General features: G+C 58.9%; 105 protein-coding genes, 1 tRNA gene, 4 pseudogenes and 1 riboswitch (2 of these 111 running past the window's edge). Of the genes and pseudogenes, 71 read left to right on the forward strand and 39 right to left on the reverse strand.

The genetic code is table 11. From position 1 onward, the window contains the following. Positions 1-204, forward strand: partial view of a phosphate ABC transporter substrate-binding/OmpA family protein gene (locus VDP61_RS12230; RefSeq protein ID WP_323007162.1) — the 3' end only. It extends 1284 nt beyond the left edge of the window; only the last 204 of its 1488 coding nucleotides appear in the window; its start codon lies beyond the left edge, outside the window; it ends in the stop codon at positions 202-204. 64 nt (positions 205-268) lie between these two features. On the opposite strand, the gene radC is transcribed toward VDP61_RS12230, so the two are convergent. The 5 genes from radC to pyrF form a co-directional block, all read right to left on the reverse strand. Further along, positions 269-1033: a RadC family protein gene (radC, locus tag VDP61_RS12235; RefSeq protein ID WP_323007163.1), complete on the reverse strand. Its 765-nt coding sequence runs from the start codon at positions 1031-1033 to the stop codon at positions 269-271. A gap of 204 nt (positions 1034-1237) precedes the next feature. Next, entirely contained in the window at positions 1238-2383 is a 1146-nt protein-coding gene (dnaJ, locus tag VDP61_RS12240; protein WP_323007164.1) for a molecular chaperone DnaJ, read from the reverse strand. Between the two features lie 72 nt (positions 2384-2455). Continuing rightward, positions 2456-4360, reverse strand: a complete 1905-nt coding sequence (dnaK, locus tag VDP61_RS12245) for a molecular chaperone DnaK (protein ID WP_323007165.1) — start codon at positions 4358-4360, stop codon at positions 2456-2458. A gap of 230 nt (positions 4361-4590) precedes the next feature. Continuing rightward, positions 4591-5211 (reverse strand): TIGR02466 family protein, encoded by a 621-nt coding sequence (locus VDP61_RS12250; protein ID WP_323007166.1) that lies wholly within the window; start codon positions 5209-5211, stop codon positions 4591-4593. 12 nt (positions 5212-5223) lie between these two features. Beyond that, a complete protein-coding gene (gene pyrF / locus VDP61_RS12255) occupies positions 5224-5925 on the reverse strand; it encodes an orotidine-5'-phosphate decarboxylase (RefSeq protein WP_323007167.1) in 702 nt (233 codons plus the stop codon). Positions 5926-6066: 141 nt separating this feature from the next. Here pyrF and VDP61_RS12260 point away from each other — a divergent pair, with 141 nt between their 5' ends. Beyond that, positions 6067-6840 (forward strand): hypothetical protein, encoded by a 774-nt coding sequence (locus tag VDP61_RS12260; RefSeq protein WP_323007168.1) that lies wholly within the window; start codon positions 6067-6069, stop codon positions 6838-6840. Here the strand turns inward: VDP61_RS12260 and VDP61_RS12265 are convergent. Beyond that, on the reverse strand, positions 6837-7040 hold the full coding sequence (locus tag VDP61_RS12265; protein ID WP_323007169.1) for a hypothetical protein: 204 nt from the start codon (positions 7038-7040) through the stop codon (positions 6837-6839). The genes VDP61_RS12260 and VDP61_RS12265 overlap by 4 nt on opposite strands. Positions 7041-7260: 220 nt before the next feature. Between VDP61_RS12265 and clpB the strand changes: the two genes are divergently transcribed. Beyond that, positions 7261-9873 carry an ATP-dependent chaperone ClpB gene (gene clpB, locus VDP61_RS12270; protein WP_323007170.1) on the forward strand — a complete coding sequence of 871 codons (2613 nt, stop codon included), beginning with the start codon at positions 7261-7263 and terminating at the stop codon, positions 9871-9873. Positions 9874-9960: 87 nt separating this feature from the next. Here the strand turns inward: clpB and VDP61_RS12275 are convergent, their stop codons facing one another. Next, complete coding sequence (locus VDP61_RS12275; protein ID WP_323007171.1) at positions 9961-10818, reverse strand: N-formylglutamate amidohydrolase; 858 nt, start codon at positions 10816-10818, stop codon at positions 9961-9963. Between the two features lie 247 nt (positions 10819-11065). Here VDP61_RS12275 and VDP61_RS12280 point away from each other — a divergent pair. The 3 genes from VDP61_RS12280 to VDP61_RS12290 all read left to right on the forward strand — a co-directional run bounded on the left by VDP61_RS12280 (position 11066) and on the right by VDP61_RS12290 (position 12683). Continuing rightward, positions 11066-11140, forward strand: a tRNA-Val gene (locus tag VDP61_RS12280). A 98-nt stretch (positions 11141-11238) separates the two neighbouring features. After that, positions 11239-11364: a type B 50S ribosomal protein L36 gene (gene ykgO, locus VDP61_RS12285; RefSeq protein ID WP_050527975.1), complete on the forward strand. Its 126-nt coding sequence runs from the start codon at positions 11239-11241 to the stop codon at positions 11362-11364. Positions 11365-11627: 263 nt separating this feature from the next. Then, positions 11628-12683, forward strand: a complete 1056-nt coding sequence (locus tag VDP61_RS12290; RefSeq protein ID WP_323007172.1) for a fatty acid desaturase — start codon at positions 11628-11630, stop codon at positions 12681-12683. A 43-nt stretch (positions 12684-12726) separates the two neighbouring features. Here VDP61_RS12290 and VDP61_RS12295 read toward each other — a convergent pair whose 3' ends face one another. Then, entirely contained in the window at positions 12727-13290 is a 564-nt protein-coding gene (locus tag VDP61_RS12295; RefSeq protein ID WP_415233926.1) for a peroxidase-related enzyme, read from the reverse strand. Positions 13291-13516: 226 nt separating this feature from the next. Here VDP61_RS12295 and VDP61_RS12300 point away from each other — a divergent pair, with 226 nt between their 5' ends. The 9 genes from VDP61_RS12300 to VDP61_RS12340 all read left to right on the forward strand — a co-directional run bounded on the left by VDP61_RS12300 (position 13517) and on the right by VDP61_RS12340 (position 21827). Beyond that, positions 13517-14125 carry a glutathione S-transferase gene (locus VDP61_RS12300; RefSeq protein ID WP_323007173.1) on the forward strand — a complete coding sequence of 203 codons (609 nt, stop codon included), beginning with the start codon at positions 13517-13519 and terminating at the stop codon, positions 14123-14125. 7 nt (positions 14126-14132) lie between these two features. Continuing rightward, positions 14133-14774 (forward strand): LysE family translocator, encoded by a 642-nt coding sequence (locus tag VDP61_RS12305; protein WP_323007174.1) that lies wholly within the window; start codon positions 14133-14135, stop codon positions 14772-14774. Positions 14775-14995: 221 nt separating this feature from the next. Continuing rightward, positions 14996-15556, forward strand: coding sequence for a ubiquinol-cytochrome c reductase iron-sulfur subunit (petA, locus tag VDP61_RS12310; protein ID WP_323007175.1), 561 nt, complete (start codon positions 14996-14998; stop codon positions 15554-15556). A gap of 9 nt (positions 15557-15565) precedes the next feature. Continuing rightward, positions 15566-16879, forward strand: a complete 1314-nt coding sequence (petB, locus tag VDP61_RS12315; RefSeq protein WP_323007176.1) for a cytochrome b — start codon at positions 15566-15568, stop codon at positions 16877-16879. A gap of 20 nt (positions 16880-16899) precedes the next feature. Further along, entirely contained in the window at positions 16900-17694 is a 795-nt protein-coding gene (locus tag VDP61_RS12320) for a cytochrome c1 (RefSeq protein ID WP_323007177.1), read from the forward strand. 87 nt (positions 17695-17781) lie between these two features. Continuing rightward, on the forward strand, positions 17782-18327 hold the full coding sequence (locus VDP61_RS12325; protein ID WP_323007178.1) for a dihydrofolate reductase family protein: 546 nt from the start codon (positions 17782-17784) through the stop codon (positions 18325-18327). Positions 18328-18463: 136 nt separating this feature from the next. Beyond that, positions 18464-18571, forward strand: a riboswitch (TPP riboswitch). Between the two features lie 37 nt (positions 18572-18608). Beyond that, entirely contained in the window at positions 18609-19595 is a 987-nt protein-coding gene (gene thiB, locus VDP61_RS12330; RefSeq protein ID WP_323007179.1) for a thiamine ABC transporter substrate binding subunit, read from the forward strand. Further along, positions 19571-21109 carry a thiamine/thiamine pyrophosphate ABC transporter permease ThiP gene (locus VDP61_RS12335; protein ID WP_323007180.1) on the forward strand — a complete coding sequence of 513 codons (1539 nt, stop codon included), beginning with the start codon at positions 19571-19573 and terminating at the stop codon, positions 21107-21109. The genes thiB and VDP61_RS12335 overlap by 25 nt, the downstream gene beginning before the upstream one ends. After that, positions 21096-21827, forward strand: coding sequence for an ATP-binding cassette domain-containing protein (locus tag VDP61_RS12340; protein WP_323007181.1), 732 nt, complete (start codon positions 21096-21098; stop codon positions 21825-21827). The genes VDP61_RS12335 and VDP61_RS12340 overlap by 14 nt, the downstream gene beginning before the upstream one ends. Before the next feature lie 152 nt (positions 21828-21979). On the opposite strand, the gene VDP61_RS12345 is transcribed toward VDP61_RS12340, so the two are convergent. Further along, the gene (locus VDP61_RS12345; protein WP_323007182.1) at positions 21980-23041 is read right to left on the reverse strand and encodes a sn-glycerol-3-phosphate ABC transporter ATP-binding protein UgpC; all 1062 of its coding nucleotides are present in this window, start codon (positions 23039-23041) and stop codon (positions 21980-21982) included. A gap of 21 nt (positions 23042-23062) precedes the next feature. Beyond that, entirely contained in the window at positions 23063-23842 is a 780-nt protein-coding gene (locus VDP61_RS12350) for an IclR family transcriptional regulator (RefSeq protein WP_323007539.1), read from the reverse strand. A 159-nt stretch (positions 23843-24001) separates the two neighbouring features. Between VDP61_RS12350 and VDP61_RS12355 the strand changes: the two genes are divergently transcribed. The 11 genes and pseudogenes from VDP61_RS12355 to VDP61_RS12405 all read left to right on the forward strand — a co-directional run bounded on the left by VDP61_RS12355 (position 24002) and on the right by VDP61_RS12405 (position 36802). Further along, positions 24002-25234, forward strand: a complete 1233-nt coding sequence (locus VDP61_RS12355; protein ID WP_323007183.1) for an ABC transporter substrate-binding protein — start codon at positions 24002-24004, stop codon at positions 25232-25234. Between the two features lie 77 nt (positions 25235-25311). Then, on the forward strand, positions 25312-26199 hold the full coding sequence (locus tag VDP61_RS12360) for a sugar ABC transporter permease (protein WP_323007184.1): 888 nt from the start codon (positions 25312-25314) through the stop codon (positions 26197-26199). A gap of 3 nt (positions 26200-26202) precedes the next feature. After that, a complete protein-coding gene (locus tag VDP61_RS12365; RefSeq protein ID WP_323007185.1) occupies positions 26203-27048 on the forward strand; it encodes a carbohydrate ABC transporter permease in 846 nt (281 codons plus the stop codon). Continuing rightward, on the forward strand, positions 27045-29123 hold the full coding sequence (locus VDP61_RS12370; RefSeq protein ID WP_323007186.1) for an alpha-galactosidase: 2079 nt from the start codon (positions 27045-27047) through the stop codon (positions 29121-29123). The genes VDP61_RS12365 and VDP61_RS12370 overlap by 4 nt, the downstream gene beginning before the upstream one ends. Before the next feature lie 17 nt (positions 29124-29140). Then, complete coding sequence (locus VDP61_RS12375; protein ID WP_323007187.1) at positions 29141-29905, forward strand: SDR family oxidoreductase; 765 nt, start codon at positions 29141-29143, stop codon at positions 29903-29905. Continuing rightward, positions 29902-30820, forward strand: a pseudogene (locus VDP61_RS12380) (2-dehydro-3-deoxygalactonokinase). Before VDP61_RS12375 ends, VDP61_RS12380 begins: the two are co-directional and overlap by 4 nt. After that, positions 30817-31422 carry a 2-dehydro-3-deoxy-6-phosphogalactonate aldolase gene (locus tag VDP61_RS12385; RefSeq protein ID WP_323007188.1) on the forward strand — a complete coding sequence of 202 codons (606 nt, stop codon included), beginning with the start codon at positions 30817-30819 and terminating at the stop codon, positions 31420-31422. The pseudogene VDP61_RS12380 and the gene VDP61_RS12385 overlap by 4 nt, the downstream one beginning before the upstream one ends. Then, entirely contained in the window at positions 31401-32267 is an 867-nt protein-coding gene (locus VDP61_RS12390; protein ID WP_323007189.1) for an SMP-30/gluconolactonase/LRE family protein, read from the forward strand. The genes VDP61_RS12385 and VDP61_RS12390 overlap by 22 nt, the downstream gene beginning before the upstream one ends. Beyond that, the gene (locus tag VDP61_RS12395; RefSeq protein ID WP_323007190.1) at positions 32264-34162 is read left to right on the forward strand and encodes a beta-galactosidase; all 1899 of its coding nucleotides are present in this window, start codon (positions 32264-32266) and stop codon (positions 34160-34162) included. The genes VDP61_RS12390 and VDP61_RS12395 overlap by 4 nt, the downstream gene beginning before the upstream one ends. 107 nt (positions 34163-34269) lie before the next feature. After that, positions 34270-35505, forward strand: a complete 1236-nt coding sequence (locus tag VDP61_RS12400) for an MFS transporter (RefSeq protein ID WP_323007191.1) — start codon at positions 34270-34272, stop codon at positions 35503-35505. A 130-nt stretch (positions 35506-35635) separates the two neighbouring features. After that, positions 35636-36802 carry an MFS transporter gene (locus VDP61_RS12405; RefSeq protein WP_323007192.1) on the forward strand — a complete coding sequence of 389 codons (1167 nt, stop codon included), beginning with the start codon at positions 35636-35638 and terminating at the stop codon, positions 36800-36802. A 75-nt stretch (positions 36803-36877) separates the two neighbouring features. Here the strand turns inward: VDP61_RS12405 and VDP61_RS12410 are convergent, their stop codons facing one another. The 3 genes from VDP61_RS12410 to VDP61_RS12420 are packed head-to-tail and all read right to left on the reverse strand — an operon-like array spanning position 36878 to position 39971. Continuing rightward, positions 36878-37591, reverse strand: a complete 714-nt coding sequence (locus VDP61_RS12410; protein WP_323007193.1) for an ATP-binding cassette domain-containing protein — start codon at positions 37589-37591, stop codon at positions 36878-36880. Continuing rightward, positions 37591-38766, reverse strand: coding sequence for an ABC transporter permease DevC (gene devC, locus VDP61_RS12415; protein WP_323007194.1), 1176 nt, complete (start codon positions 38764-38766; stop codon positions 37591-37593). Before devC ends, VDP61_RS12410 begins: the two co-directional genes overlap by 1 nt. After that, complete coding sequence (locus tag VDP61_RS12420; protein WP_323007195.1) at positions 38763-39971, reverse strand: efflux RND transporter periplasmic adaptor subunit; 1209 nt, start codon at positions 39969-39971, stop codon at positions 38763-38765. The genes devC and VDP61_RS12420 overlap by 4 nt, the downstream gene beginning before the upstream one ends. 90 nt (positions 39972-40061) lie before the next feature. On the opposite strand from VDP61_RS12420, the gene VDP61_RS12425 reads away from it, so the two are divergent. Further along, on the forward strand, positions 40062-40670 hold the full coding sequence (locus tag VDP61_RS12425; protein ID WP_323007540.1) for a TetR/AcrR family transcriptional regulator: 609 nt from the start codon (positions 40062-40064) through the stop codon (positions 40668-40670). Between the two features lie 14 nt (positions 40671-40684). On the opposite strand, the gene VDP61_RS12430 is transcribed toward VDP61_RS12425, so the two are convergent. The 3 genes from VDP61_RS12430 to VDP61_RS12440 all read right to left on the reverse strand — a co-directional run bounded on the left by VDP61_RS12430 (position 40685) and on the right by VDP61_RS12440 (position 43457). Next, entirely contained in the window at positions 40685-41539 is an 855-nt protein-coding gene (locus VDP61_RS12430; protein WP_323007196.1) for an NlpC/P60 family protein, read from the reverse strand. After that, a complete protein-coding gene (locus tag VDP61_RS12435) occupies positions 41536-42939 on the reverse strand; it encodes a leucyl aminopeptidase family protein (protein ID WP_323007197.1) in 1404 nt (467 codons plus the stop codon). Before VDP61_RS12435 ends, VDP61_RS12430 begins: the two co-directional genes overlap by 4 nt. Positions 42940-43064: 125 nt before the next feature. Further along, positions 43065-43457, reverse strand: coding sequence for a hypothetical protein (locus tag VDP61_RS12440; RefSeq protein WP_323007198.1), 393 nt, complete (start codon positions 43455-43457; stop codon positions 43065-43067). Positions 43458-43593: 136 nt separating this feature from the next. Between VDP61_RS12440 and VDP61_RS12445 the strand changes: the two are divergent. Further along, positions 43594-44241, forward strand: a pseudogene (locus VDP61_RS12445) (carbonic anhydrase). Positions 44242-44437: 196 nt separating this feature from the next. On the opposite strand, the gene VDP61_RS12450 reads toward VDP61_RS12445, so the two are convergent. The 3 genes from VDP61_RS12450 to VDP61_RS12460 form a co-directional block, all read right to left on the reverse strand. Further along, positions 44438-46084 (reverse strand): DUF4139 domain-containing protein, encoded by a 1647-nt coding sequence (locus tag VDP61_RS12450; protein WP_323007199.1) that lies wholly within the window; start codon positions 46082-46084, stop codon positions 44438-44440. 166 nt (positions 46085-46250) lie between these two features. Beyond that, positions 46251-47273, reverse strand: a complete 1023-nt coding sequence (locus tag VDP61_RS12455) for an aspartate-semialdehyde dehydrogenase (protein ID WP_323007200.1) — start codon at positions 47271-47273, stop codon at positions 46251-46253. A 154-nt stretch (positions 47274-47427) separates the two neighbouring features. After that, on the reverse strand, positions 47428-48111 hold the full coding sequence (locus tag VDP61_RS12460; protein WP_323007201.1) for a CbiX/SirB N-terminal domain-containing protein: 684 nt from the start codon (positions 48109-48111) through the stop codon (positions 47428-47430). Positions 48112-48494: 383 nt separating this feature from the next. On the opposite strand from VDP61_RS12460, the gene VDP61_RS12465 reads away from it, so the two are divergent. Further along, positions 48495-49310 carry a L,D-transpeptidase gene (locus VDP61_RS12465; protein ID WP_323007202.1) on the forward strand — a complete coding sequence of 272 codons (816 nt, stop codon included), beginning with the start codon at positions 48495-48497 and terminating at the stop codon, positions 49308-49310. Between the two features lie 13 nt (positions 49311-49323). Here VDP61_RS12465 and VDP61_RS12470 read toward each other — a convergent pair whose 3' ends face one another. Beyond that, entirely contained in the window at positions 49324-49851 is a 528-nt protein-coding gene (locus VDP61_RS12470) for a YbjN domain-containing protein (protein ID WP_323007203.1), read from the reverse strand. Positions 49852-49864: 13 nt separating this feature from the next. Next, positions 49865-50215 (reverse strand): cupin domain-containing protein, encoded by a 351-nt coding sequence (locus VDP61_RS12475; RefSeq protein ID WP_323007204.1) that lies wholly within the window; start codon positions 50213-50215, stop codon positions 49865-49867. Positions 50216-50512: 297 nt separating this feature from the next. Between VDP61_RS12475 and panB the strand changes: the two genes are divergently transcribed. The 11 genes from panB to VDP61_RS12530 all read left to right on the forward strand — a co-directional run bounded on the left by panB (position 50513) and on the right by VDP61_RS12530 (position 62531). Further along, positions 50513-51352 carry a 3-methyl-2-oxobutanoate hydroxymethyltransferase gene (gene panB, locus VDP61_RS12480; RefSeq protein ID WP_323007205.1) on the forward strand — a complete coding sequence of 280 codons (840 nt, stop codon included), beginning with the start codon at positions 50513-50515 and terminating at the stop codon, positions 51350-51352. Next, positions 51349-52191 (forward strand): pantoate--beta-alanine ligase, encoded by an 843-nt coding sequence (gene panC, locus VDP61_RS12485; RefSeq protein WP_323007206.1) that lies wholly within the window; start codon positions 51349-51351, stop codon positions 52189-52191. The genes panB and panC overlap by 4 nt, the downstream gene beginning before the upstream one ends. A gap of 302 nt (positions 52192-52493) precedes the next feature. Further along, positions 52494-53567 (forward strand): hypothetical protein, encoded by a 1074-nt coding sequence (locus VDP61_RS12490; RefSeq protein WP_323007207.1) that lies wholly within the window; start codon positions 52494-52496, stop codon positions 53565-53567. Beyond that, positions 53542-53811 carry a hypothetical protein gene (locus tag VDP61_RS12495; protein WP_323007208.1) on the forward strand — a complete coding sequence of 90 codons (270 nt, stop codon included), beginning with the start codon at positions 53542-53544 and terminating at the stop codon, positions 53809-53811. The genes VDP61_RS12490 and VDP61_RS12495 overlap by 26 nt, the downstream gene beginning before the upstream one ends. Beyond that, a complete protein-coding gene (locus tag VDP61_RS12500) occupies positions 53808-54932 on the forward strand; it encodes a hypothetical protein (RefSeq protein ID WP_415233483.1) in 1125 nt (374 codons plus the stop codon). Before VDP61_RS12495 ends, VDP61_RS12500 begins: the two co-directional genes overlap by 4 nt. A 24-nt stretch (positions 54933-54956) precedes the next feature. Further along, a complete protein-coding gene (locus VDP61_RS12505; protein ID WP_323007209.1) occupies positions 54957-56894 on the forward strand; it encodes an ATP-binding protein in 1938 nt (645 codons plus the stop codon). Between the two features lie 160 nt (positions 56895-57054). Next, positions 57055-57366, forward strand: a complete 312-nt coding sequence (locus VDP61_RS12510) for a hypothetical protein (RefSeq protein WP_323007210.1) — start codon at positions 57055-57057, stop codon at positions 57364-57366. Then, positions 57363-58724, forward strand: coding sequence for a DUF6638 family protein (locus VDP61_RS12515; protein WP_323007211.1), 1362 nt, complete (start codon positions 57363-57365; stop codon positions 58722-58724). Before VDP61_RS12510 ends, VDP61_RS12515 begins: the two co-directional genes overlap by 4 nt. Next, entirely contained in the window at positions 58721-58987 is a 267-nt protein-coding gene (locus tag VDP61_RS12520) for a hypothetical protein (protein ID WP_323007212.1), read from the forward strand. Before VDP61_RS12515 ends, VDP61_RS12520 begins: the two co-directional genes overlap by 4 nt. A gap of 10 nt (positions 58988-58997) precedes the next feature. Then, positions 58998-59651: a DUF1523 family protein gene (locus VDP61_RS12525; protein ID WP_323007213.1), complete on the forward strand. Its 654-nt coding sequence runs from the start codon at positions 58998-59000 to the stop codon at positions 59649-59651. Positions 59652-59717: 66 nt separating this feature from the next. After that, complete coding sequence (locus tag VDP61_RS12530; protein WP_323007214.1) at positions 59718-62531, forward strand: DUF2339 domain-containing protein; 2814 nt, start codon at positions 59718-59720, stop codon at positions 62529-62531. A gap of 18 nt (positions 62532-62549) precedes the next feature. Here VDP61_RS12530 and VDP61_RS12535 read toward each other — a convergent pair whose 3' ends face one another. The 7 genes from VDP61_RS12535 to VDP61_RS12565 form a co-directional block, all read right to left on the reverse strand. Beyond that, complete coding sequence (locus tag VDP61_RS12535) at positions 62550-64064, reverse strand: altronate dehydratase family protein (RefSeq protein ID WP_323007215.1); 1515 nt, start codon at positions 64062-64064, stop codon at positions 62550-62552. Between the two features lie 9 nt (positions 64065-64073). Further along, positions 64074-64868: an SDR family oxidoreductase gene (locus tag VDP61_RS12540; protein WP_323007216.1), complete on the reverse strand. Its 795-nt coding sequence runs from the start codon at positions 64866-64868 to the stop codon at positions 64074-64076. 73 nt (positions 64869-64941) lie between these two features. Next, positions 64942-65889, reverse strand: coding sequence for an ABC transporter substrate-binding protein (locus VDP61_RS12545; RefSeq protein ID WP_323007217.1), 948 nt, complete (start codon positions 65887-65889; stop codon positions 64942-64944). A 69-nt stretch (positions 65890-65958) separates the two neighbouring features. Further along, on the reverse strand, positions 65959-66831 hold the full coding sequence (locus VDP61_RS12550) for an ABC transporter permease (protein WP_323007218.1): 873 nt from the start codon (positions 66829-66831) through the stop codon (positions 65959-65961). After that, a complete protein-coding gene (locus tag VDP61_RS12555; RefSeq protein WP_323007219.1) occupies positions 66818-66958 on the reverse strand; it encodes a hypothetical protein in 141 nt (46 codons plus the stop codon). Before VDP61_RS12555 ends, VDP61_RS12550 begins: the two co-directional genes overlap by 14 nt. Further along, on the reverse strand, positions 66955-68475 hold the full coding sequence (locus tag VDP61_RS12560; protein ID WP_323007220.1) for a sugar ABC transporter ATP-binding protein: 1521 nt from the start codon (positions 68473-68475) through the stop codon (positions 66955-66957). The genes VDP61_RS12555 and VDP61_RS12560 overlap by 4 nt, the downstream gene beginning before the upstream one ends. Continuing rightward, entirely contained in the window at positions 68472-69494 is a 1023-nt protein-coding gene (locus VDP61_RS12565; RefSeq protein WP_323007221.1) for a zinc-binding alcohol dehydrogenase family protein, read from the reverse strand. The genes VDP61_RS12560 and VDP61_RS12565 overlap by 4 nt, the downstream gene beginning before the upstream one ends. A 144-nt stretch (positions 69495-69638) precedes the next feature. Here VDP61_RS12565 and VDP61_RS12570 point away from each other — a divergent pair, with 144 nt between their 5' ends. Further along, on the forward strand, positions 69639-70568 hold the full coding sequence (locus tag VDP61_RS12570) for a GntR family transcriptional regulator (protein ID WP_323007222.1): 930 nt from the start codon (positions 69639-69641) through the stop codon (positions 70566-70568). Here the strand turns inward: VDP61_RS12570 and VDP61_RS12575 are convergent. The 4 genes and pseudogenes from VDP61_RS12575 to VDP61_RS12590 form a co-directional block, all read right to left on the reverse strand. After that, positions 70552-70974, reverse strand: coding sequence for an RbsD/FucU family protein (locus VDP61_RS12575; RefSeq protein WP_323007223.1), 423 nt, complete (start codon positions 70972-70974; stop codon positions 70552-70554). The genes VDP61_RS12570 and VDP61_RS12575 overlap by 17 nt on opposite strands. A gap of 83 nt (positions 70975-71057) precedes the next feature. Continuing rightward, positions 71058-74252 (reverse strand): efflux RND transporter permease subunit, encoded by a 3195-nt coding sequence (locus VDP61_RS12580; RefSeq protein WP_323007224.1) that lies wholly within the window; start codon positions 74250-74252, stop codon positions 71058-71060. Beyond that, on the reverse strand, positions 74245-75216 hold the full coding sequence (locus VDP61_RS12585; RefSeq protein WP_323007225.1) for an efflux RND transporter periplasmic adaptor subunit: 972 nt from the start codon (positions 75214-75216) through the stop codon (positions 74245-74247). Before VDP61_RS12585 ends, VDP61_RS12580 begins: the two co-directional genes overlap by 8 nt. A 289-nt stretch (positions 75217-75505) precedes the next feature. Further along, positions 75506-76430: pseudogene (locus tag VDP61_RS12590) on the reverse strand (LysR family transcriptional regulator). A gap of 100 nt (positions 76431-76530) precedes the next feature. Between VDP61_RS12590 and VDP61_RS12595 the strand changes: the two are divergent. The 3 genes from VDP61_RS12595 to VDP61_RS12605 are packed head-to-tail and all read left to right on the forward strand — an operon-like array spanning position 76531 to position 78905. After that, positions 76531-77790, forward strand: coding sequence for a urate hydroxylase PuuD (locus VDP61_RS12595; RefSeq protein ID WP_323007226.1), 1260 nt, complete (start codon positions 76531-76533; stop codon positions 77788-77790). 51 nt (positions 77791-77841) lie between these two features. Next, entirely contained in the window at positions 77842-78192 is a 351-nt protein-coding gene (locus VDP61_RS12600) for a CidA/LrgA family protein (protein ID WP_323007227.1), read from the forward strand. After that, positions 78189-78905 (forward strand): LrgB family protein, encoded by a 717-nt coding sequence (locus VDP61_RS12605; protein WP_323007228.1) that lies wholly within the window; start codon positions 78189-78191, stop codon positions 78903-78905. The genes VDP61_RS12600 and VDP61_RS12605 overlap by 4 nt, the downstream gene beginning before the upstream one ends. Positions 78906-79058: 153 nt before the next feature. Here VDP61_RS12605 and dctP read toward each other — a convergent pair whose 3' ends face one another. The 6 genes from dctP to VDP61_RS12635 are packed head-to-tail and all read right to left on the reverse strand — an operon-like array spanning position 79059 to position 84642. After that, positions 79059-80117: a TRAP transporter substrate-binding protein DctP gene (dctP, locus tag VDP61_RS12610; protein WP_323007229.1), complete on the reverse strand. Its 1059-nt coding sequence runs from the start codon at positions 80115-80117 to the stop codon at positions 79059-79061. A gap of 29 nt (positions 80118-80146) precedes the next feature. After that, the gene (locus tag VDP61_RS12615; RefSeq protein WP_323007230.1) at positions 80147-81436 is read right to left on the reverse strand and encodes a TRAP transporter large permease; all 1290 of its coding nucleotides are present in this window, start codon (positions 81434-81436) and stop codon (positions 80147-80149) included. After that, positions 81436-82026, reverse strand: coding sequence for a TRAP transporter small permease (locus VDP61_RS12620; RefSeq protein WP_323007231.1), 591 nt, complete (start codon positions 82024-82026; stop codon positions 81436-81438). The genes VDP61_RS12615 and VDP61_RS12620 overlap by 1 nt, the downstream gene beginning before the upstream one ends. A 53-nt stretch (positions 82027-82079) precedes the next feature. Continuing rightward, on the reverse strand, positions 82080-82577 hold the full coding sequence (locus VDP61_RS12625) for a flavin reductase family protein (RefSeq protein WP_323007232.1): 498 nt from the start codon (positions 82575-82577) through the stop codon (positions 82080-82082). A gap of 17 nt (positions 82578-82594) precedes the next feature. Then, positions 82595-83485, reverse strand: a complete 891-nt coding sequence (locus VDP61_RS12630; RefSeq protein ID WP_323007233.1) for an aldo/keto reductase — start codon at positions 83483-83485, stop codon at positions 82595-82597. Continuing rightward, positions 83485-84642 carry an LLM class flavin-dependent oxidoreductase gene (locus VDP61_RS12635; protein WP_323007234.1) on the reverse strand — a complete coding sequence of 386 codons (1158 nt, stop codon included), beginning with the start codon at positions 84640-84642 and terminating at the stop codon, positions 83485-83487. The genes VDP61_RS12630 and VDP61_RS12635 overlap by 1 nt, the downstream gene beginning before the upstream one ends. Positions 84643-84760: 118 nt before the next feature. On the opposite strand from VDP61_RS12635, the gene VDP61_RS12640 reads away from it, so the two are divergent. The 9 genes from VDP61_RS12640 (at position 84761) to VDP61_RS12680 (ending at position 93322) form a co-directional block, all read left to right on the forward strand. Then, complete coding sequence (locus VDP61_RS12640) at positions 84761-85111, forward strand: GntR family transcriptional regulator (RefSeq protein ID WP_323007235.1); 351 nt, start codon at positions 84761-84763, stop codon at positions 85109-85111. Beyond that, the gene (locus tag VDP61_RS12645) at positions 85068-85463 is read left to right on the forward strand and encodes a UTRA domain-containing protein (RefSeq protein ID WP_323007542.1); all 396 of its coding nucleotides are present in this window, start codon (positions 85068-85070) and stop codon (positions 85461-85463) included. Before VDP61_RS12640 ends, VDP61_RS12645 begins: the two co-directional genes overlap by 44 nt. Before the next feature lie 41 nt (positions 85464-85504). Beyond that, positions 85505-86617, forward strand: a complete 1113-nt coding sequence (locus VDP61_RS12650; RefSeq protein WP_323007236.1) for a Gfo/Idh/MocA family oxidoreductase — start codon at positions 85505-85507, stop codon at positions 86615-86617. Positions 86618-86685: 68 nt separating this feature from the next. Then, complete coding sequence (locus VDP61_RS12655; protein ID WP_323007237.1) at positions 86686-87552, forward strand: FAS1-like dehydratase domain-containing protein; 867 nt, start codon at positions 86686-86688, stop codon at positions 87550-87552. Next, positions 87549-88697: an acyl-CoA dehydrogenase family protein gene (locus VDP61_RS12660; RefSeq protein WP_323007238.1), complete on the forward strand. Its 1149-nt coding sequence runs from the start codon at positions 87549-87551 to the stop codon at positions 88695-88697. Before VDP61_RS12655 ends, VDP61_RS12660 begins: the two co-directional genes overlap by 4 nt. A 14-nt stretch (positions 88698-88711) precedes the next feature. Beyond that, positions 88712-89884, forward strand: coding sequence for a CaiB/BaiF CoA-transferase family protein (locus VDP61_RS12665; RefSeq protein ID WP_323007239.1), 1173 nt, complete (start codon positions 88712-88714; stop codon positions 89882-89884). Positions 89885-90178: 294 nt separating this feature from the next. Further along, positions 90179-91186 carry a DctP family TRAP transporter solute-binding subunit gene (locus VDP61_RS12670; protein ID WP_323007240.1) on the forward strand — a complete coding sequence of 336 codons (1008 nt, stop codon included), beginning with the start codon at positions 90179-90181 and terminating at the stop codon, positions 91184-91186. 63 nt (positions 91187-91249) lie between these two features. Beyond that, entirely contained in the window at positions 91250-91930 is a 681-nt protein-coding gene (locus VDP61_RS12675) for a TRAP transporter small permease (protein WP_323007241.1), read from the forward strand. 3 nt (positions 91931-91933) lie between these two features. Next, positions 91934-93322, forward strand: a complete 1389-nt coding sequence (locus VDP61_RS12680; protein WP_323007242.1) for a TRAP transporter large permease subunit — start codon at positions 91934-91936, stop codon at positions 93320-93322. A gap of 78 nt (positions 93323-93400) precedes the next feature. Here the strand turns inward: VDP61_RS12680 and VDP61_RS12685 are convergent, their stop codons facing one another. Next, positions 93401-94357 (reverse strand): LysR family transcriptional regulator, encoded by a 957-nt coding sequence (locus VDP61_RS12685; RefSeq protein ID WP_323007243.1) that lies wholly within the window; start codon positions 94355-94357, stop codon positions 93401-93403. Between the two features lie 142 nt (positions 94358-94499). On the opposite strand from VDP61_RS12685, the gene VDP61_RS12690 reads away from it, so the two are divergent. The 18 genes and pseudogenes from VDP61_RS12690 to rpoC form a co-directional block, all read left to right on the forward strand. Further along, a complete protein-coding gene (locus tag VDP61_RS12690; RefSeq protein ID WP_323007244.1) occupies positions 94500-95285 on the forward strand; it encodes a transporter substrate-binding domain-containing protein in 786 nt (261 codons plus the stop codon). A gap of 103 nt (positions 95286-95388) precedes the next feature. Beyond that, a complete protein-coding gene (locus VDP61_RS12695; RefSeq protein ID WP_323007245.1) occupies positions 95389-96036 on the forward strand; it encodes an amino acid ABC transporter permease in 648 nt (215 codons plus the stop codon). 15 nt (positions 96037-96051) lie between these two features. Then, positions 96052-96708, forward strand: a complete 657-nt coding sequence (locus VDP61_RS12700) for an amino acid ABC transporter permease (RefSeq protein WP_323007246.1) — start codon at positions 96052-96054, stop codon at positions 96706-96708. 16 nt (positions 96709-96724) lie between these two features. Next, positions 96725-97495 carry an amino acid ABC transporter ATP-binding protein gene (locus tag VDP61_RS12705; RefSeq protein ID WP_323007247.1) on the forward strand — a complete coding sequence of 257 codons (771 nt, stop codon included), beginning with the start codon at positions 96725-96727 and terminating at the stop codon, positions 97493-97495. A 2-nt stretch (positions 97496-97497) separates the two neighbouring features. Beyond that, a complete protein-coding gene (locus VDP61_RS12710) occupies positions 97498-98829 on the forward strand; it encodes an aspartate aminotransferase family protein (RefSeq protein ID WP_323007248.1) in 1332 nt (443 codons plus the stop codon). After that, on the forward strand, positions 98830-99756 hold the full coding sequence (locus VDP61_RS12715) for a 3-keto-5-aminohexanoate cleavage protein (RefSeq protein ID WP_323007249.1): 927 nt from the start codon (positions 98830-98832) through the stop codon (positions 99754-99756). A gap of 3 nt (positions 99757-99759) precedes the next feature. Next, positions 99760-100224 carry a GNAT family N-acetyltransferase gene (locus tag VDP61_RS12720; protein WP_323007250.1) on the forward strand — a complete coding sequence of 155 codons (465 nt, stop codon included), beginning with the start codon at positions 99760-99762 and terminating at the stop codon, positions 100222-100224. Next, positions 100221-101243 (forward strand): histone deacetylase family protein, encoded by a 1023-nt coding sequence (locus VDP61_RS12725; RefSeq protein WP_323007251.1) that lies wholly within the window; start codon positions 100221-100223, stop codon positions 101241-101243. Before VDP61_RS12720 ends, VDP61_RS12725 begins: the two co-directional genes overlap by 4 nt. A gap of 99 nt (positions 101244-101342) precedes the next feature. Next, positions 101343-102281 carry a sulfate adenylyltransferase subunit CysD gene (cysD, locus tag VDP61_RS12730; RefSeq protein ID WP_323007252.1) on the forward strand — a complete coding sequence of 313 codons (939 nt, stop codon included), beginning with the start codon at positions 101343-101345 and terminating at the stop codon, positions 102279-102281. An 8-nt stretch (positions 102282-102289) separates the two neighbouring features. Continuing rightward, positions 102290-104200 carry a sulfate adenylyltransferase subunit CysN gene (gene cysN, locus VDP61_RS12735; protein WP_323007543.1) on the forward strand — a complete coding sequence of 637 codons (1911 nt, stop codon included), beginning with the start codon at positions 102290-102292 and terminating at the stop codon, positions 104198-104200. A 177-nt stretch (positions 104201-104377) separates the two neighbouring features. Then, the gene (gene secE, locus VDP61_RS12740; RefSeq protein WP_323007253.1) at positions 104378-104575 is read left to right on the forward strand and encodes a preprotein translocase subunit SecE; all 198 of its coding nucleotides are present in this window, start codon (positions 104378-104380) and stop codon (positions 104573-104575) included. 190 nt (positions 104576-104765) lie between these two features. Beyond that, positions 104766-105299, forward strand: coding sequence for a transcription termination/antitermination protein NusG (gene nusG, locus VDP61_RS12745; RefSeq protein WP_323007254.1), 534 nt, complete (start codon positions 104766-104768; stop codon positions 105297-105299). A gap of 105 nt (positions 105300-105404) precedes the next feature. Next, a complete protein-coding gene (gene rplK / locus VDP61_RS12750) occupies positions 105405-105857 on the forward strand; it encodes a 50S ribosomal protein L11 (protein ID WP_323007255.1) in 453 nt (150 codons plus the stop codon). Positions 105858-105860: 3 nt separating this feature from the next. Beyond that, the gene (rplA, locus tag VDP61_RS12755) at positions 105861-106559 is read left to right on the forward strand and encodes a 50S ribosomal protein L1 (protein ID WP_323007256.1); all 699 of its coding nucleotides are present in this window, start codon (positions 105861-105863) and stop codon (positions 106557-106559) included. A 321-nt stretch (positions 106560-106880) separates the two neighbouring features. Beyond that, complete coding sequence (gene rplJ, locus VDP61_RS12760) at positions 106881-107396, forward strand: 50S ribosomal protein L10 (RefSeq protein WP_323007544.1); 516 nt, start codon at positions 106881-106883, stop codon at positions 107394-107396. Between the two features lie 68 nt (positions 107397-107464). Beyond that, positions 107465-107839, forward strand: coding sequence for a 50S ribosomal protein L7/L12 (gene rplL, locus VDP61_RS12765; RefSeq protein WP_323007257.1), 375 nt, complete (start codon positions 107465-107467; stop codon positions 107837-107839). 280 nt (positions 107840-108119) lie between these two features. After that, the gene (gene rpoB / locus VDP61_RS12770; protein WP_323007258.1) at positions 108120-112253 is read left to right on the forward strand and encodes a DNA-directed RNA polymerase subunit beta; all 4134 of its coding nucleotides are present in this window, start codon (positions 108120-108122) and stop codon (positions 112251-112253) included. A gap of 96 nt (positions 112254-112349) precedes the next feature. Next, positions 112350-114345 (forward strand): annotated as a pseudogene (gene rpoC, locus VDP61_RS12775) (DNA-directed RNA polymerase subunit beta') (it continues 2220 nt past the right edge of the window).

Genomic DNA, 114345 nt, shown 5'->3' on the forward strand with positions numbered 1-114345 from the left:
AATCTTGCCCTCTCTAAAAGTCGGGCCGAGGCGGTGCGCAGCGCCTTGCAAGCCATAGCCCCTGATCTGGCCGAGGCGCAAATACCAAAGGTAAAAGCCTTTGGCGAGGCGCTGCCAATGGCCTGCGATACCACCGCGACGGGCCGCCAGATCAACCGCCGGGTTGAACTGTGGTCGCATCCCGCCGCCGATGCCGAGCCCTGAAAGCCCTGCACGCCTTGGCAGCTATGTGATCTGTCGTGACACAGCCCCTGCATAGCGCTTAAGGTTACAGATAGCCCGATGCACGAAAACTCAATTCCCGTTCTTTGCCGATGATCAGATGGTCATGCAGCGTAATGCCCAACACCTGTGCCGCATCCTGAATTTGCCCGGTCATGGTGATATCCGCTTGGGATGGGGTAGGGTCGCCCGATGGGTGATTATGCACCAAAATAAAGGCGCTGGCATTCAGCTCCAATGCGCGCTTTACCACCTCACGCGGGTAGACCGGCACATGGTCCACGGTGCCACGGGCCTGCTGCTCATCCGCAATCAACACATTCTTGCGGTCCAGAAACAGAATGCGAAACTGTTCCGTCTCGCCATGCGCCATCGCGGTATGGCAATAATCCAAAAGCGCATCCCAAGATGACAGAACCGCGCGGTTCATTACCCGTGCCCGCATCATACGCTGGGCCGAGGCCTCAACAATCTTCAATTCCTGGACGACAGCGTCGCCCACGCCTTGCACAGCCACCAAACGGGCCACAGGTGCCGTCACCACCCGGTTGAAGTCGCCGAACGTGTCCAGCAACCGCCGGGCCAATGGTTTCACATCCTGGCGCGGAATCGCACGGAACAAGACAAGCTCCAGCAATTCATAATCCGGCATTGCCGCCGCCCCACCCTCCATAAACCGCGTGCGCAACCGCTTGCGATGATCCGCGATATACGAGGGCAGCTTGCCGGAAAGCGCTGTGATTGGCACAGCCTCATCGGTGTCCGCAAATAACGGCAGGGCAGCTTCATGAAAGGCGTTGCTTTGGCTCATGCGGCCAGATTGCCATGGGCATGGTAAAGAAAGCGTTAAGCAAATCGCAGCCTTGCGTCATGTCGGAAAAATATCCACGTCCCTTGGCTTTGCAAAGCATCGGTAGTGTCGTTTTCGCACCCCAGGCCAAAGCGCGGGCGATACGAAAAAGGGACCCGCCAGGGCCAAAGTCGGGGGTTCGATGCCCCCGGCTTTGGCGGCTGCTTAGCCCTTCATCCCTTCCCAAAAGGTTTTCACCTTGGAAAAGAAACTCCGCCCCTCGGGGTTGTTGTCTTCCGACAGTTTTTCAAACTCGCGCAACAGATCTTTTTGCTTGGAGGTCAGGTTGACCGGCGTCTCAACCGCCAGTTCGATCAGCATATCACCAACCCCGCCCCCACGCAGTGCCGGCATCCCCTTGGCGCGCAGGCGCATTTGCTTGCCGGTCTGGCTGCCACCGGGTACTTTCACCCGGCTTTTGCCGCCGTCAATCGTGGGCACTTCGACTTCGCCACCAAGGGCGGCTGTGGCCATCGTTACCGGCACGCGGCAGAATAAATGGGCGCCTTCGCGTTGGAAAATCGCATGTTCGCGCACTTCGATAAAGATATACAAGTCGCCGGATGGGCCGCCGCGCAAGCCTGCCTCGCCTTCACTGGCCAAGCGAATGCGCGTACCGGTTTCAACCCCGGCCGGAATGTTCACCGACAGGGCGCGTTCCTGCTCTACCCGTCCCGCGCCGGCGCATTTCTTGCAGGGGTTCTTGATGGTCTGCCCCATGCCGTTACAGGTTGGACATGTGCGTTCGACAGTGAAAAATCCCTGCTGTGCCCGTACCTTACCCATACCTGAACAGGTAGGGCAGGTTGCAGGTTCGGCCCCGCCTTCGGCGCCAGACCCGCGGCAAGAGTCGCAGGCCACCGAAGTCGGCACATTGATGGTTTTCTGGATGCCTGCGAATGCTTCTTCCAGCGTTACGCGCAGGTTATAGCGCAAGTCGGAGCCGCGTTGCGCGCGCGAACGCCCGCCGCCGCCACGCTGGCCGCCCATGAAATCACCAAACAAATCTTCGAACACATCCGAAAACGCGCTTGCAAAATCGCCTTGCCCACCGGGTTGCCCCCCGCGCGCCCCACCCATGCCGCCTTCAAAAGCAGCGTGGCCGTAACGGTCATAGGCGGCTTTTTTATCAGCGTCCTTCAGAACCTCATAGGCCTCGTTCACCTCTTTGAACTGGTCCTCGGCCTTGGGGTTGGCAGAGTTGCGGTCGGGATGCAGCTCTTTTGCTTTGCTACGGTAAGCTTTCTTCAACTCATCGGCCGACGCGCCGCGCTGTGCCCCGAGCACGTCGTAATAGTCACGTTTTGCCATGGCAAACCTCTGATTTTTGAACGGCAGCGGGCGGCCCTGTTCAAGGCCGCCCCATTTGTCGTTCCTGCGGTTTTACTTCCGCTTTTTTTCGCCAAGATCTTCGAAATCGGCATCGACGATATCATCGTCAACCGAGCGTGCCTCATCCGGCTCCTCAGAGCTTTCAGCATCCTGGCTGGCTTTGTAGATCGCTTCGCCCAGTTTCATCGCAGCCTCGGTAAGGTTTTGGATGGCCCCTTTGATCTTGCTGGAATCTTCGCCTTTCAGCGCTTCTTCCAGTGGCTGCATCGCGAATTCGATGACTTCGACGGTGGACGGGTCTACCTTGTCGCCATGCTCGTCCAGCGATTTGCGGGTCGAGTGCAGCAGACTTTCGGCCTGGTTGCGGGTTTCCACCAGCTCGCGACGGCTTTTGTCAGCCTCGGCGTTTTCTTCGGCGTCCTTCACCATTTTCTGGATGTCGTCATCGGACAACCCGCCCGAGGCCTGGATGGTGATGTTCTGCGTCTTGCCGGTACCCTTGTCTTTGGCCCCAACGGAAACGATACCGTTTGCGTCAATGTCAAAGGTCACTTCGATTTGTGGCATACCGCGCGGTGCGGGTGGGATGTCTTCGAGGTTGAACTGGCCCAGGATCTTGTTATCCGCAGCCATTTCACGTTCGCCCTGGAACACCCGGATCGTCACGGCGTTCTGGTTGTCTTCGGCGGTCGAGAACACTTGCGACTTTTTGGTCGGGATCGTCGTGTTGCGGTCGATCAGGCGGGTGAACACACCACCAAGGGTTTCAATCCCCAAGGACAGCGGGGTCACGTCCAGCAGAACAACGTCTTTCACGTCGCCTTGCAAAACGCCTGCCTGAATGGCCGCACCAAGGGCCACAACCTCATCCGGGTTCACACCCTTATGCGGCTCTTTGCCAAAGAACTTGGTCACTTCTTCGATCACGCGGGGCATCCGGGTCATGCCGCCAACCAGCACCACTTCGTCGATGTCGGATGTGGACAGGCCAGCATCTTTCAGCGCGGCCTGGCACGGCTTGAGCGAGGCCTTGATCAGATCGCCAACAAGGCTTTCCAGCTTGGCGCGGGTCAGTTTCATCACCATGTGCAGCGGTGTACCAGAAGCGCCCATCGAGATGAACGGCTGGTTGATTTCGGTCTGCTGGCTGGACGAAAGTTCAATCTTGGCTTTTTCGGCAGCTTCTTTCAAACGCTGCAAGGCCATCTTGTCTTGCTTCAGATCGACGCCATGCTCTTTCTTGAACTCCTCAGCGAGGTAATTCACGATGCGCATGTCAAAGTCTTCGCCGCCAAGGAACGTGTCGCCATTGGTGGATTTTACTTCGAACAACCCGTCGTCAATTTCCAGAATGGTGATATCGAATGTACCGCCACCAAGGTCAAAAACCGCAATCGTGCGCGCTTCTTTTTTATCAAGGCCGTAAGCCAAGGCAGCCGCTGTCGGCTCGTTGATGATGCGCAGCACCTCAAGGCCAGCGATTTTGCCGGCGTCTTTGGTGGCCTGACGCTGGGCGTCGTTGAAATAGGCCGGAACCGTGATAACCGCTTGGGTCACTTCTTCGCCAAGGTAGGATTCAGCGGTTTCTTTCATCTTTCCCAGAATGAAGGCAGAGATCTGGCTGGGCGAATACTTTTCGCCGCGCACCTTGACCCAGGCATCGCCATTGCCGCCATCCACCAGATCGTAGGGCAGGTTTTTCTTGTCTTTGGCAAGATGTTCGTCGCTGAACGTACGCCCGATCAAACGCTTGACCGCAAAGACGGTGTTGGATGGGTTGGTGACAGCCTGACGCTTGGCGGGCTGACCGACAAGGCGTTCGGTTTCTGTAAACCCAACGATAGAAGGCGTTGTCCGCGCACCTTCAGAGTTTTCGATGACTCGGGGTTGCGAACCATCCATGATGGCGACGCAAGAGTTGGTTGTCCCTAGGTCGATCCCGATGACTTTGGCCATGATAAATACCTCTTCATATTCGGCGATGTTATGGGGGTCAGGCCCGTTATGGCCCCTGATCCCCGATCCCAGTTGCAGACGGCTAGGCACGGCCGCCTTTTCCGGCTACCGGGCGTATATAGGGGCCGTATGGTGACCCTGCAAGCACCCCGGCGCTTGGTTTTTCATCTCAATTGCACGAAATTGTGATGGATTTGTTGGGGGCTGATTGGGTTTTGGGCTTTGCGGCCCTATTCCCAGCCGTAATTGAAGCTGATGCTGATGCGATCATCGGCCCCCATATTCATCGGCACTTCATGGCGCAGCCAGCTTTCCCACAGCAAGATATCGCCGGGTTTGGGGGTGGCATAGATGAAGCTGCGCAGATATTCCGGCGCGTCCTTGCGGCGGGCCGGGGCGGCCATCATCATCGGCAGGCGCGGATCTTCGAGTTTCAGCGCCCCGGCACCGGGCGGCACCGAGACATAGGTGGTGCCGCTGATCACGCTATGTGGATGGATATGAGAGCTGTGGGTGCCGCCCTGGGGCAGAATGTTGATCCAGATGGAATCAAGTTTCAGCTTTTTGCCATCAAGGTCAAAGGCAAGATCGTTGGCAAAGGCGGCGACATGTTTATCGATGATCTTGATCAGGTCTTTGAACGTGGGGTCACGCCAGGCCAGATCGGCAAGCGAGGCATAGGAAGTATAGCCGGGGAACTGGTTTTCTTCGCACCAATCCTGACCTGCTGTGTCATCTTCGGCGATGGCAAGGCAGGTGTCTTCCAGTTCCTCGGGGGGCGGGGCCTTGCCCATCTCGGCAAGGGCGGCGCGGTAAAAACGGGTGACGAAAAGACTGTCGATCTGGGGCATTTGCGGTTTCCTTTATCGGGTTGGCGCAGGCAGGTCTGATACCAGCACTTGCGCGGCACGCCTTGGGTCGGCGTGTTGCCAGATCGGACGGCCCACGACGATATGGTCAGCCCCTGCGGCAATGGCGTTTGCCGGGGTGGCGATGCGCTTTTGGTCATCGCCGGGCGATCCTGCGGGGCGCACGCCGGGGGTGACAATTAGCCGACCGCTGGCGATGGGCAAAGCGCGGATCAGTGCGGCCTCATGCGGGCTGGCGATGACGCCATCGGCCCCCGCCTCCAGTGCGTTATTGGCGCGTTCAACGGTGATTTCGGTGATGTCACCAGGTTTGATAAGGTTGGCATCAAGGTCGGCGCGATCCAGCGAGGTGAGCACGGTGACGCCCAGAATTTTAAGGTTGGTGCCTGCCGCCCCTTGTTTGGCAGCACGCACCACTTGCGGGTCGCCGTGTACGGTCAGGAAATCGAAGTCATATTGCGCGATGCCGCGCACTGCGGCCTCTACGGTGGCGCCGATGTCAAAGAATTTCATGTCCAGAAAGATGCGCTTGCCGTGTTCTTGTTTCAGCTCATTCGCAAGGGCCAGACCGCCGCCGGTCAACATCCCCAGACCGATTTTGTAAAAGGACACCGCGTCGCCAATGCGCTGGGTCAGTTCCAGGCCTTGCACGATATTCGGCACATCCAGCGCCACAATCAAACGGTCATCGGCCATGTTTTTTCCCTTTTGCCCGTGAAACCGCTGCGTGATGGGCGCAATTCCGGGGGGTGTCAAGCAAGACACCAGGCAGGACACATTGACTTGGGCAGCACAGCGCGGTTTCATCACCGCAAAAGCAATAAGATGGGGCCGCGCATGCAGATCAACCTTGAATTTGAACGGCCCGAGGATGGGCCGGCCTCTGGCCCGGTTACGGTGGGGTGGTTTTTGACCAAGGATAAGGGTGCGATCCTCTATGATCCGCCCGAGCGGGTTTCGGTGCGCCAAACCAGCAAAACCCATGCCAAATCGGCCAGCCGGTGCCCGGCCGTCATTCAGATGGAAAGCCGCTATTTCATGGTGAAATGCCCCTTTGATTTGCATATCGGTTTTGGCCGCGATGAAAAAGGCAAGGCGCATCTGATCAACCGGGCGGGCGCTGGCTCGGCCATTCGGGCAAGCAAGATATCCGAGGTTTTGGTGCTGGTGAATGAGGCCGAATGGCGCTTTCCCGACCGGCCCACGGTGCAGTTGATGTTGCCCTATTGTTTTATCGCGGATGAAACCGTGTATCTGACGCAACTGGGCACCTTTGCGCATTACCGCCCCGACCCGTTGCCGGGAACCATTTTTGGCGGGCGCTTTCCCGTGAATCTTTGGCCGCGCCCGTTGATGTGGGCGTTTGAATGGCATGACCCGACAAAGGATTTGGTTTTGCGCCGCGGCGAGCCGTTGTTTTACTGTCAGTTTGAGGCGAACGGCCCCGACCGCCCGGTACAAATGGTCGAGGCCGAGCGGACCCCCGCGCTAGAGGCCTATATGGATAAAATCTCGGGGGCGGTGAATTACGTCAACCAGAGCTTCAGCTTGTTCAAAGCCGCCGAACAGCTGCGGCCGACAAAGCTGTTGACGCCAAAGGCAAAAGGTTAAGAGCGCAGGATTTTACGTTCAGCCGCCGTGATCAAACCCCGAACAAGTGCCTGATGCCCGATGCTTTGCGCGGCAGGCAGCGTGATGTCGATTCGCAGGGGCACGGGAAGGCCCGGAGAGAAAAATTCGACGGCCCCCTCAAAATGGCGGTGGGCGGCATCATAAATCACATCGACAATTCTGGCGGCAGTCATGGTCATTGATGCGTCCTTTGACGTTCGGGTTGCAGCAGGTTGGCCCGGTTATGATATTGCCCCACTGGTGAAGATTCGGTTTCTGAATTTTCAGGCGTTTGTCAGTCACAAATGCTTGAAACAGCACGGTTGCGCCCCCAGATTATACCCGAGGCCCAAGGGTGGGATGCGCCGCGAACGGGCACCCCAAAGGATGGGCGCTTGTTGTAAAAAAAGGAGAATACCGATGAACCTGGAAAAGTTCACGGAGCGGTCGCGCGGCTTCTTGCAGGCCGCCCAAACCATCGCCCTGCGCGAAAGCCACCAGCGGCTTGCCCCCGAGCATTTGCTGAAAGCCCTGATGGATGATGACCAGGGCATGTCGGCCAACCTGATCCGCCGTGCCGGGGGTGACCCTGCGCGTGTTGTCGAGGCGCTGGGCCTTGCGATGGGCAAAATGTCCAAAGTGTCGGGCGATGCGCAGCCCTATATGGACCCGGCCACGGCGCGGGTGCTGGATGAGGCCGAAAAGATCGCCACAAAGGCGGGCGACAGCTTTGTTCCGGTGGAGCGGATTTTGGTTGCTTTGGCGATGACCAATACCAATGCCAAAGATGCCTTGATGGCCGGCAAGGTGAATGCCCAAAGCCTGAACGCGGCGATCAATGATGTCCGCAAGGGGCGCACGGCCGATAGCGCCAGCGCCGAGGATACCTATGAGGCGCTGTCGAAATACACGCGCGACCTGACTGCGGCCGCTGCCGAAGGCAAAATTGACCCGATCATTGGCCGGGATGAGGAAATTCGCCGGGCGATGCAGGTGCTTTCGCGCCGAACAAAGAATAACCCGGTGCTTATCGGTGAACCCGGTGTCGGTAAAACCGCGATTGCGGAAGGGCTTGCCCTGCGCATCGTGGATGGTGATGTGCCGGAATCCTTGCGCAACAAGAAGCTGATGGCGCTGGATATGGGCGCGTTGATTGCGGGTGCAAAATATCGTGGCGAATTTGAGGAACGTCTGAAGGCGATTCTCAAAGAAATCGAGGCCGCCTCGGGCGAGATTATCCTGTTCATTGATGAGATGCATACGCTGGTCGGCGCTGGCAAAGGTGACGGCGCGATGGATGCCGCCAATCTGATCAAACCCGCGCTGGCCCGCGGCGAGTTGCACTGTATCGGTGCCACCACCCTGGATGAATACCGCAAATATGTGGAAAAGGATGCCGCCCTTGCCCGCCGCTTCCAGCCTGTGATGGTGGAGGAGCCGACGGTCGAGGATACGATCTCTATTCTGCGCGGAATCAAGGAGAAATATGAGCTGCACCACGGCGTGCGAATCACCGACAGCGCCTTGGTCGCGGCGGCTACGCTAAGCCACCGCTATATCACGGATCGGTTTTTGCCGGATAAGGCGATCGACCTGATGGATGAGGCCGCGAGCCGTTTGCGCATGGAGGTCGACAGCAAGCCGGAAGAACTGGACCAGTTGGACCGCCTGATCCTGCAATTGCAGATCGAGGCGGAGGCTTTGAAGAAAGAGGATGACACCGCATCCAAGGACCGTTTGGAAAAGCTGGAAAAGGAACTGGCTGATCTGATGGAGCAATCCGACAGCATGACGGCCAAGTGGCAGACCGAACGCGATTCACTGGAGGCTGGCCGTGAGTTGAAGGAAAAGTTGGACCGGGCACGGGCCGAACTGGATGTCGCCAAGCGTGAGGGCAATCTGGCAAGGGCTGGCGAGCTTTCCTATGGTATCATCCCGCAATTGGAGAGAAAACTGGCCGAAAGCGAAGGCCAGGAAACCGATGCGCTGGTGTCCGAGGCCGTGCGACCCGAGCAAATCGCCGAGGTGGTAGAGCGCTGGACCGGGATTCCGACAACCAAGATGCTGGAAGGCGAACGCGAAAAGCTGCTGAAGATGGAAGATGAACTGGGCAAGCGGGTCATCGGCCAACGGCAGGCGCTGAAAGCGGTTGCGAATGCGGTACGCCGTGCACGCGCCGGGCTGAATGATGAGAACCGGCCTTTGGGCTCGTTCCTGTTTCTTGGGCCAACAGGCGTGGGTAAAACCGAATTGACCAAAGCGGTTGCCGAATATCTGTTCGACGATGATCAGGCCATGGTGCGGATTGATATGTCCGAATACATGGAGAAACATGCGGTTTCGCGGCTGATCGGTGCACCGCCCGGCTATGTTGGGTATGACGAAGGCGGGGCGCTGACCGAGGCTGTGCGCCGCCGCCCCTATCAGGTTGTGCTGTTTGATGAGGTCGAAAAGGCGCATCCCGATGTGTTCAACGTGCTGCTGCAAGTGCTGGATGATGGGGTGTTGACCGATGGTCAGGGCCGCACCGTGGACTTCAAGCAAACGCTGATCATTCTGACATCGAACCTTGGGGCTGTGGCACTAAGCCAGATGCCCGATGGCGCAGACCCGGCACCAGCGCGTGCACAGGTAATGGAGGCGGTGCGGGCACATTTCCGGCCAGAGTTCCTGAACCGTCTGGACGAGACGATCATCTTTGACCGTCTGGCGCGGACCGATATGGCGGGCATCGTGACAATTCAGCTCAAACGGCTGGAAAAGCGCCTTGCAAGCCGTAAGATCACACTGGAACTGGACAAGGATGCGCTGCAATGGCTGGCCGATGAAGGCTATGATCCGGTCTTTGGCGCGCGCCCGTTGAAGCGGGTTATCCAGCGCAGCCTGCAAGACCCGCTGGCCGAAATGATCCTGGCGGGTGATGTGTTGGACGGCAGCACGATTGCGGTATCAGCCGGGGCCGAAGGGTTGTTGATCGGCGATCGCGTAAGTGCGTCCAAACGGGAAAAACCGGCTGAGGCGGTTGTGCACTAACCACAGCACAGAACAAGATGGAAAAGCCCCGGCCTTGTCGGGGCTTTTCTTGTTTCTCACATGCGAAAGACGGCAGGGCAGCCGGCGCTATTCTGCGGCAAGCGGCTGTGAATGTTCGGTAGCCCCGGTTATCTGCGCGATGACGCCTGAAATCAGCGCCTGAAACTCTGCAAAGTCGGCGCGCGGCTCAACACGGGCCTCATCCAGATAGAGCGAGCGATCAATCTCCACCTGCACCACATGCTGTCCGCGGGTCGGTCGGCCATAGGCCTGGGTAATATAGGCACCAGCAAAGGGCGAATTGCGCGCCACGCGCAGGCCCGCATTGGTAAAGGCGGCTTCAAGCTGTGTAACGATCTCATGGCTTGCTGCGGCCCCGAAACGATCGCCCAGCACCACCTCGGGGCGCGCTATGTTGCCGCGACTGTGTGATTCGATGGCCTCATGTGGCATTGAATGGCAATCAATCAGAACGGCTTTGCCAAACCCTTGGGTCGTCGCAAGCAACAAGGCGCGCAACTGCTGATGATAGGGGTGCCAATAGCGGGTCAGGCGCGTTTCGGCCTCGCTGCGCCGAATGCGATTCGCATAAATCAGGCGCCCGCCCGACACCACACGCGGCACCACGCCCAAGCCCGAGTTGATGCGCGGATTGTGCCGCGTATTTGCCACACCTTCAATCAGGGCGGGGTCAAATTCATCCGGCCCGCGGTTAAGGTCTATAAAGGCGCGTGGCGCGCGCGCGGTCAGCAATGGCGCGCCATAGGTCGGCGCATTGGCAAAAAGCCTGTCCACAAAGGCATCCTCGGATGACCGCAGGCTCAGGGCATCCAACCGGCTTTTGCCATCAAACGTCGTTTCATAGTCGCGGCCGCTATGGGGCGACGAGAACACAAACGGCACAGTTTGCGTTTCGGGCAAGAAAAGATCGTAGGATTCGGTCAAATGCTGCTCTCCATCACGGTAGATATAGCCTGCATTTCAGGTTTGCCAAATCTTTACGCAGCGACATACATTCCTGCAGCCGGCGCAAAGTTTCGGCCTTATCCCTTTGACATGCTGTTTAACAAAGCTCTTGAACATGGGCGCGACTCCTTTTATAGCCCTGCCAACCGACGCGGTTCCGCCCGCGTCCTTTACTTTGATAACTTGGGTTCAAGGCAAAGACATGGCGGAATCGTTGCGGGCTTGTGGGCGGTTAGCTCAGCGGTAGAGCACTACGTTGACATCGTAGTGGCCACTGGTTCGATCCCAGTACCGCCCACCATCTTGCCGCCTTCTTTTGGTTGCAGGGCCATCGTTCCCGCGCTATGTGGGGGCACAAGTTTTAATCGGCGCACGCGCGCCGCGATAAGGAGAAGACCCATGAAGGTCAAAAACTCGCTCCGCTCGCTGAAGTTGCGTCACCGCGACTGCCAGGTCGTGCGCCGCAAAGGCCGTGTCTATGTTATCAACAAGACACAAAGACGTTTCAAAGCCCGTCAGGGCTGATATCGTCGGGCTACAAACGATTTTCGCGAATCACTAAAAACCGCCGTGGGGAAAGCTCCGGCGGTTTTTCAGTAACAAAAACCGCAGGTTGCCGCTATGACAGGGCCGCGGGGCACGAGCCCGGACTGCGACACAAAGGCCTGTCCGGGTTTCACAAGATTGCCACAGGGCCCGGATTAACCTATCGGTATCTGGAAACAGGGTAACGATGGCCATATCGCCCCTTTTGCAATTGGCCACACCACAGGGAAGAAATCATCGGAATGAATGTACAGAACCTGCGCGATGCCGCGCTCTCTGCCGTGCCTGACCAGAATCGGTCGGCGCGTGACTGGCTTCAGGTCCTTGCCAAATACCGTGACCCAGACCCAACGCGCAGCACCTATGAACTGCTGGTGACCATGATCCCGTTTCTGGCAATTTGGGTCGGTGCGATTTGGGTGTTGCAATATAGCTATGCGGCGGCGTTGCTTTTGGCGGCCATCAACGGGTTGTTTCTGGTGCGGCTGTTCTGCATTCAACACGACTGCGGCCATGCGTCTTTCTATTCCAATCGCAGGCTGAGCGATTGGGTCGGGCGTTGCCTTGGGGTGCTGACATTGACGCCTTACCATGTCTGGCGGCGTCAGCATGCTATCCACCACTCGGCCTCGGGCAATCTTGATCTGCGCGGCATTGGCGATGTGACCACGCTGACGGTTGACGAATACCTTGCGCGGTCGCGATTCGGGCGGTTCATGTATCGGGTTTACCGCAGCCCGTTCATCTTGTTTCTGGTCGGACCAGCCTATATTTTTCTGGTTCAGAACCGTATCCCTTACGGTCTGATGAAATCCGGCGCCTCGTTCTGGATCTCGGCGATGGGCACCAATGCGGCGCTGATCGCGGGTGTGGCGGCGCTGGTGTATTTTGGCGGCTGGGCACCGTTGTTGCTGGTGGTTTTGCCGACATGGCTTGTCGCCGCGTCTGCCGGGGTCTGGATGTTTTATGTGCAGCACCAGTTCGAAGATACGCATTGGCGCCGGGGCGACGAATGGCAATTGCATGAGGCGGCTTTTCAAGGGTCATCGCATTATGTGTTGCCCAAGCCGCTGCAATGGCTGTCGGCCAATATCGGCATTCACCATGTCCATCATCTTTACAGCCGCATCCCGTTTTACCGGCTGACCGAGGTGATCAAGGATCATCCGATCCTGGCGGAAAGCCAGCGCATGACCATCCGCGAAAGCCTGGCTTGCGCACGGTTGCACCTGTGGGACGAAAGCCAGAAAAAGCTGCTGTCGTTCCGCCGCGCGCATGCGATGTATCTGGCGGCTTGATCTTTCGGTGCAGGCTGCGCTCCAGGCGCGGCTTGCACCAGTTTCAGCGCGCGGCACTGTGGTACTCTGCATTCGGTTGCATTTCTGTCGCTGTAGCCAGCCGGTTTGACATATTGAAAAACGACGTCACTGCCGCAATGTCCCAGATGTCGCGGTCGGAAAACCCGGCAAGGCGCAGGGCTTGGCGGTCGGGTTCTTCCATCTCCTTTGGGCTGTTGGTCAGTTTCACCGCAAAGCCAAGCATCGCCTTTTGGCGTGCATCCAAGGGTGCCGCGCGCCAATTCTGTGCCATCACTTCCGCCCATGATGGGTCACCCGAAAGCTGCCGCAGCGCTGCACCATGGGCCGTAAGGCAATACACGCAGCGGTTTTCGGCGGAAACGACAACCGCAATCATTTCGCGTTCCATCTTGCTCAGCCCCGAAGGGGCAAGCATGAGGTCGTTATACATCTCCATAAAGGCGCGCAGTTTTGCCTGATTAAAGCTGTAGGCGCGCAGTACATTCGGAATCAGCCCCAGCTTTTCCTCGCATTTTGCGAAATAGGCGGCGATGTCGGCCTCCAGCGGTTCGGCAGGGGCCAGGTTCAGGGCGGTTATATGGGGCACAATATGATCCTTTCCGGGGGAAAGTTCCTTTTTGGGCGATTGAGCATGCAGCCGCAAGCGGTGTCAGGGTGCGATAGGTTCTGAACCGTGATCATGGCAAACCGGGTTGGGTGCTGCCGTGTCGTCTTGCCTCTGGACTTTCTGGCCGAGGGTGTCGTTAGGTGTTTTTGCCAAGATGAAGCAAGGCCGCTGCGCCGCAAGCAAATGGCAGATCAAAGGATAAAACATGCGTCTTTTCTATTCGCCCACTTCGCCCTATGCCCGCAAGATCGTCGTTTTGCTGGCCGAGGTTGGGCAAACCGCTGCGGTAGAACTGGTTTTGGCCAGCGGCACACCGATTGATACCGGCACCGCGCCTTTGGCACAAAACCCATTGGGCAAGATCCCGACGCTGGAGCGCGAAGGCGCCGCCGCAGTTTATGACAGCCGGGTGATCACGCGCTATCTGGACGATCATTTCAAGGCCGGGCTTTACCCGCAAGGCCCGCGTTTGTGGGAAACCCTGACGCTGGAGGCGACGGCAGATGGCATGCTGGATGCTGCAATTCTGATGGTCTATGAAACGCGGGTGCGGCCCGAAGAAAAGCGGTTTGCGCCTTGGGTCGAGGGCCAGTGGGGCAAGATTGAGCGCGCCCTGGACGCACTTGAAAGCCGCTGGATGAGCCATTTGCATGGGCCGTTGGATATCGGGCAAATCGCCGTGGGGTGCGCGCTGGCGTATCTTGACTTTCGCCACGACGGGCGCGCGTGGCGCAAAGGCCGGCCTTTGTTGGCCGCGTGGGAGGCGGTTTTTGCGGCGCGCGATAGTATGAAATCTTCGGTGCCGCCGTCATAGGCTGCCGATGCTGCCGCTTTCAAGTTTTGTCTTGGTCTGGTCGATTGTTGCACTGAACACAACGACGCCGGGACCGAATGTGGTGAACACGATTGCCACCGCGATGTCGGCGGGGCGGCGCGCTGGCTTGGGTGCCGCGGCGGGTGTGGCGATTGGGGTGGCGCTGTGGTGCCTTGGGTCCAGCCTTGGGTTTGCAACGCTGTTTGCGGCGTTTCCGGGGGCTGCCAGGGGAATGGCCTTTGTGGCGGCAGGGTTGCTGGGCTGGCTGGCGTTTCGGGCGCTGCGATTTGCCTGGCAGGGCTATTGCGGGGCGCGCAAGGGCCTGCCGCAGGCCCCGGCCACGCTGAGCTTTGTGCGGGCGCTGGTGCGCGCGGTGATGATCAGTGCCTCCAACCCCAAAGTGTTGACGACATGGTTGTCGATTGCCACGCTGTTTCCGGTGGCGCAGGCCGGGGCCAAGGATATCGCGTTGCTGACGGTCGGATCGGCGCTGATCGGGCTGTTTTTTCACAGCACCTATGCCACGATTTTTTCTACCGGGCCGGCGGTGCGATTCTATTTGCGGGCGGGCTGGGTAATTTATCTTGTGTCCGGGCTTTTTTTTGCGGTGTTGGCCGGAAGTATGGGCTTGCGCCTGATTTCGCAGTGATTCTGCCAAGAAGTCGGCGCGTTTCTTGCTTTGCAAGCTGATTTGCCCAAAAATCTGGGCGTAGTTATTGCATTTCGGCCCTTACACCCCCACCTGCGCCGCTTTGACCGCTGGACGTGGCGCGTTTCCGCCGCTAAATACCGCGGTGTAAGGCTGCGCAAGTTTCGTGGCCCGGTGATAACATGGGCCGCATTTTGTAGCCTTCGGAAGGGAGAATTCTCGTGTCCCACGTAGATGAACAGGCTGGCAGCCGCAGGGACTTCCTGTATTACGCCACAGCAGGGGCTGGTGCCGTTGCCACAGGGGCTGCCGTTTGGCCGCTCGTCAACCAGATGAACCCATCGGCAGATGTGCAGGCGCTGTCCTCGATCTTTGTTGATATTTCGTCGGTTGAGCCGGGAACGCAGTTGACGGTGAAATATCTGGGCAAGCCGGTGTTCATCCGTCGCCGTACCCAGGAAGAGATTGACGACGCGCGTGCGGTCGATATTTCCGGGCTGATTGATAAAGCCTCGGAAAACCCGAACAAGCCTGCAACCGACGCATCTGATGCCAACCGCGCAATGGATGAAGCCGGTGAATGGCTGGTGATGATCGGCGTTTGCACCCATCTGGGCTGTGTGCCGATCGGTGATGGCGCGGGTGAGTTTGGCGGCTGGTTCTGCCCTTGCCACGGGTCACACTATGATACATCGGGGCGTATCCGCAAAGGCCCCGCCCCGCAAAACCTGCACATCCCGGTGGCCGAATTCACCGACAACTCAACCATCAAGCTCGGGTAAGGACATATCATGGCCGGAATTCCGCACGACCATTACGAGCCCAAGACGGGCGCCGAAAAATGGCTTCACTCGCGCCTGCCGATTGTCGGCTTGGCCTATGACACATTGATGATCCCCACCCCCAAGAACCTGAACTGGATGTGGATCTGGGGTATCGTTCTGGCCTTCTGTCTGGTGCTGCAAATCGCTACCGGCATCGTTTTGGCGATGCATTACACGCCGCATGTCAACATGGCCTTTGCAAGCGTTGAACATATCATGCGTGATGTGAACGGCGGGCATATGCTGCGCTATCTGCACGCAAACGGCGGGTCATTGTTCTTTATCGCCGTGTATCTGCATATTTTCCGGGGGCTTTACTACGGGTCTTACAAGGCCCCGCGCGAAATCACTTGGATCATCGGTATGCTGATCTATCTGGCGATGATGGCGACTGCGTTCATGGGCTATGTTCTGCCCTGGGGGCAAATGTCGTTCTGGGGCGCGACTGTGATTACCGGCCTGTTCGGTGCTATTCCCGGTGTTGGCGAGTCGATCCAGACCTGGCTTTTGGGCGGCCCTGCTGTTGATAACGCCACGCTGAACCGTTTCTTCAGCTTGCACTATCTGCTGCCCTTCGTGATTGCGGCACTGGTTGCGATTCACATTTGGGCCTTCCATTCAACCGGCAACAACAACCCGACGGGTGTTGAAGTGCGGCGCACTTCCAAGGCCGAAGCCGAGAAAGACACATTGCCCTTCTGGCCGTATTTCGTGATCAAGGATCTGTTCGCGCTGGCCGTTATCCTGGTTGTGTTCTTTGCTGTCGTTGGCTTCATGCCGAACTACCTTGGCCACCCCGACAACTATATTGAGGCAAACCCGCTGGTAACGCCTGCGCATATCGTGCCGGAATGGTACTTCCTGCCGTTCTATGCGATCTTGCGTGCCTTTACTGCCGATGTCTGGGTTGTGCAGCTGGTGCATTTCGTGACTTTCGGCATCGTTGACGCCAAGTTCTTTGGTGTGCTGGCGATGTTTGGCGCGATTGCTGTTATGGCGCTGGTGCCGTGGCTGGATACGTCGTCTGTGCGTTCGGGCCGCTACCGCCCGATGTTCAAGGCGTGGTTCTGGCTGCTCTGCATCGACTTCATGGTGCTGATGTGGGTTGGCGCGCGCCCGGCAGAGTTCCCTTATGACTGGATCTCGCTGATCGCTTCTGCCTACTGGTTCGCCTATTTCCTTGTGATCCTGCCGCTGCTTGGTGTGATCGAAAAGCCGCAGGCACAGCCCGCGACAATTGAGGAAGACTTCAAATCGCATTACGCCGATCCGGCTGAGTGAGGACAAAGGAACTGATGATTATGTTTCGTAAAATCGCAATCAGCGCCGTATCTGCCCTTGTTCTGGGGGCCGGTTCGGCAATGGCCGCCGGTGCCGAGGGTCATATCGAAGATGTGGCGTTCAGCTTTGAAGGGCCGTTTGGCACCTATGATGAGCATCAGCTTCAGCGCGGCCTTCAAGTCTATACTGAGGTGTGTTCGGCCTGCCACGGGTTGAAGTTCGTACCGATCCGCACACTTGGCGACGCGGGCGGCCCGAATTTGCCGGCAGATCAGGTGCGTGCCTATGCAGCCGAGATGGACATCTTTGATGCCGAGTTGGACGATGATCGCCCCCGCAAGCCGACGGACCACTTTCCGAAGTCGGGTGATCTGAACGCACCGGACCTGAGCCTGATGGCAAAGGCCCGTGCGGGCTTCCACGGCCCTGCAGGGACGGGGATCAACCAGTTCGTCAAAGGTATTGGCGGGCCGGAATACATCTACTCTATTCTTACCGGCTATACAGGTGAGGAGAAAGAGGAAGCGGGCACGACCTTCTATGAAAACAAGGCCTTCCCCGGTGGCTGGATCGCAATGGCCCCGCCGCTTTTTGAGGACCAGATGGAATATGAGGACGGGTACGACAACAGCATTCACAGCGTGGCCCAGGATATGAGCGCCTTTCTGATGTGGACGGCCGAGCCGAAGATGATGGCGCGCAAGCAAGCCGGCTTTACCGCTGTGATCTTTTTGACGATCCTGTCGGTGTTGCTGTATCTGACCAACAAGCGCATCTGGTCGGCTGTGAAAGGCCCCAAGAAAAAGCACGCTTGATCTGATCTGACATATTCGGAAAACGCCCCGCCCGAAACGGTGGGGCTTTTTCATATCCATCCGCAAGCAACCCAAGGGCCGCCTGACATGCCGCTTACCTGCCATGCTTTTATCGCCGCCAGCCTTGATGGTTTTATCGCCCGCACGGACGGCAGCCTTGATTGGCTGGAGCCGTTCAACGCGGTGGATGAGGACCACGGCTATGATGCGTTTATCGCCGACAAAGACGGTATCGTCATGGGGCGTGGTACCTATGAAACCTTGCTGGGCTTTGGCCATTGGCCCTATGATCTGCCTGTGATCGTGCTAAGCCAAAGCCTTACGGTTGAGGATATTCCCGATAGCCTGGCTGATTATGTTGCAATCACCGATATGGACCCGGCGGAATTGGTTGCCGCCCTTGCAGAAGAGGGCTGGAGCAAGGCCTATGTCGATGGCGGGCAGGTGATCCAATCTTTCTTGAATGCGGGGCTTTTGGCCGACATCACCGTGACGCGCGTGCCGCTGCTTTTGGGGCAGGGCCGGCCGCTCTTTGGCCCTGTGGCCGCCGATATACGACTGACTTTAAGGGACTGCCGCAGCTTTCCTTCGGGGTTGGTTTCCTCAACCTATAGCGTTTTGCCTGTGACTTGAAACAAGGCGTATCACATAACGCGTTGATACCTATGGTTTCAAACGGTGATATGTGGGTCGGTTTCATGGCGAAACACTTTATCAGGTTGCAACCGGGCAATAGGCCCTTGCCCTTCCTGTGATTGCCACTAAATTAGACCCTACCTCGGGGTGCCCTTGTGCAGGGCTGAGATCTGGCAAAAGCCAAAGACCCGTTGAACCTGAACCGGTTAGAACCGGCGGAGGGAAGGTGCATGGTCTGATCCATCCCCTATACCGCCCGTCGCATATGGAGAGATGAGATGAGACCTCTACCCCTTGCGTTGGCTTTGTTGGCTGTGGCCCCTGTTGCTGCAGCGCAAACGCCTGTGTTGAATATACTGACATATGACAGCTTTACATCCGAATGGGGCCCCGGCCCGGCGGTCGAGGCCGCTTTTGAGGCGGTTTGCGCCTGCGATCTGGTGTTTTCTGCTGTGGGCGATGGTGCCGAACTGCTGGCGCGTTTGCAATTGGAAGGCGCGCGATCCGAGGCGTCTGTGGTGTTGGGGCTGGATACCAACCTGACCGCGCAGGCTACTGCGACCGGCCTGTTTGCACCGCATGGCCAGACGGCCGGCAATGATCTGCCGGTGCCATTCGCAGACCCGAATTTTCTGCCCTATGACTGGGGTTATTTCGCCTTTGTTTATGATCAGGCAAAGCTGGCCGAGGTGCCGCAAAGCTTTGAGGATCTGGCCGCATCCAATCTGAAAATCGTAATCCAGGATCCCCGCTCATCGACCCCCGGTCTTGGGCTGTTGCTTTGGGTCAAGACGGCCTATGGCGACCGCGCAGCCGAGATCTGGGCAGGGCTGGCCGATAATATCGTCACAGTCACCCCCGGCTGGTCCGAAGCCTACGGCATGTTCACGGCAGGCGAGGCGGATATGGTGCTTTCCTACACCACATCGCCCGCTTATCATCTGATCGCCGAAAATGATGCGACCAAAGCCGCTGCTGCCTTCAGCGAAGGCCACTACATGCAGGTCGAGGTGGCGGGCAAACTGGCCAATGCACCACAGCCCGCATTGGCCGATCAGTTCCTTGCCTTCATGGGAACAGATGCGTTCCAATCCATCATTCCCACTACCAATTGGATGTACCCGGCCCATAGGCCCGCGGCTGGCTTGCCCGACGGGTTTGACCAGATGATCACCCCCGCCAAGCCGCTGCTGATGACAGCAGATGCGGCGCAAGCTGCCCGTAAGCCCGCGTTGGACGAATGGCTGACCGCGCTTTCTCGCTAGTTCCGGCTGGGCTGGCAGTGGCAATTTTGCTGCTGCTGCTTGGCCCGCTGGCGGCGCTTGGCCTGTCGTTTCAGGGTTTCACCCTGAGCGGGGCAGAGCTTGCAGCCCTGCGCTTTACGCTGCTGCAAGCCGCCCTTTCGGCAGTGCTTGCGCTGCTGTTGGCGGTGCCGGTTGCGCGTGCCTTGGCGCGCCGGCGCTTTTGGGGCCGGGGTTTGCTGATTTCAACGCTTGGCGCGCCCTTCTTGCTGCCGGTGATCGTTGCGGTTTTGGGGCTGCTGGCGGTCTTTGGGCGGGCAGGTTGGGTAAATTCCGGCCTGGCCACCCTCGGCCTGCCGGAGTTTTCGATTTATGGGTTGCAAGGCGTGGTGTTGGCCCATGTGTTTTTCAACATGCCGCTGGCGGTGCGGATGATCTTGCAAGGCTGGCAGGCCATCCCTGCCGAGCGTTTCCGCCTTGCGGCCAGCCTTGGGTTTTCGCCTGCCGCAACCCGGCGCCATCTGGAGCGGCCAATGCTGCGAGAGGTGTTGCCAGGGGCGGGATTGGTGATTTTCGTGATCTGCCTGACCAGTTTTGCGGTGGCGCTGATGCTGGGCGGTGGGCCGCGTGCCACCACGATTGAACTGGCGATCTATCAAGCGCTGCGGTTTGATTTTGACTTGCCAACGGCGGCACGCTTGGCGCTGTTGCAATTTGCACTTTGCGCTGTGGCCTATCTGGTGGCGACCCGGATCAGCCTGCCTTCGGGCTTTGGCGCGGGGCAGGGGCGCTTGGGCGGGCCGCCTGCGCCAAAGGGGTGGCGCTGCGTGGTTGACGGTGTTGCGATCGCGGCGGTGGCCTTGTTCCTTGCGCTGCCGTTGTTTGCCGTTGTGTTGAATGGGCTGCCGGGGCTGGCCGCGTTGCCCGCGTCGGTTTGGGCGGCCGCAGGGCGCTCATTGCTGATCGCGCTCGCCTCTACCGCGCTTAGCATCAGTGCGGCCCTCATTCTTGCGCTTGCCGCCGCGCGGGGCAAAGGCTGGCCCGCATTGGCGGCAACCTTGCCGCTTGCCGCGTCCAGCCTTGTGCTTGGGACGGGCCTGTTCCTTATCCTTCAGCCCTATTTCCGCCCTTCCAGCCTGGCGTTGCCCGTCACCATGACGATCAACGCGGCGTTGTCTTTGCCCTTTGCCTTCCGTATTCTGGCCCCCGAGGCCCGCACGCTTTACGCGGATTACCAGCGCCTTGGCAGTTCATTGGGCATGGCGGGCGTGGCATGGCTGCGCTGGGTGGTCTTGCCGCGCCTTTCCCGGCCTTTGGGCTTTGCCGCAGGTCTGGTCGCGGCGCTTTCCATGGGGGACCTTGGGGTGATTGCGCTGTTCGCAGGCGAAGGCGAGGCAACGCTGCCGCTACTGGTGCAGCGTTTGATGGGGGCGTATCGGATGGGTGCGGCGGCAAGTGCGGCTTTGCTGCTGGTTGTGCTTTCCTTTGCGCTGTTCTGGGGATTTGATCATTGGGGCCGTCGCTATGCTGTCACTTGAAGCCCTGACCATCACCCAAGGCGATTTTCACCTGGCCGCCAATTGGCAAGTGCCGAAAGGGGCGCGTATTGCGGTCATCGGCCCTTCGGGGGCAGGCAAATCGACCTTGCTATCCGTCATTGGCGGCTTCTTTTCGCCGCAATCGGGCCGGGTGCTGTGGCAAGGCACCGACCTGACCATGGTCGAACCGGGGGCGCGCCCGATCACCACCTTGTTCCAGGACCAAAACCTGTTCCCGCATTTGACCATCGCGCAAAATCTTGGCCTTGGTATTTCGCCCGATCTGCGGCTGACCAAGGCCGATCACGCCCGGATCGAGGCCGCACTGAACCGCACGGGGCTGACTGGCTTTGGCCCCCGCAAGCCCGCCCAGCTTTCCGGTGGGCAGCAAAGCCGCGCGGCGCTGGCGCGGGCCTTGCTGCGGGATAAGCCGATCTTGCTGCTGGATGAACCCTTTGCCGCCCTTGGGCCCGCGCTCAAGGCGGAAATGTTGGCGCTGGTATCGGAACTGGCCGAGGAAAGCGCGTTGACCGTGTTGATGGTCACCCATGACCCGAAAGACGCGCTGGCCTTTGCGCCGCTGACCTGCCTTGTGTCAGGCGGCCGCGCCCACGCGCCGCAAGCGACAAAGGCGCTGCTGAACAACCCGCCTCCTGAATTGGCGGAATACTTGGGCTGGGGGCCAGCCGTCGAATATGGCGTTTCGCCTTTGACTTGAAACAAGGCCTGTCACATGGCGCGTTGAAATCTTTGATTTCAGGCAGCGATATGTGGGGAATGCTTTAGGGCCGCCGATCTCGCGCCAAAGGGGCGGGCTAGCCCATCGAAATCTTGAATGTGCAGGGCCAAGCCGGAACGCTGTGCGAGGCGTCAGCGCAATCGCAGCCCACGATCACTGTTTTCAAAGAACATCGCGTGCTGGGGGTCAAATTCAAGCCCAACGCTTTCGCCCAGTTTCAAACGCGTGTCACCCTGCGCCTCGATCACCAGCTTTTCGCCGTTTGCGGCGGTCAGGTGAATATAGGTGACGCCGCCCAAAGCTTCGGTCATGTCGACGCGGTGGCTGTCGCCCGCCGTAACGCGCAGGTGTTGCGGGCGCAGACCAACGATCACTGACGCACCTGCGCCCGGCAAGGGTACTGTGGTTTGCACAAAGCCAGCCAGACCCTCGGCCCGCACCATGCCCGCCTTTTCGACCTTTCCCACAGCGAAGTTCATCGCAGGCGACCCGATAAACCCGGCAACAAAGCGGTTGTCGGGGTCATTGTACAGATCCAGCGGCGCGCCGACCTGTTCAATCACGCCCGCCCGCAGCACCACGATTTTATCAGCCAGCGTCATCGCCTCTACCTGATCATGGGTCACATAGACCATAGTCGCGCCGATTTCGCGGTGCAGACGGGCGATTTCGACCCGCATTTCAACCCGCAATTCGGCATCAAGGTTCGACAGCGGCTCGTCAAACAAGAACACCTCTGGCCCGCGCACAATCGCGCGCCCGATCGCCACGCGCTGGCGTTGCCCACCGGACAGCGCCTTGGGCTTGCGCGACAGATAATCATCCAGCTTCAGAATACGGCTGGCTTCGGCTACCTTGGTCGCAACCTCGGCCTTGGGGTGACCCGTCATTTTCAGGCCAAAGCCCATGTTCTCGGCCACCGTCATATGCGGGTACAGGGCGTAGGTTTGAAACACCATCGCCACGCCGCGGTCAGCGGGGTCGGCATCGGTGACATCGCGGTTGCCGATTGCAATCGACCCGCTGGTGGTTTTTTCCAAACCGGCAATCATGCGCAGCAGCGTAGATTTGCCACAGCCAGACGGCCCGACAAACACGCAAAACTCACCATCTTCAACTGTCAGATCAACCCCATGGATCACCTGAATAGTGCCGAATTTCTTCGTGACGGCCCGTAAATTCACACCTGTCATGCGCTCCCCTCCCTCAAGGTTTCATTCCGGAAACCGCCAGTTGCGGGCTTCCAATGCAATATCTGCTGCGGCCGATAGCAACTGCGGCGCCAGTGCCTCCAGACCGTCCAGCGTGACCCGCATCTTGGTCGACGTGACCGAGAGTGCGCCGATGGCCCGGCCCCGATCTGATAGAATCGGGACGGCGATGCAGATGATGTTGGGCTCATGCTCTTCGCGGTCAAAGGCATATCCAAGGCTGCGAATGGCGGCCAATTCGGCCAAAAGCGCGTCGCGGTTGGTAAGGGTGTGCGGTGTGAACTGGTAAAAACTTTGACGATGTAACGCCTGCTCCAAGGCATCTGCAGGCAAATAGGCCATCATCGCCTTGCCCACTCCGGTGCAATAGGCCGGACCAACCTTGCCTGCCTGACTGAACATTTCAACCGGCTGTGCTGCGTTGCGTTTATCAACATACAGGACCTGGCCCTGATCCAATTGCGCAAGATGGATGGTTTCACCCAAAGTTGCTGATAGCCTGTCCAGATGTGGCCGTGCCAAAGGCGCAAGGCTGGATTGCGCCCAGGCGGTATGCGCCAACCGCACCAGCCGCATTCCCAACGCATAGGTTTGCCGGTCAGCATCATAGGACAGCATGTTCTGGCTCGTCAGGGTTTGCAAAAAGCGGTACAGCGTCGCCTTGGGAAAGGGTGATCCGGCAAGCAGTTCGGTAAAGCGCACCGGGGCCCCCACATTGGCAACCATGTCCAGCACGTCCAGCGCTTTGCCCACCGTTCCGTCACCACTTGCAGGGCCGTCCATAATCGCTTTGGTCACATGACATCCCTTCATTTGGCGTGGGTTTCAAGCCGGCATCCTAACGCCGTTGTTGACAGGTTAAACGATTCGCGGCATGCTTTCAATATTCAAAACCAAGTTTCATATATTGGAACCAAAAGCGGAACCCAAGGGAGGACCCTAATGACCCATCTGAAAACAGGCACGATTGCGCTTGCGGCGGCTTTGCTGATGTCTGGCTCGGCCTTCGCGCAACAGCGCGCCTTAAGCTATAATGCCGATTTTGATCCGGCGCCGCTGGCCGGGTTTCAAGCCTTGATCGCGGATTTTGAGGCTGAGAACCCGGATATCAAAGTAACCCTGAACAACTTTGACCATGAAGGCTATAAAACCGCGATCCGCAATTTTTTGACTGCCGACAGCCCGGATCTGGCCAATTGGTACGCCGGCAACCGCATGGCCCCTTTCGTCAACTCGGGCCAGTTTCTGGATGTGTCGGATGTGTGGGCCGATAACAATCTGGGCGAACAGCTTGCCTCGGCCAAGGCGTCGATGACCATCGACGGCAAGCAGTGGGGTGTACCCTATACCTATTATCAGTGGGGTATTTACTACAACAAGGACGTGTACAAGGCGGCTGGCGTCGAAGTGCCGACGACCTGGGACGGTTTCATTGAAAACTGCGCCAAGTTTCAGGCGGCAGGCGTTGATTGCCTGACCACCGGCTCCAAGGCCCTGTGGCCTGCTGCGGGGATTTTCGACTATCTGAACATGCGCACCAACGGGTATGAGTTCCACATGGACCTGACCGCTGGCAAAGTAGCTTGGACCGATGACAAAGTGCGCGCGACCTTTGCAGAATGGGCGAAAGTTGTGCCATACACCACCGAAAATCACGCCGCGATTGATTGGCAAGATGCGTGTGCTTTGTTGGTGCAGGGCAAGGCGGCCAACTATGTGATGGGCAATTTTGCGGTTGCAGTCTTCAAGGAAGGCGGCATGACCAACGATAGCCTTGGCTTTATGGTCTTCCCGGAAATCACTCCGGGCCTGCCACGCGCTGAAGAGGCACCGACCGACACCATCCACATTCCGGCAGGCGCCAAGAACGTGGAAGATGCGAAAAAGTTCCTGGCCTATGTTGCCCGCGCCGATGTGCAGACCAAGCTAGGCGCCGCTATGGGGCAGTTGCCAACGAACAAGGACGCGTCGGTTGATGCCGCTGATCCCTATCTTGCAGCAGGGTTTGAATCCTTGTCTTCGGCCTATGCGCTGGCGCAGTTCTTTGATCGTGATGCCCCCGCTGAAATGGCCAAGATCGGCATGGAAGGGTTTCAGGAGTTCATGGTGAAGCCCGACCGTCTGGACGCAATTCTTGAGCGTCTCGAAAAGGCTCGCGGTAAAATTTACAACTAAGCGGTTGATTGGCCCCGTGTTCAGGCGCGGGGCCTGTTTTTATACGATCTGATTGCATTGTGAAGGGGCCTGTCGCCATGTCCAGCTACTGGAAACGAAACCAATTGCGCATCGCGCCGTGGCTGTTTCTTGCCCCCGGCGCGATCATGTTTCTGATTTACGTCATCATCCCGATTTTTCAATCCCTTTCGATTTCATTTTATGATTGGGACGGGCTGGGCAAGGCGGTCTATATCGGCACCGACAACTATGTGGAGTTGCTGGATGATGAGGCGTTTTATACGTCACTGAAAAACAACGTTATCTGGCTGGTGCTGTATATGCTGTCAGTCCCGGCGGGATTGTTTATCGCGATTTTCCTGAACCAGACGGTGCGCGGTATTCGCATCTACAAATCGCTGTTCTTCTTTCCCTTTGTCATCTCTCAAGTCGTCGTCGGCCTGATGTTTTCATGGTTCTATGCCCCGAATTTTGGCCTGTTTTACAAGCTGATCGAAGTGATCACCGGCAATGGCGTGGCGATTTTGGCGGATGAGGATTATGTGACCTATGGTATCATCGCTGCGGGTCTGTGGCCGCAGATTGCCTATGTGATGATCCTTTATATCACCGGGTTGAACAACATTGCCCCGGATCAGGTCGAGGCGGCACGGCTGGATGGTGCCAAGGGGCTGAAAATGCTGTGGTATGTGATCTTGCCGCAGTTGCGTCCGGCCACTTTTATCGCGGTGGTCGTCACGGTTATCGGCGCGTTGCGCAGCTTTGATCTGGTGTCGATCATGACCGACGGCGGCCCCTATGGTACCAGCCGCGTTCTGTCTTTTTACATGTATGAACAGGCGCTTAGCGAATACGGGTTCCGTATGGGCTATGGCGCGGCCATCGCAGTCGTGCTGTTTGCGATCATGATGGTTTTCATTTCGGGCTTCATCTGGAAGATGTGGCGCGACGAGACGGAGCGTTAAGCCATGTTTCCACGCCCAATAGAGCAAACCAGCCGCGCTACCCAGCACCTCTACACCATCGCCTTGCCGGTGGCGCTTTTCTTGTGGCTGTTGCCGCTGATCGGGGTTGCGGTAACATCTCTGCGCCCCGCATCTGATCTTGCGCAGGGCAATTACTTTGGCTTGCCCAGCTATATCGCCTTTGAAAACTATGTTTCGGTGTTTCGTGACAGCGACCTTGGCAGCTATATGATCAACTCGTTAAAGGTCACAATTCCTACTGTGATCGGGGCTATCACCCTGTCTTGCATGACGGGGTTTGCGCTGGGGGTTTACCGTTTCCGGTCTAATCTTTTGGTGTTTTTCCTGTTCGTCGCGGGTAATTTCGTGCCGTTTCAAATCTTGATGGTCCCGGTGCGCGACCTGACGTTGCAACTGGGCATGTACAATTCCTGGACCGGGCTTGCGATGTTTCACATTGCCTTTCAAACCGGGTTTTGCACATTGTTCATGCGCAATTTCATCAAGGCCCTGCCGTTTGAATTGATAGAGGCCGCAAGGGTCGAGGGGGTTTCGGAAATACGTATCTTTTGGTACATCGTCCTGCCCCTGATGAAACCCGCCATCGCGGCGCTGTCGGTGCTGATTTTCACCTTCATCTGGAACGACTTTTTCTGGGCCACCGTGTTGACGACCACCAAGGAAACCCAGCCAATCACGGCGGGCCTGTCGTCGCTGAACGGGCAATGGGTTGCGGCCTGGCATCTGGTTTCTGCCGGGTCGATTCTGGCGGCACTTCCCCCCGTTTTGATGTTCTTCCTGATGCAAAAGCACTTCATCGCCGGGCTGACATTGGGGGCGGTAAAGTGACCCACCACTGGCGTCTTGATGATGGCCGGCAAACGCTGGTGCTGGCCGCGCGTGGGGGCAGCTTGCCGGAATGTGTCTATTGGGGCGCGGCCCTGCCGGGCGGGGAAAACCTTGAAACCTTGGTGGCCGCGCATGCGCTGGATGTGACGGGGGGGATGCTGGACGAAACCCCCGGCCTGTCGCTTTGCCCCGAGGCCGCGCGCAGCTTTCCTGGCCAGCCGGGGTTGGTTTTGCGTGATGGTGGCGGAACGCCGCTGCAGCCCCGCTTCAGCTTTGCCGAGACCCGAGAGAAGGATAGCGGCCTGCACTTGGTGTACCGCGATGCGGCGACCGGCATCGGCCTGACTTTCCGTTTCAAACCCGATCTGGAAACCCATGTTATCACCTGTGAAACCACGCTGAACGCCGATCGCCCGGTGCATTTGCACTGGCTGGCGGCCCCGGTCCTGCCCGCCCCGCACCTGTCGGATGAGCTGATTGATGTGGCGGGGCGCTGGTGCGGCGAGTTTCAATTGATCCGCACGCCATGGTCCGCAGGGCTACGCGCCCGTGAAAGCCGCACAGGCCGCAGTGGGCACGAACATTTCCCCGGCCTCATCATCCCCGCGCGCGGCACCACCAACACGCAAGGCGAGGCTTACGGCTTTCACTATGGCTGGTCGGGTGGGCACCGGATGCTGGCCGAGGAATTGCCCGATGGCCGTCGGCAGGTGCAGTTCGGCCATGCCACAGGCAGCCAAACCACCCCCGGCACGCAGTTTCAGACAGCGCCGCTATATCTTGCCTATTCCAACACCGGCCTGAACGGTTGCGCCGTTGCGTTTCAGCGCCATGCCCGTGACCGGATCATTCATCAGCCCAACCGCACCCGCCCCGTGCATTACAACTGTTGGGAGGCGGTGTATTTCGACCACAAACTGCCCGACCTGCAAGATATCGCCACCCGTGCCGCCTCTCTTGGGGCGGAACGCTTTGTGCTGGATGATGGCTGGTTCGGGCGGCGGGATGATGACACGTCAAGCCTTGGCGATTGGCAGGTTGATGCACGCAAATACCCCGAGGGGCTGGGGCCGTTGATCAACCATGTCCACGCGCTGGGCATGACATTTGGCCTTTGGTTCGAGCCGGAAATGGTCAATGAGAACTCTGACCTGTTTCGCGCCCATCCCGACTGGGTGCTTGGCCCGATGGATCAGATGCGCGGCCGCCAGCAATTGGTTTTGAACCTGGCGCGCGGCGATGTGCGCGACCATCTTTACGCCCGGATTGCTGCGATCCTGTCTGACCATGCGGTTGAATATATCAAATGGGATCATAACCGCGTTTTGCCGATGCCCGATGCGGCGCAAACCAGCGGCAGCTATGCGCTGATTGACCGTTTGCGCGCCGATTTCCCGCAGGTAGAGATTGAAAGCTGTGCATCGGGCGGCGGGCGGATTGATTTTGGCATTCTGCAACGCACGCAGCGGGTCTGGTTGTCCGACAGCAATGACGCGCTGGAACGGTTGCGCATTCAGCATGACGCGGCGCTGTTTTTGCCGGGGTCTGTCACCGGCTCGCATGTCGGCCCGCGCCATTGCCACACCTCTGGCCGCACGATTGATATTTCGATGCGCGCCTGGGTTGCGGCACAACGGCATATGGGGTTTGAGATGGACCCACGAGAGCTGACCGAGCATGAGGCAAAAGTGCTTGCAGATGTGACGCGCTGGTGGAAAGGCAACCGTGATTGGCTGATGCACGCCGATATCTTGCGGCTGGACAGCGCCGACCCGGCGGTGATTGCCGAACTGCAACTGGCCCAGGGCGGCAGCCGCTTTGTCACCTTCGCAGCCAAGGCCGCCACCTCGGCCCAGATTTCACCGCGCCCGCTGCGATTGACGGGGTTGGAGCCGATGACAACCTACCGTATTGATCTGATCAACCGCAGCGCAGCACCGGGCCTGTCACGCGGCAGCCCTGCGCTGAAACGGGGGCCGCTGGATGTGTCGGGGGCTTATCTGATGGGGCATGGCGTAACCTTGCCATGGCATTTCCCCGAAACCATGTGGGTGCTGGAGGGCACCCGCCTTTGACAAGAAGGACGCAGGCCATGACCGCAACCTATCCCGACCTTAATGGCGCATCCGTGTTCATCACCGGCGGCGGATCGGGCATCGGTGCCGCGCTGACCGAAGGGTTCCTGCGCCAAGGGGCAAAAGTCGCCTTTGTTCAGCGCTCCGATGCAAGTGAGTTTGTTGAGGGGATGGAAAAGGCCACCGGCAATCGCCCGCTTTTCATCCAATGCGACATCACCGATATTCCTGCGCTGCAAACGGCCATCGCGCAGGCTGCCGCGGCGCATGGCCCTATCACCACGCTGGTCAACAACGCGGCCAATGACAAACGTCACACGACCGCCGAAGTGACCGAAGATTTTTTCACATGGATGATGGACATCAACCTGAAAGCCTATTTCTTTGCCGCGCAAGCGGTGGTGGCGGGGATGAAGGCGGCGGGTGGCGGCGCTATCATCAACTTCTCATCCATCAGCTATATGATGGGGAATGCGGGCTATCCGCTTTATACCGCCGCCAATTCCGCAATCAACGGCCTGTCGCGCAGCCTTGCGCGCGAATTTGGGCCGGACCGTATCCGTGTCAACGCGCTGGCCCCCGGCTGGGTGCTGACCCAAAAGCAAAAAGACCTGTGGGTCACGCCCGAAGGGTTGGCGGCGCATGTTGCACGGCAATGTCTGCAAGAGACGCTGGCCCCCGAAGATATTGTCGGCGGTGTGCTGTTTCTCGCCTCTGACGGTGCCAAGATGATGACAGGCCAGGCGCTGGTCATTGACGGCGGCGTGGCGGTGACAGGATGAACCAGCCCGCCGAACCCCTTGCCCAGGCACCCGACTGGATCGCCGTTGACTGGGGCACAAGCCATCTGCGCGCAACGGCCATGGGCGCAGGCGGCCCGCTGGCCAATGCCTGCAACGGCGACGGTATGGGCGGCCTGACAAGGCAGCAGTTTGAGCCGGCCCTTCTGGCCCTTATCGGCCCGTGGCTGACTGGCGCCGCGATCACACCGGTCATTGCCTGCGGTATGGTCGGTTCTCGTCAAGGCTGGGCCGAGGCGAAATACCGCGCCGTTCCCTGTGCCCCGGTTGATGCCGCGGCGCTGACCCGCGTACCGACTATAGATCGGCGGATCACGGTTCACATCGCCCCCGGCCTGTTGCAAACCGCCCCCGCCGATGTAATGCGCGGCGAAGAAACCCAGATTGCGGGCGCCTTGGCGCTTGACCCTGGCTTTGACGGCGTGATCTGCCTGCCCGGCACCCATTCCAAATGGGCGCATGTCAGTGCGGGTGAGGTGGTCAGTTTTCAAACCTTCCTGACGGGTGAGCTGTTTTCATTGCTGTCCAAACAGTCGGTTTTGCGCCACAGTATCGCCGCCGAGGGCCTGGACGAGGGGGCATTCAACGCCGCCTTGTCAGATGCGCTTTCGCGCCCCCGAAAAACTGGGCGCGCGGTTGTTTTCGCTGCGGGCCGAGGGGTTGATTGCCAACCTTTCGCCCATCGCTGCCCGCAGCCGCCTGTCAGGCTTGCTGATCGGGATGGAACTGGCCGCCGCCAAACCCTATTGGTTGGGCCAGCCCGTGACGCTGATCGGTGCGCCCGAACTTTGCCGCCATTATGCCCATGCCCTTGCGCAACAAGGCGTCACCGCGTCTGTTTTGTCTGCCGTAGATTGCACGCTCGCCGGGCTCTCCAAATTGAAAGGTGCGCTATGACCCGCCCCCTGATTGCCATTCTGCGCGGGTTGACCCCGGCTGAGGCGTTGCCAATTGCGGCGGCCCTGATTGACGCGGGCCTGACCACGATCGAGGTGCCGCTGAATTCACCTGACCCGTTTACGTCCATCGCGGCGATGGCACGCGAATTTGGCGATGTCGCGTTGATCGGGGCGGGAACGGTGCTGACCGTCGATCAGGTTGCGCAAGTCGCCGGTGCGGGCGGCAGGCTGGTGGTGTCACCCAACACCGATACAGCGGTTATCCGCGCCACTTTGGCGGCAGGGATGCAAAGCTGGCCGGGGGCGCTGACGCCAACAGAATGTTTTGCCGCACTGGCTGCGGGCGCAACAGGGTTAAAGATTTTTCCGGCCTCGATCATCGGGCCGGACGGGGTAAAGGCGATGCGCGCCGTCCTGCCCCCCGAGGCGCTGGTCTATGCCGTTGGCGGGGCAGGGGCATCAAACTTTGCCGCGTGGCGCCGCGCGGGGGCGGATGGGTTCGGCATCGGCTCGGCGCTTTATGCCCCCGGCCTGACTGTGGCCGAGGTCACCACCCGCGCCAAGGCGCTGGTTGCGGCATGGGACGCGGTGGCAGCATGATGCAGGTCTTTGACACCCGCGTTTGTCGCCTGGGCGAAGGGGTTTTTTGGCACCCGCAGCGCGAAAGGCTGTTCTGGTTTGATATTCTGGGCAAGCAGATGCAAAGCCAAACACCCGATGGCCCACAAGACTGGGATTTTGACGAAATGGTTTCGGCCGGGGCCTGGATAGACCGTGACACGCTGCTGCTTGCGTCAGAAACCGCGCTGTCCAGTTTCAACCTGACGACCTGCGCGTGTGAAACGCTGGTGCTGCTAGAGGCGGATAACCCCGTCACTAGGTCCAATGATGGCCGCGCTGATCCGATGGGGGGATTTTGGATTGGCACGATGGGAAAGGCGGCCGAGGTCGGGGCAGGGGCTATCTACAGGTTTTACAAAGGTGAATTGCGCCTGCTGTTTCCAGACCTGACCATCCCCAACGCGATTTGTTTCGCGCCGGATGGCCGCACCGCCTATTTTACCGATACTGCCACGCAAATCCTCAACCGTGTGTCACTGGATGCGCAGGGCTGGCCCGATGCCGCACCCACCCCGTTCATGGATTTTCGCGCCAAGGGCCTGAACCCCGACGGTGCAGTCACCGATGCGCGAGGCAATCTGTGGATAGCGCTTTGGGGGGCCGGGCAGATTGCGGTTTATGATCCGCAGGGCAAGCCGCGTCATGCCATCACGCTTGCTGCGCCGCATGTGACCTGCCCCGCCTTTGCCGGCAGCACGCTTTTTGCGACCACGGCGACGCAAGGCATGACTGCCGCCGCCCTTGCGGATTATCCCGATGCGGGCAAGGTCTTTACCCTTGCCGATGCGGGCGAGGGCCGCCCCGAACCACAGGTCATCTTATGAAGCGCACGCTGGGCACCTGCTATTACCCCGAACATTGGCCCGAACCCCAATGGGCCGAAGATGCCGCCCGCATGGCAGAGATTGGTCTGACTTGGGTGCGGATTGGTGAATTTGCGTGGAGCCGGATAGAGCCAACCCCCGGCACTTATGACTGGGGCTGGCTTGACCGCGCGATTGAGGTGCTGACGGCCCATGGCCTGAAAGTGGTGTTGGGCACCCCTACCGCCACGCCGCCGCGCTGGATGCTGGACCGTCACCCCGACATGCTGGCGCTGGATGCACAGGGCCACAAGCGCGGCTTTGGGTCGCGCCGCCACTATTGCTTCAGCCATTCGGGTTACCGTGCCGATTGCGCCCGCATCACCCTTGATCTGGCCAAACGCTACGGCCAAAAGGTGGCTGCCTGGCAAACCGATAACGAATATGGCTGCCATGATACCACGATCAGCTATTCTGATGCCGCCCGCGATGCCTTTCGGGATTGGCTGGCGCAGAAATACCAGTCGCCTGACGCCCTGAACCGTGCTTGGGGCAATGTGTTCTGGTCGATGGACTACGCCGGTTTTGCCGAGGTCGGCTTGCCGAACCTGACCGTGACCGAGGCGAATCCGGCACATGTGATGGATTTTCGCCGCTTTTCCTCGGATCAGGTCGCCAGCTTCAACCGTTTGCAAACCGATATCATCCGCCGCCATTCCGCCGCCCCCATTTCCCACAACTACATGGGCGCTGTGGTGGATTTCGACCATTTCGCGACCGGCGCAGACCTTGATATCGCCACATGGGATAGTTACCCGCTTGGCTTTCTGTCGGACCGCATCGCAGCCAGTCCTGGCCATAAGCGCGCCTTCTCGCGCCAAGGCGACCCGGATTTTCAAGCCTTCCACCACGATCTTTACCGTTCTGTCGGTAGGGGCCGCTGGTGGGTGATGGAGCAGCAGCCCGGCCCGGTGAACTGGGCCCCCTACAACCCCGACCCGTTGCCCGGCATGGCCCGGCTGTGGGCGTGGGAGGCGTTTGCCCATGGGGCCGAGGCGGTGTGTTATTTCCGCTGGCGTCAGGCCCCGTTTGCGCAAGAACAAATGCATGCCGGCATGCTGCGCCCCGATAGCCAACCCGCCCCCGCCTATCACGCCGCCGCCGAAGTTGCCCGCGAATTGGCCGATATGCCCGAAGTACAAGAAACCGCCGCCCCCGTCGCGCTGATCTTTGACTATATGTCGGCCTGGGCCTGGGCCACACAGCCCCAGGGGCGCGGCTTTGATTATTTCAACGTGGTGTTCGGCTTTTACCAAGGCCTGCGCCGTCTGGGGCTGTCGGTGGATATTTTGCCCCCTGACACTGCGGCGCTTGCCGCCTATAAATTAGTGCTGGCCCCGGCGATTGCCACCCTGCCGCCTGCAGTGCTGGCCGCCTTTGCCGCATATGAAGGGGCCGCGCTTATCGGCCCCCGTACCAATTCCAAAACCGCCGATTTCAGTATTCCCACGCCCTTGCCGCCCAACCTGCCGCGGCTGGATTGCGTGGTTGCCCGGGTTGAAACCCTGCCGCCAGACTTGCCAGTGCCGCTGGCCATGGGCGGCAGCTTCACGCTGTGGCGTGAAAAGCTGGAAGGCAGTGCAAGGGTGGTTGAGTACACCACCGATGGCTGGCCCGCGCTGGTGGCGGTTGACGGGCTGCATTATCTGGCAGGCTTGCCGGATGAACCCGCGCTGGCGCGCATCCTGACCCGGCTTTGCGCGGCTCAGGGCATCGACACCACGCCACTGCCCAATGGGTTGCGCTGCCGCCAATCGGGCGCGCATCGGTTCTGGTTCAACTACGGAGCCGAGGCCGTGGCGCATGAGGGCCGCAGCATACCGCCCGCTGGGGTGGTGTGGGAGAAGATCGGTTAAGAAGGGGTGGCCCCATCGCAATTCGGCATTGCACCCCACACAATTCAGCGATTGACCACGCGCACCCCTCATAGCAAAGCTTTCGGGCTTGATCCCCCGGAGGCCGCATGACCAAATCTGCCCTGTTCACGCCAGTCTTGATCGCGGGTTGCGCGATATTGCTGGTGAACTTTGCAATCCGTGCCAGCTTTGGCGTGTTTCAAATTCCGATTGCGGCCGAGTTCGGCTGGATGCGGGCCGATTTTTCGATGGCGATTGCGATCCAGAACCTTGCCTGGGGGCTGGGGCAGCCGATCTTTGGCGCATTGGCCGAACGCTTTGGTGACCGCCGCGCGATTGTCGCGGGGGCGCTGCTGTATTCGGCCGGATTGGTGCTGTCGTCGATGGCGGTCACGCCGGGGCAGCACTGGCTGCTGGAGATTTTGGTGGGCTTTGGTATCGCCGGCACCGGCTTTGGCGTGATACTGGCGATTGTGGGCCGCGCAACCTCGGATGAAAACCGTAGCCTTTCGCTGGGTATCGCCACCGCAGCCGGGTCGGCGGGGCAGGTGTTCGGCGCACCAACCGCCGAGTTTTTGTTGCAAAGCTATAGCTGGCAGACGGTGTTCTTGATCTTTGCCTGCATCATCCTGACCGTGTTGTTCGCGCTGCCATTTTTGCGTGCGCCGATTACTGCAACCAAGGCAGAGCTGCAAGAAAGCCTTGGCGCGGTGTTGAAACGGGCATTCAAAGACCCAAGCTACACGATGATTTTTCTTGGCTTCTTCTCGTGCGGGTATCAACTGGGGTTCATTACCGCGCATTTTCCAGCGTTTATCGCCGAGATGTGCGGGCCGATCAATCAGACCGGCTATCTGGCGGCGCTGGGCATTTCCAGCACCTCGGCGCTTGGGGCGATTGCGATTTCAGTGATTGGCATGGCCAATATCGCGGGCGCGATTTATGCGGGTTGGTTGGGCAAACGCTATTCCAAGAAATACCTGTTGGCAGCGATCTATGCGGGGCGCACCATAGCGGCGGCGACGTTTATCTTGTTGCCGATGACGCCGGTGACGGTGCTGGTGTTTTCGCTTGTGATGGGGGCTTTGTGGCTGGCAACTGTGCCGCTGACCTCTGGCCTTGTCGCGCATCTTTACGGGTTGCGCTATATGGGGACGCTCTATGGATTCGTGTTTTTCAGCCATCAGGTCGGGTCATTTCTTGGGGTTTGGCTGGGCGGCAAGATGTATGACCTGACGGGGGATTATACGCTTGTGTGGTGGCTTGGGGTAGGGATCGGCGCCTTTTCGGCGCTGGTGCATTTGCCGATCAAAGAGAAACGGTTGGTTTTGGCGGCCGCGTAAAGGGGGGGGGGGCCAATCAAGGGGGCATCGAACCCCCATGATTGGCGTTGCCACGCCGTGATCTTGCGGCGGCTTTCCTGGGGTTGCGGCAGGGTTCAGGTGTTTGTGCCAAGATGATAAGGGTGGGGCGATGAAAGCGGGAATTGTCAGTCTGGTTGTGGCTTATGTGCTGAGCCAGTTTTATCGTGCCTTTCTGGCGGTGATGAGCCCGGTTTTAACGACCGATCTGGGTGTGACCGCCGATGACCTGGCGGATGCCTCTGGCCTGTGGTTTCTTGCTTTTGCGGCCATGCAGATTCCCGTTGGCGCGGCGTTGGACCGGATTGGCCCGCGTTTGACGGCCGCCGTGCTGTTTGGCATTGGGGGGGCCGGGGGGGCGGCCTTGTTTGCGCTGGCCGAAACAGGGCTGGAGGTGAAGCTGGCGATGGCATTGATTGGCCTGGGCTGTTCACCGGTATTGATGGCAAGTTACTATATTTTCGCGCGCGAATTCTCGCCGGCGGTTTTTGGCACCATGGCGGGGGTTGTGATCGGGATCGGGTCGCTTGGCAATATCGCCAGTTCATTGCCACTGGCTTTTGCGGTAGAGATGCTAGGATGGCGCGGCAGCTTGTGGGCCCTGGCGGTGATGAGCCTGCTGGTCGCGGTGGCGATTGGCGTGCTGGTGCGTGACCCAAAGCCGTTGCCTTCTGGCCCGCGCGGTTCGGTTTTGGATATGCTGCGTATCCCGGCGCTTTGGCTGATCTTGCCGATCATGGCGGTGAATTACTTGCCAGTGGGCGCGTTGCGGGGGCTTTGGGTTGGGCCCTATATGGCCGATATTTACGGGCTGGATGCCGGCGGAATCGGGCGGGTGACGCTGGCGATGGGGGGGGCCATGGTTTTGGGAAACTTTGCCTATGGCCCGCTGGATCGGGTATTCGGTACCCGAAAGTGGTTGATTTTCGGGGGGAATGCCATTGTAGCGGCGGGGCTGGTGGCCCTATGGGCGATGCCTGGGCAGGGGGTCGTGTTTGCTACGGTTTTGCTGGCGGGCATTGGGTTTTTCGGGGCATCTTTTCCGATGGTCATGGCCCATGGCCGGGCCTTTTTCCCACCACATCTGGTAGGGCGGGGGGTGACATTGATGAACCTTTTCGGGATTGGGGCGACTGGCTTGGCGCAGCTTTATACCGGGCATTTGAAGGCCTCGGCTGTCAGTGCTGAAGCGGGCTATGTGGCGATTTTCGGGTTCTTTTCAGTCGCGATGATTTTGGGCCTGGCGATTTATCTGTTTGCGCAAGATCGTGTGGATTGACGGCGGCAGGGCCAGTGCTGCGCCTTGCCTGCGTCGTGGATGCCGCACCGCCGCCAAGGGTGCAACCGGAAGGTTTCAGGGGGCGGTATCCTTGACCACACGGCCCTCCTCAAGCGTGATGATCCGGTCGGCAAGATCCATGATCCGGTTGTCATGCGTTACCATCACCGTGGTCGTGTTGCGGGTTTGGCCCAGCGTTTTCAGCATTTCAACCACCACCCGCCCCGAATCCTTGTCCAGGGCTGCACTTGGCTCATCCGCGAAGATAACCTCGGGGTTCGCGACCAGCGCACGCGCTACGGCCACGCGTTGCTTTTGGCCGCCCGACAGGTTGCCGGGCAGGTAATCCACCCGGTCAGCCAGACCCAGCAAGCCCAACATATGCCGCGCAGCCGCCTGTTGCTTGGCCGCATCCCCCGGCCCATGCACCTGCAGGCCCATCAACACATTTTGCATCGCCGTCAGGCTTTCATGCAGGTTATGCGCCTGAAAGATAAATCCCAGACGGCGGCGCAACAGCACCAATTGCGCCTCGGTGGCGCCGCGCAGTTCGTGGCCCAACAGGCTGACGCTGCCTTCTTGCACATTGCGCAAACAGCCCATCAGCGTCAGCACCGTGGTCTTGCCCGACCCGGACGGGCCCATCAAAATCGTCAGTGTACCGCGTTTGATCGTCAGGTTCAGATCCCAGATCGCCTGTTTGCGCGCCTCGCCCAGACCGAAATAATGGTTCACCCCCTGCGCGACAATCGGCGCAGCCGCCGGGCGGATGATCGTGCCGCCGCCCATCAGAACAGGTCCGCCGGGTCTGCTGCGGCCAGTCGCCGCGTCGCAACAGCCCCTGACAAGGCGCAAGCCGCAAGCGTACCGACAAAGACCAGCACCGCACGGCTGGCCACCATGGTTACCGGCAGGCCCGTCACCGCAACCAGCGCCGTATACAGCCCCATTGAGACAATCAGGCCGGGAATAAACCCGAACACAGCCAGGATCAGCGCCTCTTCAAACACGATGCCAAGGAAGAACGGGTGGGCATAGCCCATCGCCTTGAAGGTTGCATATTCGCGCAAATGGTCGGCCACATCAGTCGATAGCACCTGATATACAATGACCAGCCCCACCAAGACGCCCATGAAAACGCCAAAGCCAAAGATGATGCCGGTGGGCCGCTCGACGGCCATGAAGGACAGGTCCGACGCCTTGGCCCCCGCTGCCGTCTGCACCTTGACGCTGGCCGCAGGCAGTACTGCGCGCAAGCGTTCAACGATGGTGTCGGGCGACAGGCCATCGGCCACGCGCAGCAAAATATGGTCAGGCGCGCCAGAGCTGCGCGATTGGAAGAACCGCAAGAAGGTTTGGTCTGATGTTACCATCATGCCATCAGCCAAAAAACCGCCACCCACGGCCAAAGTGCCAATTGCATTCAGGGTTTTGCCATTTGCCTCAAAGGCATAGCGCCCGCCCGACGACAGGCTGTCCAGCGCCCCTTTCGGCATGCCGCGGGTGTTCTTGTCCAGCAACACGGTGTTTTCAATCGCCAGCCGGGCCAGATCTGGCGCGATGCTGGGGGCAACAAACCCGGTTTGGGCCACCTCGATGCCAAAGGCCAGCAGGGCAATCGAACTGCCGTCTTGCAAGGTCAACGGCAGGTTGCCAATGAACAGCGGCGTTCCTGCCACCACCCCCGGCACGCCAAGCGCCTGAAACATATAGGCGCGCGCCACGCTGCCACTGTCGGTCAGGGTGTTACCCTCTTGCGATGAAATGATGATATCGGCGTTCAATAGCCCATAGGGGGCCATGGTCGAATTGTTCAGCGCGCCCATAATGCCCAGTTGCATGAACACCAACAGGTTGGCAAAGGCCACGCCCGCCACCGCCGCAATCAACCGCGTGCGGCTGTGCGACAATTGCAGCCAGCCAATCGGCAAGCGCCCGAACAGCCATGTCAGCAGCCTGTTCATTCGGTTCGGCCCGCATCAATGCGCACGATGGTTTCCAGATTGGTAAACCCGCGCGCCAAGGCAGATGAGGCTGCATCCAGCGTCACAATCACATCAACGACCCGCGCATCGGTATTGGCCGCCGGGTCATTCGAGGTGATCGACTGCCGCCCGATCTCCAGCCCGATGGCGGTTACGATGCCGCTAAGCTCTTGCGCCAAGGCCTCGGCGGAAACCGTCACCGGGTCGCCAATCGCTACCCGCCCGATCAAAGTCTGATAGACTTCGGCCTCAACCGTCATCTGCGACGTGTCGCCAAGGTCAATGAGCCCGCCCAGGCCCGGCCGTTCGCCTGCCCGCGCGTTGACAGCCAGCACTGTGCCCGTACTTGGTGCCCGCACATAGGCACGTTCCAGGTCATGCTCGGCGCGTGTCAGATCGACGCGCGCGGCGGCAAGGTTGGCCTCGGCCACGGCCACATCGGCTTGGGTCGAGTCTGCGGTTTTGAAGCGCGACAGGGTGGCGATGTTGCGTTCCACGTCGCGCCCCGCCTCGGCGGCGCGGGCAACGGCTTTGTCAAGCTCGGCCCGTGTCGAAATTCCGCGCGAAAACAAGGATGTGATTCGCTCCATATCCGACTGCGCCACCTTTGCCGTGGCCTCGGCCCGGTCCAATGCCGCCTGCGCTTCTTCCATGCTGGCGCGGATTGTGGCGGTGGTCTGCGCCAGATTGGCCTCTCGTACCGCAATTGTGGCCCGCGCCGTGGCCACGCCGTTTTGCAGCGCCGTCAAATTGTCGAGCACGGCCAGCACATCGCCCGCAGCAACCTCATCCCCCGCGCGCACCCGGATTTCCGCAATCCGCGCATCGCCGGCGCCCGAAGGTGTGGCCACGCTGACCACATTCCCCTTGGGGATCACCCGGCCCAGTGCCACAACATCGCCTTCGCTGATCAGGGCCACGACCTCTTGTGCCTTTATCTTTTGGATTGCCACGGCAATCGGCGTATCGCTTCCCGCGCCCGGTTGCAGCCCGGTCACCCCGAAGAACATCCGCAGACCCGGGGGCTGGAAATACATGCCAATCACCGCACCCAAAAACAGCACGGCCATCAGCACAGGCACAATCAACAGGGTTGGGCGGCGCCTAGCTGTGGGCGTTGGGGCGGGCAGCCCATTGTCAAGCAATGGCAGGTCAGGTTTTGGGGCTTGGACGTCTTTGGTCATTTGGGTTCCTTCGGCCTCGACACCTACTGACATGTATGTCAGTAATTTCGAGAAACGCAAGGGCGGGAACCACGGAGGCCAGTCTTGTCAATGAGCGAACCCAAGCGCCAACGCCGCAAAGATGCCCGCCCCGGCGAAATCCTGACGGCAGCCCTTGCCGAGTTTGGTGAAAACGGCTTTGCTGGCAGCAGTATGGGCGGTATCGCCGCCCGTGCCGGCATTGCGCGCCCCACGGTGTACCTTTACTTCGATACCAAAGACGCGATTTTTGAGGCGGCAGTGATGGACCGCATGGGGGGCATGGTTGCGCGCGCCCATGAGCTTATGTCGATTGAAATGCCGTTCGACCAAATGCTGGAACGCGTATTGCGCAATTATTACGACAGTATCGCTGCGACCGACGCGGCTGTCTTGATCCGCGTGCTTGTCGCCGAAGGTGGGCGCTTTCCAGCGCTGTCTGCATTTTTCCGCAGCAGGATGCTTGGCGCAATAGAGGGGCTTTTGGCCGAGCTTGTCGCCAAAGGTATCGCCCGCGGCGAGGTGCGGCCTGAAGTGCAGGCGCTTGACCTGAAAGTGGTCATCGCGCCCGCTGTTTTCACGATTGTCTTTGGCCTGATCTTTGGCGAACTCTCTGCCGATGCGCGCGAAAAATTCATCCGCTCGCATCTCTCGCTGATCTTGCTGGGCCTGCGGGCCTAACCCTTGGCACTGCTTTACTGCAACCGCCGCCGTGCAATAACGTCTTTGCCGGACGTGTCGCGTATGCGCGCGATCGCCTCGGTTGCGGGCTCTATTACCGTGGCCATAAACGCGCCTGTTGCATGAATCATCAAGGTGTCATCCACCATCATCGCGACATGGCCTTTCCAAAACAGCAGGTCGCCACGTTGCAACGTCTCGGCTTCCGTCAGGTCACGGCCCAACGCCTGCTGCATGTCGCTATCGGCGGGGCAGGCCAGCCCGCAGGCCAAAAGCGAAAGCTGTATGAGCCCCGAACAATCTACCCCTGAATGGCTATTTCCGCCCCAAAGATAGGGGGTGCCCAGAAATAGCCCCGCCACCTCGACCGGGTCGCCATACCAGCGGCCCAACATCTGCAAATGGCTGGCAGGGACAAAGCCATGCGGGGTTTCGGCAAAATTGTCGGTCTGGCCCAAGACGCGCAATCGGCTGCCAAAACTGATGCCAACCGATTTGGGCGCTTCGGCGCGGGGTTCGGAATACAGGTGGCTGGCGGGGGCGGCGACCCAATGGCTGACCTTGGTCGGCTTGCACAGGGCAGTATCGGGCAGATAGCCGCAATAGCCATCCTTGGTGCTGCGGCCAAAGCTGAAACCCTCACGGCGCTCGATTACCTCGAACCCGTCGCCCAGCAGCAATTGCCGTTCACGCGACCCACCGGGAACCCGCAGCAAATCGGCCAGCGGCACGGTAATTTCAAGCGGGGTCGCATCGGCATAGGCCGGTGATTTCAGCTGCCCCTGCAGCGAGATATGCGCCACCCGGTGATTGGCAAAATGCAGGCGACGGTCAGTGTGTTGGCCCGTGTTTTGGGGGATGTCGGTCATAGATCGACCCCCAACATCTGTGGCAGCGCCGCCAGTATCGCCCGCGCCCCCTGACCGACGCCGCCCTTTGGCCGTGCGGGTGCGGCACTGGGTTGGTGGCCGTAAATATCGAAATGCACATAGGCCGGGTTATCAACAAACCGCCGCAAGAACAGCGCGGCTGTTGTAGACCCGGCAAACCCACCCGCAGGCGCATTGTCCAGATCGGCAATCCCCGGCTCGATCATTTCCTCATACCCCGGCCACAAGGGCAAGCGCCAAACCGGGTCGCACATTTGCATGCCCGCCTGTGACAGCGCAGCCGCGAACCCGTTGTCATCGGTGAAAAACGGTGCCAGATCCGGCCCGACCGCGACCCGCGCCGACCCCGTCAGCGTGGCCATCGAAATGACCAGATCGGCCTTGTCCGCGCCTTGGGCCTCATCGGCCAGCGCCAACGCATCGGCCAGTATCAGCCGCCCCTCGGCATCGGTGTTGTTCACCTCTACCGTCAGCCCCTTGCGTGAGGTCAGAATATCGCGCGGCCGCATGGCAGAGCCTGAAATTGCGTTTTCCACCGCCGGCACCAGCACGCGCAGCCGCAGCTTCAACCCCAGTTCCATGATCATATGTGCAAGGCCCATTACCGTGGCCGCCCCGCCCATATCCTTTTTCATCAACAACATGCCCGCAGCAGGCTTGATATCAAGCCCGCCACTGTCAAAGCAAACCCCCTTGCCCACAAGCACCAATTGCGGCCCCGCGTCACCCCATTGCATATCCAGCAGGCGCGGCGCACGGGCCGACGCGCGACCAACCGCGTGGATCATCGGAAACCCTCGCGTCAACAAATCATCACCGCGCGTGACGCTTGCGGTCGCGCCATGACGCTGTGCCAATCGGAAAAAGGCCTGCTCCAGCTGTTCGGGGCCCATATCGGATGCCGGGGTGTTGATCAGATCACGCGTCAGGCATTCACCTTCGGCCATGGCCAAAAGGCGCGTGGTATCAACGCCCTGCGGTGCTTTCAGCCTGGGCAGCGCCGCTGCGGCCTTGCCGGGGCGATAGGTGTCAAAGCGGTATTGCGCAAATAGCCACGCCAGAACCGCCTCATTCAGCGCGTCCCCGCTTAGGCTCGTCTCATAATGCCAATCGCCGGCAGGTAGCGCGGTTGCCGCCGGGGCCACGCCAAACCGGCTGCGCTTGCGTGCGGATGCGGTTCCATAGCCAACGACCGCTGCCACGGCCTGCCCCGCCCCATCGGGCAGCAAAAGCACCGCGCCTAAAGCTGCGGTAAAGCCCGAAGCGTTTACCCAAGCACACACCGAGGCGGGCTGCGTCGCAAGCCAGGCCTGCAAATCCGGCTCGGCAACAATGTAAAGCGGGCGCGATGGGCCTGCGGCAGGGGCAAATTCGGGCATGCAGAGAACTCCACTCAAAAGCAATTGAATGAACCCTAAGCGGTTTTGCGCTGCGCCTTAAACCCATAAATCACAGGCGACACAGGTTTTTTTCACCCTGGGCAACGCCCGCCTTGGCAAAGCCGCTAAAGATGCTGGTCCAAGGCCCCCTTTTCTGTCGCCAAGGATGCTTCTGCCACCCGCACCAACCGGGCCCAAACCGCAGAAAACGCCGTCAGATCATCGCCATCCAGACAGGCCTGCGCATCTTTGGAGACGGTGCCAAGGCTGACCAATCCCAATTGCACCGACATCCGTTCCAATCGTCGCAACTGGCGCGCAATGTCCAGCATGTTGCGCCCGTGCAGCTGTTGCGCGATGCCCGACATTGTCAGCGCCAACTCGCCCAGTGCGCGGCTCACCACCTCTTCGGCGGCATGCGTGCCCATTGATCGGTAAATCAGTGCGATCGGCTCGGCATCCTGATAAATCCTGTCTTTTGGTCGAAATTCCATTATTGTTGCAGTCATGGTTGTCATCGCACCCTCACATTCCATTCACCCAGGGTCAGAATGTCCAAAGGTGTTGAAGAAAAGGTTGCTGCGCGCCCATGAAACCTCTCGAATTTTCCGAAAACACAGCTTAGTAAGCGGGAACGCAACGCAGGAGCCAAAGATGCACAACGCCAAATTGCTGCCCGCCTATCTGATCCAGCGCTTTCATGGCTGGAAAGCCACGGCCTATGCCGACAACAAAGCCTGGTATCGTCGGCTGGCAGAGTCGGGGCAGCACCCCCGCGCGATGGTGATTTCGTGCTGTGACAGTCGCGTGCATGTGACCTCGATTTTCGGCGCGGATGAGGGCGAGTTTTTCATCCACCGCAACATCGCCAATCTTGTGCCGCCCTATACGCCCGATGGCAAGAACCACGGCACCTCGGCCACGGTGGAATATGCAGTCAAGGCCTTGGGCGTTGCGCATATCGTGGTACTTGGTCACTCCAATTGCGGGGGGATTTAGGGCTGCCATGACATGTGTTCGGGCAATGCGCCGGAACTGCTGGAAAGCACCAGCTTCGTGGGCCGCTGGATGGATATCCTGCGCCCCGGATATGAGCGCGTTGCGCATATAGAGGAAAGCCAGCGCGCACGGGCGCTGGAAAAAGAGGCGGTGCTGGTCAGTCTGGAAAACCTGATGACCTTCCCCTTTGTCAAAACTGCTGTCGAGGATGATCGCCTTACCCTGCACGGACTCTGGACCGATGTCGGTGAGGGCGGGCTGGAACAATATGACCCGGTCAAGAACGTTTTTGTCACGGTCTGAGCATCGTATCGCCCCGCTTTGGCGGTGTGCCAAGGCGGGGCCCGATACGATTCGCCAATCAGGCATTTCGACTTTGACGTGAAACACAGCCCATCGCAGGCCGCGGTTAAATCTTTGATGTCAGGCAGAGATATGTAAACGAGCCTTAAGGCGAAACGCTTTAGGGTGGGGGTTCGCCCACCCTATGCAACACGTTTCAATAGCGCGGAGCGTTCAGTTCTTTGCCCTCTGGCCAGCTTTCACGGGTGGAAAGCGTGATGTCTTGCGTCTGCCCCGCTGGCACAGTCAGATCCCAGGCCAATACGCCGCGCTTGTCATCGGTGTCTTGTTCGGTCACGGGCGGGACGGCGACGAAAGTAATGACAAGATCTTCTTGCTCGGAATGTGGAATCACTTCCAGAATCCGCACCGGCCAGGCCTCATCCGTCAGGTTTTCAACTGAAAGCACGGCGGTTTCCTCAATCTGGTTGGATTTTGAGAAAACACCGCGGTCGCCTTCGGCCCGTGAAGGCATGCTGCGCTTTAACCGCAACCCTTCGATGGCGCCAAAGCCCAAGGTTGTCTTGGCCCCCGGCGCGATGGCTTCCAACTGTGTTTGCCCAATCATTGCGCCGTCGCGGGTCAAGGTTGCCGGGCCGGGCAGCAAAATCTGGCCGCTGTTATTGCTGAATTCTGCCATCATGAATGCCGTCGCATCATAGCGCGGAATGGCTTGGGCCTTGGAGGAGGCGGGTACGGCAATCTGATCAAGCGCCAGCCGCAGGTTTTCGACCCCATCGGCAATATCTACCGGGTTCGGGTAGGCGTAAACCACAATATCACCCTGAAACGCCGCGCTTGTCATCAGCGCAGGCTCCATTACCGGCTCTGCCATGCCGCCGACAGCCATATCCGCTTCGGCCATCGGCGCGGGCGAGGCAAATCTGCCGACGGATTTTTCGCTGCGCTCGGCAGGGTCATAGATCCGGTGCAGGTCGGGCCACAGCGTTGTGGGGTCAGGCCTGTTGCCGGGTTGTGCGGTTGAAAGCGTCAGCGCAACGCCCGCCCAATCCTCGCCCGTGTCTTGTGACACCAGCAAGGCGCGATCAATCACCACCTGCCCCGCAGCGCGGTCCAAAGCGATATCATACAGCGGCGACCATGTGGCCGCGTCGACGAACTGCGTAAGCTCTATCACCCCAGGCCCCGGTGCCGCCAGCGACAGCGCCAGCGACAAGGCCGCATAATCCTTGTCCGGGCGCGACAGCGCCTCTAGCGCTGCTTGCGCGTCCTGCTGCGCCTCGTCTGCGGCCTTTAGCGCCTTTTGTGCGGCTGGCAAATCTGCCCGCGCGGCAAGTGCCGTCTGCGCGGCAGCAAGCACCTCGGCCCCGATCATCCGCGCGGTGCTTTGCAAGACCTCTGTCTCGGCCTTGGCATCCGTTGCCCCCAGCCGCCCCAGATAGGCAATCTGCGCATTGGCGGCAGTGATCCGCGCCGTTACGCCGTCCAAGGCCAATTGCGCCGAGATTGCCACTGCGGTGGCGGCTTCCAAGGCCGCCTCCGCTGCGATCTGATCCGCCGACTTTGCAGCGGCGCGGGGGGGCAGGCGGTCTGTTCGCAGGCTGTAGGCCCCGATTTTCACCCCTTCTGAAGGCGCAATCCGCAGGGTTTGCGGGTCGGTTGCTTGCGGCAAGTCTGTGACCAGCAGGTCATGCATGCCCGCAGGCGCTGTAAACGCCACCTCGCGTGTCAGCCGTGCCCCCTGCGGATAGACCGTCACGGCGGTAATCTTGCTTTGTGCGACAATGGTTTCCGCCTGCAACGGTGCCGCAACCACCAGCATGAATCCTAATAGAAAACGCATTGTTACTCCAATCTGGTAAAGATGATCAATCGTAGCCCGCCCAAAACAGAAGGCAAGCGCCTATGCCCAAAGCATAAAAAAACACCCGTCCGAAAACGAGTGTTCTTTGCTGTGCCGGATTATGGCCGGGCATAAAGTGGCGATAAACCGCCCAGAGCCCGCTGAATCAGCCCTTTTTCAAACACCGCTGGCCCAGCACTTCGGCAATTTGCACCGCGTTCAATGCAGCCCCTTTGCGCAGGTTGTCAGACACGCACCACAGGCTGATGCCGTTATCAACCGTGCTATCTTGCCGGATGCGGCTGATAAAGGTCGCGTAATCGCCGACACATTCAACCGGCGTCACATAGCCACCGTCTTCGCGCTTGTCTATCACCATGATGCCGGGCGCTTCGCGCAAGATATCACGGGCTTCTTGCTCGTCCAGAAACTCTTCAAACTCGATGTTGATCGATTCCGAATGGCCGACAAACACGGGCACGCGTACGCAGGTGGCGGTAACCTTGATGTTCTTGTCCAGAATCTTTTTGGTTTCGGCGACCATCTTCCACTCTTCCTTGGTCGAGCCGTCGTCCAGGAAAACGTCAATATGCGGAATCACGTTGAACGCGATCTGCTTTGTGAACTTTTTGGCGGGCTTGTCGTCGGTCGGGTTATAGATGCTTTTGGTCTGGTCCCAAAGCTCGTCAATGCCTTCTTTTCCGGCACCGGAAACCGATTGATAGGTGGAAACCACCACACGCTTGATCCTTGCGCGGTCGTGCAAAGGCTTCAGTGCCACAACCATTTGCGCGGTTGAGCAGTTCGGGTTCGCGATGATCATTTTCTTGGTATAGCCCACCACCGCATCGGCATTCACCTCTGGCACGATCAACGGCACGTCCGGATCATAGCGATACAGGCTGGAATTGTCGATCACCACACAGCCCGAGGCCGCAGCCTTTGGCGCATAAATCTTGGTCGCTTCCGACCCGACGGCAAACAGTGCAATATCCCAGCCGGTGAAATCAAAGGTTTCAAGGTCTTTGCATTTCAGGGTCTTGTCACCAAAACTGATCTCGGTACCCATGGATTTACGCGACGCCAGCGCCACAATCTCATCTACCGGAAACTCGCGCTCTGCGAGAATGTTCAGAATTTCGCGGCCCACGTTGCCCGTGGCCCCAACGATAGCGACTCTATAACCCATCATGGCCTCCATTTGTGCGGTCACCGCGCCTTAGCGCAAAGGGGGCGCGGGGGAAAGGCCCTCAGCGCCGCACTTGCGAAATATAACCACGAAATGAAGACAACGGATGCAGGCTGGCATTGGCCCAGCCAGTGCGCCCAGCCAGTGCGCCCAGTCAGGGCGCCCTGACTGCGCGCTCCAAAGCTGCTGCGATCAGTTTTGCAACGCTGCCCGCCTCTCCGATCGGGGGCAAAAGGGGGCCTTGAAACCCGGCCTCTTTCAAGGCTTCGGGCACATCCTGAACGACATGGCTGGCCCTGAGGGCAAAGAACGGCAGGCAAGTGCCGCCTCTCATATCCTGGGCTACATCGGCCAGAAACGGGGCTTCCTCAACAAAACCGGCCCGCACTTGGGCAAAGCCGCGGGCTTTCAGGGATTCGACCATCTGATATGTCGTGTCCGAGGAGGTCTTGGAAACCTTGCTGCCATGGGCTGCGATCAACAAACCGGCATCGGCCCCGGCCTTTCTGGCCTCTTGGGCCATAAGATCGGGCAAGGCCGGGTCGGTCCCAAAGGGCGCAAGCTGTGTCAACGCGGCGCTGTTTGCTGCTGCAAGCCGGCGCGGCAGGTTGGTTCGGGTGAACCAGCCCTCGGCCATGAAAAAGGGATAGATCAAGGGGGCCTTCAGCGCCGCCAAGGCCGCCTCCAACGCATTGGGCTGGGCCAGCGTCGCGCCCCTGATCCGCCACCCCGGCAACCACATCGCCACGCGGACGGCCAGCGCCTGCATCGTCTGTTCTTGCGGAACTGGGTTGGCAGGTGCCCCGTGGGCTACCAAAATCGCCTCTTTTTCGTGCATTTGACACCCTCTTTTTGCAAGATAAGCCCTAAAGGCTTTTTGTGCGTTTCACCAGCCGTTCCCCCTGTCAGGCTTGCATTTGCGCTGCGCCTGCCGCCAATGTCGTGGCGTGGTAGCGAGGCAGGGCCTTTGCGCAGATAAAGCGGGGAATGATTCTGTTTGCGCCGAAATTTCGCGTTTCGGTGCGGGTGCCTTTGCCGCCTCTTGTCACGTCTTTGTGATCTGGTTGTTTGGTTGGCGCGCCCAAACCCAAGCTGTTCACGAAAATTTGGCCCTGAACTGCAACTTTTTCGGGTTTTCTGCGTTACCACAGTTGAAAACCTTGACCTTGCGCCTCAGACGTGGCGCTTGTGCGACAATCTTATTAACGAAGCGAGCGCATTGTGATCAACGCCCCCCTAAACCGCCGTGTTTTCCTATCTCTGTCAGGCTCGGCCATTCTTGGCGCCTGTGCGGCACCGCACGTCCCGACCCCGAGTGCCGGATTTATCGAAGGCTATGGCCCGATTTTTGATAGCGGCTATAACCTGCCCGGTATTCCCAGCGAATACCTGCAAGGCGTGAACCGCCGGATTACCGGCACCTATCTGGGTGAGCAGCCCGCAGGCACGATTGATGTCGACCCCTACGCCAAATTCCTTTATTTCGTGCGCGAAGGGTCAAATTCCGTGCGCTTCCCGATCGGGGCAGGGCGCGCGGGGCGCAGCTTTTCAGGGGGGGGCACCATTCAGGTCAAGAAGAAATGGCCGGGCTGGACGCCAACGAAGAACATGCTGCGGACCGAACCAGAGATTTACGGGCCCTTTGCCCGCGGTATTCGCGGCGGATTGCGCAGCCCCCTGGGGGCGCGGGCGCTGTATCTGTACAAGGGCGGGCGCGATACCTACTACCGCATTCACGGCACCAACGCGCTGGATTCGGTTGGCAACTCCAGCTCGGCTGGCTGTATCCGCATGTTCAACCAAGATATCATCGCGCTTTATGAAATGGTGCCAACGGGCACCCGTGTGCATGTGCGATCCGAGGCCGAGTCGCTGCGCGTCGACCCTGAAAACTTCAACCGTGGCATAGAAGTGCCGGCACAGCGTGTTGACCCGGAAACGATTTACAGCGACGAGGCCATCGCAAATGACCCGTTGCCGGTGTTCGATGATGCCGCCGGCGTCTCTCCTGTTGATGCGGGCAACGTGCCGCTGTAAACGGCGATTGCCCCTACAATTCTTGCAGCGGCCCCTGTTTCGGGGCCGTTTCTTTTGGGGGCGCATCGCTGTTAAAGCCGAGCTTGTTGGAGAAATCTGCCATCAGACGCTCCCAAAGCGCCAGATTGTCTTCAAACGCGGGTATGGTAATTCCGCCGAAATCCAGATTCAGATCCATTTTCAGATAAGGTTGCCCATCAGCCCCCCGCACAGCGGTACCAAACCGTTTTGTGCGGTTCCACTCATTCAAAACACTCAGGCTGACCTGTTGTTCCAGTTCCAGCCACATGTAGAATTGTACCGTGGTGCAATTCGCCCCCGCCTCGCAGCCAAAGAAATAGACACCGAATTGCAGGCCGCTTGCCGCAGAATGGATCAGCGGAGCGCCATCGCTATTGGTGGTCAATTCGGCGCGATAGCCCAGGTTTTGCATCGCCTCGGCCATGGCCTGTGGTGCCTTTGCCGTGATGGTCGCGGGCTGCGCCAAAGCGGCAGCGGCCCCAAGCCAAAGCGCTGCCAGCAGGGGGATTGCGAGTTTCATCAAAACGCCCGCTTTACACCCGGATCACATAGTCTTTGATGGTGGTTTCCAGCACTTCCCAGGTGCCGCTGAACCCCGGCCGGATGATCCAGCTATCACCGCTGCGCAGGGTGGTGGCGTTGCCTTGGGCATCAGTCAGCACAGAAACCCCTTCCAGGATGCGGATATATTCCCACTCGGTATAAGATACTTTCCACTTGCCGGGCGTGGATTTCCAGATGCCGCAGTAAAGCCCGGCGCTATCCTCCAGGTTCCAGGTGGTATGCACCGGGTCGCCTGCCAGCAACCTGTCGGCGTCGGGGCGTTCGGTTTCGGGTGCTATGCCATCGCATGACACGGGGAAAAGCAGGGGGGGCTGGGGCATCATCGGGTCCATTCTTTTGGTCTTGGGGTGGGGCTAAATCGGTTCGCCGCCTTGATCCGGCAGAGATCGGGTGCAAACCAAGGCGGGCAAATATTTGGTCTTGGCTTCATTATGCGTCTGAATTTCCGCGCTGGATCAAGCGCAAATCGCTTTAGTCCATGATTTCAACGCTTTTGCCGGCATAAGGTCAAGGTCAAAGCGGGCGCGCCACAGGGCCGCGCAAGTTTCTTGCTGGTGCGGCATGGGGCGGGGCGGTATAAGGGGGAAACATTCCTCTTGAGGGAGTACAAGAGAAACATGAGCGCGAGTGCACCTGTACGTCCGACCCTGCCGGTCGATATTCTGGCCCGCAAGGGGGGCAGCCCGCTGGTCTGCCTGACGGCATACACCACGCCGGTTGCACGGCTTGTTGATCCGCATTGTGATGTGGTTTTGGTGGGCGACAGTCTGGGGATGGTGCTTTATGGCCTGCCATCGACGCTTGGGGTGACGATGGAGATGATGATCGCACATGGCCAGGCGGTGATGCGCGGGGTCACCCGTGCCATGCCGGTAATCGACATGCCCTTTGGCAGCTATGAGGAAGGCCCCGCCCAGGCCTTTCGCAACGCCAGCCGCTTGATGGCGGCAACCGGCGCGCCAGCGGTAAAGCTGGAAGGCGGCGTGCATATGGCTGATACGATTGCGTTTTTAACCGCGCGCGGCGTGCCGGTAATGGCGCATATCGGCCTTACGCCGCAATCGGTGAACACGTTGGGCGGCTATAAGGTGGTGGGCCGCGCCGATGAAGGCGCGCGTGTCATGGCCGATGCCGAGGCGGTGCAGGCTGCGGGGGCATTTTCGGTCGTGCTGGAAAAGACGCCCGCGGGGCTGTCGCAGCGGATCACGCAGGCGCTGACCATTCCCACAATCGGGATCGGCGCAGGGGTGGGCTGTGACGGGCAGATCTTGGTGATTGACGATATGCTGGGGCAGTTCACCGACTTTCGCCCGAAATTCGTCAAACGCTATGCCAATCTGGGTGCGGCTGCCTCCGACGCGATTGCCGATTACGCCGCCGAGGTGCGCAGCCGCGCCTTTCCGGCCCCCGAACATTCCTTTGCCGACGAATTGCCCCCCAAGGGTGCCAAGAAATGACGCCTTTGGTCTTGCGCGAGATTGCAGAGCTGCGGGCCGTGGTGGCGGGCTGGAAAGCGGCGGGCGATGTTGTGGGCGTGGTGCCAACCATGGGCGCGCTGCATGAGGGGCATCTAAGCCTGGTGCGGGCCGCGCAGGCCGACTGTCAGCGCGTGATCGTGACGATTTTCGTCAACCCCAAGCAGTTCAACAATCTGGAAGACCTGTCGAAATATCCGCGGACCGAAATGGCGGATCGGGCAGTTTTGGCCCCTTTGGGCGTTGATGTCGTGTTTGTGCCGGCCCCGACCGAAATCTATCCGCACGGCTTTTCCACCAAGGTTTCGGTCAAAGGCGTGTCCGGCCCGCTGGAAGGTGCGCACCGCCCCGGTCATTTTGATGGGGTGGCGACGGTTGTGGCAAAACTGTTTGGCATCACGCAGGCTGATCGTGGTTATTTTGGCCAAAAGGATTGGCAACAGTTGCAGGTGGTTCGCCGGATGGCAGCCGATTTGAATTTGGCCGTGACGGTGATCGGCTGTGAGACAATCCGCGAGGCTGACGGGCTTGCCATGTCATCGCGCAATGCCCGCCTGACAGCAGATGCACGGACCAAGGCCCCCGCGCTTTATGCAGCCATGCAGACTGCCGCGACCGCCATTCGCGGTGGGATGGCCATTTCCAAAGCCATGAAGGCGGCCCGCGCCGAGGTACTTGCCGCTGGTTTTGAAGAGGTGGAATATATTGAGCTGCGATCGGCGGCGATGCTGGAACGGGTATCCAGGCTGGAAGCCCCGGCGCGGATGCTGGCGGCGGCGCGAATCGGCGGTGTTCGCATGATCGACAATATCGCGGTTTAAGGCAGTGGCGCGGGGCCGCCGCCGCCCTTTCTGGGCCTTGGGGGCCATTCACCCCCAAGGTATTTTTACCAGGATGAAATCAGGCGGAAGGGCGTATCAATCGCGAAAGCGGGTCGGGCAGGGGGCGGACGCTGTCGATTCATTCGCTTGGCAAATCGCTTTGGAAACTTGCATTTCCCGCGCCTCTGGCGCAATTTATCTGCGATCGTGGGGCAAATCCGCGTAGACAATTTTCGCGGTGGGGGCTGGTATATGCCATACCCCTCACCCATTCTTTACAGGTATTTATATCGGAGAGCAGCATGGCAGATTTCGACAACAAGATCCGCGAAAGCCAGGAACAAGTGGCAAAAGCGCAGGTTAAAATCACGGAAATCACCAGCCGGATTGAAACTGCGCGTGCCAAGCTGGAGGCGGGCGAGGCGGCGATTGATGTGGAAAATGCCACGCTGGATGATGTGCATCAGCATACCGATCTGATGAACGCCAATATCGCCGATCTGATCATGGGGCTGGATGATGTGACCGCCGGATTCAGCCGTGATTTTGATGAAATGCGCAGCAAGACCGGAATGGAAAGTTTTATCGGCATCTTTTCCAACGCCAAGGCGGAATCCTTGCGGCAAGAACGCATGCGCACGGCCTCGATTGACGACAAGTTGCAAGATTTGATTGCCAAGTCCGATATTATCGTCAGGCTGCTTCAGGGCCAGTTGGATATGCTGAACGCGCAGAAAACCAGCGTGGAGAACAACCTGACCAGCACGCTGGACGAACGCGAAGCGACGGTGGGCAGCCTTGAAAGCACACGCGCCGAGATTGCGGCGATGGACCCGACGATTATCGGCTTGGAAAACAAGATCAGCGTGGAGCAAGACGCCGCCAAACGCACCAAGCTTGAAAGTGAGTTGGCCGCGTTGAACACCCGCTATAACGCGCTGGTGCAACAAGAGCAGGTCGATCTGGCCAAATCGCAAACGCTGGAACGGTATATTGAAAAGGGCAAGACCTGGATGGACAGCCTGCAAAACCAGGCGGCGACCCAGATGGTGTTGATCAACAAGCTGCAAACCGATACCAAACAGCGGGTGGTTTTGTATGACGCGCTGACTTCCAGCTTGAAAACCGCGCAGCAGCAGGATGTGGCGCATCGCATCAATGAGATTGGCGTGAAAACCGACCAAGAGGCGCAGGCCGCGATGGCCGCGATTGGCACTGCCACAAACAACCGCATGGCCGATATGATGGAGGCGCACGAAGACCATATGGTCTTTGCCCGCAAGGTGCTGGAGGCCAAAGCCAAGGCCGATGAACGCTTTGCCCGCCGCTTTGCGAGCATCGTGGAAAAGCATGACAAGAACCAATACGGCGGCTGAGATGCGGCTGTGGCGGGCCATGCTGCGCGCGCTGAACGTCATGTATATCATGTTCTTTGGCGCGGGCGACCGCTGGTCGGTTTGGGTTGTGGTTATGGCTGGCATGGGGGCGCTTTATCTTGCGGCGGTGACTGGGGGCTTTGCCGTGGCCCCCGGCCTTGGCCACGTCGCCGCATTGGCCGTCTTTGTCGGAATGAGCGCTATCGGCGTCTATTTTCGCCGCAACAGGAAAGAAAAGCCGTGAACACGCTGACCGACGATCACGCAGAGCTGTATGATACCGCTATTGTCCGGCGCTATTTTGACCAGTTTGACAAGATTACCGGCCATCTGGGCCGGGTTGCCGCGGAATTGGAGGACGAGGGCAATCTGACCAAGGTTGAGGCGCGGATTATCGGCATCTATGTGCAGCGGCTGAACCTGACGTTTCAGGCGCTTGGCTATAAATATCTGATGACAGGCCGGGTTGATGGCCCCTTGCCCGGCAAGCTGACCTTTGATCGCCACGAATCCGGCTTTCCGGTGGCGCAGGAATTGCTGGTGATGGCGAATGACGCGCAGCAGGCTGATCGCCATCTTGCGCAACTGCCCACGGATACTGAACTGAAAGACGCGATGATCCGGCAGATCGTGGGTGAGCGCGCCATTCCCACCAAGCTGCAATTCACCATGTCACAGCGGCTTTATTATGAAAGCCTGCGGGGCGGGGCGCCGTTTTGGGCGCGCAATGATGCCGATCTGCAATGGCTGGGCGAGACGCTGGACCGCAGGTCGTGGTTGCTGCATTGGGCGGTCTATGACACCCAGACCAACCTGCCCGTTATCTATCTGATGAACCTTGAGGATAGCGGTAAAACCCCGCTGCCGCGTGACAACCGGCGCTGGCCGCAGGTGCAGGCGCATCTGATGGCGCAAAGTTTTGACGGGCTGAAGCTGGTAACCATCGCCAAAGGGTTTGATACCGATTTCGATGATCTGCACCCCAAACGCCTGCGCCGTATTCACCTTGGCCCGATGTATTCCAACAGCTTTACGCTGCAAACCGGCCCGATTGCCGAGGTGCTGGCCGATGTGAAATCCGAAGCCGCGCAGGATTGGGCGCTGGTCTGGACGGTAGAGGATTTGCTGGCCGAACGTGAGGAAACCGTGAAAACCGGCTGGTTTTCCAGCGCCGAGCGGCAGATTTTCGCCTCTGGCCCGTTTGGCGGCCCCAGCCTTGCCGATATCGGGGCCACTGCGATGACTCGCATGTTGGTCATGCCCGAACGCCCCTATCAGGCGCTGGCCGAAAAGCAGCCGCCCGGCTTTGCCGATATCCGCAAATTTGTTGTAAGTGCGGCTGGCCGCGTGGTGCCGCAGCGCTAGGCATTTAACGATAAGGAATTTTCCATGACGACACGCGACACGATGGAACTGCGCGAAGCCGATATCAAATCGCACTATGTGGCCGCAACCGAAATGCTGATGGGGGTCGATCATACCCCGCGCATCGGCACCGCGCGCTATGCCACCATTGCCCCCGAAAAATCGCCGGGTGTGGCGGTGGGGGCGCGGCGGTTTCGGTCTACCACCCCCGGCCTTGTCACCCGGTCCACCGCCCGTCCCGAAGGTATCCGCCTGCTTGATCGGATCGCGGAAAAGGATGAAGACGACCCGCTGACTTCGCCGCTTCAGGCCACGGTGGCGCAGGCGTTGCGCCGGGCTTTGGCGATCGCCTTGGCTGTGGGCGCGGAATATGCCCGCCAGACGCCGCTGGTGGAGCTGAAAAAGGCCAATCTTGAAGGCCGCTTGCCGGGTGACCGCAAGCCTGAGTTTACCGAGCTTTTGACCGCCGAGGCGCTGGCGGTTCTGTATACTTTCGGCAATGCCACCGCCTTTCTGCTGGCCCCCCATGCCACGGAACGCACCGTTGAAATTGGCCCGGTCGAGGAGGTACTGACCGACAACGCCCCCCTTGCCTTGCATGGCGCGCTGTGGGAGCTGGATCAGGCCATCGCCGCCCATGCCAATGATGATGCAAGCCTTGTCGCCACCACTCTGGCCTATGCCGAGCAGGTGATGGCAAAGGTCGCGCTGCGGGGGCAAGAGGCACCGCGCCTGTCCGGCTTCATTGCCTCAAGTTGGCGGGTAGAGGCGGATAAGCTGACGATTGCAGGCTTCAAGCCTGCGCTGGCGGCACGCGGCACCGCGCTGACCATGACCTTCAAAAAGCCGAATGAGGTGGTCGGAAATCATATCGCGAAATACCAAAGCCTGCGTTTGGCGAAAATGCTGATGGCCTATGATTTTGAACGCAAGCTGAACCCCTTTGCCGAAATGGGTGGGTTTATCTTTACCTTCATGGGCGATGGCGCGCCGGGTACGGGGAAAACCACGCTGATCCAGATGATGGCGGGGTTATTGAATGAGTACTGCAAGGTGGCGGGCTATCCGTTCCGCTATCAGAATTTCTCGATTGATCAGATCGACAGCTATCAGGGCAAATCGGGGCAAAACGCCAAGGCCTTTATCACCAATGTGCTGGACCCCGCCGTGATCGGTTTCGGCACCATTGATGATATTGACCAGATCGCTGGCAAACGCGGCGACAAGCAATCCTCGGCGGGCCAGCAAGAGGTGACGGCAGTGTTCATGGAGGCTTTTGCCGGGGCCAATACCGTCGTGCGCGGCAATTGCACCTTTGGCATGTTTTCCAATTACCCCGAGAATGTGGATGATGCCCTGCGCCAGCGGGCCGGGGCGCGGTTCTTGGTTGATGGGCCGCAAAGCCGCGAGGATTACATTGATATTCTGGCGCTGCTGATGGGCAAGAACCACGACATCCCCTTGGGCGCGCATGAGTTGTTCGCCGCCCAGGAAATGAAACGCGCCGTCGCCGCCAGCTTTGAAGGCCACGCCCGCCCACATGAAGACGGCCTTTTGCAGGTCTGGGACCGGGTGTCGCGCGATATTGGAACGCTCGATACCATCGCCAAACTCGGCACCTATCTGAAAGCGATCCAAGAGGCCGACCCGCGGTTCACCGGCCGCGCGATCAAGAACATCACCGACGCGGTCAAGGTGCGCGCGATGGATTTCGAACTGCCGGACGAATGGATGGAAGCGCCGGACCTGTTCTTGTTCAAGGGCTATGACGAAAAGCTGGCGATGATCCGGGGCATGACGCAAAAGATCACGGTCGATATGGTCGTGCAAGAAATCAACCGCTACGCCGATTCAGAATTCCGCTATGCCGACAAGTCGGATGAGGTGGCAATTTCGAACATGGTCCGCGATTTCGGGCGGCAGGAAGAGGCCAAGCGGCGGTATTTGGAGGGGAAGCGGTGAGGGTGGTTCACTTTGCCTGCCAATTTGTCCTGTCCAAAGCGGGTGGGGGCAGCCCCCGCTGTTTGCGGCCAAAAGCCGGGGGGCTTTCTGCCCCCCGGACCCCCCGAGGATATTTGTGCCGAAAAGAAAGCGCATCTGGTTTCAAAAGCGAGAGGGTGGGATGAATTTCTTGATACTGGCCGCTGTTACCCTTGCGGGGTTTGGGTTTATCACCTTCGCCGTCGTGCCCTTCGTCACTCGCCCCGCGATGCTGTTTGACAAAGGCCCGGCCCATGCGCGGGTGATGGGGTTGCTCATTTGCGGGATCGTGGCGATTGTCGTGTTGTTCGCGGCCAACCCTGACCAATTGACCGAGTTCAAACCCCGGTTCTGGGAATCCTTGGCCTTGGCGGGGTTTTCGGCCATATTCTGGGTGCCGTGGTATCTGTTCGCCTTTGGGCGCCGCGCCGCAAAGGTTAAGGAACGCACATGAAACGCCTGATCCAAAAAGGTCTGATGTTCGGCAATCTGGTCGAGGTGTCCTCGCCCTCTTTGATCGAACGCTATAACCGTGCTTTGGAGCATTTGGCGGGCAAGCGCACGGCTTTGACCGATTTTCATATCGACATTTCCGGCTATTCCCCCGAAATCGGTGATGAGCTGGGCGATGATCGCTATCTTAACCCCAATGGCTGCAACCGGCAGTTTATCTTGCTGACCACGGCGCAGAAAACCGCGCCGCTGCTGAACGTCACCTTCTCCACCTCGCGCGGGGTTTTGCGCCAGTTCATCGACACGAATGAGGCCCAGCTTTTTGCCCTGACCGCCCGTGATGCCGTGGCCGGCGAGCTGTTCAACAGCGTTTATGAAGTCTCCAACCCCGCCAGATTACTTGATATTCGCCGCATCACCATAGAGGCTGATACGATTGGCGGCCATGTCGCCGATGCCGCGAAACTGGGCCAGATGATCGACCGGTTTCGCAATGAACCGAACGGCTGGCGCGACGATGTGCTGATTGCGGAAATGATCGGGCTGGCCAAGCGCACCGGCGATGTGACGCGGGTGCCGATTTCGCTGCCCAAGATGACGTTTGAGCAGGGCAATTTCTGGACCTCGCATTTCGGCGGGCTTTATGTGTTTCGCGATACAAAGACCCCGGCGGTGATTTCGGTTTTGCCACAGGCCAGTCTGGGTGACCTGCCGATCACGCAGGTGATGGACCTGTCAAACCGCAACGGGGTTGCCGATTGGTTGGACCGGAACGGGCTGGTGGAACCTATCGTCAAGGTGCGCGGCATGGATAGTGCCGCCGTGCTGCGCCAAAAGATGGATTTCATTCTGGTCGAGGCGGGCGATGCGCTGAACCTTGATCTGGGCCATGCCACCCGCAACGACCTGCGCAAGATCGCGCAGCGGTTGGGGGCGGCCCTGCCTGATGAATTCCTTGGTCTTGCGCGGCTGCTGGCCTGGGTTGAAGGGGGGGGCGACTGGCCGCGTATCACATCCGAACATCCGGCCTATTTCTACACGCTGCGCTCGCGCCCGCATGCCGACCGTGATCTGGTGAATATGCTGCTGTCTCAGCTTGCGCCTTTGGATGTGCGCCAGATGTTCATTACACATAAGGAACTGTTCTACGCCAGCTATGCCCGCTGGTCCGACCGCAAGCGCGGCTATGTTGCCGATTTTCTGGAACGCGAGTATCAGGTGGATAAGGCGGGCGCGCGGGCCGCCCTGTTTGGCGCAGAGCCGGGCATGGATGAGGCAGAGCGACCAGAACCCAAACCCGCACCCAGCATGACCGACCTTGTCGGCCCATGGGGCGCCGTGCGAAAGGCCCGCCGATGATTGGGATGATCCGACTTGCCGTGTTTGGTTTTCTGGGCATGACAGTGATGTATTTTCTGCTGTCGATTTATTCCCGCTCTACCCAGCGTGAAGAGCTGGAAAAGGAATGGGATGCCGAGCAAGGGCCGGGCGACCGCGATGACTTTATTGCTGCGGGCATGGCCGCCTATGAAAAGGGCCTGCGCAAGAAACTGATCTGGCTGGTCTATGTTATCCCGACGCTGGCCGTGATAGCTGCGATCTATCTGTTGAATTTCGCCTGAGGGAATGCCGATGCGCTATGTAAAATGGACCTTTTTCACGATAATTGCGGTCTTGCTGATCTCATTCTTTCATTACACGCTGCCGCAGCATGATATTGTGCGAATAGTTGGTACCGAAAACCGGCGAATTGATTTCGGGGAAAACTCGTTTTTCTGGGCCAGCCCCGATGTTGGCACTGCGGCGGGCACCAACCGCGACATACGGTTTATCAATGCCGAGCGTCCGACTGGCAAGATTATCGTTTACCGCAATGAAGATACCGGCTGGGGCTGGCCGCCCTATTTCAAGCTGGACAGTTCAAACCTTCAGGCGGAATCGCAGGCGCTGATTTCCACTGACAAAGCGAATCCGACTTGGGTGTCTGTGACGCATTACGGTTGGCGGAATGAATTTTTTACCATTTACCCCAATGCTGTCAGCGTGAAGCAGGTGGCGGGCCCCGATGTGCGGATTATTCCATGGTTCAATATCCTGTTCTTTATCGTTTTGGCCGGAATTTTGATCATGCTGTGGCGGATGTGGGCGCAGTTTCGTGAACGCACCATTGACCCGACGCTGGAAAGCATTGGTGACAGGTTTGACGAGGTTGACGCCCGTGCCGAAGGGCTTTGGGCGCGGTTCAAGGCGTGGCTGGCGACATGGACGGGCAAGCCCCGCCGTTAAGGTGGCCCTGATTTAAGCGATGGTCTTTGCCATCATGGCTGTGTTTGGAATAGGTGGGCGACGGCTATGGATGAGCTTGCAATTATGATTGGCCTTGGGGCGATCGTCTTGCTACTGATTGTTCTGGTCGTGCCGTACCTGTTTTTCTCGCATATCGGGCTGAAATCCAGGACCCGCGATCTGGAACGATTGGTTCAACGGTTGCAGACTGATCTGGAACGTTTGCCGCCGTCGGATGCCCCTGTGGGCGCAGTAAAAACCACCCCGACGGTTGGCGCACAGGATGATGTGCAACTGGCCGCGCCGAGGCCGTGGCCCAGTGCCCCGCCTCACGTGGAAAACACGGATTCGGACGCCGCACTGCAAGGCGGCATCCCCCCGCAGGCCTTTGTATTCAAGCCTGCGTTGGTCGATAAACTAACCGCTTGGCTGCGCGAAAACTGGGTTTTGGCGATTGCGGCGGCGTCTTTGGCGCTTGCGGGGGTGTTCATGGTGCAATATGGCATTGAGAACGGGGTGTTGACGCCGTTTTGGCGGGTCATGGGGGCGCTTGGTTTTGGCGCGGCGCTGATTGCGGGGGGCGAGTATATTCGCCGCCGCGCGGGCAATGATATGCAAGATGGCGATGCGGTGGGGGCGACCGAGTTTCTGCCCTCTACCCTATCCGGTGCGGGCATTGTTGTGCTTTATGTTGCCGTATTTGCGGCGCGTGCGATGTATGATCTGACCGGGCCGATGACCACCTTTCTGGGCTTGGGCATTGTGTCGGCGGTCGCGTTGGTTCTGGGCTGGTTTCATGGCCCGGTGCTGGCGGCGGTGGGGGTGCTGGGGGCCTCGCTTGCCCCGTTTATCACCGGCAGCAATTCGGACAATTCATGGATGGTGCATTACTATCTGGCCATGGTCGCGATGGTGGCGCTGGGCATTGATACGATCAAACGCTGGGCGTGGATTTCGGCGCTGGGGCTGATTGCCACGCTGGCGGGGTCTTGGCTGCTGTATTTTGCCAAAGGGGCCGATCTGCATTTTCTTGGTGCAGCACTTGTTACCGCCTTTGCCGCCTTTGCCATCCCCGAACGCGGGTTGATACCGCGGCAATCGGGGGCCTCGTTCCTTGATAGCTTGCTTGCACGCGGCAAGCTGCGGCCCGAATTTCCCACTCGGCTGAGCTTTGGCACCACGCTTGCGGTCACGGCGGCGGGGCTGATGGTCAGCCTTGAGGCGACAACACCGGATACCGTCTGGCTGGGGCTGTTTGCGCTTGCGCTGCTGCTGGCCGCCACCACCCTTTGGACGCGTGAGGCCCCGGCGTTATACGACCACGCGCTGATCCCCGGTATCGCCATTCTTGCGGTAATCGCCTTGGAAAGCACCGGCTACGGCCCGCTGTCCCGCGACTTTCAGCAAGCAGGTCTGCCTGCCCTGGTGGGGCAGGCGACCCCGGTTGCCACGCCCATTCCGCTGACGGTCTGGGTGCTGACAGCCCTTGGTGCGGTGGGTACATTGCTGATGTTTGCCCGTATGCAATGGGCGCTGGGCGATGATACCCCGCCAACGGCCCCCATATTCTGGGCCTTTTGCGCGGCGATATTTGCGCCTGCAACCGTGCTGATCCTTGAATTTCTCTGGGTCCCCGGCCCGGTGCTTGGTGCTTACAACTGGGCGCTGGCTGCCATTGCCATGGCCGCGCTTATGGTGCTGCTGGCAAGGCGCGCCGCCGCCAATGCCTCAGATCCGGGCCGCCCTTTGCGCTTGGGCCTGTTCACCGTGGGCGCGCTGACGTTGATCACGCTGGCAATCTTCCTTGTGCTGACAAAATCGGCGCTGACAGTGGCGCTGGCGGTCATGGTGCTTGGGACTGCCGTGCTGGATCGGCGCATGCCCATGCCGCCGCTAGGCTATTTCATCCAGATTGCGGTGGCGATCATCACTTTCCGGCTGGTGATCTGGCCGGGGTTTGATTGGGCGCTGGGCTGGAACCATGACGGCGGGTTTTACGAAATCGCGTATTTTGAGGTGGTTTTTGCCTTCCTTGCCACGCTTGCGCTGCTGGCTGCGGCGTGGTGGCTGGCACGCGGCCAACGGGCCAAAACCGCGCTGGTGCTGGAAAGCGCGTGCTGGACCATTCTTGGTGTGTTTCTTGCCGTAACCTTGCTGCGCGTGGCCCCAAGATCGGCGAGCGATAGCCACTGGGTCGTGGGGCTGATGGCGACGATCTGGGCCGCGTTGGCGCTGAATCAGCTTTACCGGATGAAGCTGGGCGGGCGGTTCATGACGGCCATGCGCGCCTTGATTGCGGGGGCTTACGGGGTGGCGGCGCTTGGCTCTTTGGCGATGCTGCTGTTTGTCGCCAACCCGCTTATCCGCCACACAGCGCGGGTCGAGGGGCCGGTGATTTTTGACAGCCTTGCGCTGGCGTTTTTGCCGCTTGCCGCTGTGTTTGCGGTGGCCGCGTGGAAGATTGCGCATTTCGGCCGCGTGGTGCGGCTGGGGTTTGTTCTGGCGTCAAGCGCCTTTGCCTCGCTTTATATCGGCATGGAAATTCGGCGTCTGTGGCGTGGCAGCAATCTGACGGTGCCGGGATTTACCGACGCAGAGCTGTACAGCTATACGCTTGCCATGCTTATCGCTGCGGTTGTGCTGCTGATCTTTGCCTTTGGCAAACGGTCGGATATTTTGCGCAAGGTCGCGATGGCGGGGGTGGCGCTGACGGTCGCCAAGGTGTTTTTGGTGGATATGTCGGGGCTGTCAGGGCTGATCCGGGTATTTTCCTTTATGGGGCTGGGCCTGTCGCTGGTGGCGCTGGCATGGCTTAACCGGAAAATGACCGCGCAGTGGGAACGGGCCACGCCTGCACGGCCAAAGCCACCGCAGCCGTGACTGCGGTGGCGCTGGGGCCTACATCACCGCGCCAATCTGCCATGGCACAAATTCTGCCCCGCCAAAGCCCAGGGCTTCGGATTTCGTGACCTCACCCGAAGCAACGCGGATGAACAGCTCAAACATTTCCGCCCCTTTGGCCTCCAAAGTCACGTCACGGTCGATGATGTCGCCGGTGTTGATATCCATGTCCTCCTCCATCCGGGTGAACATATCGGTATTGGTGGCGACCTTGATGCAAGGCACGGGTTTATAGCCCGAAACCGAGCCGCGCCCGGTGGTGAACACGATCAGGTTTGCGCCCGATGCAACCTGCCCCGTGACCGAACAGGGGTCATAGCCGGGGCTGTCCATGAACACGAAACCCTTTTGGGTGATGGGTTCGGCAAACAGATACACACCCATCAGCGGGGCAGAGCCGCCCTTGGCAACTGCCCCCAGCGATTTTTCCAGAATGGTGGTCAGCCCGCCGCGCTTGTTGCCGGGGCTGGGGTTGTTGTTCATCTCGCCCTTGTTGCGGGCGGTGTAATCTTCCCACCAATGGATGCGGTCGATCAGCTTTTGGCCGATTTCCACGCTGGCGGCGCGGCGGGTCAGCAAATGTTCGGCGCCATAAATTTCGGATGTTTCCGACAGAATGGTGGTGCCGCCATGGCGCACCAACAGATCCGAGGCCACACCCAAGGCAGGGTTTGCGGTGATGCCCGAATAGCCGTCAGAGCCGCCGCATTGCATGCCGATTACCAGTTCGGAAACCGGGATGGGTTCGCGCTGGCAGGCATCGGCCTGGGCGGCCATTTCGCGCAGCATTTCCACGCCGCGTTCCACCGTGCGGCGGGTGCCGCCGGTTTGCTGAATGGTCATATAGCGGAAATTGCCATCCTCACGCATCCGCATCTTGCCGATCAGATCCGGGATTTGCATCACCTCACAGCCAAGGCCGACCAGCAAGATACCGGCGAAATTCGGGTTGCGGGCATAGCCTTGCAAGGTGCGAAACAGGGTGTCATAGCCCTCATCCTGCCCCGACATGCCGCAGCCGGAACTGTGGACAATCGGCACGATGCCATCGACGTTTTCGAGCGCGCGGAACCAGTCGGTTTTCTCGGCCTGTTCGGCGATGAACCGCGCGACCGAGCCGGAACAGTTGACAGAGGTCAACACGCCCAGATAATTGCGCGTACCCGATTGGCCATCGGCGCGGCGATAGCCCTGAAAATGGCGCGTCTCGGTTATGGCGGGCAGGGGGGTGGCCTGCGTTCCAAAGGCATAGTCATTGGAATGATCGGCCATGGCAAGGTTATGCACATGCACATGCGCGCCCTGCGCGATGTCACTGGTCGCAGCGCCGATGATTTGGCCATAGCGCAGAATGTTCTGGCCCGCTGCAATGGCTTGGTTGGCGATCTTGTGGCCGCGTTTCACGGCATCGGTCAGGGTATAATCTGCCGCCGCTTCGCCAACGCCTAAATCGGCCAAGGCTATGTCAATGTTATCGTCGGGGTGCAGGCGGATGCTGGTTTGGTTGGTCATGGGCCACCTTTATGCGCTGGGGGTGAGGGTGGAAAGCGAACGATCCAGATGGGTGTAACCGCCATCGACAAACAGCCATTGGCCGGTGGTGTGACCCGCTTTATGTGACAGGGCAAAGACGGTGGTTGCGGCGATTTCGCTGTCCAGCGTCATACGGCCTTCCAGCGGGATGCGGGCCGTAATCTCGGCCAGTTTTGCCGCGCGGTCCTCCAGCGTGTTCAGCCAGCGGTCGTAAAGCGGGGTCATCACCTCGGCGGGGATCACGGCATTCACGCGCACGCCGTCACCTGCAAGGGCCGCCGCCCATTCGCGGGTCAGGCCAAGCTGTGCCGCTTTGGCGGCGACATAGGCCGAGGTGTTGCCTTGGCCCGTCACTGCGGTTTTCGAGGAGATATTCACGATCGCCCCTTTGGCGGCCTTCAGGTCACCCACCAGAAGATGCGCAAGCAGGTAGCAATGCACGAGGTTGTTATCAAGCGAGGCACGGAACGCCTCTGGCCCCGCCTCAAGGCCCACACCATCATTATTGCCCGCGTTATTCACCAGCCCATAAACCTGGCCCCACCGCTTGCGGGTGGTATCCACTGCGGCGCGCACCTGATCATCTTGTGACAGTTCAACCTGCACCCAACCCGCGCGGGGCGAAAGGGCCTGAATTTCGGCCAAAAAATCCGCATCCGGCGCGCGGCGGGCAAAGATGACTGGCACAGCCCCCTCCTGCGCCAGCGCGCGGCTGATGGCGCCGCCAATGCCAGCGCCACCGCCGGTGACGATTACAACCTTGTCTTTCAGGCCCAGATCCATGCTGTTCTCCAAAGCAAAAGGGGCGGCCCATTGGCAGATGCCGCAAAGCCGCCCCGGTCAGTTCTGTTTCAGATCAATCGTAAAGAACCGCCGCAATTTCCGGCGAGTCCATGTTGGTTTTGTCATACCAGAAAAAGCCGGTGTCGATCAGCGCGGGCACCGCTTCGCCTTTGGAGGCCATCAGCGCTGCTTTCACGGTTTCATAGCCAATGCCCACCGGATTTTGGGTGATCGCGCCCGCCATGGTCCCATCCATGATCGCCGCTTTTTGCGCAGCGCCGGAATCGTAGCCGATCACGATAACACCTTCCCGGCCGGTTTCCTTGACCGCGTTCAGCACACCGATGGCCGAACCTTCATTCGCGCCAAAGATGCCTTTAAGGTCTGGATGCGCGGTCAGAATGGCCTTGGTGATCTCGGTCGATTGCAATTGATCGCCGGCCCCGTATTGGATATCGACGATCTCGATATTGGGGTGGCTTTCTTTGATGCGGTTCACGAAACCATCGCGGCGGTCAATGCCGGTGCGCGAGGTTTGGTCATGGACCACAAGCGCCACTTTGCCTGCATCGCCAATCAGTTCGGCCATCTTGTCAGCCGCAAGGCCCGCAGCGGCGGCGTTATCGGTGGTGGCGGTGGCTACCGGAATATCGCTGTCTACGCCCGAGTCAAAGGCGACCACGGGAATGCCCGCCTCTTGCGCCTGACGCAGCATTGGAATGGCGGCCTGGCTGTCCAGGGCTGCAAAGCCGATCGCGGCGGGTTTCTTGGCCAAGGCAGCGGCCAGCATATCCATCTGCTTGTCGACCTGCGCTTCGGTATCGGGGCCCTCAAATGTGACATCGACGTTGAATTCGGCAGCGGCCTTATCGGCACCGGCCTTTACAGCCTGCCAGAACTGGTGCTGAAAGCCTTTGGAAACCAGTGGGATATACGGCTTGTCTTGCGCAATGCCAAAGCTGGTGGTGGCCAGCAATGCCGTGGCGCTGACGGCGGCGAAAAGGGTTCTTCTGTTGATCATGGTTCTCTCCCATTCAGGTTGGTTTGTTGTGATCGGTTCGGATAGGTAGGCCCTACCTCTCTGAATTGATTATCCCATTTTGCGGCGGCGCATCATATCGGCATAGACCGCAAGGATGATGATAGAGCCGGTAACAACGGTTTGCCATTCCTGCGCGACCGACATGATGCGCAAGCCGTTCAGCAATACCGACATGATCAGCGCGCCGATGATGGTACCCAGCACCGAGCCGCGGCCACCTGCAAGCGAGGTGCCGCCAATCACCACGGCGGCAATCGCGTCCAGCTCATAGCCAAGGCCAAGGGCGGGTTGCGCCGAGTTCAGGCGTGACGCGATGATCAGCCCTGCGATGCCACAAATACCGCCTGCAAGCGCATAAATCGCCATTTTCCAGCCATCGGCATTGACCCCCGACAGGCGCACTGCTTCCTCATTCGATCCCAGCGCAAAGCAATAGCGGCCCAGCACCGTGCGGTTCAGCACATAGCCAATCGCCAGCGCCACCAGAAACAAGATCAGCACCCCATTGGGCAACGGCACAGCGGGGATGATCTTGCCCACCAGCGAGCCGGTTGAAATCTGGTCAAAGCCCGGCGTGTCGTTAAAGTAAATCGGCTTGGTGCCCGAAATCACCAGCGACAGACCTTTCAGGATCAGCATCATTCCCAAAGTGGCAATGAAGGGCGGCACTTTCATCTTGGCGACCAAGGTGCCAGAAATCAATCCGCAGCCAGCACCCGCCGCAATCGCTGCGATGATGCCAATGGGCAGCGGCATGCCGGCATAGGTTAAAACCACGCCCGCGATCACGGCGGTAAAGGTCATCAGCGTGCCGACTGACAGGTCAATCCCGCCGGTGATGATGACCAGTGTGGCCGCGATGGCAAGCACGCCGTTAACAGAGGTTGCCTGCAAAATAGCAATGATATTAGAGGTTTGCATGAAGTTTGGCGAGGCTGCCGAAAAAAAAGATCAGCAGCACGATCAGGCTGGCAAAGGCCCAGAGCTTTTGCTGTGCGCCGCCGCGTTTGCGGGTCTTGGTGGCTGTGGCTGTGGGGGCAGTTGTCATGCCATGGCTCCTTCGGGTTCATCGGCGCGCAGGGTTGCAAGATGCATGATATCTTCTTGGCTGGTATCTGGCCCACCGGGCAAAATACCTGTCAGCCGCCCTTCGCACATCACGGCAATGCGGTGCGACAGGCGCAATACCTCGGGCAGTTCGGCGCTGATCACGATTACCGCTTTTCCTTCAGCAGCCAGTGATTGCAGCAGACGGTAAATCTCGGCTTTGGCGCCAACGTCGATGCCGCGCGTGGGTTCATCAAAGATCAGAATGTCGCAATTGCGCAGCAGCCATTTCGCGATGACCACCTTTTGTTGATTGCCCCCCGACAGCAGCCGCACCTCTTGCCGTGCTGATGGGGTGCGGATGGCAAGGGCCTTGATATAATCATCCGCAACCGCGCCCAAAGCGGCATCATCTATCACGCCCAGTCGGTTGCCAAAGCGCGGCAGGCTGGCCATCGCGATATTGTCGCGCAGGTCAAGGCCAAGGGCCAGGCCGAAATGCTTGCGATCCTCGGATAAATAGCCGATGCCCGCCTCAACCGCGTCTTTTGGGGTGGCGATCTGTACGGGCTTGCCATGCACAATAATCTCGCCGCTATCGCGTTTATCGGCGCCAAAGATCACGCGGGCCACCTCGGTTCGGCCTGCGCCCATCAACCCGGCAAAGCCCAGAATTTCGCCCTGTTTCAGGGTAAAGCTGACATCGCGCACCAAGCGGCCACGGTTCAGGTGTTTGACTTCCAACGCCATTGGCGCGGCGGCAAGATCAGGGATATCGACAGGCACCTGCTCCAATTCGCGCCCGACCATCATGGAAATAATAGTGGAAATCGGGGTGTCCTTGGCCAGAACCGTGCCGACATAGGCCCCGTCGCGCATCACCGTCACACGGTCCGATATGCGTTTGATCTCATCCATCTTATGGCTGATATAGACCACGCCCACACCTTCACCGCGCAATTGCCGGATGATGGTGAACAGCTCATTGGTTTCCACGTCATTCAGCGCGGCTGTGGGCTCGTCCATGATCAGCACGCTGGATTTGAACGACAGCGCCTTGGCAATTTCAACCATTTGCTGCTTGGCAACCGACAGGCTGCGCACCTCGGCGCGCGGGTCTATGCGCACGTTCATCGTGGCGAAAATAGCCTCGGCTGCCGCGTTCAAGGCAGCCTCATCCAGACGGCCAAAGCGCAGGCGCGGTTCGCGACCGATAAAGATGTTTTGCGCGACCGTCAGGTCATTCATCAAAGCAAGTTCCTGATGAATAATCCCAATCCCAAGGTCCTGGGCCGCGCGGGGGCCGTTGATGGTGACGGTTTTGCCGCCCACCGCAATCGTGCCGCCATCGGGTTGGTAGATGCCCGACATCACCTTCATCAAGGTTGATTTGCCCGCGCCATTCTCGCCCATGAGGGCGTGAACCTCGCCGCTGATCAGATCAAACTGCACCGATTTCAGCGCGTGAACGCCGGGGAAATGCTTGTCGATGCCTGTCATGCGGACAAGGCCGGTCATGGTGCCGCCTCGGCTGAAAAATCAACGATGACCTTGATGATCGTATCACGGTTGACGACCAGTTCAGGAAAGCGTGCGGGAAGGGCGTCAAGCCGCAGCACCTCGGATTCCAGCGCGGTCGTATCAATGGTGCCAGCGCGCAGGGCGGCTATTACCGTCTCAAAATCGGCCTTGAGCGCGTTGCGACTGCCGATCAGGCGCATCTCTCGCTTGTGAAACTCGGGGTCAGAGAAGGCGATGTCATCGCGCACCACGCTGACCAGAACGTAAGTGCCGCCATGCGCCACATTGGCAAAACCGGCCTCTATCGCCTTGGCATTGCCGGTCGCATCGAACACCACATCATAGCCGTCGGGCGCGGGAAGGGGGCGGCCCGGTTGAAAAATATCATCGAAACCAAAGCCGGTCTGTGCTGCCGCCAAGCGTTGGGCGCTGGCATCCAGCAGATGCACTGTGGCCCCTGCAAGCCGCGCGAATATCGCTGTGCCAAGCCCGATTGGCCCTGCACCCGTCACCAACACCACATCGTTTTTACCAAGCTCGGATCGCGCAACAGCATGCGCCCCGATTGCCAGAAATTCAACCATCGCGGCCTGTCGCGGGCTAAGCCCATCGGCGGGGTAAAGATTGGCAGCAGGCACGGCAAAGCGGGCGCACATGCCGCCATCACGATGCACGCCAAGCACAGCGATCGACAAGCAGCAATTCGGCTTGCCGCGCTTGCAGGCGTGGCAGGTGCCGCAGGAGACATAGGGGTTCACAACGGCCAACTGCCCCTTGGTCCAGCCCGGCGCGTCACGGGCAACATGGCCTGACAGCTCATGCCCGATGACGCGCGGGTAATTCAGAAACGGGTGTTTGCCTTCATAAATATGATAATCGGTTCCGCAGATGCCGACGGCGGCCGTATCGACCAGCACCCAGCCTTCCGGGGCCTCTTGCGGCATTGGCCGGGTGACCAGTTCAAACTGGCCGGGGGCAACGCAAGTGCCGCTTTGCATCCATGCTTCTTGCCGCATCCTTGGTCCTCCCGCACCGCAGAATCGGAATTTTATCGTATGATCATGTAAGCAGGGCTCCGCAGGCTTGCCTAATGTTTTTATTGTTTTTATACAAAAAACAATAGGGCGGGGCCAGTTGCCGCCCGTCAGGGGGGGGGTAAGATGGCGCGCACGGATGATCGGTTCAGATCGGCCTTCAATGAGGCGCTTTCCATGGTGGCGGCGCAAAAGGTTGGTGACAGCCTGCCGTCCGAAACGATGCTTGCCGAAGCGTTGGGCGTAAGCCGCACGATTGTCCGTACCATTTTGGCGGCCCTGCTGGAGGCGGGCTTGCTGCATTGGCGAGGCCGCGAAAAGACCATTCTGCGACTGCCCAACAAAGCTGACAGGCTGCCGCTGCGCGATGAACATGTCCCGCGTGAGGTGTTGGAACGCCGCTTTCTGGAATGGGTCTTGCGGTTTGATGTGCCTGCCGGAACACCGTTGAATGTGGCGAAACTGGCCAAGGAGTTTTCGGTTCCACCGCATGCGCTGCAAGAGTTTCTGTCGGGCCTTGGCCAATCGGGGCTGGTTGCGCGGCGCCCACGCGGTGGCTGGCTTTTGCTGGGCTTTACCGCTGACTATGCGATTGAATTGTCCGAGTTTCGGTCTGTGCTGGAACTGCATGCGGTGCGCACATTGGTCCATCTGCCCAAGATCCATGCGGTTTGGCGAAAACTGGATGGGCTGGAACGCCAGCATCATGACCTTGCCGCGCGGATTGATACCGATTTTCACGACTTTTCACGGCTTGATGGGGCGTTTCACGTTGCGTTGAATTCCGTTGTCGAAAACCGGTTTGTGACCCAGTTTCAAAAGGTCATCGCGCTGATTTTTCATTATCACTATCAATGGGACAAACGGATGGAGCGTGACCGCAATGCGGCAGCCATCGCGGAGCATCTTGCGATCATTGCCGCCCTTCGCAGCGGCAATGAGGCCGCCGCAATTGCGGCAGCAACGACGCATCTGCTGACATCGAAAGCCACGCTTTTGGGGTCTTTGCGGGTGAATGCGCTTATCCCCGATGAAGACATCAACCCGGTGGAATGACGCCTTTGGTCAGGATGATATTGCCATAAAGACGCCCCTCACCGGTTTGTACAATCGCGAAGCATTGGCGGGCGCGTTCGTAAAAGGCAAAGCGTTCAACCGACCCCACGTTACCACGCGCGCCGATCAGGGCCGTGAATTCGGCAACGGCTTGGGGCACTGCCGCTGCGTCGCCCACGACCTGCATGACGTTTGCAGGGTGCTCGACATAGCTATCCAGCGGCAGCAGCGACAGTACCGCGGCCAGCGTCTCCGTGGCCGATATGCCATCCAGCCGGATCAGCCGCCTTGCGCAGGCGGTGCCGGGGAAATTGCTGTCTACGATTGCAATCTCATCCCCATGCCCCATTGCCGCCAGGGCGTGCAGCAGGTCGGGCGACAGCAACGGGTTCAGGCCAATCAGCATCGGCATCTCCTATAGGGTTCGGCTTATCCCTTTTGGCAGCATTGAACTGCGTTTTCAGGGTGCCGTCAAACGGGTAGCGCGGCTCAGGTTTTGAACACCCGGTATACAGCCGGAATGACCAGTACCGTCAACAGGGTAGAGGTGAGCAAACCGAACAAAAGCGAGATTGCAAGGCCCTGAAAGATCGGGTCTGCCAAAATCACCGCTGCGCCGATCATCGCCGCAAGGGCTGTCAGCAAGATCGGCTTGAACCGGATCGCGCCTGCATCCAGCAACACTTGCACCTTGCCCCGGCTTTCATCGGCATGCCGAATGAAATCGACCAGCAGGATAGAGTTGCGCACGATGATGCCTGCAAGCGCGATAAACCCGATCATCGAGGTGGCCGAGAAGGGCGCACCCAGCAGCCAATGGCCAAAGATGATGCCCAGAAAGGTCAGCGGAATTGGGGTCAGGACAACCAAGGGCAAGCGGAAACTGCCGAATTGCGCAACGACAAGAATATAAATTCCCAGCAGCGCCACAGCAAAGGCCGCCCCCATATCGCGGAAGGTGACATAGGTCACTTCCCATTCGCCATCCCACAGCAGCGTGGTTTCGGATTCGTCCGTCGGTTGGCCGTAGAAGGAAATCACCGGCTTTGTGCCCTCCTCCCAGTCCATTGCGTCCAGCGCCTCGCCGACGGCAAGCATGCCATACAGAGGCGCCTCATAGGCGCCCGCCAGTTCAGCCGTAACCATTTCGGCAAAGCGGCTGTTGCGGCGGAAAATCGGGAAGGATGCCTGTTCGTCTTGCACATGGATCACATCGCCAAGTTCAACCACACCGCGCGCGCCGGGCAGCACATTGGCCGGAATCGGGGTGGACAGGAACGTTTCATCCATCACCCCGTCGCCCCTGGGCCGCTTCACGATGATCGGAATCGGTTGCCGCCCTTCGCCGCGATGCGAATAGCCGACGGTGCTGCCGCCGTTCAAAATGGCGATCGTGTCGAAAACATCCTGCTCTTGCACCTGGAAAAAGTCGAGATCATCGGTCGAAATGACGGCACGCATGCGGCGGGCCTGACTGCCAAAGCTGTCATCAACATCAACGACGAAAGGGATGGATTCAAACGCCTCGCGGATTTTGCGCGCCGCCTCACGCCGTGCGGTATCCGTGGGGCCGTAGACCTCGGCCAAAAGCGTGGCGAGGACGGGGGGGCCGGGGGGCGGCTCTACCGTTTTCAGGCTTGCGCCGTCGGGCAGGGGCAGGGTGCTGACCAGATCGCGGATCAGCAGCGCCAGTTCATGGCTGCTGCGTGTGCGGGCATCCTTATGCGCAAGGTTGATCTGAACATCGCCCATATTGGCGCGGTCGCGCATGTAATAGTGGCGCACCAAACCGTTGAAGTTGAAGGGAGAGGCACTGCCGGCATGGGTCTGGGCCGAGATAACTTCGGGCAAGTCAATGACTTTGCGTGCAATGGCCTGCGCCACGGCGTCGGTTTGCTCAACCGAGGTGCCTTCAGGCATGTCGATCACCACCGACAGCTCGGATTTATTGTCAAACGGCAACAGCTTTACCGTGACATCCTTGGTATAAAGCGCGCCGAGTGAGCCAAAGGACAAAACCGCCGTAATCAGCAAAAACGCGCCGCTTGCGGTTTTGGATGACAGGACAGGGGCCGCAATGGCCTTGTAAATCTTGCCCAGACGCCCGCCGCTTTCATGGTCGCCGCTGTGAACCGGCGCGCCGCTGGCGATCTTCAACATCAGCCAGGGGGTGATGATCACAGCCACAAAGAAGGAAAAGATCATCGCGGCCGAGGCGTTTGACGGAATCGGTGACATATAGGGGCCCATCAGCCCCGATACGAACAGCATCGGCAACAGTGCTGCGACAACGGTAAGGGTTGCGACAATGGTCGGGTTGCCAACCTCGGCCACCGCATCAATCGCGGCTTGTTTGCGGGGGCGGGCATCGCCCATGCCCCAATGCCGCGCGATGTTTTCGATCACGACAATGGCGTCATCGACCAGAATCCCGATGGAGAAAATCAGCGCGAACAACGATACGCGGTTCAGCGTGTAGCCCATAAGCCAAGCCGAAAACAGCGTCAGCAAAATTGTTACCGGAATCACAATCGCGACGACGATGGATTCGCGCCAACCAAGGGCCAAAAACACCAGCCCGACGATCGAAACCGTGGCAAGGCCAAGGTGGTACAGCAGCTCATTCGCCTTTTCATTGGCGGTTTCGCCGTAATCTCGGGTCACTTCGACGCCGATTGTATTGGGGATAATCCGGCCTTGTGCCTGCTCAACCGCATGCAAAACCGCTTCACCAACCACCACCGCATTGGCACCGGCACGTTTGGCCACGGCCAGCGTTACGGCAGGCGTGCGGGTTATCACGTCACCCTGTTTGGCGATATTCGAGACGATCTGACCATCCGCCTCGGCCACAAATTCCACATTGGCCACATCGCTGACATAGACCGGGCGGCCATCGCGCGTCGTTACCAAAAGCGACGCAATCTGATCGGGAGAGGTAAGGGTTTCGCCCACCACCAGATCCACCATCTGCCCGTCGCTGCGCAGGCTGCCGGTGTTGTAGGATTTGTTGGCGCTTTGCACCTTGCCCGCCAATTGCTGCAAGGTCACGCCATACAGCGCAAGGCGGTCCGGGTCGGGGTTCACACGAATGGCCTCGGGCACCTCACCGACCAGATACGACAGGCCGACATCCTCGATCTTGGCGACCTCGGTGCGCAATTCGCGGGCGATGCGGGTCAGGTCATTGGCCGAAATTTCGGGGTGGCCCGGTTTTGGCGTCAGCGTCATAGAGACAATGGCCACATCATCAATCCCGCGCCCAACGATCAGGGGTTCGGGAATGCCCAGCGGAATGCGGTCCATATTGGCGCGCACCTTGTCATGCACCCGCAAAATCGCCGCATCGGCGGGGGTGCCAACCTTGAAACGCACGGTAACCATCGCGCCGTCATCTTCGGTCTGGGAATAGACATGTTCGACCCCGTTGATGCCTTTGACGATGGTTTCCATCGGCTCGGTCACCAGTTTCACCGCATCGGGGGCCTTCAAGCCCGGTGCGGCGATGTGAACATCAACCAGCGGCACCGAGATTTGCGGCTCTTCCTCGCGCGGTAGAACGACAAGGGCCAGAAGGCCAACGGCAAGAGCCGCAATGATAAACAGCGGCGTCATCGGCGAAACGATAAACGCCCGCGTCAGCGCCCCGGCAAGGCCGAGCTTGGCGGGTTTCACGTTACTCATGGCCAACCTCGACATAATCGGAAATCACGACATCGCCAGCTTGCAAACCGGTCAGAATCTCTATGCTGTCACCGTGGCGTTCGCCGGGAACCACCGTGCGCAATATGGTTTGTTCGCCTTGTCTTATGGCGATGAAATCCAGCCCTGACCGCGTGATCAGCGCGGCGACCGGCACGGAAAGGGCGATGCGTTTGCCGACAGGAATACGCACCATCACGCGCGCATCGACAAAGGCATTTGACAGGCCCGGTACATCGACATCGGCAATCACCCGGCCATTTTCAATCTGCGGGTAAATGCGGGCCAGTGTTCCGGCCTCCTCCATGCCATCTATGGAAATTTCGGCACCTTGCACCAGCGCCGTCGCGTGGCGTTCCGGTATGGCAAGGCGCAAAAAGAAGCCGCCGCCGCCGACAACGGCAACCGCCTCACCCGGCATCAGGACAGCACCTTGGGTAACCGGCACATCCAGCACCCGGCCCGAGGTTGGCGCAAGCACAACGCCATCGGCTGCCTGCTGCTCAATTACCCGCTTGTTGGCCTCGGTCGCCGCGATCTGGCCGGACAGCACCTCGACTTGTGTGCGCAGCGCATCCAGACGCTGCACCGTGGTCACGCCACGGCTAAGCAAATCCTCGCCCCGTTTCAATTCTATTTTCGCATTGTCTATCTGTGAGACCAACGCCGAAATCTGCGCGTCAATCGCCTTGAGTTGGAACGAAATCTTTTCATCGACGATCGTGGCAAGCGGCTGCCCCGCCTGTACCAGATCGCCTTCAGACACCGAAAGCGTCACCAGAACGCCCCCGATCCGTGCCCGCGCAGGTGCCCGGACGCGCGCCTCAATCCGGCCATAGACGGCCTTCCAATCTGTCACCTCCAAGGGCTGCAAAACAGTTTGGCTTTCGGCAGCGGCGGCAATGGGTAAAAGCCCAAGAGCGAGTGCAAGGATAAGATGTTTCATAAGGGCTTCCTTTAGACTCATGCGGAGCGGCAAGACATATGCAGAATTTCGCATATCATTTGATATGCCATGGGACAAGGTGATAAAGCCATGCAAGACCAATCAGTCGCAGTTTAACAGCCCAAAACGCAATGATATTTTGATCTGCCTCAAATATGCACAGAGAGTATTGGATTTTGGCAAAAACAGGATGCGCAGCAGGGGCATCAGGACAGGCAGCGCCGTTGCAAGCAGCACACGCCAGGCACGGCGCTGCTTTCTGACCACAGCCGACAGGATTGACCCTGGGTCAGGCCAGAAAGTCGAGCCGAAGATCGCCGATATTTCTGGTGATTCTGGCAACCATGAAGTCAATGAACAACCGCGCCTTCGGGTCTTGTTTGCGCCGATGCGAGTAAAGGCATGCCATCTGAATCGGAATCGGGGGGTGCTGGCGCAGAACCGGCACCAAACGCCCGTCTTTGATATGGTCTGACACCTCGAACAGCGGCTTCATGATGATACCAAGCCCCTGCAAGGCCCAGTTGGTCAGAATATCGCCATCATCACATTCAAACGGCCCGGACACTTCTATCCGCTTTACGCCGTCCTTGGTTTGCAGCGGCCATTGAAATTCGGGCGCGCCGGGGTAGCGTAAATTCAGGCAGTCATGGCCCGTGCGCAACGCGTCAATGGTATTGGGTTCCCCACGGCTGGCAAGATAGGCCGGGGCGGCGCAAAGCACCCGTTCACAATCGGCAATCTTGCGGATGCGCAGGCTGGAATCTTCGGGCACACCCAGAAAGAACGCGACATCAACCCCCTCGGTTGGCAGATCAACCTTGCGATCCGACAGGCGCAGGCGGATGTTTATCAGCGGATAGTCAGCGTGAAAGCTGGCCACCTCTGGCGCGATCAGCCGCCGACCAACCCCTAAAGGTGCCGATACATGCAAAATGCCGCGCGGTACCAGCGTTACCTCATTCACCTCGGCCTCGGCCTCATCGACCGCATCCAGAAATTTTGCGGGCACCGGGGTAAAAGATATTGCCCTGCTCGGTCGGGCTTAGCATCCGCGTGGTGCGCTGAAACAGCCGCACGCCCAAATGCTCTTCCAACTGCGACATCCGCGCCGAGGCGACCGCCGCAGAAATGCGCATATCGCGGGCTGCCGAAGACATGCTGCCCAATTCATAGACGCGGATAAAGGTTCGGATGTTGTCGAGATATGCCATGATTTATTGATAGTACAATTTTGAAACAGCTAGAAGTCTTTTCGTAATACAATAAAATCCGGGAAAGGCCTAAGATTTGTTGATCGAGGAGGAGAAAAATATGTACGAAATGGCGATTATCTGGGATTGGCTGGGCTTTGCCGTGCGCTGGGTGCATGTCATTACCGCAATGGCGTGGATTGGGGCGTCATTCTACTTTATCGCGCTGGACTTGGGGCTGCGCAAAGTGCCGAATATGCCGGTGGGGGCGTATGGCGAAGAATGGCAGGTGCATGGTGGCGGATTTTACCATATCCAGAAATACCTGGTTGCGCCGTCAAACATGCCCGACCATCTGATCTGGCACAAATGGCAAAGCTATTCGACCTGGCTTTCGGGGGCCGCCTTGTTGATGATCGTCTATTGGGCCGGCGCAGAGCTTTACCTGATTGATGCGCAAAAAGCCGATCTTTCGGTGTTGCAGGGCATTGTGATTTCGGCGGCATCGCTGACCTTGGGCTGGATGATCTATGATTTCCTGTGCAAATCCAGCCTTGGCAAACAGCCAACCTTGCTGATGGTCTTGTTGTTCGTGCTGCTGGTGGTGATGGCCTGGGGCTATAACCAGATTTTCACCGGCCGCGCCGCCTTGCTGCATCTGGGGGCGTTTACGGCGACGATCATGACGGCGAATGTGTTTTTCATCATCATGCCGAACCAGCGCATCGTTGTGAAAGACCTGCAAGAGGGCCGCATACCCGACGCAAAATATGGCGCGATTGCCAAGCTGCGCTCTACCCATAACAACTACCTGACCTTGCCGGTGATCTTCTTGATGCTGTCAAACCACTACCCGCTTGCATTTGCCTCGGAGTATAATTGGCTGATCGCGGCATTGGTGTTCTTGATGGGCGTCACGATCCGGCATTATTTCAACACCATGCATGCCACCGGCAAAGGCCCGCATTGGACCTGGCTGGCGACTACGGTGCTGTTTATTCTGGTCATGGCCCTGTCAACGGCGCCCCTGATGCAAGAAAGCTATGAGACATCTGAAGCGCGGGAATTGACCCCGCGCGAACAGATCTTTGCCAACGCCGAAGGGTTTGACGAGGCAAGCTTGATCATTCCGGGGCGCTGCGCGATGTGCCACGCCCGCGAACCGGGGTATGATGGGATTCACCACGCACCCAAGAATATCTTGCTGGAAACGCCTGCCGATATCGCCAAAAACGCCAAGCTGATTTATCTTCAGGCGGGCGTTACCGTTGCGATGCCCCCGGCGAATGTATCTTATATGGAAGAGTCCGAGCGGGTGACGATTCGCAAATGGTATCGGGCGGCAGCAAAGGCGTTGCCGTTTACCATGGCTGCGGATTAAGCCGACGGGCCGGGGCGCAAAAGGCGGCCTTGCAACCAAGGGGGCCTTGATATGATCGTGCATCTGGCAACGCTTTTGGCGTTTCAATTGCTGGGAGAAACCATTTCGCGCGGGCTGGGGCTGATCGTGCCCGGCCCGGTGATCGGTATGGTTTTACTTCTGGGGTTTTTCATTGCCAGCCCGCGCGCTGCGGCGGCAATTCAGCCAACTGCATTGGGGTTGCTGTCGCATTTGTCCTTGCTGTTCGTTCCGGCAGGGGTTGGCATTGTCGGGCATCTGGACCAGCTTGGGGCGGATGGGGTGCCGATACTGTTGGCGCTGCTGGGAAGCACGGCGCTGGCGATTGCCGTGGGGGCGTTGGTATTTGTGGGCCTGTCGCGCCTGACCGGGGGCGCAACATGACCAGCTTGCCCGATATCTGGACATTTCTTGCGCAAGAGCCGCTGCTTTGGCTGACGGCGACACTGGTTGCCTATGCGCTTGGGGATGCGTTGTTCCAGTGGTCAGCGAAAAAACCCTATGTGAACCCGGTGCTGATTGCCGTAGTTTTGCTGGCCTCGTTGCTGTGGGTTTCAGACGTGGCCTATGCCACCTATTTTGAGGGCGCGCAGTTCGTTCACTTCATGCTTGGCCCGGCCACGGTCGCGCTGGCGGCCCCCCTTTATGCGAATTTGGGCAAGATCAGAACATCGGCAATTCCGATGATCGGGGCGCTGGTGGCAGGCTCGGTCACCGCGATGCTTTCGGCGCTGGGCATTGCCTATGCGCTGGGGGTGCGGGGCGAGGTCTTGTTGTCACTGGCCCCGAAATCGGTGACGGCCCCGGTGGCTTTGGGGGTGTCAGAGGCGATCGGCGGCAGCCCGACCTTGACCGCTGTACTGGTCATTTTGACCGGGATCATGGGGGCAGTGATGGCGACGCCATTGCTGAATCTGTTACGGATCAAGAATTGGCAGGCACGGGGGTTCGCGGTGGGCGTCGCCTCGCATGGAATTGGCACGGCGCGGGCGTTTCAGGTGAATGAGACGGCGGGGGCGTTTGCAGGCATCGGAATGGGGCTGAACGCAGTTCTGACGGCGATTATTGCGCCGATCATTGTCCGGTTTTTCTTGTAAGACGTGGCAAGTTTTTTCAAATCGGAGTGCTGATTTGCAACACGCCGCAGGCGTGCATGGCCATGCCGCCCGTGCTGCGAGGTCGGGGTAATCGTTAAGCGGCGCGCGGTTTTCAGCGCGCCGCCTTGTCTTTCAGACGGGGCTTGCGCTGCCTCAGTTCAGTTCGCGCGCCCGCTCGGCATCGACCACGGTTTGCGCTTGTGCAACCGCGGCGGTAAAGGCGTCAAGCACGTCCGGGCCGCCTTTGACGCTGGCTTTGAACCATTCAAACACGGGGGCCGCGGCAGCCTTGAAGGCGGCTTTTTCATCTGTGGTCGGGACGTAGATATCACCCCCGGCAGCCTTGAAATCGGCATAGGCCTGAATTTCCTTACGCTTGGGGCTGGCGAAGGTGGCCTGTTGCAAGGCGGCGAAACCATCGACAACCACCTGCTTTTGCGCATCGGTCAGGCTGGCGAAACGGTTCTGGCCCATCCACCAGAACGCACCCATATAAGAGTGGCCGTCGAGTGTGAGGTATTTCAGGCCGGCATCGGGGAACTTCATGTTCATGATGTCGGTGATCCCGTTTGCGGTGCCTTCAACCACGCCGGTTTGCAGCGAGGTGAACAGTTCGGGCCATGCAATCGGCGTGGGGGCTGCGCCAACCGCACGGGCCGCTTCCTGCGGCAAATCGGCGGGCACGGTGCGCATTTTCAGGCCCGCAAGATCTGCAGGGCCCTGAACGCGCTTTTTGGTGTTGGCATAGTTGCGCCAGCCGCCAGTGTTGCCGATGGTCATCAGGCGGATCATGTTATCGCTGTCAGCCATGGCCATGGCGCGCAGTTTGGCGGTGAAATCAGTGCTGGTCAGCACGGTTTCGGCCACGCGGTCATCCGACATCAGATACGGCAGGTCGAGAACCTGGATATACGGAAACAGGCCCGCCGCACCGCCCGAGGTCGAAATGTAAATGTCGATAGAGCCATCGGCAACACCTGCAAGGCATTCATCACCCTTGGCGCAAAGCTGGGTGCCGATGAACAGCTCTACAGCGATTTCGCCGTTCGAGGCATTTTCGACATAGTTTTTGAACACGACGAGGCCGTCATAATCCTCGTCGTTTTCATTCGAGTTTGCGGTGGCGCGCAGGGTTACGGCCTGGGCCATGGCCATGCTGCTGGTGCCCGCCAAAAGCGTGGCGAGCATGAGGGTTTTGAGGGTGGTTTTCATGTGGTGGACTCTCCCTTGGTTGGTTTTGGTTATTGAACGAAGCCGAACAGGCGCGGGACTGTCAGGCTGATGGCCGGGATGAAGGTGATCAGAAAGATCACCAGCACCTCAACCGCGAGGAATGGCAGGGTGGCGCGGGCGATGGTTTCCACCCGCAGGCCCGACACCGAGGAGGTGACAAACAGCACAAGGCCCATGGGCGGCGTAAGCAGGCCGACCGTCAGATTGACCGCCATGATGATGGCGAAATGCACAGAGTCGACGCCAAGTGAGGTGAAGATAGGGCCAAGAATGGGGCCAAGGATGATAATCGCAGGCCCGGCATCCAGGAACATGCCGACGACAAAAAGCAAAAGGTTGATCAGGAACAGCAGGATCAAAGGGTTGTCGGACAGGCCGAGGATAATCTCGGCCAGTAGTTCGGGTGTGTGGCTAAGGCTGGCAACGGTTTTGAAGGCCATTGCGGCCCCGACCAGCAGCAAGACGACCGCCGAGGTCATGCCGGCGTTGGTCAACACGTCCGGGATGTCGCGCAGCTTCAGCGTGCGCATGACGAAAAACCCGATAAAGGCCGAGTAGCCGACAGCGACGGCTGCGGCCTCGGTCGGGGTAAAGATACCGCCGAGAATGCCGCCAAGGATGATGATTGGGGTCAGCAGCGGCCAGATCGCCTTGACGCTGGCTGTGCCGCGCTGCCCCCATGTGGCGCGGGTGGTGCGGGCGGGCAGGTTGTACCGGTCAGCGAGGACATGAATGGTTAACATCAGGCCCACGCCGATCAGGATGCCCGGCACGATGCCCGCAAGGAACAACGCCGCCACGCTTTCGCCCATGACATAGGCATAAATAATCATGATGCCGCTTGGCGGGATAATGGGGCCAATGATGGACGATGAGGCGGTAATGGCCGCGGCAAAGCTGCGGGTATAGCCCTGTTTTTCCATTGCGGGGATCAGCATGGACCCCAAAGCCGAAACATCGGCCACCGCCGAGCCAGAGAGGCCCGCGAACAACATCGAGGACAGGACGTTCACATGCGCCAAGCCGCCGCGCAGGTGGCCCATCATCGCCTGGGAAAACTCGACAAGACGCAGCGTGATGTCAGAGCGGTTCATCACCTCACCCGCCAGCATGAAAAACGGGATCGCCATAAGGGGAAAGCTGTCCATACCGTTGTAGACGTTGCGGTACAGCAGCACGATGTCGCGCTCTTGGCCGTTCAGCCACAAAAGAATGGCCGGGGCGGCGATAAGGCCAAAGAACACCGGCAGGCCAAGCAGCAGCAGCAGAAGGAACAGGGGCAGGAAAAGCGACAGCATTATTCTGCGCCCCCCATGACAGTGTGAGGAATTTCGATCAGGTTGGCGGCGCGGCCGACCAAGGTAAGAAGGCTGCGCAAGATCAGTTCGACGCAGACAGAGATCAGCAGCCCAAGACCGACAATCAAAGACAGCATCATCCAGCGTTTTGGCACCTTGTCCCATGTGCTGAAATCAAGCGATGTGGGGTAGTGCAGGCTGTCGGTTGCAAAGCGGCCGCCAAGGCCAGTGACCTCGCCCCAGCCGATTTTCACGCCGACAACCATCACTGTCAGCGACAGCCCAAGCAGCAGCAACGCAAGACCGGCAGCGGCGGCAGTGGGTAAAAGCCGGGTGAGCATCTCGATCGACACAAACCCACCGCGACGAAAGGCGGTGGGGGCCATGAGGCCGGTCATCCACAGCATCAGAAAGCGGGCGGCTTCCTCGGGCCAGGCAAGCGCATTGCCCAGCACATAGCGAAAGAAAACCTGCAACAAGATGATGATGACCATAACCGCCACCATGCCCGCGCCAAGGCGGCGGCCAAGTGTAAGCAAGACAGCGTTCATCGCCCCCAGCCCGTTGGTCAGGCCCAGCACTGCGCCCATGGCGCGTTCCTCCCTAAATGTCGCCCCCGGCCTTGGTGGCGGTGCAGCTTGCCTTAGTTGGCGGTGAACCCGCCATACTGGCCCTGTGTAAACACCAATGGCGCGGTTTCGCGCTTGGTGCAGCGCAGGACACGGCCCACAACGATCAGGTGATCGCCCCCGTCATGGGTCGCGTGTTGTTCGCAATCAAACCGTGCCAGCGCACCGGCAAGCAGCGGCACCCCTTCGGCGTTGCGGTGGTAGGACAGACCATCAAAACCGGGGCCGCCCCGGATGAAACGGGCGATCAGCTTGGCTTGATCATGGGCCAGAACATGAATGGTATAATTGCGCGCGCTGGCGAAATGGTCAAAGCGGGATGAGGCCCTGGCGGGCGACCACAGCACCAAAGGCGGGTCCATTGACAGGCTGGCAAAGCTGTTGGCGGTAAAGCCCATCGGGCCATGCCCCGATTGGATGGTGACGATGGTGACGCCGGTTGCAAAACACCCCAGAGCATCGCGAAAAGCGCGATTGTCCATCGCATCCGGGGTGAAGGTCGTGTCAGTCATAAATGCTCCGTCTGCCATCAGGCAACCTCATGCCCCATCATCAGGGTGTAGAGTTCGAACCATGTCTGGCGGTCAATCTCTATATCCAGCGCGGTGGCGATGGTTTTGATGCGGGGCAGGCTGTTGGTGCCCATGACAGGAATGATACGCGCAGGATGGCGTAGAATCCATGCCACAGCGGCGGCAGACCAATCTGTGCCATGGTTCGCGCCAATCTCGGTCAGGCGCGCGCGCAGGTCTTTGCTGGATTCGGCCAGCAAACGGCCACCCGCAAGCGGTGACCATGCCATCACGCAAAGCCCGCGGGCCTGGTGAAACGCAACATCGCCATTGGTGAAACCTTCATGGGCCACAAGGCTGAGTTCGATCTGATTGGTGACAAGCGGCGTGGTCATGCCGGATTGCAAAAGCTTGAAATCCCACGGGCGGAAGTTGGAGACGCCCACGGCGCGCACCTTGCCCGAAGCGACCAGCGCATCCAATGCGCCGCCGGTTTCCAGATGGTCCATCAGCGGGTCGGGGCGATGAAGCAACAACAGGTCGATATGGTCAATCGCCATGTCTTGCAGGCTGGCCTCGACCGATGCGTTGATATGCGCGGCAGAGGTATCATAGTGTTTCACCCGTGCAGCGGCATGGCGGCCAACAGGAGCCACGATATTGCATTTGGTTATGATCTGCATCTGGTCGCGCAGATGCGGGGCCGCGCGCAGGGCTTTGCCCAAAATCGCCTCGGCACGATAGCCGCCATAGATATCGGCCTGATCAAAGCTGCTGATGCCCTGTGCCAGACAGGCCTCGACTTTTGCCTGCACATGCCTGGGGCTGGTGTCAACATCATCGCCCAGCCGCCACATGCCATAGACCAGCCGTGACAGCGTGATGTTGCCCAAAGATACCCGTTCCATCAGCGCCGTTCTCCATTTCCCAGCGGTGTGGCCGGGGTGCGGCTTGGCACCCGACCGTATGCGTGCGGCAAAGAGCAGGTTTTAAGCTGCGGCAAAACCTTGCTGCCAAAGTGATCGCATTCATCCATATGCGGATAGCCCGAAAAGATGAACGCGCGGATCCCCATTTTGCGGTAAGACTCAAGCTCTGACATAACCTGATCCGTCGAGCCGACAAGGGCAGCGCCGCAACCAGATCGGGCGCGGCCGATACCTGTCCACATATGCGGTTCGATATAGCCGAATTGATCGGCCAATTCGCGGGCGCGGGCCTGATGCGATACGCCCAGCGATATGCTGTCATGGGCGCGGTCGCGAATCAGTTTGCCATATTCATCATCCAGCTTGCTGGCGATGTAGTCTGCGTATTCCTTGGCCTCGGCCTGCGTGTCACGCACGATCATGTGGACGCGCAGCCCGTAATCCAACGTGCGGTCATGCGCAGCAGCGCGCGCGTGGACGGCCTTCATGCGTTCGGCCAGCACGTCACGGGTTTCCGGCCACATCAGATAGACATCGCATTGCGCGCCGCACAGTTCCAGCGCATCGGGCGAATAGCCGCCGAAATACAGCAGCGGGCCGCCGTTTTGCTGATAGGGTTTTGCCGGGTCAGCCGAGATTTTGCTGATCTGGTAAATGTCGCCACTATATTCGATATGATCCTGTGTCCATGCTTGGCGCAGGATTTCAACGACCTCATGGCTGCGCTTGTAGCGGAATTTGCTTTCCGCAACCTCGCCGGGGAAATCTGACGAAATCACGTTCAGCGTCAGACGCCCTTTCAGCATATGGTCAAGCGTTGCAATGGTGCGTGCCAGCATGACTGGCTGCACCTCGCCGCAGCGTATGGCGGCCAAAAAGTTGATTGTGTCGGTGATCGGCGCGCAGCCGGCAACGAAAGACAAGGTGTCCTGCCCGACCTGATAGGAGGATGGGCACAGGATGTTGCGAAAGCCGTGGCGTTCGGCATTTTTGACAATGCCAGAGCAGTGCTCCCAGCTAGAGCGCAACCTGCCTTCGGGTTGGCCGAGAAACTGGTAATCATCCGAACAAAGAGCCGCGAACCAGCTTACCTCGGCGCCGTCCAGATCAGGGGATGTGATGGGTACGATGGTCACGGCTTGCTCTCCCTCGGGTTCGCGTGTGATTCTGTATGTCGCAGAGTCAGCTTTTCACTTGCGTAGCATCCCAATTGATGTAGATCAATACTGTATCAATTATTTGAGCATCGTGTCCATGGCGTCACCAGGTTCCCTTCCCCTGTTTTTGCAGATCAGCGAATTGCTGATCCGCGATATTGCGGCCGGACGGCTGATTGACGGCGAAAAGCTGCCCCCCGAACGGGAAATGGCAGCAGGGCTGGGGATTGCGGTGGGAACATTGCGCCAGGCGTTGAAGGAATTGGCTGCCAAGGGCATGCTGAACCGGGTTCAGGGGTCGGGGAATTACATTCGCGCGATCAGCGATCCGGCCTCGGTCTATGCGCTGCTGCGGTTGGAGCTTGCGGGGGGGGGGCGGGTTGCCCACGGCGCAGGTCTTGTCGGTGGATCGTTGCGCCAAGGATGCGGCACTGCCCGCGTTTGGTGACAGTGCCGAAGGGCATCGCATCAGGCGGTTGCGCTTTCTGTCGGGCAAAGTCGCCGCGGTTGAGGAAATTTGGCTCGACGGTGGCTATACACCGACGATTGCGCCCGGTGATCTGTCGGAATCACTGTATCTGTATTACCGTGAAAAGCTGGGATTATGGATCGCACGGGCCGAAGACAGGGTCGGGCAGGGGCCTTGCCCTGCATGGGTGCCTGCGGCTTTTCCGTATAGGTCTGGCGCGCCCCTGCCGCTGATTACGCGGGTTGGCTGGGGGCAGGATGGGCGGCGGGCCGAAGCATCCTGGACCTGGTACGACCCCGAAATAGCGCGCTATGTGGCGCGGTTGAAATAAGGCCGGGCGCGGCGTGGCACCATGAATAAGGGGGTAATGACATGAAGACCGTTCGGTATGGCATCATAGGCTGTGGCATGATGGGGCAAGAGCATCTGCGCAATATCGCGCTTTTGCCGCAGGCCGAGGTGGTCGCGATCTATGAGCCGGATGCCGCGATGCGGGCGCGGGCGGCTGCGCTGGTTCCGGGCGCGGTAATGGCCGAAAGCCTGGCCGGGGTGCTTGCCGTCGAGGCCGTGAACTGCCTGCTGATTGTCAGCCCCAATCACATGCATTTGGCGCAGCTAGAGGAAATCGCCGCCATCCGCCCCTTGCCGGTTTTATGTGAAAAGCCACTGTTCACCGACCCTGCCGATGCGCCGCGCCTGGCCGCATTGCGGGCTGCCTACCCTGCGCCGATCTGGGTGGCGATGGAATACCGCTATATGCCCCCCGTCGCCCATTTGATCGCGCAGGCGGCGGTTGCTACGGGTGGCATCAAGATGCTGTCTATCCGCGAACATCGCTTTCCCTTTTTGGAAAAGGTCGGGGACTGGAACCGCTTCAACCGCAATTCGGGCGGCACCCTGGTCGAAAAATGTTGCCATTTCTTTGATCTTATGCGGCTGATTGCGGGCTGTGACCCGGTGCAAGTCATGGCCTCGGGCGGGCAGGCGGTGAACCATCTGCACGAACGCTATAACGGCGAGGCCCCGGATATCTGGGATAATGCCTATGTGGTCGTGGATTTCGAAAACGGCATGCGCGCGATGCTGGAGCTGTGCATGTTTGCCGAAGGATCACGCTATCAGGAAGAGATTTCGGCGGTGGGGCCGAAGGGCAAGATTGAATGTCTGGTGCCGGGGCCGGGGCGGTTTTGGCCAGCGCATCTGGGCGCGGCCCCGGTGCCGCAAGTCGTGGTTTCACCGCGTGCCCCGGCCGGCCCACGGGTGCTGGAGGTGCCGGTAGACCCAAGCCTGCTGGCGGCGGGCGACCATAACGGATCGACCTTCTACCAGCATCGGGGGTTTGCCGATGTGGTGGCCAGGGGCGGGCAGCCAGAGGTAGGGCTGGAGGATGGTTGGTGGGCGGTGGCCATGGGGATGGCGGCGCAGATCTCGGCTGCGACCGGGCGGGTGATCGGGGCCGAGGAGTTGCGCGGAATGGCCCCCTGACGCGTCTGGCAAGAAAGACATTGCAAATCAGGCATGCCGTGGCCCACAAAGGGTAAAACGGGGGCGGCATGATTGATATCGAGCATCTTGAAACTTGGGTCGGGCGGTCGGAAACTCTGCGGGATGTCATCACGCCGTTTCCCTCAAACGCTTTGGCGGCGACGCTGAACCGGGATGAGATTTATCAGGATGGCGCGGCGCTGCCGCCCTTGTGGCACTGGCTGCATTTTCTGAAGGTTTTCAAGCTGGCCGATGCGGGCTATGATGGCCACCCTACGCTGGGCGGGTTTTTGCCCCCGGTGCCGCTGCCGCGCCGGATGTGGGCGGGCAGCCGCTTGCGCTTTGCGGCCCCCTTGCGGATCGGCGAGGCGATTGAGAAAACCTCTGCCATTGCCAGCGTGCGGCACAAGGCGGGGCGATCTGGCGATCTGGTGTTTGTGACGGTGCGCCATGTTTACGGCGCGGATGCGCGGATCGAGGAAGAGCATGATATTGTGTACCGCGATGCGGCTGTGGCCGATGCGCCTGTGTCCGATGCGCCTGTGCCCGATGCGCCTGTGGCAGTGCCGGTCATGGCCCCCGATACATGGGATTTTGCGCGTGAGATGGTGCCCAACCCGGTGCTGCTGTTTCGCTATTCGGCGCTGACGTTCAACGGGCATCGGATTCACTATGACCTGCCATTTTGTACGGGCACCGAAGGCTATCCGGGTTTGGTGGTGCATGGGCCGTTGCTGGCGACGCTTTTGCTGGACCTGTTGCGCAGGCAGTTGCCGGATGCGGTGGTGACCGATTTTGAATTTCGCGCAATAGCGCCGGTGTTTGATACGGCCCCTTTCACGGTGCATGGTGCGGCGGTTGATGATGGCTACAGGTTATGGATTCGGCGGGCCGATGGTGCGCTGGCAATGGATGCAAAGGCGGTGGTGACATGAGCGACTATCAGGACATTCGGGATGCGGTGCGGGATTTATGCGCGACCTTTCCGGCGGAATATCACCGCAAGATTGATGCGGCGCGGGGCTACCCCGAGGCGTTTGTCGATGCGTTGACCAAGGCCGGTTGGCTGGCCGCGATGATCCCCGAGGACTATGGCGGATCTGGCCTTGGGCTGACCGAGGCGAGCGTGATCATGGAAGAGATCAACCGTTCGGGCGGCAATTCGGGCGCGTGCCATGGGCAGATGTATAATATGGGCACCTTGCTGCGGCACGGGTCCGAAGCGCAGAAGAATGAGTATTTGCCGCGGATTGCCAGTGGCGAATTGCGCCTGCAATCTATGGGCGTGACCGAGCCGACAACGGGGACAGATACCACCAAAATCCGCACGACCGCCGTAAAAAAAGGTGATCGCTATGTGATCAACGGGCAAAAGGTCTGGATCAGCCGTGTGCAGCATTCCGACCTGATGATCTTGCTGGCGCGCACCACGCCGCTGGAGCAGGTGACGCGGAAAAGCTTGGGCATGTCGATTTTCATCGTGGATATTCGCGATGCGATCGGCAAGGGGATGGAGGTAAAGCCCATCCCGAACATGGTGAACCATGAAACCAATGAGCTGTTTTTCGACAATCTGGAAATTCCGGCGGAAAACCTGATTGGCGAGGAAGGCATGGGCTTTCGCTATATCCTTGACGGGTTGAACGCGGAACGCACGCTGATTGCCGCCGAATGTATTGGTGACAGTTATTGGTTCATCGACAAGGTGACGGCTTACGCCAAGGAACGTGTGGTGTTTGGCCGACCCATTGGCCAAAATCAGGGGGTGCAGTTCCCGATTGCCGAAAGCCATATTGAGACCGAAGCCGCCAACCTGATGCGGTTTGAGGCATGTCGGCGTTTTGATGCCAAGATGGACTGTGGCGCGCAGGCGAATATGGCGAAATACCTGGCGGCCAAGGCAAGCTGGGAGGCGGCGAATGCCTGTATCCAGTTCCACGGCGGCTTTGGCTTTGCCAATGAATATGATGTGGAACGCAAGTTCCGCGAAACCCGCTTGTATCAGGTAGCGCCGATTTCGACCAACCTGATCCTGTCTTATGTGGCCGAGCATCTGCTTGGGCTGCCCCGATCCTTCTAAGGAGGTCGTTTTGAATGTTGCCGCTTGAAGGGATTACGGTTGTCTCGCTGGAACATGCTGTGGCCGCGCCATTTGCCACGCGGCAACTGGCCGATCAGGGCGCGCGGGTGATCAAGGTAGAGCGCCCCGGCGTTGGCGATTTTGCGCGCGGTTATGATACACGGGTGCGGGGCGAGGCGTCGCATTTTGTCTGGATCAACCGCAGCAAGGAAAGCCTGACGCTGGATTTGAAGCATGCGTCGGCTGCCCCTGTTTTGCGCGGGCTGGTGGCCCGCGCCGATGTGGTGGTACAAAATCTGGCACCGGGGGCGGCGGCGCGGTTGGGGCTGTCTTATGACGCGTTGAAGGTGGATCATCCGGGGCTGATTGTGTGCAATATCTCGGGCTATGGTGCTGATGGGCCGGATAGGGACCGCAAGGCCTATGACCTGCTGATCCAATCCGAGGCGGGGTTTTTATCGGTGACGGGGACCGAAGGGCAGCCATCAAAAGCGGGAATTTCCATCGCAGATATTGCGGCGGGGATGTATGCATATACCAACATCTTGACAGCGCTTATTCAGCGGGGGCGCACGGGCGCAGGCCGTGAGATTGACGTTTCCATGCTGGAGGCGATGGCGGAATGGATGGGCTATCCGATGTATTACGCCTTTGACGGGGCCGCCCCCCCGGCGCGGGCGGGGGCAAGCCATGCCACGATTTACCCGTATGGCCCGTTTGATGCGGCTGATGGTACGGTGATGCTGGGCTTGCAGAATGAACGTGAATGGGCGGCGTTTTGCAGCCAGGTGCTGAACGCGCCGGGGCTGGCCGCTGATCCGCGCTTTGCCAGCAATGGCAAGCGCGCCGAAAACAAGGTGGCGCTGGCGGCGATTATAACCAAAGGGTTTGCCGCGCTGACGGTGGCGCAGGCAACGGCGCGGCTGGATGCGGCCGGAATTGCCAATGCGCGGATGAACGATATGGCGGGGCTTTGGGCGCATCCGCAATTGGCGGCGCGGCAGCGGTGGCGGCAGGTACAGACACCGGCAGGCGCGGTTCCGGCGCTGATTCCTGCGGGTTGGGGCGAGGGCGAGCCGCGCATGGGGCCGGTCCCGGCTTTGGGCGCGCAGAGTGCTGCGATCTTGCAAGAGCTGGGCTATGATCCGGCCGCAATCGCTGGTTTCGCCGCTGATGGAGTGATTTGATGGGCGCGGCGAAATGACCCTGGGTTTTTAGGGAGACGCTGTGAAAATGGTTTGGTCTTTGCGCCAAATGCCGCCAGTGTAGCGGTTGGCAAGCTGTACCTTGCCGAAGATGATGATGAGGCGATGATGATGAGACGGAAGGCTGATCTGGGGGCGCCATCGGGCCTGCAAGGGCGTTATGGCCCCCCCAAGTTGGCCCCAAATATGAAAATGACCGTGACAACAGACCACAATCCCGTATGACTTATACGGCATAACGGTCATCAACGACCGACGTAAAACAGGGAGACGACAATGAAATTCACTACTCTAGCCATGACTGCCGCCGCTTTGGCGCTGTCCACCACAACGGCCTTTGCGACAACAGGCTGCGATGACGGCGAAGTAAAAATCAAGTTTGCGCATGTGACCAATGGCGACAAGCACCCCAAAGGCATTGCGGCCCAGATGTTTGCCGATCGGGTGAACGCCGAGATGGACGGCAAAGCCTGCGTCGAGGTCTTCCCCAACTCGACCCTTTATGATGATGACCAGGTTCTTGAGGCGATGTTACAGGGCGATGTGCAAATGGCGGCACCGTCACTGTCCAAATTCGAAGCCTTCACCAAGGTTTTCCAGATATTTGACCTGCCCTTCATGTTCAAGAACATCGAAGCGGTGGATGAGTTCCAGAACTCGGAAACCGGCCAGGCGATGAAAGGGTCAATGACCCGCCGTGGCCTTCAGGGGCTTGAATTCTGGCACAATGGCATGAAGCAGTTTTCCGCCAACAAGCCGCTGATCGCACCAGAAGATGCCAAGGGGCTGAAGTTCCGCGTGCAGCCGTCGGATGTGATCGTGGCGCAGATGGAAGCGCTGGGGGCAAGCCCGCAGCCGATGGCGTTTTCAGAAGTTTACGGCGCGTTGCAGACCAAGGTCGTGGACGGTCAGGAAAACACCTGGTCCAACATTCGCGGCCAGAAGTTCAATGAAGTGCAAGACGGCACAACCGAAACCAACCACGGCGTGATCGACTATATGGTCGTGGCTTCGGTGGATTGGCTGGACAGCCTTGATCCGGCCTTGCGTGAGCAGATGCTGACGATTCTGAACGAAGTCACGGTTGAGCGGAACGCGGCCGTGAATGAGGTCGATCAGGCCGCCCGTCAGGCGATTCTGGATTCCGGCTCGGTTATCCGCGTGCTGACGCCTGAGCAGAATCAGGCTTGGGTTGATGCGATGAAACCGGTCTGGGCCAAGTTTGTTGACGGCGTTGGCCAAGATAACATTGACGCCGCACAGGCGATCAACGCCAAGCACTAAGGCGTATTGCGGCGCATGGGAAAGCCGTGCGCCGCTCCACGACATTCCTTGGGAGGGGAAGAGATGAGCGCGAATTATGCGCCACAAACGGCTTTTGGCCGGGCGATCAACTTGTTTGAGGAAACCGCGATTGCCATAATTCTGGGCCTTATGACGCTGCTTACCTTTGCCAATGTGGTGATGCGCTATGTGTTCAACAGCTCCATCTTTTGGGGGTTTGAATTTACGCTTTCGCTGTTTGCATGGTTGGTGCTGTTTGGCATGTCTTATGCTGTCAAGGTAACGGCGCATCTGGGTGTTGACGCGGTTATCATGATGTTTCCAAACACGACGCGGCGTGTTTTTGCGCTTGTCGCGGCGGCGCTATGCATCGTTTACGCCTTTTTGCTGTTGAAAGGTGCGTGGGATTATTGGGCGCCCTTTGCCGGGTTTCAGCAGACCGGGGGGCGCTGGTTTCCCGAAGGCTTTATCAAGACCCGCGATCAGGGCTGGTATGAAACCGAAACCATCCCGATGCCGGATTGGTTGCGCTTTATCGAAGGCAGTTTCAACCAAGGCGAGGCCTATGGCAAGCTGCCTCGGTTCATTCCGTATTTCATGCTGCCCTTTGGTAGTGCCTTGCTGCTGTTCAGGTTTGTGCAGGCCGGGTATGAGATTATCCGCGGCAAGCGCGAAAGCCTGATCGTCAGCCATGAGGCCGAAGACGCGATTAAAGACGTCAGCCATATGAACGCAGAGGATTAAGCCATGGAAATCATCCTTCTTTTTGCGATGGTGGTTGGCTTCATGCTGATCGGTGTGCCTATCGCGGTGTCGCTTGGGCTGAGCTCTATCTTCTTTTTGCTGATGTTTTCAGATACCTCGCTCGCCTCGATTGCGCAGACTTTGTATCAGGCGATGGAGGGGCACGCGACACTGCTGGCGATTCCATTCTTCATTCTGGCGTCGTCGTTCATGTCGACGGGCGGGGTGGCGAAACGGATCATTCGCTTTGCGATTGCCTGCGTCGGGCATTTGCCCGGCGGTCTGGCGATTGCGGGCGTGTTTGCCTGTATGCTGTTCGCCGCGCTGTCGGGGTCTTCGCCGGCAACGGTGGTGGCGATCGGGTCTATTGTAATCGCGGCAATGCGGCAGGTGGGCTATTCCAAGGATTTTGCCGCCGGGGTCATTTGCAATGCAGGCACGCTGGGGATTTTGATTCCGCCGTCGATCGTGATGGTGGTGTATGCGTCCGCCACTGATGTTTCCGTGGGGCGGATGTTTTTGGCCGGGGTTATTCCGGGGCTGTTGGCAGGCTTTATGCTGATGGCCACGATCCTGGTGATCGCCATTGTGAAAAACCTGCCCAAGGGCGAATGGCAGGGCTGGGGCGAGATCTGGGAGTCGTTTCGCGATGCGTTCTGGGGGCTGATGCTGATCACGATCATCATGGTCGGGCTTTACGGTGTTCCGGGCATCACCAGCGGCATTTTCACCCCGACCGAGGCGGCAGCCGTCGCTGCGGTTTATGCGTTCTTTGTTGCCAACTTCATCTATCGCGACATGGGGCCGTTGCAAAATGACAGCGGTAATGTGGCCTTGTGGCGCAGACCGCAATCCGTGCTGACCAGCTTTTTCCACGCCGATACGCGGGCGACGTTGTTCGAGGCCGGGAAGCTGACCATCACCTTGATGTTCATCATCGCCAATGCTCTGATTTTGAAGCATGTTCTGACGGATGAGCAGATTCCGCAAAAGATTACGGAATCGATGCTGGGCGCGGGTCTGGGGATGATTACTTTCCTGATCATCGTCAACGTCATCTTGCTGATCGGCGGCCAATTCATGGAGCCGTCAGGGTTGATCTTGATCGTTGCCCCCTTGGTGTTTCCGATTGCGATTGAATTGGGCGTGGACCCGATTCATCTGGGTATCATCATGGTGGTGAATATGGAAATCGGGATGATAACGCCGCCGGTGGGGTTGAACCTGTTTGTCACCTCGGGCGTGGCGGGGATGCCGATCATGCGGGTGGTGCGGGCATCCTTGCCGTTTCTTGCGGTGCTGTTCGTCTTCTTGATCATGGTGACCTATATCCCGATTTTGTCGACCTGGTTGCCAACGTCGGTGATGGGGCCGGAGACGATTATCAAATGATGGATATCTGGCCGAAGCCGGGGGCATTCTGCCCCCGGACCCCCTGAGGATATTTTTACCGAAAAGAACGCGGGACGGTTAGCGGTAGGTGCGTTCTTCCAGTGGGATGTCATTCAGCGTGGTTTGCAACAGTTTCAAAAGCCCGGCCTCGGCGCTGTTCGTGGTGCGTTTGGGGTTGGTGAGGATGTAGATATCAATGGCGGGCAGGTTGGAATAGGGCGGTAATTGCCATAAAAGGCCCTGATTGACATCGCGCATCGCCACATGGACGGGTAGCGCGCCGATGCCGATGTTGGAGATGATCATCCGCCGCACCTCGGGCAGGCTGGAGGATATGCCTTTCAGCCCTGGGTTCATCCCGGCCTGCTGGCGCAGACCTGCGACACCAAACAGCGGGCCGTTCACCTCATCCGTTTGAAAGGACACCGCATTTTCGCCTTTCAGATCGGCCATGCGGATATCATCGCGGCCAAACAGCCGATGTTTTGGGCCGCAGTAAAAGCCGAAATATTCGCGGTAGAGCGTGCGGGTTTCCAACCGCAGCGGTGGTTCTTGCAGCAGGCAAATGCCCAGTGTGACGCGGTTTTGCTGTAAATGCGCCACCACTTCCGCGCTTTCGACCGTAGAGATGGAATAGGTGACCTGCGGGTGTTCGGCGTTGAACTGTTCCAGCACGGCATCGAAATGCCTTGATACGACATGGCTGGCCACCGCGATGCTGATATGGCCGGTGACCTGATCGTCCATCCCGCTCATCAAATTCGGGAGCTGGGCGATGGTGCCAAAGACCGAGCGCGCCTCGGCATACAGCACCTGACCCAAGGGGGTCACGCTGAAATGATTGGGCGAGCGGTTTACCAACCTGCGGCCAAAGCTGTCCTCCAGCCGTTTGAGCGCCGCGGAAATGGTGGGCTGTTTCAGGCTCAGAAAATTGGCGGCGGGCGTGATGCCACCTTCATCGACTATGACCATGAAGGTGCGCAGCAGGTTCCAGTCCAATTGCCAGGGCAGGCGTTGTTCATATTTTTTAAGCATAGATCAAATCTATTCAGAGTATTTTCATTATCTATTTGCCCTATGATGCGTCACAATGCAACCTGTGACCCAGTAAATGCTGAGGGCGCCGATCATGCGCCTTTGGCCAATACAAAAGCAAACAACCGGGAGAGATTTGCACATGACCAGATTTACAAACATCCTTCGCCGCAGCGTTTTGGCGGGCGGTATTGCCGCCCTTGGCCTGGCGCTTGCGCCTGCCGCCTTTGCTGATGAGCTGGACGGGCTGAAAGAGCGTGGCGTGATGAAAATTGCCATGACCGGGCAATACCCTCCGTTCAACTTTGTGAATGACAAGAACGAAGTGGTTGGTTTTGACCCCTCTATCGGCACCGAGATTGCCAAGCGCATGGGGCTGGAGACCGAGATTGTGACCACCGCCTGGGACGGTATCATTGGCGGGCTGTTGGCCAATAAGTTTGACGCCGTTGTGGGGTCGATGTCGATCACCGCCGAGCGCGAAAAGGTGATTGATTTTGTCGGCCCCTATTACAACACCAAGCGCGCGTTTTTTACCAAAGCCGGTTCTGAGTTCAAGACGGAAGAGCAGTTGAAGGATGCTGTTGTCGGCGTCACCCTGGGCGAAACCCATGATGAATGGGCCCGCGCGCAGGGCTATAATGTCAAGACCTACAAGGGCCTGCCGGAGCTGCTGCTGGAGCTGACCAACGGGCGGATTGATGTTGTGATCAACGATTCCATTCCGGTGCTGTTGGCGATGAAGGCCGGGCAATATGATTTGGCGGAAATTCCGGCACCCGATGCCGAGAAATTCCCCGCAGGGATTGCCATTCGCAAAGGGAACCCGGAACTGAAGGCCGCCATGCAAAAGGCGCTGGATGAGATGATGGAAGACGGCACCTATATGGCCCTTGCGAATGAATGGGTCGGCGGCGATATCCGTTAAACAAATCAATGGTTGGCCTGCCCGGTTCACGGGCGGGCCGGTTTTTGCGCGCGCATTTTCTGCGTGACGCTGTGGTGGGGCGATAAACCAAAGGACAGCTTCCTTGGACACCGAACTGATTTTACGGGTCTATCCGTTCTTTCTGGAAGCGGCCGTTGTGACGGTTCAGCTTTCAATTCTGACCTGCCTTCTGGGCCTGACCTGTGGCGCGCTTGGGGCGGCCGCGCGGCTGTCGCGCAGCCCGATCTTGCGGGGGATCGGCGCGGTTTATGTCAGCATTTTTCGGGGCACGCCCGCGCTGATCCAGCTTTTCATCCTCTATTTCGGCGGCCCGCAGATTGGTATTCAGCTTGACCCGTTTGAGGCGGGGGTGATTGGGCTTGGCGTCAACATTGGCGCTTATATGACGGAAACCATGCGCGGCGCTATCCAATCGGTCGACAAAGGCCAAACCGAGGCGGCGCGAACCCTGGGGATGAGCCGCTGGGAGACGATGCGCAAAGTTGTACTGCCGCAAGCGATGCGCATGATGATCCGGCCCTTGGGGGTGAATATCAACGCGCTGATCAAGGGCACGGCACTGGTTGCGCCAATCTCGGTGATCGAGCTGACCTATACAGCGCAACGGTTTATCGGCTCGACCTATAAACCGTTTGAAATGTTCATGCTGGCGGGGGCTTTGTACATGATAATCATCTATGTGACCGGCCAAGGCATCGCCTGGCTGGACCGGAAAGCGCGGATCACATGAGCAGGAGCAACCGCCATGGGGCTTGATTTCAGCGTTGTGCCCAGCTATTTCGGCGTGCTTTTGATGGGCATGGGCTGGACGATTGCCATTACCATCGGCGCGGGGCTGCTTTCATTTTTCGGCGGCATCATCTTTGCTGTCACCGCGCTTTATGGCCATTGGGTTATCCGGCTGCCGATGCGGCTGTTTGCCTGGCTGTTCATGGGCACGCCGCTGCTGCTGCAACTGTTTCTGATCTATTTCGGGCTTATTCAGGTCGGGATTGATCTGCCTGCGTTTGTCGCGGGCGTGATCGGGCTGGGGCTGCATTTTGCGGTGTATAATTCCGAATTGATTCAGGCGTCGATTCTGGCGGTGGACAAGGGGCAGTATGAAGGCGCGCGGACGCTTGGCCTGTCACGCGGGCAAACGGTGCGGCGCATCATCATTCCGCAAGCGGTGCGGGCGGTTATTCCGCCGATGGGCAACAACATGATCGCTTTGCTCAAGGATTCGGCTTTGGTCTCGGTGATTGGCGTTATGGAGCTGACACTGGCCGCGCAGCAGTCGATTTCGCGCACTTATCGGCCGTTCGAATTCTATCTGGCGGCTGCGTTTTGCTATTACATCATCAACCTCGCGCTAGAGGCTGGCCTGCGGCGTGTGGAGCGCCGTATCGCCGCCTCGCGCTAATCATAAGGAGGGTGTGATGCCCGAGTCCGCCTTTGTTGAGATCAAGAATGCCGCCAAGAGTTTTGGCACCTTGCAGGTGTTGAAAGATATCAACCTGACCGTGGACCGGGGGCAGATTGTGGCCATCATCGGGCCGTCGGGGTCGGGAAAATCGACCCTGCTGCGCGCGATAAATGAGTTGGACCCGTTGTCATCGGGTGAGGTGTGGCTGGAAGGTGTGCAGATCAATCGCAAGCTGCCGCCGCGCCAATACGAGGCGCATGTGAACCAGGTGCGGCAAGATATTGGCATGGTGTTTCAACACTTCAATCTGTTTCCGCACCTGACTGTGCGCGGCAATATAACGCTTGCGCCCCGGATGCTGAAAGGGCTGAGCGAGGCGGCTGCAAACAAGCTGGCCGAGGAGCAACTGACCAAAGTCGGGCTGTTGGAGAAGATTGACGAATACCCGTCGCGGCTTTCGGGCGGGCAAAAGCAGCGCGTGGCGATTGCGCGGGCGCTGGCGATGAAGCCCAAGGTGATGCTGTTTGACGAGGCGACATCCGCGCTCGACCCCGAGTTGGTGGAGGAGGTCAACATGGTCATGAAGCAACTGGCCGAGGAGCATATGACCATGATCATCGTCACGCATGAGATGGATTTCGCGGCCTCGGTTTGTGATCGGGTGCTGTTCATGGATCAGGGCGTGGTGGTCGAGGAAGGCCCGCCAAGCGTGATTTTCCAGAATCCGGCTGAAGAACGCACCCGCAATTTTCTGCGCAAACATCTTGCGCGCAACGGGGGCTGATCATGTCAAACCTGTTTTACCAGACCAAATCGCCGCGCCCGGTGCTTGACCGCGCCGAGGGGATTTATATGTGGGATGTGAACGGCAAGCGCTATATCGACGGGTCATCGGGGGCGATGGTGTCAAACCTTGGCCATTCCGACCCTGCGGTATTGGCCGCGATGCGGGCGCAGATGGAGAAAGCCACCTTCGGCTACAGGCTGCATTTCCAGACGGAAAGTTCCGAGGAATTGGCGGCAAAAACGGCGGCGCTGGCGCCTGAGGGGTTGAACAAGGTGTTCTTTGTTTCGGGCGGGTCCGAGGCGGTGGAAAGCACGCTGAAACTGGCGCGGCAATATGTGCTTGCCCAAGGCCAGCCGCAGCGGTTCAAAGTGATCTCGCGCTATCCATCCTATCACGGCTGCACCCTGGGCGCGCTGGCGATTACCGGCTATGCGCCAATGACCGCGCCCTTTGACCCGATGATGCAGCGGATGCCGAAAATTCCGGCCCCGCGCGCCTATCTGGACGGGCTGAACCCTGATGATCCGGCGACGGGCCTGCATTACGCCAATATGCTGGAGCAGGCGATTTTGCAGGAGGGGCCAGAGACGGTTCTGGCCTTTATCGTGGAGCCTGTGGGCGGAGCATCTACGGGCGCTTTGGTGCCGCCTGCGGGCTATATGCAGCGGATACGCGAAATTTGCACGCAATATGGCGTGTTGTTGATTCATGATGAGGTGATGACAGGCGGCGGGCGCACGGGCGCGTTTTTTGGCGCTGAACATTGGGGAACCGCCCCGGATTTGATCGCCTTGTCCAAGGGGTTTGGCAGCGGTTATGCGCCGCTTGGGGCGATGATTGCGCGGGATGATATGGTTGAGGCGGTGATGGCGGGGGGTGGGTTTATTCACGGCTTCACCTATGCCGGGAACCCCCTGGCCTGTGCGGCGGGCGTGGCGGTACTGGACCAGATCGCCAAGCGTGATCTGGTCGGCAACGCGGCACGGATGGGCGTGTTGCTGCAAGAGCGGCTTGCGGGCCTGATGCAACGCTATGCGCTGATTGGTGATGTGCGCGGCAAAGGGCTGCTGTGCGCGTTTGAGTTGATGGCCGATCGCGCCACCAAGGCACCGCTTGACCCCGGTTTGCACGCCCATGCGCGGCTGGTCGATATTGCCTATGACAACGGGTTGATTATTTACTCCCGACGCACGCGGGGCGGCACCTCGGGCGATCATTTTCTTGTATGCCCGCCGCTGATTACCACCGAGGCGCAGGTGGATGAGATAACGGAATTGCTGGATAAATCCCTGGCGCAATATATGGCGGAGCTGCCCGCCAAGGTGGCGTAGATGTCGAAAATCATCATCACTTGCGCGGTTACGGGGTCGATCCATACGCCCTCCATGTCGCCCTATCTGCCGATTACAGCGGATGAGATTACCGAAAGTGCGGTCGATGCAGCAGAGGCAGGCGCGGCGATTTTGCATCTGCATGCGCGTGACCCGGTGGATGGGCGACCCTCGGCCGATCCTGCGCATTTCATGGCATTTTTGCCGCGAATCAAACAGGCCTCGGATGCGGTTTTGAATATTTCCACGGGTGGCAGCGCGGTGATGACGCTGGCGCAGCGCTTGGCCGCGCCGAAACGGGCGGAACCCGAGATGTGTTCGTTGAACATGGGCACGATGAATTTCGCGCTTTATCCGGCGGCAGAGCGGATTACAGAGTGGAAATTTGACTGGGAAAAGCTGTTTCTGGAAGGCTCGGACGATCTGGTTTTCAAGAATACCCCCCGCGATATGGCGCATGTGCTGGAAGAAATGGGCACCCAGCGTGGGGCAAGGTTTGAATTTGAATGCTATGATGTCAGCCATCTTTATATGCTGCGGCATTTTGTTGATCGTGGCTTGGTGCAGGCGCCCTTGTTCATTCAATTCGTGTTCGGGGTGTTGGGCGGCATTGGCCCGGACCCGGAAAACCTGACGCATATGAAGCTGATCGCGGATCGGTTGTTTGGTGCCGATTACATGTTTTCGGTGCTGGCGGCGGGGCGGCATCAGATGCCACTGATCACCATGTCGGCCATTCTGGGCGGTCATGTGCGCGTAGGGCTGGAGGATAGTTTGATGCTGTCGCGCGGGGTTCTGGCCAAATCGAACGCCGAGCAGGTTGTCAAGATTCGCGGTATTGTTGAGGCACTGGGGCGCAGCGTGGCAACGCCCGCCGAGGCCCGCGCGATGCTGCACCTTAAAGGTGCGGATCGGACGGCGATTTAAAGGATGGATATCAACATTGCTCCTGTGACCTGTGCGGATGTGGCCCTGCTGCATCAAGCGCTTACCCGGCTATCGGTGGATTTGGGCGATACGCATATCGCCAGCCTTTCGGCGCTTGAGGCGGCTGGGTTCGGGGCCTCGCCGTCGTGGCGGGCGCTGTTGGCGCAAGCTGCGGGTACCCCCGTGGGCGCGTTGCTGGCCTCGCCCCTGTTTTCGACGACGCGCGGTGGTCTGGGGCTGTTTGTCTCTGACCTGTGGGTGGATGCGGGGCAGCGGGGCCAAGGGCTGGGGCAGCGATTGCTGGCCTGCGCCCTGCGCGAATGGTCGCCGGTTTTTGTAAAGCTGGCGGTTTATGACGGCAATGACGCCGCGCATGCGTTCTATGCGCGCGCGGGCTTTGTGGCGCAGGATGACACCAATATGATTTTGCACGGGGCGGCGCTGGACCGCCTGAAAGGACTGCGATGAAAGCGATTTTCGACGAGCGGCAATGGAAACATCAGCCCAAGTATTTCATGGCGAATGGCGCGATTTTGCCGAACCCGGAACAGGCCGAGCGGATTGACCGATTGCAAGCGGGGGCCAAGGCGGCGGGCTGTGCGTTTCAAGCGCCGGATGATGCGGGGCTTGGCCCGATTGCGGCGATTCATTCAGCGGAATATCTGACGTTCTTGCAAAATATCTACACCCGCTGGCAGCGGATGGAGGGCGCGGGCGAGGAGGTTATTCCCAACATTCACCCGGCCAATCGCAGCGACAGCTATCCGAAATCGGCCATTGGTCAGGCGGGTTATCATCAGGCCGATACGGCCTGCCCGATTGCCTCTGGCACCTGGGAGGCGGCCTATTGGTCGGCGCAATCGGCCATTACAGGCGCGGATTTGCTGCTGGGCGGCGAGCGGGCCGCCTATGTGCTGTCACGCCCGCCGGGGCATCATGCCTTTGGCGATCTGGCGGGGGGATTTTGCTTTCTCAACAACTCGGCGATTGCTGCCGAACGGCTGTTGGCGGCGGGCAAGCGGCCTGTGGTTTTGGATGTCGATGTGCATCATGGCAACGGCACGCAAGGCATATTCTATCACCGCCGCGATGTGCTGACGGTTTCCATCCACGCCGACCCGGAGCGGTTTTACCCGTTTTTCTGGGGGCAGGCGCATGAACGCGGGCAGGGGGCGGGCCTGGGCTATAACCTGAACCTGCCGTTGCAGCGCGGCACTGATGATGCGGGGTTTCTCGCGGCGCTGGAGGTGGCGTTGCAGCAAATCCGCAGTTTTGGGGCCGATGTGGTGGTGGTGGCGCTGGGGCTGGATGCCTATATCGGCGACCCGTTCAAGGGTTTGGCCGTCACCACGCCGGGCTTTGCGCGGATCGGGGCGGCGATTGCCAGCTTGGGCCTGCCATGCCTGTTTGTGCAAGAGGGCGGCTATATCTGTGATGCGCTGGGCGACAACCTGACCAGCGTGCTGGGTGGTTTTTCGGGGGCCTGAGCGGCTATCAACCTCTTTTGCTGTGAAATCACGCTAAGGGGCCTTTCGGACCTGCGGTAAATTTGGCAGTTAAGACGCAGCCAAATTCGAGAGGTCACTATGACGACGCCACCCAAGACTGCCGCTGTGGAAATCTCGTCCAGCACCCTGACCCATTTGCAACGATTGGAGGCGGAAAGCATCCACATCATGCGCGAGGTGGTGGCAAATGCGGACAACCCCGTGATGCTCTATTCTGTAGGCAAGGATTCGGCCTGCATGCTGCATCTGGCAAAAAAGGCGTTTTACCCGGCACCACCGCCGTTTCCCTTGCTGCATGTTGATACCACCTGGAAATTCCAGGAGATGTACAAGCTGCGCGAAAAGGCGGCGGCTGATGCCGGGATGGAATTGCTGATCTATCAAAACCCCGAGGCGCTGGCGCAGGGCATCAACCCGTTTGACCATGGCGGGATGCATACCGATATGTGGAAGACCGAGGGGCTGAAACAGGCGCTGACCAAGTATAAATTCGACGTGGCCTTTGGGGGGGCGCGCCGCGATGAAGAAAAATCCCGCGCCAAGGAACGGATTTTTTCCTTCCGCTCGGCCAACCATCGCTGGGACCCAAAACAGCAACGCCCCGAGTTGTGGAAGCTGTACAACACCCGCAAGGCCAAGGGCGAAAGCATCCGCGCGTTTCCACTGTCAAACTGGACGGAACTGGATATCTGGCAATATATCCATCTGGAGGGCATCGAGATTGTGCCGCTGTATTTTGCCGCCCCGCGCCCGGTGGTCGAATATAATGATATGCTGATCATGGTCGATGATGATCGCTTTCCGCTGGCCAATGGGCAAAAGCCAGAGATGCGCTCGGTGCGGTTCCGCACGCTGGGTTGCTATCCGCTGACCGGGGCCGTGGAAAGCATGGCCGCGACCTTGCCGCAGATCATTCAGGAAATGCTGCTGACGACCACATCCGAACGGCAAGGCCGCGCGATTGACCATGATCAATCCGCGAGTATGGAAAAGAAGAAGCAAGAGGGGTATTTCTGATGGCTGACATGACCCAAAAAGACCCCGCTTATGTCACAGAGGCGCTGATCGCCGAAGATATCGACGCCTATCTGGAAAAGCACCAACACAAGACCATGCTGCGCTTTATCACCTGTGGCTCGGTTGATGATGGCAAATCAACGCTGATCGGGCGGCTGCTGTATGACAGCAAGATGATCTTTGAAGACCAGCTTGCCAGCCTTGAAAGCGACAGCCGCGCGCATGGCACCCAAGGGCAGAACATTGACTTTGCTTTGCTGGTGGATGGTTTGGCAGCCGAACGTGAGCAGGGCATCACGATCGACGTGGCTTACCGTTTCTTTGCCACCGACAAGCGCAAGTTCATTGTGGCCGATACCCCCGGCCACGAACAATATACCCGCAACATGGTCACGGGGGCCTCTACGGCCGATCTTGCGGTGATCTTGATTGATGCGCGGCAAGGGGTGCTGACGCAAACGCGGCGACATTCTTATTTGGTCAACTTGTTGGGCATCAAGAACGTCGTTCTTGCCGTGAACAAAATGGATCTGGTCGGCTATAGCGCCGAGAGATTTTACAAGATAGTCTCGGAATATTCGACTTTTGCACAGAAAATCGGGATGAAAGCGTTTCTGCCAATCCCTATTTCGGGGCTGGCGGGCGATAACATCGTAAGCCGATCAGAGAATACGCCGTGGTATCAGGGCCCCACCCTGCTGGGGCATCTGGAAGACGCGCCGATCAATATGGCGCAGATGCAAGACAGTGATTTCCGTATGGCGGTGCAATGGGTGAACCGCCCCAACCTGGATTTTCGTGGGTTTTCCGGGCTGATCGGGTCGGGCAGTGTGGCCCCCGGCGATGCGATTCGGGTTCTGCCTTCGGGCAAAACCACATCCGTCAAATCCATCGTAACCTATGGCGGCACGCTGGACCGGGCGGTCGCGGGCCAATCGGTTACCCTGACCTTTGCCGATGAGGTGGATTGTTCGCGCGGTGATGTGATTACGGCGGCGGATGCGCCTTGCGAAGTGGCGGATCAGTTTGAGGCAACGCTGGTCTGGATGGGTGAGGCCGAAATGCTGCCCGGCCGACCCTATTTGCTGAAAATGGGCACCCAGACCCTGACCGCCACAGTGACCGAGCCGAAATATGAGGTGAATGTCAACACGCTGGAACACCTGACCTCGCAAACGCTGGGGCTGAATGCGATTGGCGTGGTGAATATCTCAACCGATCGCGCGGTTCCGTTTGAAGCCTATGCCACAAACCCCGATCTTGGCGGGTTTATTCTGATTGACCGGATGACCAATGCAACAGTGGCCGCCGGGATGGTGCATTTCGCCCTGCGCCGCAGCCAGAACATCCACTGGCAAGCCCTGGATATTGGCCGCGCAGCCCATGCCGAGATCAAGAACCAAAAAGCCAAAGTGATTTGGTTCACCGGGCTTTCGGGGTCGGGCAAGTCTACGATTGCCAATATCGTTGAGAAAAAGCTGCATGCGATGGGCAAGCACACGTTCTTGCTTGACGGTGACAACGTGCGCCACGGGTTGAATCGTGACCTTGGCTTTACCGATGCCGACCGGGTGGAAAATATCCGCCGTGTTGGTGAGGTGGCAAAGTTGATGACCGATGCCGGGCTGATTGTTCTGACCGCGTTCATCTCGCCGTTCCGGGCAGAGCGGCTTATGGTGCGCGAAATGATGGCCGCCGGAGAGTTCATAGAGATCCATGTCAACACCCCGCTGGAGGTTGCCGAGGCGCGCGACGTGAAAGGCCTGTATAAAAAGGCCCGCGCCGGGAATCTGAAAAACTTTACTGGTATCGACAGCCCTTATGAAGCACCAGAGGCAGCCGAAATCACTGTGAACACGGTAGAGCTGACCGCCGAAGACGCCGCCGAACAAATCGTTCAGGTGCTTTTGTCGACGTGATCGCAAAACCGCGCCCCCCGCTTTGGGGGGCAAGGGGGGGCGCCAGGTTTGACAGTCCCGGCCAAGCTGCCTGACGGGGCCAGAAGAGCCCGGACAGTCGATGGTTTGCATCGGGCTTGAAACTTGGGGCGCAAAGCGGTATCTGCGGGCAAAGCATCGAACAGTCAGGACGCAATGATGGCAAAGGCCAACCCTCTTCAGTTCATCCAACAAGTGCGGAGCGAGATTTCCAAAGTTGTCTGGCCAAACCGCCGTGAGGTGGTTTTGACCACGATCATGGTGTTCATCATGGCGGCGCTGACCGCGACCTTCTTTTCGCTGGTTGATCTGACAATCCGCACCGGGCTGAGCGCAGTGATCAACAGCCTCGGCTGAAACATGCCAGAAGTAGCCGTGCCCCCTTGAAATCATGGGGCTGGCGTTGTAACTGAGGCCGTAATCAGGAATGAAAAACGCGCGGAGATTCGGGCCGCGCGTTGTTTTTTTCCACGCAGGGCGGAATAAACTGCCCGAAAGTCAAGGAATTACCGAGGCTTGGGTCTTGGATCAGATAGGTGAAGCAGGCATGGCGAAGCGGTGGTATTCGGTAAGTGTTCTCTCAAATTTTGAGAAGAAGATTGCCGAGCAGATCAGAACGTCCGTTATAGAGGCCGGGCTTGAGGATGAGATCGAAGAAGTTCTGGTTCCGACAGAAGAAGTTCTGGAAGTGCGGCGCGGCAAGAAGGTGACGTCCGAGCGGCGCTTCATGCCCGGCTATGTGCTGGTGCGCATGGAAATGACGAACAAGGGCTATCACCTGATTTCATCAATCAACCGCGTTACCGGGTTCCTGGGCCCGCAGGGCAAGCCGATGCCAATGCGCGATGAGGAAGTGAACGCGATTCTGAATCGGGTTGAAGAGGGTGAATCTGTCCCGCGCAACCTGATCCGCTTTGAAATTGGCGAGCAGGTGAACGTGACTGACGGTCCGTTTGAGGGCTTTGCCGGTATGGTTGAAGAGGTAGACGAAGATCATAGCCGCCTGAAGGTGACGGTCTCTATCTTTGGCCGGGCAACCCCGGTCGAATTGGAATTCACGCAGGTTACCAAAACAGCCTGACGTGCATCTGTGGGAGGCGAGGCCGCGCGGGAAACCGCGGGGCGCGAACCGAACCACTAAACCTTGTGCCCCGTTGTGGGGTGCGGTGATAAAAGGAGAGGCCACATGGCCAAGAAGATTATTGGGCAGTTGAAGCTGCAAGTTAAGGCGGGGCAAGCCAACCCATCCCCACCCGTTGGCCCGGCATTGGGTCAGCGCGGCCTGAACATCATGGCTTTCGTCAAGGAATTCAACGCGAAAACCGCTGATCTGGAGCCGGGCACGCCGACGCCGGTTATCATCACCTATTATCAGGATAAGTCCTTCAGCTTGCAGACAAAGGTCGCCCCGGCGTCCTATCTGTTGAAAAAAGCTGCTGGCCTGCCACCTGTGGGCAAGCGCAACCGCCCCAAAGGGTCTGTGAAGCCCGGCCGCGAAACTGCGGGCACGATTACTTTGGCACAGTTGCGCCAGATCGCCGAAGCCAAGATGAAAGATCTGAACGCCATTGACGTTGATGGCGCGATGCAGATCATTCTCGGCTCGGCCAAATCCTGCGGTATCGAGGTTAAAGGGTAAATCATGGCAAAGTTTGGAAAACGGACGCGCGCGGCGCGGGAAGCCTTTGCTGGCAAAGACATGATTGCGGTTGATGATGCGGTTGCGCTGATCAAGTCGAACGCAACTGCCAAGTTTGATGAAACGCTGGAAATCGCGATGAATCTGGGCGTTGACCCGCGTCATGCGGATCAAATGGTGCGTGGCGTTGTGACCTTGCCGAACGGCACAGGTAAAACGGTGCGTGTTGCTGTGTTTGCGCGTGGCCCCAAGGCCGATGAAGCGACCGCAGCTGGTGCCGATATCGTTGGCGCAGAAGACCTGATGGAAGCCATTCAGGGCGGCAAGATTGATTTTGATCGTTGCATCGCAACCCCGGACATGATGCCGCTTGTCGGCCGTCTGGGCAAGATCCTTGGTCCGCGCAACCTGATGCCGAACCCAAAGGTTGGCACTGTAACCATGGATGTCGCCGGTGCTGTTGGCAATGCCAAGGGCGGCGAAGTGCAGTTCAAGGTTGAAAAGGGCGGCGTTATCCATGCGGGTATCGGCAAAGCCTCGTTCGATGCTGACAAGCTGGCCGAGAACATTCGCGCCTTTGTGGATGCTGTAACCAAGGCCCGTCCGGCTGGCGCCAAGGGCACCTATCTTAAGAAGATTTCGCTGTCTTCGACGATGGGTCCGGGGGTCGCTGTCGATCTGGCCTCTGCTGCGGCGAAGTAATTTCCGTATGATGCGCGCAAGCGCATCTTGCGGGCTTGGCAGGGGGGGGCATCAGCGCCGCTTTATGCCAAAGAAATTCCTGACCCTTTGGGGAAAGGATGGCGGGGCCGCGATAGGCCCTGTCCTGTCCGAGACGGTGGGGGGGCATTTGCCCTTAATCTTCCTGCCTGAGATGGGGATCGAGACAAATTTCCGAGGTTTTCCTCGGGTGATCTGGCCTCGGGACCCGTAAAAGGACCCGAACGCCCGTTTCTTTGGAAAGGGGCAAATATGAGCCGGGGATCAGAAAATATTCTGGGCCCCAAAACTTGGAGTGAAACTGTGGATAGAGCACAAAAAGAGAAAGTGGTCGACGAACTCGGCCAGATCTTTGAAAGCTCTGGCGTCGTAGTGGTTGCCCACTACGCCGGGATCACGGTTGCACAGATGCAGAGCCTTCGCGCCGAAATGCGCAAAGTTGGTGGTTCTGTACGCGTTGCCAAGAACAAGCTCGCCAAGATCGCCCTTGAAGGGACGCCCGCTGCAAAGATGGCTGACCTGCTTACGGGCATGACCGTGTTGACCTATTCCGAAGACCCTGTCGCAGCTGCGAAGGTCGCGGACGAGTATGCCAAGAAGAATGACAAGTTCATTATTCTTGGTGGTGCTATGGGTGACACAATGTTGGATCCTGCTGGTGTGAAAGCCGTTGCAGCGATGCCGTCGCGTGAGGAGCTTATTGCTTCGATCGTGTCTTGCATCGGTGCACCTGCGTCGAACATCGCCGGGGCCATTGGCGCGCCTGCTCAAAACATCGCCGGTATCTTGTCCACGATTGAGGACAAGGCTGCCGCCTGAGCAATCTTATGATCCGGCGTGGTTGTAATACCGACGTTGGAACCCATCTTAACTGAACGGAACAGAAAATGGCTGATCTGAAAAAACTCGCCGAAGAAATCGTGGGTCTTACCCTGCTTCAGGCACAAGAACTGAAAACCATCCTGAAGGATGAGTATGGCATCGAGCCCGCTGCTGGCGGCGCTGTGATGATGGCTGGCCCTGCTGCAGGTGCTGCCGAGGCTGCTGAAGAGCAGACCGAGTTTGACGTTGTTCTGACCGAAGCCGGCCCGAACAAAATCAACGTCATCAAAGAAGTGCGCGCGATCACCGGTCTTGGCCTGAAAGAAGCCAAGGATCTGGTTGAAGCTGGCGGCAAGGTAAAAGAAGGCGTGTCCAAAGCTGACGGCGAAGGCTTCAAGAAGAAGCTGGAAGAAGCTGGCGCGAAAGTAGAGCTGAAGTAATTTGGCTGGTGCCATTGGGTGCCGTTTGAAATAAAAGGCTGGGCGCGATGTATTTCGCGCCCGGCCATCTGCGTCTTACGATATGTCTTGGCAGGGGTTTGATCCGGGGTTGACAGGGTTTTGGCCCCAAACCCCTTCCAAGGTGTGTTGTCCAAGTTCGGGAGCCTTCCGGTGGGACGGGGGGCATGAATAGAACCGGTAACCCCTCTATCGCCAAGCGGCGTATGCTCGTGGCCCGACGAGCCTGCGCCGGCGAAAACGATGAAAGGTGACTATGAGCATGGCTCAGAGCTACGTAGGTCAAAAGCGAATCCGCCGTTACTTTGGCAAAATCCGCGAAGTGCTGGAGATGCCGAACCTGATCGAGGTTCAGAAATCTTCCTATGATTTGTTCCTGAAATCGGGCGAGGGCCCGAAGCCGACCGATGGAGACGGTATTCAGGGCGTTTTCCAATCGGTGTTTCCGATCAAGGATTTCAACGAAACGGCTGTTTTGGAGTTCGTGAAATACGAGCTTGAAAAGCCGAAATATGATGTCGACGAATGCCAGTCGCGCGACATGACTTACGCCGCACCGCTTAAGGTGACGCTGCGTTTGATCGTGTTTGATGTTGACGAGGATACCGGCGCGCGCTCGGTCAAGGACATCAAGGAACAAGACGTGTTCATGGGCGATATGCCTTTGATGACGCATAACGGCACCTTCGTCGTGAACGGCACCGAACGCGTGATCGTAAGCCAGATGCACCGTTCACCCGGCGTGTTTTTTGACCATGACAAGGGCAAGACCCATTCCAGCGGCAAATTGCTGTTCGCCTGCCGGATCATCCCCTACCGCGGGTCTTGGCTGGATTTTGAATTCGATGCCAAGGACCTTGTGTTTGCGCGCATCGACCGTCGGCGCAAACTGCCGGTGACGACGCTGCTTTATGCGCTTGGCATGGGCCAAGAGCAGATCATGGACGCGTATTACAACACCGTCAGCTATAAATATGAGAAGAACAAGGGCTGGGTCACCAGGTTCTTCCCCGAGCGTGTGCGCGGCACCCGCCCGGCGTTTGATATTGTTGACGCCGATACCGGCGAAGTGCTGTGTAAAGCGGGCGACAAGATGACGCCACGGATGGTCAAGAAGATCATCGACGAGGGTAAAGTGCAGGAATTGTTGCTGCCCTTTGACCAGATCCTTGGCAAATACGTCGCCAAGGATATCATCAACGAAGAAACCGGCGAGATCTGGGTCGAAGCCGGCGACGAGTTGACGATGGAATATGACAAGGACGGCGAAGTGAAAGGCGGAAGCCTGAAGGTTCTGCTGGACCAGGGCATTACCGATATCCCGGTTCTGGATATCGATAACGTCAATGTCGGCCCCTATATTCGCAACACCATGGCCGCCGACAAGAACATGGGCCGCGACACCGCGTTGATGGACATCTACCGCGTTATGCGCCCAGGTGAGCCGCCAACCGTAGAAGCGGCGTCGAACCTGTTTGACACGCTGTTCTTTGATAGCGAGCGTTATGATCTTTCGGCCGTTGGCCGTGTGAAAATGAACATGCGTTTGGATTTGGGCAAGCCCGACACCCAGCGCACGCTGGACCGTGACGATATCGTTGCCTGTATCAAGGCCCTGACCGAATTGCGCGATGGCAAGGGTGAGATTGACGATATTGACCACCTTGGCAACCGCCGCGTGCGGTCGGTTGGCGAATTGATGGAAAACCAGTACCGTGTCGGCCTTTTGCGGATGGAACGTGCGATCAAGGAACGGATGAGCTCGGTCGAGATCGACACGATCATGCCGCAAGACCTGATCAACGCGAAACCGGCTGCGGCTGCGGTGCGTGAATTCTTCGGCTCTTCGCAGCTGTCGCAGTTCATGGACCAAACCAACCCACTGTCCGAAGTCACCCATAAACGTCGTCTTTCGGCCCTTGGGCCGGGCGGTTTGACGCGGGAACGCGCCGGCTTTGAGGTGCGCGACGTTCACCCGACCCATTATGGCCGGATGTGCCCGATTGAAACGCCAGAAGGTCAGAACATTGGTCTGATCAACTCGCTGGCGACATTCGCGCGCGTGAACAAGTACGGGTTTATCGAAACGCCGTATCGCAAGGTTATCGACGGGCAAGTGACCGACGAAGTGGTCTATATGTCCGCGACCGAGGAAATGCGCCACACGGTTGCGCAGGCCAATGCGCAGCTGGACGAAAACGGGCGCTTTGTGAATGATCTGGTTTCCACCCGGAAAGCCGGCGATTTCATGCTGAACCCATCGGAAGCTGTGGACTTGATCGACGTTTCGCCCAAGCAGCTTGTGTCGGTTGCGGCGTCGCTGATCCCGTTCCTTGAAAACGACGACGCCAACCGCGCGTTGATGGGCTCCAACATGATGCGGCAGGCGGTGCCTTTGGTGAAATCCGACGCCCCTTATGTGGGCACGGGGATTGAAGGCATTGTTGCGCGCGACTCTGGTGCGGCCATCATGGCGCGCCGTGCGGGTATCATTGATCAGGTCGATGCGCAGCGTATCGTTGTGCGCGCGACCGAGATGATGGAACCCGGAGAGCCGGGCGTGGACATCTACCGTCTGCGCAAGTTCAAGCGGTCGAACCAGTCGTCTTGCATCAACCAGCGCCCGCTGGTGAAGGTGGGTGATACGGTTGTGCGCGGCGAAGTTGTGGCCGATGGCCCCAGCACCGATATGGGCGAATTGGCCGTTGGCCGGAACGTCATCGTCGCCTTCATGCCGTGGAATGGCTATAACTACGAAGACTCGATCCTGATTTCCGAGCGTATTCTGAAAGACGACGTGTTCACCTCGATCCATATCGACGAATACGAAGTTGCAGCGCGCGATACGAAACTGGGGCCGGAGGAGATTACCCGCGATATTCCCAACGTCGGTGAGGAAGCCTTGCGCAACCTCGACGAGGCCGGGATTGTTTACATCGGTGCCGAAGTGCAGCCGGGCGATATTCTGGTTGGCAAGATCACGCCAAAGGGCGAAAGCCCGATGACGCCAGAAGAAAAACTGCTGCGCGCCATCTTTGGTGAAAAAGCCTCTGACGTGCGCGATACGTCGCTGCGCTTGCCGCCGGGTGCGTTTGGTACGATTGTGGAAGTGCGTGTGTTCAACCGTCATGGTGTGGACAAAGACGAGCGCGCCTTGCAGATCGAGCGTGAGGAAGTCGAACGCCTTGCCCGCGACCGTGATGACGAATTGGTCATTCTGGAACGCAACATCTATTCGCGTCTGAAAACCCTGATCATGGGCAAAACCGCTGTCAAAGGGCCGAAAGGCATCAAAGCAGGGTCAACCATTGATGAGGAATTGCTGGGCACGCTGAGCCGTGGTCAGTGGTGGCAGTTGGCGCTTGGTGAAGAGGCCGAGGCGAAAGACGTCGAAGCCCTGCACGACCAGTTCGAGGCGCAAAAACGCGCTTTGGATCACCGTTTCGACGACAAGGTCGAAAAGGTGCGTCGCGGGGATGACCTGCCTCCGGGCGTGATGAAGATGGTCAAAGTGTTTGTGGCGGTAAAGCGCAAGCTGCAACCGGGCGACAAGATGGCTGGTCGTCACGGCAACAAGGGTGTGGTGTCCAAAGTGGTGCCGATGGAGGACATGCCGTTCCTTGCGGATGGTACGACCGTTGACATCTGTTTGAACCCCTTGGGCGTGCCGTCGCGGATGAACGTCGGTCAGATTCTGGAAACCCATATGGGTTGGGCCGCGCGCGGCTTTGGGATGAAGATCGACGAGGCTTTGGCCGCTTACCGTCGCTCGGGGGATATGACCCCGGTGCAAGAAGCGATGCGTCTGGCTTATGGGGATGAAACCTATGAGGCGGCGTTCAGCGACCGCAGCGATGAGGAGTTTCTGGAACTGGCAGGCAATGTGACCGGCGGTGTGCCGATTGCAACGCCCGTCTTTGACGGCGCAAAGGAAGCGGATATCAATGACGCGCTGAAACGGGCAGGGTTCGCAGAATCCGGTCAGTCCATCGTGTTTGATGGCCGCTCGGGTGAGCAGTTCGCACGACCCATTACCGTCGGCGTCAAATATCTGCTGAAACTGCACCACCTTGTCGACGACAAATTGCACGCCCGCTCTACCGGCCCATACTCGCTTGTCACACAGCAGCCGCTGGGTGGTAAGGCGCAGTTCGGTGGTCAGCGTCTGGGTGAGATGGAGGTCTGGGCCTTGGAGGCCTATGGCGCTGCATACACCTTGCAAGAGATGCTGACTGTGAAGTCGGACGACGTGGCGGGGCGGACCAAAATGTACGAAAGCATCGTGAAGGGTGAAGACAGTTTTGAGGCCGGCGTGCCTGAAAGCTTCAACGTTCTGGTGAAGGAAGTGCGTGGCCTCGGCCTGAATATGGAACTCCTGGACGCGGAGGAAGAGTAAGCGGTTGGCCCCGATTTTTCGTCGAAAAATCAGAATTTTCGCCGAAAATTCGGGGTCGCCTTTCACTTTTCCACGCCTCCTTTCAAGGAATGAGACATGAACCAGGAACTTTCGACCAACCCGTTTAACCCGGTAGCCCCGGTCAAGACCTTTGATGAGATCAAGATCAGCCTGGCCTCGCCGGAGCGGATTTTGAGCTGGTCTTATGGTGAGATCAAGAAGCCGGAAACCATCAACTACCGCACATTCAAGCCAGAGCGTGACGGTCTGTTCTGCGCGCGTATCTTTGGCCCGATCAAGGATTACGAATGCCTGTGCGGCAAATACAAGCGCATGAAATATCGCGGCGTTGTCTGCGAAAAATGCGGTGTGGAAGTCACGCTGCAAAAGGTTCGCCGTGAGCGGATGGGCCATATCGAATTGGCCGCACCCGTTGCGCATATCTGGTTTTTGAAGTCGCTGCCAAGCCGTATTGGCCTGATGCTGGATACCACGCTGCGGGATCTGGAGCGGATTCTCTACTTTGAAAACTATGTGGTGATTGAGCCGGGTCTGACCGACCTGACCTATGGCCAGTTGATGACCGAAGAAGAGTATCTGGACGCGCAAGACCTGTATGGGGCGGATGCATTCACCGCCAATATCGGCGCTGAAGCCATCCGGGAAATGCTGGCCGCGATCGACCTTGAGGCAACTGCTGACCAGTTGCGCGAAGAGTTGAAAGAAGCGACAGGCGAATTGAAGCCGAAAAAGATCATCAAGCGCTTGAAGATCGTTGAGTCGTTCCTCGAGTCGGGTAACCGCCCCGAATGGATGGTTCTGACAGTGCTTCCGGTTATCCCGCCAGAATTGCGCCCCTTGGTGCCGCTGGATGGCGGTCGCTTTGCGACATCCGATCTGAACGACCTGTATCGCCGCGTCATCAACCGCAACAACCGCCTGAAGCGGCTGATTGAACTGCGTGCGCCCGATATCATCGTGCGCAACGAAAAGCGGATGTTGCAGGAATCTGTCGATGCGCTGTTTGACAATGGCCGTCGTGGCCGCGTGATCACGGGCACCAACAAGCGCCCGCTGAAATCGCTGTCGGATATGCTGAAAGGCAAGCAGGGTCGCTTCCGTCAGAACCTTTTGGGCAAACGCGTCGACTTTTCGGGCCGTTCGGTTATTGTGACCGGCCCCGAGCTGAAACTGCACCAGTGCGGCCTGCCGAAAAAGATGGCGTTGGAGCTGTTCAAACCCTTCATCTATTCGCGTCTTGAGGCCAAGGGGCTTTCCAGCACCGTCAAACAGGCGAAAAAACTGGTCGAAAAAGAGCGTCCTGAGGTTTGGGATATTCTGGACGAGGTGATCCGCGAGCACCCGGTTCTGTTGAACCGCGCGCCGACTTTGCACCGTTTGGGCATCCAGGCGTTTGAGCCAATCTTGATCGAAGGCAAGGCTATTCAGCTGCACCCGCTGGTCTGTTCGGCCTTCAACGCTGACTTTGACGGCGACCAGATGGCGGTCCACGTTCCGCTGTCACTGGAAGCACAGTTGGAAGCGCGCGTCTTGATGATGTCGACCAACAACGTGCTTTCGCCTGCCAATGGTGCGCCGATTATCGTTCCATCGCAGGATATGGTCTTGGGCCTGTACTATACGACCATGCAGCGTAAGGGCATGGTTGGTGAAGGCATGGCCTTTGCCGATGTGACCGAAGTCGAACATGCGCTGGCCGCAGGTGCGGTGCATTTGCATGCCTCGATTTAGGCGCGGATCAAGCAGATCGACGCAGAAGGCAATGAGGTGTGGAAGCGCTATGAAACCACGCCGGGCCGTTTGCGCCTTGGCAACCTGTTGCCCGTGAATGCCAAAGCGCCGTTCGACCTTGTGAACCGTTTGTTGCGCAAGAAAGACGTCCAGAACGTCATCGACACGGTCTACCGCTATTGCGGCCAGAAAGAATCGGTGATTTTCTGCGACCAGATCATGACCATGGGTTTCCGTGAGGCGTTCAAGGCCGGTATTTCGTTCGGTAAGGACGACATGCTGATCCCTGACACCAAGTGGGAGATTGTGAACGAAGTTCGCGATCAGGTGAAGGAATTCG

Origin of the sequence: Pseudorhodobacter sp. (genome assembly GCF_034675685.1) — a bacterium.
In the GTDB taxonomy this organism is placed as follows: domain Bacteria; phylum Pseudomonadota; class Alphaproteobacteria; order Rhodobacterales; family Rhodobacteraceae; genus Pseudorhodobacter.

Excerpts from the sequence above, each read along its gene's own strand:
- radC (WP_323007163.1), bottom strand. The coding sequence starts at position 1,033 with ATGAGCCAAAGCAACGCCTTTCATGAAGCTGCCCTGCCGTTATTTGCG.
- dnaJ (WP_323007164.1), bottom strand. The coding sequence starts at position 2,383 with ATGGCAAAACGTGACTATTACGACGTGCTCGGGGCACAGCGCGGCGCG.
- dnaK (WP_323007165.1), bottom strand. The coding sequence starts at position 4,360 with ATGGCCAAAGTCATCGGGATCGACCTAGGGACAACCAACTCTTGCGTC.
- VDP61_RS12250 (WP_323007166.1), bottom strand. The coding sequence starts at position 5,211 with ATGCCCCAGATCGACAGTCTTTTCGTCACCCGTTTTTACCGCGCCGCC.
- pyrF (WP_323007167.1), bottom strand. The coding sequence starts at position 5,925 with ATGGCCGATGACCGTTTGATTGTGGCGCTGGATGTGCCGAATATCGTG.
- VDP61_RS12260 (WP_323007168.1), top strand. The coding sequence starts at position 6,067 with ATGCAGATCAACCTTGAATTTGAACGGCCCGAGGATGGGCCGGCCTCT.
- VDP61_RS12265 (WP_323007169.1), bottom strand. The coding sequence starts at position 7,040 with ATGACCATGACTGCCGCCAGAATTGTCGATGTGATTTATGATGCCGCC.
- clpB (WP_323007170.1), top strand. The coding sequence starts at position 7,261 with ATGAACCTGGAAAAGTTCACGGAGCGGTCGCGCGGCTTCTTGCAGGCC.
- ykgO (WP_050527975.1), top strand. The coding sequence starts at position 11,239 with ATGAAGGTCAAAAACTCGCTCCGCTCGCTGAAGTTGCGTCACCGCGAC.
- VDP61_RS12290 (WP_323007172.1), top strand. The coding sequence starts at position 11,628 with ATGAATGTACAGAACCTGCGCGATGCCGCGCTCTCTGCCGTGCCTGAC.
- VDP61_RS12300 (WP_323007173.1), top strand. The coding sequence starts at position 13,517 with ATGCGTCTTTTCTATTCGCCCACTTCGCCCTATGCCCGCAAGATCGTC.
- VDP61_RS12305 (WP_323007174.1), top strand. The coding sequence starts at position 14,133 with ATGCTGCCGCTTTCAAGTTTTGTCTTGGTCTGGTCGATTGTTGCACTG.
- petB (WP_323007176.1), top strand. The coding sequence starts at position 15,566 with ATGGCCGGAATTCCGCACGACCATTACGAGCCCAAGACGGGCGCCGAA.
- VDP61_RS12320 (WP_323007177.1), top strand. The coding sequence starts at position 16,900 with ATGTTTCGTAAAATCGCAATCAGCGCCGTATCTGCCCTTGTTCTGGGG.
- VDP61_RS12325 (WP_323007178.1), top strand. The coding sequence starts at position 17,782 with ATGCCGCTTACCTGCCATGCTTTTATCGCCGCCAGCCTTGATGGTTTT.
- thiB (WP_323007179.1), top strand. The coding sequence starts at position 18,609 with ATGAGACCTCTACCCCTTGCGTTGGCTTTGTTGGCTGTGGCCCCTGTT.
- VDP61_RS12335 (WP_323007180.1), top strand. The coding sequence starts at position 19,571 with ATGGCTGACCGCGCTTTCTCGCTAGTTCCGGCTGGGCTGGCAGTGGCA.
- VDP61_RS12340 (WP_323007181.1), top strand. The coding sequence starts at position 21,096 with ATGCTGTCACTTGAAGCCCTGACCATCACCCAAGGCGATTTTCACCTG.
- VDP61_RS12345 (WP_323007182.1), bottom strand. The coding sequence starts at position 23,041 with ATGACAGGTGTGAATTTACGGGCCGTCACGAAGAAATTCGGCACTATT.
- VDP61_RS12350 (WP_323007539.1), bottom strand. The coding sequence starts at position 23,842 with ATGGACGGCCCTGCAAGTGGTGACGGAACGGTGGGCAAAGCGCTGGAC.
- VDP61_RS12355 (WP_323007183.1), top strand. The coding sequence starts at position 24,002 with ATGACCCATCTGAAAACAGGCACGATTGCGCTTGCGGCGGCTTTGCTG.
- VDP61_RS12360 (WP_323007184.1), top strand. The coding sequence starts at position 25,312 with ATGTCCAGCTACTGGAAACGAAACCAATTGCGCATCGCGCCGTGGCTG.
- VDP61_RS12365 (WP_323007185.1), top strand. The coding sequence starts at position 26,203 with ATGTTTCCACGCCCAATAGAGCAAACCAGCCGCGCTACCCAGCACCTC.
- VDP61_RS12375 (WP_323007187.1), top strand. The coding sequence starts at position 29,141 with ATGACCGCAACCTATCCCGACCTTAATGGCGCATCCGTGTTCATCACC.
- VDP61_RS12385 (WP_323007188.1), top strand. The coding sequence starts at position 30,817 with ATGACCCGCCCCCTGATTGCCATTCTGCGCGGGTTGACCCCGGCTGAG.
- VDP61_RS12390 (WP_323007189.1), top strand. The coding sequence starts at position 31,401 with ATGGGACGCGGTGGCAGCATGATGCAGGTCTTTGACACCCGCGTTTGT.
- VDP61_RS12395 (WP_323007190.1), top strand. The coding sequence starts at position 32,264 with ATGAAGCGCACGCTGGGCACCTGCTATTACCCCGAACATTGGCCCGAA.
- VDP61_RS12400 (WP_323007191.1), top strand. The coding sequence starts at position 34,270 with ATGACCAAATCTGCCCTGTTCACGCCAGTCTTGATCGCGGGTTGCGCG.
- VDP61_RS12405 (WP_323007192.1), top strand. The coding sequence starts at position 35,636 with ATGAAAGCGGGAATTGTCAGTCTGGTTGTGGCTTATGTGCTGAGCCAG.
- VDP61_RS12410 (WP_323007193.1), bottom strand. The coding sequence starts at position 37,591 with ATGGGCGGCGGCACGATCATCCGCCCGGCGGCTGCGCCGATTGTCGCG.
- devC (WP_323007194.1), bottom strand. The coding sequence starts at position 38,766 with ATGAACAGGCTGCTGACATGGCTGTTCGGGCGCTTGCCGATTGGCTGG.
- VDP61_RS12420 (WP_323007195.1), bottom strand. The coding sequence starts at position 39,971 with ATGACCAAAGACGTCCAAGCCCCAAAACCTGACCTGCCATTGCTTGAC.
- VDP61_RS12425 (WP_323007540.1), top strand. The coding sequence starts at position 40,062 with ATGAGCGAACCCAAGCGCCAACGCCGCAAAGATGCCCGCCCCGGCGAA.
- VDP61_RS12430 (WP_323007196.1), bottom strand. The coding sequence starts at position 41,539 with ATGACCGACATCCCCCAAAACACGGGCCAACACACTGACCGTCGCCTG.
- VDP61_RS12435 (WP_323007197.1), bottom strand. The coding sequence starts at position 42,939 with ATGCCCGAATTTGCCCCTGCCGCAGGCCCATCGCGCCCGCTTTACATT.
- VDP61_RS12440 (WP_323007198.1), bottom strand. The coding sequence starts at position 43,457 with ATGACAACCATGACTGCAACAATAATGGAATTTCGACCAAAAGACAGG.
- VDP61_RS12450 (WP_323007199.1), bottom strand. The coding sequence starts at position 46,084 with ATGCGTTTTCTATTAGGATTCATGCTGGTGGTTGCGGCACCGTTGCAG.
- VDP61_RS12455 (WP_323007200.1), bottom strand. The coding sequence starts at position 47,273 with ATGGGTTATAGAGTCGCTATCGTTGGGGCCACGGGCAACGTGGGCCGC.
- VDP61_RS12460 (WP_323007201.1), bottom strand. The coding sequence starts at position 48,111 with ATGCACGAAAAAGAGGCGATTTTGGTAGCCCACGGGGCACCTGCCAAC.
- VDP61_RS12470 (WP_323007203.1), bottom strand. The coding sequence starts at position 49,851 with ATGAAACTCGCAATCCCCCTGCTGGCAGCGCTTTGGCTTGGGGCCGCT.
- VDP61_RS12475 (WP_323007204.1), bottom strand. The coding sequence starts at position 50,215 with ATGCCCCAGCCCCCCCTGCTTTTCCCCGTGTCATGCGATGGCATAGCA.
- panB (WP_323007205.1), top strand. The coding sequence starts at position 50,513 with ATGAGCGCGAGTGCACCTGTACGTCCGACCCTGCCGGTCGATATTCTG.
- panC (WP_323007206.1), top strand. The coding sequence starts at position 51,349 with ATGACGCCTTTGGTCTTGCGCGAGATTGCAGAGCTGCGGGCCGTGGTG.
- VDP61_RS12490 (WP_323007207.1), top strand. The coding sequence starts at position 52,494 with ATGGCAGATTTCGACAACAAGATCCGCGAAAGCCAGGAACAAGTGGCA.
- VDP61_RS12495 (WP_323007208.1), top strand. The coding sequence starts at position 53,542 with ATGACAAGAACCAATACGGCGGCTGAGATGCGGCTGTGGCGGGCCATG.
- VDP61_RS12505 (WP_323007209.1), top strand. The coding sequence starts at position 54,957 with ATGACGACACGCGACACGATGGAACTGCGCGAAGCCGATATCAAATCG.
- VDP61_RS12510 (WP_323007210.1), top strand. The coding sequence starts at position 57,055 with ATGAATTTCTTGATACTGGCCGCTGTTACCCTTGCGGGGTTTGGGTTT.
- VDP61_RS12515 (WP_323007211.1), top strand. The coding sequence starts at position 57,363 with ATGAAACGCCTGATCCAAAAAGGTCTGATGTTCGGCAATCTGGTCGAG.
- VDP61_RS12520 (WP_323007212.1), top strand. The coding sequence starts at position 58,721 with ATGATTGGGATGATCCGACTTGCCGTGTTTGGTTTTCTGGGCATGACA.
- VDP61_RS12525 (WP_323007213.1), top strand. The coding sequence starts at position 58,998 with ATGCGCTATGTAAAATGGACCTTTTTCACGATAATTGCGGTCTTGCTG.
- VDP61_RS12530 (WP_323007214.1), top strand. The coding sequence starts at position 59,718 with ATGGATGAGCTTGCAATTATGATTGGCCTTGGGGCGATCGTCTTGCTA.
- VDP61_RS12535 (WP_323007215.1), bottom strand. The coding sequence starts at position 64,064 with ATGACCAACCAAACCAGCATCCGCCTGCACCCCGACGATAACATTGAC.
- VDP61_RS12540 (WP_323007216.1), bottom strand. The coding sequence starts at position 64,868 with ATGGATCTGGGCCTGAAAGACAAGGTTGTAATCGTCACCGGCGGTGGC.
- VDP61_RS12545 (WP_323007217.1), bottom strand. The coding sequence starts at position 65,889 with ATGATCAACAGAAGAACCCTTTTCGCCGCCGTCAGCGCCACGGCATTG.
- VDP61_RS12550 (WP_323007218.1), bottom strand. The coding sequence starts at position 66,831 with ATGCAAACCTCTAATATCATTGCTATTTTGCAGGCAACCTCTGTTAAC.
- VDP61_RS12555 (WP_323007219.1), bottom strand. The coding sequence starts at position 66,958 with ATGACAACTGCCCCCACAGCCACAGCCACCAAGACCCGCAAACGCGGC.
- VDP61_RS12560 (WP_323007220.1), bottom strand. The coding sequence starts at position 68,475 with ATGACCGGCCTTGTCCGCATGACAGGCATCGACAAGCATTTCCCCGGC.
- VDP61_RS12565 (WP_323007221.1), bottom strand. The coding sequence starts at position 69,494 with ATGCGGCAAGAAGCATGGATGCAAAGCGGCACTTGCGTTGCCCCCGGC.
- VDP61_RS12570 (WP_323007222.1), top strand. The coding sequence starts at position 69,639 with ATGGCGCGCACGGATGATCGGTTCAGATCGGCCTTCAATGAGGCGCTT.
- VDP61_RS12575 (WP_323007223.1), bottom strand. The coding sequence starts at position 70,974 with ATGCTGATTGGCCTGAACCCGTTGCTGTCGCCCGACCTGCTGCACGCC.
- VDP61_RS12580 (WP_323007224.1), bottom strand. The coding sequence starts at position 74,252 with ATGAGTAACGTGAAACCCGCCAAGCTCGGCCTTGCCGGGGCGCTGACG.
- VDP61_RS12585 (WP_323007225.1), bottom strand. The coding sequence starts at position 75,216 with ATGAAACATCTTATCCTTGCACTCGCTCTTGGGCTTTTACCCATTGCC.
- VDP61_RS12595 (WP_323007226.1), top strand. The coding sequence starts at position 76,531 with ATGTACGAAATGGCGATTATCTGGGATTGGCTGGGCTTTGCCGTGCGC.
- VDP61_RS12600 (WP_323007227.1), top strand. The coding sequence starts at position 77,842 with ATGATCGTGCATCTGGCAACGCTTTTGGCGTTTCAATTGCTGGGAGAA.
- VDP61_RS12605 (WP_323007228.1), top strand. The coding sequence starts at position 78,189 with ATGACCAGCTTGCCCGATATCTGGACATTTCTTGCGCAAGAGCCGCTG.
- dctP (WP_323007229.1), bottom strand. The coding sequence starts at position 80,117 with ATGAAAACCACCCTCAAAACCCTCATGCTCGCCACGCTTTTGGCGGGC.
- VDP61_RS12615 (WP_323007230.1), bottom strand. The coding sequence starts at position 81,436 with ATGCTGTCGCTTTTCCTGCCCCTGTTCCTTCTGCTGCTGCTGCTTGGC.
- VDP61_RS12620 (WP_323007231.1), bottom strand. The coding sequence starts at position 82,026 with ATGGGCGCAGTGCTGGGCCTGACCAACGGGCTGGGGGCGATGAACGCT.
- VDP61_RS12625 (WP_323007232.1), bottom strand. The coding sequence starts at position 82,577 with ATGACTGACACGACCTTCACCCCGGATGCGATGGACAATCGCGCTTTT.
- VDP61_RS12630 (WP_323007233.1), bottom strand. The coding sequence starts at position 83,485 with ATGGAACGGGTATCTTTGGGCAACATCACGCTGTCACGGCTGGTCTAT.
- VDP61_RS12640 (WP_323007235.1), top strand. The coding sequence starts at position 84,761 with ATGGCGTCACCAGGTTCCCTTCCCCTGTTTTTGCAGATCAGCGAATTG.
- VDP61_RS12650 (WP_323007236.1), top strand. The coding sequence starts at position 85,505 with ATGAAGACCGTTCGGTATGGCATCATAGGCTGTGGCATGATGGGGCAA.
- VDP61_RS12655 (WP_323007237.1), top strand. The coding sequence starts at position 86,686 with ATGATTGATATCGAGCATCTTGAAACTTGGGTCGGGCGGTCGGAAACT.
- VDP61_RS12660 (WP_323007238.1), top strand. The coding sequence starts at position 87,549 with ATGAGCGACTATCAGGACATTCGGGATGCGGTGCGGGATTTATGCGCG.
- VDP61_RS12665 (WP_323007239.1), top strand. The coding sequence starts at position 88,712 with ATGTTGCCGCTTGAAGGGATTACGGTTGTCTCGCTGGAACATGCTGTG.
- VDP61_RS12670 (WP_323007240.1), top strand. The coding sequence starts at position 90,179 with ATGAAATTCACTACTCTAGCCATGACTGCCGCCGCTTTGGCGCTGTCC.
- VDP61_RS12675 (WP_323007241.1), top strand. The coding sequence starts at position 91,250 with ATGAGCGCGAATTATGCGCCACAAACGGCTTTTGGCCGGGCGATCAAC.
- VDP61_RS12680 (WP_323007242.1), top strand. The coding sequence starts at position 91,934 with ATGGAAATCATCCTTCTTTTTGCGATGGTGGTTGGCTTCATGCTGATC.
- VDP61_RS12685 (WP_323007243.1), bottom strand. The coding sequence starts at position 94,357 with ATGCTTAAAAAATATGAACAACGCCTGCCCTGGCAATTGGACTGGAAC.
- VDP61_RS12690 (WP_323007244.1), top strand. The coding sequence starts at position 94,500 with ATGACCAGATTTACAAACATCCTTCGCCGCAGCGTTTTGGCGGGCGGT.
- VDP61_RS12700 (WP_323007246.1), top strand. The coding sequence starts at position 96,052 with ATGGGGCTTGATTTCAGCGTTGTGCCCAGCTATTTCGGCGTGCTTTTG.
- VDP61_RS12705 (WP_323007247.1), top strand. The coding sequence starts at position 96,725 with ATGCCCGAGTCCGCCTTTGTTGAGATCAAGAATGCCGCCAAGAGTTTT.
- VDP61_RS12710 (WP_323007248.1), top strand. The coding sequence starts at position 97,498 with ATGTCAAACCTGTTTTACCAGACCAAATCGCCGCGCCCGGTGCTTGAC.
- VDP61_RS12715 (WP_323007249.1), top strand. The coding sequence starts at position 98,830 with ATGTCGAAAATCATCATCACTTGCGCGGTTACGGGGTCGATCCATACG.
- VDP61_RS12720 (WP_323007250.1), top strand. The coding sequence starts at position 99,760 with ATGGATATCAACATTGCTCCTGTGACCTGTGCGGATGTGGCCCTGCTG.
- VDP61_RS12725 (WP_323007251.1), top strand. The coding sequence starts at position 100,221 with ATGAAAGCGATTTTCGACGAGCGGCAATGGAAACATCAGCCCAAGTAT.
- cysD (WP_323007252.1), top strand. The coding sequence starts at position 101,343 with ATGACGACGCCACCCAAGACTGCCGCTGTGGAAATCTCGTCCAGCACC.
- cysN (WP_323007543.1), top strand. The coding sequence starts at position 102,290 with ATGACCCAAAAAGACCCCGCTTATGTCACAGAGGCGCTGATCGCCGAA.
- secE (WP_323007253.1), top strand. The coding sequence starts at position 104,378 with ATGGCAAAGGCCAACCCTCTTCAGTTCATCCAACAAGTGCGGAGCGAG.
- nusG (WP_323007254.1), top strand. The coding sequence starts at position 104,766 with ATGGCGAAGCGGTGGTATTCGGTAAGTGTTCTCTCAAATTTTGAGAAG.
- rplK (WP_323007255.1), top strand. The coding sequence starts at position 105,405 with ATGGCCAAGAAGATTATTGGGCAGTTGAAGCTGCAAGTTAAGGCGGGG.
- rplA (WP_323007256.1), top strand. The coding sequence starts at position 105,861 with ATGGCAAAGTTTGGAAAACGGACGCGCGCGGCGCGGGAAGCCTTTGCT.
- rplL (WP_323007257.1), top strand. The coding sequence starts at position 107,465 with ATGGCTGATCTGAAAAAACTCGCCGAAGAAATCGTGGGTCTTACCCTG.
- rpoB (WP_323007258.1), top strand. The coding sequence starts at position 108,120 with ATGGCTCAGAGCTACGTAGGTCAAAAGCGAATCCGCCGTTACTTTGGC.